This window comes from Streptomyces sp. NPDC031274, from assembly GCF_055570235.1.
In genome coordinates this window covers 1-115343 of sequence record NZ_JBVIHP010000015.1, presented here as the reverse complement: position 1 = coordinate 115343, position 115343 = coordinate 1, and the positions used below count along the sequence as shown (strand labels likewise).

Genomic DNA, 115343 nt, shown 5'->3' with positions numbered 1-115343 from the left:
ATCTGCTCGGCCTCTCGCTCGGCCAGTTCGAGCTGGCCAACTTCGGCCGGGACGCGCTGAACGAGCACAAGAGCCTGACCCCGATCCTGATCGCCGGACTGCTGTATCTCGTCATCACCCTCCCGCTGGGCCATCTGGTGCGGCGGCTCGAGGCCCGTACGGCGAAAGCCAGGTGAGCACCATGAAGTTGGACAAGGAACCCGACGCGCCCGCACCTTCGGGGCAGGCGATCGAGGTGCGCGAGCTGCGCAAGTCGTTCGGCGATCTGGAAGTGCTCAAGGGCATCGACCTCACGGTCGGGCGCGGTGACGTGGTCTGTGTCATCGGCCCTTCGGGCTCCGGCAAGTCGACCCTGCTGCGCTGCGTCAATCTCCTGGAAGAGCCCACGTCGGGCAGGGTGACGGTGGCCGGCACGGAGGTCACCGACCCCGATGTGGACATCGATCGCGTACGCCGTCGGATCGGCATGGTCTTCCAGTCCTTCAACCTCTTCCCGCACCTCACGGCGCTGCAGAACCTGACCATCGCGCAGCGCCGTGTGCTGCGGCGCGGCAAGGAGGATGCGGAGCGCATCGCGCGGGCCAACCTCGCGCGGGTGGGCCTCGTCGACAAGGAGCAGTCCTATCCGGCGCAGCTCTCCGGCGGCCAGCAGCAGCGGGTCGCGATCGCTCGGGCGCTGTCCATGGACCCCGAGTTGATGCTCTTCGACGAGCCGACTTCCGCGCTCGACCCCGAACTGGTCGGGGACGTACTCGCGGTGATGCGCTCGCTCGCCCAGGAGGGGATGACGATGCTGGTCGTCACCCATGAGATGAGCTTCGCGCGCGAGGTCGCCGACCGGGTGGTCTTCATGGACGACGGAGTGATCGTCGAGGAGGGCACGCCCGAACGTGTGGTGGGCGACCCGCAGCACGAGCGGACCCGGACGTTCCTGGCGCGCGTACTCGATCCTGCGGCGGCGGAGATGGGCGAGGTCCCGGACACAGGACCGCACGAGAAGCGCGTGGACCGCTGAGTGCACCTCAGAGGCTTGCAGTCGCTTTGACCTGCTGAAACGAAGCCTCTGAGGGCAGGTGGAGAGCCTGCTCGCCGGGGTACACGATGGCGGGGAAGGTCTTCGGGTCGAAGGCGTGCCGATGTACAGTGAGGAACGCCCTTGACCTGCACAAAGCAGGCAGGGAGCCATCCTTCCAGGAGTGCCTCATGCTGCGCACCATGTTCAAGTCCAAGATCCACCGCGCCACGGTCACCCAGGCCGACCTCCACTACGTCGGCTCGGTCACCATCGACGCCGACCTCCTCGACGCCGCCGATCTGCTGCCGGGTGAACTCGTGCACATCGTCGACATCACCAACGGTGCCCGCCTGGAGACGTACACCATCGAGGGCGAGCGCGGCAGCGGTGTCATCGGCATCAACGGCGCGGCGGCGCACCTCGTGCACCCCGGCGACAGGGTGATCATCATCAGCTACGCCCAGGTCGACGACGTAGAGGCACGCACCCTGCGGCCCAAGGTCGTGCACGTCGACGGCGAGGACAACCGCATCGTGGCCCTCGGCGACGACGCGGCCGCGCCGGTGCCGGGTGCTCGCGACATGGCACGTAGCCCGCAGGCCGCGCACGAACTCCAGGAGAGCCGATGACACTCGCCCTGCTGCACACATCGCCCGTGCACGTCCCCGTCTTCGAGGGGCTGCGGGACCAGGACCATCCGGGGTTCGTCCTGCGGCACCTGGTCCACGAGGACCTGCTCGCGCGGGCCCGTGCCGAAGGTCCTGACGCGGTGGCCGACGACATCCAGGAACTGCTCGTACGGGCCGTCGCCGAAGGGGCGAGTGTCGTGCTCTGCACCTGCTCGACGATCGGTGCCGTCGCCGAGGCCCGCGCCGCCGCCGTCGGTGTGCCCCTCGTGCGGGTCGACCGGCCCATGGCGGCCGCGGCCGTGGCCGCGGCGCGGGCTGTGGCCGTCGTCGCCACCCTGGAGAGCACCCTGGGCCCGACCCGCGCCCTCGTCGAGGACGAGGCGGCCCGCGCGGGGCGGCCCGTCGACGTCACGACGGTCCTGGTGGACGGCGCCTGGGAGCGGTTCGAAGCCGGTGACCGGGAAGGCCACGCACGCCTGATCGCGGACGCCGTCGACGCCCTGGACGGCGTCGACTCCGTCGTCCTCGCCCAGGCGTCCATGGCGGAAGCGGCGGATAGCGCCTCGCTCCCCGTGCCCGTCATCTCCAGCCCGCGCCCCGGACTGCGCGCGGCCGTTCTCCGGTGCGTCGCGGACGCCAAGTCGTAGGCTGATCGCGGGAGGTGAACGACAGCTCGCCTCCCGCGTAGCCCTTCGACTTCACAGGAGCGGACATGGCGCAGCAGGACGAAGAAGCCGTGATAAGTCCCACTGGCTGGGTGGCCGACCAGGCCCGGCTGTACGAGGAGTCGGGCGGCACGAAGGGCACCGGGGTGCAGGGTGTCACCTGCCTGCTGCTCGACTACCGCGGACGGCGCACGGGGCAGTTGCGCCGCACCGTACTGATCTACGGCCGCGACGGCGACGACTACCTCGTCGTGGCCTCGAACGGCGGAGCCGACGAGCACCCCCTGTGGTACCGCAACCTCGTCGACGAGCCCGACGTACGGCTCCGCGTAGGCACCGAGGAGCGGTTCGCCGCCCGTGCGGAGACCCTGTCGGCCGAGGACAAGGCCAGGGTCTGGCCGGGCCTCGTCGAACTGTTCGCCCCCTACGCGGACTATCAGGCCAAGACGGATCGCGACATTCCCGTCGTGCGGCTCCGCCGCACCCAGGGCTGAGGTCGGACGGCACCGGGACGCGTTAACTCGGCAGGCGTGGGCACGCGAGGCGGGAGAGAGTGGACACGACCGATCTCCGACTCGATGGAGGAGACATGACCGTCCCGTACCCCGACCCCGTGCCGCCGAGCCCGATCCCCGACCCGGGCGGACCGAGCCCGGTGCCCGACCCCGAGCGCCCCACGCCCGGACCGGGCCCCGGGCCCGTGCCGCGTCCCACGCCGGATCCGCCGCCCACCCCGCTCCCGCCCCCGGGACCGGAGCCCGAGACCGAGCCGAAGCCGGTCTGACGGCGGACGGCAGTCCTACGACAGGCCCTAGGCCCGCACCTCCGAGCGGTCCCCGCCCCACAGGGTGTGGAACGAACCCTCGCGGTCCGTACGCCGATAGGTGTGCGCACCGAAGTAGTCCCGCTGCCCCTGCGTGAGCGCGGCGGGCAGCCGGTCGGCGCGCAGCGCGTCGTAGTACGCGAGGGCCGCCGAGAAGCCCGGCGTGGGGACACCCTGCCGGGTGGCCGCGACCAGGACGGCGCGCCAGTCGTCCTGGGCCGCGCCGATCTCTTGCGCGAACGTCTTGTCCGAGAGCAGGCTCGGCAGATCCGCGCGCGTGTCGTACGCGGCGCGGATGCGGTCGAGGAAGGCGGCGCGGATGATGCAGCCGCCGCGCCAGATGGCGGCGACCGCGCCCAGGTCGATGTCCCAGCCGTACTCCTCGCTGCCCGCGGCGATCTCGTGGAAGCCCTGTGTGTACGACACGATCTTCGAGGCGTACAGCGCCTGCTCGACCTGGTCGGCGAACGCCGCGGCCTCGGACTCGTTCAGCGGACGTGCCGTCGGGCCCGCCAAGTCCTGTGACGCCGCGCGCAGTTCGGAGTGGCCGGAGAGGGAGCGGGCGAACACCGCCTCCGCGATGCCCGACACCGGAACACCCAGGTCGAGGGCGATCTGCACGGTCCAGCGGCCCGTGCCCTTCTGCTCGGCCTGGTCCTGGACGACGTCCACGAACGGCTTGCCCGTCGCGGCGTCCACGTGCTTGAGGACCTCCGCCGTGATCTCGATCAGATACGAGTCCAGGCGGCCGGTGTTCCAGGTGCGGAAGATGTCCGCGATCTGCGCGGGGGAGTAGCCCGCCACATCGCGAAGGAGCTGATACGCCTCGGCGATCAGCTGCATGTCCGCGTACTCGATGCCGTTGTGCACCATCTTCACGAAGTGCCCCGCGCCGTCCGCGCCGACGTGGGTGACGCACGGCGCGCCGTCCTCGGCCTTCGCCGAGATCTTCTCCAGCATCGGACCGAGCGAGGCGTACGACTCGGGGGAGCCGCCCGGCATGATGCTCGGGCCGAGCAGCGCGCCCTCCTCGCCGCCCGAGACGCCCGTGCCGACGAAGTGGATGTCCTGCTCGCGCAGTTCACGCTCACGGCGCCGGGTGTCCGCGAAGTGCGCGTTGCCGCCGTCGACGATCATGTCGCCCGGCTCCAGGAGCGGGGCGAACTCCTTGATGACGGCGTCCGTGGACTCGCCCGCCTTCACCATGATGACGAGGCGGCGCGGGCGCTCGAGGGCCGCGACGAACTCCTCGGCGGTCCCGGCGGAGATGAAATCGCCCTCGTGGCCGAACTCCTCGACCAACGCCTTGGTCTTGGCCGCCGTGCGGTTGTGGACGGCGACGGTGTAGCCGTTGCGGGCGAAGTTGCGGGCCAGATTGCGCCCCATGACCGCGAGGCCCGTGACACCGATCTGGGCTGACGTGCTGCTCATGCCGTGGCTCCTGGAAGTGGAAGTGCCGCCTGTGTTCGCCAGTATTGCCCCGCGGCGTAGCGTGACATTCCGACACTGTGTCCGACGAAGGAGCCGCCCGTGCCCCATTTCGACATGCCGCTCGACGAACTGCGCCGCTACCGGCCTGATGTGAACGAGCCCGAGGATTTCGACGCCTTCTGGGAGAAGACCCTTTCGGCGGCACGTGAGCACGACCTGGACGCGCGCTTCGTTCCCGTCCAGACGCACCTGAGCACGGTCGACGTGTTCGACGTGACGTTCGCGGGGTTCGGCGGTCACCCCGTCAAAGGTTGGCTGATACTGCCCGCCGGGACGACCGAGCCGCTGCCCGCCGTCGTCGAGTACATCGGCTACGGCGGCGGCCGTGGTCTCCCGCACGAGCGTCTGCTGTGGTCGGCGGCCGGCTTCGCGCACTTCGTGATGGACACCCGGGGCCAGGGCAGTGGCGGTTCGGCGGGCGACACCCCCGACCCGGTCGGCAGCGGGCCCGCCTACCCCGGCTACATGACGCGCGGCATCGAGGACCCCCACGAGTACTACTACCGGCGCGTCTTCACCGACGGCGTCCGGGCCGTCGAGGCGGCCCGGACACATCCCCTGGTGGACTCCTCGCGTGTCGCCGCGGTCGGCGGCAGCCAGGGCGGCGGGATCACGCTCGCCGTCGGCGGGCTCGTCCCCGACCTGGCGGCGATCGCGCCCGACGTACCGTTCCTGTGCGACTTCCCGCGCGCCACGACCCTCACCGACCGGCCGCCGTACCGCGAGATCGCCCTCTACATGAAGGCGAAGCGCGGCTGCGAGGAACGCGTCTTTCGTACGCTCTCGTACTTCGACGGCGTGCACTTCGCCGCGCGCGGCACGGCGCCCGCGCTCTTCTCGACGGCTCTCGAGGACCTGACGTGCCCGCCGTCCACCGTGTTCGCGGCCCACAACTCCTATACGGGGTCGGAGCGTTCGATGGAGGTGTACTCCTTCAACGATCATGAAGGCGGTGGCCCCTACCAGCAGAGTGTTCAACTCCGTTGGCTCCCGGAGCACTTGAAGGGCTGACCGGCGCGGGGCCCTCTTGGTCGCGCGCCCTTGTCATGGTTGGGTCGGACGGGCTAACTTGCCGCCTTGTCGTGTGTCTGACGTGACTGAGATGTGTGTGACTGAGGGGGCTCCCATGGCCGTACGCGGTCGGCACCGCCGGTATCAGCCGAACCGGATCAACCGCGCGTCGTTGACCGTCACGGCGGGTGGCGCCGGAATGGCGCTCCCGCTGATCGCCACGGGCACGGCGCACGCGGCCGACGCCGACACCTGGAACAAGGTCGCGGCCTGCGAGTCCACCAGCAACTGGAGCATCAACACCGGAAACGGCTTCTACGGCGGCCTCCAGTTCACGCAGTCCACCTGGGCGGCGTACGGCGGCACCGCCTACGCCCCGCGCGCCGACCGCGCCACCAAGGACCAGCAGATAGCCGTCGCCGAGAAGGTCCTCAAGGCACAGGGCCCCAGGGCCTGGCCGGTCTGCTCGGAGCGGGCGGGTCTGACGCGGGGCGGCGACGCGCCCGACGTCAAGCCGATGGGCGGCCACAAGGCGGAGCCCAAGACCCCCCAGCGCAAGGCCAAGGACGTCAAGCCGGAAGTGACCCCGCAGTCCACCGCGGGCCGCGGCCAGATGTACACGGTCGTCCGCGGCGACACCCTCTCCGGGATCGCCGACGAGCGCCGGGTCAGCGGCGGCTGGCGGCAGTTGTACGAGGCCAACCGCAAGGCCATCGGCGGCGACCCCGACCTGATCACGCCGGGCCAGCGGCTCGCTCTGCAGGCCTCGCAGAAGAAGGCCGACCAGCAGAAGGCCGCGCCCAAGCCGCGGACCGAGGCGAAGCAGCGGGCCGAGCCGAAGCCGAAGGCCGAGCCGAAGAAGGCGAAGGCCGAGCCCGGCAGGGCGAAGCCCGCCCAGGCGTCGCAGGGCTTCTCCGCGCCCGTGGCGGCCTCGCCGAGCACCCCGTACCGCGCGGCGGGCGGATCCTGGTCCAAGGGCTACCACACGGGAGTCGACTTCCCCGTGGCCACCGGAACCTCGGTGAAGTCCGTCGGCGCGGGCACGGTGGTCTCGGCCGGCTGGGGCGGTTCGTACGGCTACGAAGTGGTGATCCGGCACGCCGACGGCAAGTACTCCCAGTACGGCCACCTCTCGGCGCTCACCGTGAAGACCGGGCAGAAGGTGGGCGCGGGGCAGCGCATCGCGCGCTCGGGGTCCACCGGAAACAGCACGGGCCCGCATCTGCACTTCGAGGTGCGGACCGGACCCGGATTCGGCTCCGACGTCGACCCGCTCGCCTATCTGCGGGCCAAGGGCGTCCGGCTCTGAGAGCTCCTGAAAGACCGAAGCCCCTGGGGGATCTCCCCCAGGGGCTTCAGGACGTGCGGGCCGACTCGGTTCAGGAGCCGATGTGCTCGCGGCCGTGGCGGAACGGCACCCGTCGGTGCGACCCGGTCGGGAGCTGGGAGGGGACCGCACGGAGTTCGTCGGCACGCAGTTCGTCGGCGTGCGGCTCGACGGGCACGGCGTCCGGCGCCACCGGACCGCCCTTGGCGACCGGGACCGTCGGTGCCGGAGCGCCCTGCGCCGCGCCGATCCGCTCCGTGGTCAGCAGGATCAGACCGCCCGCAGCGACGACGCCGAAGCCCAGGGCGACGGCTGTACCCGCCGTGCCGTAGCGGAACGATTCTCCGAAGAGCGTGAGGCCCACCGCGGCCGCCACGACCGGATTCACGACCGTCACCGTCGACAGCGGCGCCGCCAGGCCCGCGCCCCGGTACGAGGCCTGCGAGATCAGCACACCGGCCGCGGCCAGGACGGTGATCACGGCGAGGCTGGGGATCTGATGCGTCAGGGACACGTCCGCATCCAGGTCCACCGCCACCGTCTTGGTGAACACCGAGGCGATACCGAAGGCGACGCCCGCCGCACCGGCGAGCAGCACGCTGCGCACCACCGGATGCCGGTGCACCGCGTGCGCCACGACGATGAGCGCCACCACGGCGCCCGCCGTCATCAGACCCACCATGAGCCGCTCTGCGCTGTTCAGGGACTGCGCGTCGGCCGACCGCGTCAGCGAGAGCAGCCCGGCGAGTCCCACGGTCGCCATGATCGCGCCGCGCCAGGCGGTGGCCCCCGCCTTGCGGCGGACGAAGAGGGCGGCCATCGGCAGGGCGAAGACGATGGTCAGGGCGCCGAGCGGCTGCACGAGGCTCAGCGGCCCGTACGCGAGCGCCACCACGTGAAGCAGCGCACCGAGTCCGTTCAGCCCGATGGCGACCCACCACGCGCCGCGACGCAGCGGGGCGTACCGCCGCTCCGGCGTGCTCACGGCGACGCGCTCCTGGAGAATGGCCCCGCCCGCGTACGCCACGGCGGAGACGAGGGAGAGCAGCACGGCGAGCGTGAGGGCACTCATGAGGTGCTCCACGGCTTGCGATGCGCCCCCTGGTGGGCCCGGGGCGTCCGGTGCGGCGAACGGTCGGCTTCCATACCCCCTACGATCTCGCGGATTTCGCTCCACGTCGTCGTACCTCAGCAGGCATTGGGTCCTACTGCCGATGGAGTACTGCCGGGGAGATGTCCTCCCCCGGGTGGGTTACGCAATGGTTCGTTGGATCATCCAGAATTTCGAAAATTCGTGCGTGAGGGCCCTTCAGGACGCCCTCATCCAGGCCACTGGACGCGGCGTGGGCGCGCCCGCGCACCTCTCGTGGACACCCGTCCTTCTACGCCGCTACCGACCCCTCCAGTGCCCGTCTGCGGACTTACGGTAATGCCGTCTGACCTGGGATTTTGTGATACTCGGCAGTATTCTCGACCCTCGTGGAAAGGGGTCCGGATGCACCGGAACATACGCACTGTCGACGACGTCCTGAAGCTCATGGACGGCCTGTTCGCGCCAGAAGCAGACCGGTGGACCTCGGACGCGGCAAGCTGGTGGGACGGTTTCTACACCGATCGCGAGCGGCCGGTCCCGTTCTTCGTGGCGAAACCGGACGAGAACCTCGCCTCGTACGTCGACCGGGGCCTGCTCACCCCGGGCCGGGCCCTCGATCTGGGCTGCGGTCCCGGCCGTAACGCGCTGTATCTGGCCTCCCTGGGGTTCCAGGTGGACGCCGTCGACCTCTCCCCGGCGGCCGTCTCCTGGGCCGAGGAGCGGGCCCGCGAGGCCGGGGCGGACATCCATTTCCACTGCGGCGACGCCTTCGCCCTCGCGGAAGCCGAGCTGAGCGGCCCCTACGACCTGATCCACGACTCGGGCTGCTTCCACCACCTGCCGCCCCACCGCCGTATCAGCTACCTCTCCCTGCTCGACCGCGCCCTCGCCCCCGGCGGCCACCTCGCCCTCACCAGCTTCGCCGCCGGAGACGCGGGCTCCGGCTCCGAGCTGCCCGACGCGGACTTCTACCGCGCGTCCGCACTCCAGGGCGGCCTGGCCTACACACCGGAGTCCCTGCGCTGGATCTTCTCCGACCTCACGGAGGTCGAACTGCGGCGCATGCGCGACGAACCGGCCGACTCCGCGTACTTCGGCGAGCCCTTCCTGTGGACGGCCCTGTTCCGCCGGGACGCCTAGGCTCTGCTGTCGTGAAAGCCCCTCTCGACCTGACAGAAGTCGCGTCCGTCGGCGGATTCTTCGCCCTGCGTACAGGGGCGCCGCCGGGCGGCGCCCGGGTGGCGCCCCTGGCGCGGGTGTACGCGGGGGACGACGGGCCCCTCGCGTTCCGCGTCGACAAGGTCGCCGGCCGCCTCGGCGCACCCGATCTGCGGATCGGGGTCTCCGTGGCGCAGCTGGGGCTCGCGGCGCGGCTGTGGTCCGTGGCGCTCGGTTCGGCCGCGCTGTACGGCGAAGTACCGGACCTCGACGCGGCGTTGCTGCACTGGGACGCGGACGGAAGCACCCCCGACGACCTGTGGCTGACGGACGTGACGACGCGGCCCGGCGATGCCGCGAGCATCCGCGACGTCGTACAGCTCGGTCATCTGGCGCCCCTGGCCGACGCCCTGCGCACGCGGTACCGGATCTCCACACCTCTGCTGTGGGGCAACGCGGGCTCAGCGCTCGCGGGCGCGGCCCGCGAGCTGGACACCTGGGCGCGGCGCACGGGGCGTACCGAAGCGGGGGAGCGCGCCAGGGCGCTGGCAGCCGAACTCTTCGACCACCCCGACCTGCGCGGCACCGGAACCCTGAGCGGCACAGCGTTCCGGCGGCGCAGCTGCTGCCTCTACTACCGATGCCCGGGCGGCGGTCTGTGCGGCGACTGTTGCTTCGAGCGAGCTCCCCGCCGCCGTACGTCAAGCACGTGACAGGACCGAGGTCACACCAAGCCCCCGTTGGCTCGCAGGACCTGGCCGTTCACCCAGTGCCCTGCCGTGCTGGTGAGGAAGGCGACCACCTGGGCGATGTCCTCCGGGGTGCCGAGACGCTCCAGGGGCGGGGTCTTGGCGAGCTGGTCGATCTGCTCGGGAGTCTTGCCCTCCATGAACAGGTCCGTGGCTGTGGGGCCGGGGGCGACGGTGTTGACGGTGATGTCCCGCCCGCGCAGCTCGCGGGCGAGGATCAGCGTGAGCGACTCGACGGCTGCCTTGCTCGACGCGTACGCACCGTAGGCAGGGAACTGCGTGCCGACCACGGAGGTCGAGAACCCCACGAACGAGCCGCCCGCGCGCAGTCGCCGTGCGGCCTGCTGGGCGACGACGAAGGTGCCGCGGATGTTGGTGCGGTGCAGGGAGTCGAGCACCGCCAGGTCGAGGTCGGCGACGGTCGACAGAGCGAGTCGGCCGGCGCAGTTCACCACGGCGTCCACGCCGCCGAACTCCTGCTCCGCCCGGTCGAACAACGCGGCGACCGCGTGCTCGTCCGCCACGTCCGCCCGCACTGAGACCGCCCGCCCGCCGGTGGCGGTGATCGCCGCCACCGTCTCGTCGGCGGCAGCCGCGTCGCGGGCGTAGTTCACCACGACGGCAAGGCCGTGCCGGGCGAGCTCGAGTGAGACCGCCCGGCCGATGCCGCGTGATCCGCCGGTGACGACGGCGACCCGCTCGGCCGCCGGAGAGGGGGTGGTGGTGTGGTGGTTCGTAGTCATGTCCTCCACGGTGCGCCGCACCGGACGGCGGAGCCAGGGGATGTCATCCCCTGTGTCGGTGACCAGGCCGGACGCAGAATGGCAGGCATGAGTTCTGCGAAATACACCGAGCTGGGAGCTTTCCTGCGTTCGCGGCGTGCACGCATCCGCCCGGCCGATGTCGGATTCGTCCAGGGGCCCCGGCGCCGGGTGCCCGGGCTGCGCCGCGATGAGGTGGCCCAGCTCGCCGGCGCGTCGGTGGACTACTACAACGAACTCGAACGCGGCGCCGGATCCCAGCCCTCCGAGCAGATGATCGCCGCCCTTGCGAGGGCGCTGCGCCTGACCGCTGACGAGCGCGACTACCTCTATCACCTGGCCGACCGCCCGGTGCCCGCGCACGGCGGTCCGGCCTCGCACGTCCACCCCGGCATGCTCGACCTGCTCACCCGTCTGACATCGACACCCGCACAGGTCATCACCGACCTGCACGTCACCCTGGTACAGAACCCGCTGGCGGTGGCGCTGCTCGGGGACCACTCCGGCCTCCGGGGCGCTCGGGCCAGCTTCGTCCACCGGTGGTTCACCGACCCCGACGCCCGGCAGTTGTATCCCGAAGCCGACCATGAGGGTCAGTCCCGGGCCTTCGTCGCCGACCTGCGGGCGGCTGCCGCCAGACGCGATGCCAAAGACACCGAAGCAGGCTCGATGATCAGCTCGCTGCTCGACGCCTCACCCGAATTCGCCGCCCTGTGGGCCGACCACGACGTGGCGTTCCGGCGCGACGACCGCAAACGCCTCAACCACCCCGCAGTGGGCCTGATCGAGGTCAACTGCCTCAACCTGTTCAGCGAGGACGGGCGGCAGCGGCTGCTCTGGTTCACCCCCGCCGTCGGCACCGAAAACGCCGGTCTCCTCGACCTGCTCGCCGTCCTCGGGACCCAAGAAGTCACCGGACCGACAGGCTGACGAGGAAGCAGGCCGGTCCAGCGGACGGCACAAGAGAAAGGGCAAGAAGATCTCTCTCCTTACCCTTCTCAACGTATAGCGCACCGGGGGGCTTGCGGCAAGACCCGGGTGGTGGCGCAAAATCCTCGACCTGGGCCACAACCTGCGGAAATGAGGTGCCGGTGATTCGATCGGCCAGTGCAGCGCAACGGGACACGCAACGGGACACGACTGCCTCGGAGGCATCGCGATGATCGAGCAGTACGTGTGGGAACTTCAGGAGGCCGACGAGACGCAGGTCGCGGTCGTCGGCGGCAAGGGCGCGCACCTGGGCGGCCTTTCGCGGATCGAAGGCATCCGCGTACCGACCGGTTTCTGCGTGACGACGGACGCCTTCCGGCGGATCATGGCGCAAGAGCCGTCGATCGACGACCGGCTCGATCAGCTGTCGCGCCTTGACCCGGACGACCGGGAGGCGGTCCGCACGCTCAGCGCGCAGATCCGCCGGACCATCGAGACGATCGCCGTCCCGGGCGACATCGCGGCGTCGATCACCCGCGCGCTGGCCAGGATCGGCGAGCAGGCCGCCTACGCCGTCCGGTCCAGCGCGACGGCGGAGGACCTGCCGACGGCTTCCTTCGCAGGCCAGCAGGACACGTACCTGAACGTCGTGGGGCCGACGGCAGTGCTTGAGCACGTCAGGCGGTGCTGGGCCTCGCTGTTCACCGAGCGGGCCGTGACCTACCGCGAGAGGAACGGCATCGACCACCGTACGGTCCACATGGCCGTGGTCGTGCAGCAGATGGCCTTCCCGCATGCGGCCGGCATCCTCTTCACGGCCGACCCCGTCACGGGCAACCGGAAGGTCGCCACCGTGGACGCCGGCTTCGGCCTCGGCGAGGCGCTGGTCTCCGGCCTGGTGAACCCGGACGTCTTCAAGGTGCGACACGGCGAAGTCGTCGCCAAGACGATCGCCGCCAAACAGCGTGCCGTGCACGCCCTGCCGACCGGCGGTACGCGGGAAGTGGCGATCGACGCGCGGCGGCAGGAGGAGCCGGCGCTGACGGATGAGCAGGTCGTACGGCTCGTGCGGCTCGGGCGGCGCATCGAAGCGCACTTCGGCCGCCCGCAGGACATCGAATGGTGTCTGGTCGATGACGACTTCCAGATCGTTCAGAGTCGGCCGATCACGACGCTGTTCCCCGTCCCCGAGATCGGCGATCAGGAGAATCACGTCTACCTGTCCGTCGGTCATCAGCAGATGATGACCGACCCCATGAAGCCCCTGGGGATCTCCATGTGGCAGCTGACGGCCATGGCGCCGATGCTCGAGGCCGGTGGGAGGCTGTTCGTCGACGCCACCCGGCGCCTGGCCGCGCCCGCGAGCCGCGCCGGCTTCCTGGACCTCGTAGGGAGATCCGATCCGCTGATCAGGGACGCGCTGGAGACCGTCATCGACCGCGACGACTTCGTCCCGTCGCTCCCGGACGCGGGTCCCGGCGGGCCACCGGTCCGCGGCGCTTCCGCTCCGGTCGAGACCGATCCGGCCGTCGTCACCGAGCTGATCGAGCGCAGCCAGAAGTCCGTCGCCGCTCTGGAGCGCGACATCCGGACGAAGACCGGACCGGCGCTGTTCGACTTCCTCACCGAGGCCTTCGAGGAGCACAAGCGAGTCCTCGGCGATCCGCTGAACATGCAGGCGATCATGGCGGGGATGGAGGCCACGTGGTGGCTCAACGACAAGCTCCAGGAGTGGCTCGGCGAGAAGAACGCGGCTGACACGCTCACTCTGTCCGCCCCCGGCAACATCACGTCGGAGATGGGCCTCGCGCTGCTCGACGTCGCGGACGTGGTCCGCCCGAAGGCGGAGGTGGTGGCGTTCCTGCGGGGTGTCGAGTCCGTCGAGGACACGACCTTCCTGGACGAGCTGGCGAAGGTCGCGGGCGGGACCGAGGCGCGCGATGCCATCGAGGCCTACCTCGATCGGTACGGCATGCGCTGCGCGGGCGAGATCGACATCACGAGGCCGCGTTGGCGCGAGCACCCCACCACACTCGTACCCGCGATCCTCGACAACGTGCGGAACTTCGAGCCGGGCGCCGCCGAGCGGCGCTTCGAGGAAGGGCGGCGGAAGGCGCAGAAGAAGGAACAGGACGTGCTGTCGCGCTTGCGGGACCTGCCGGACGGGGAGCGGAAAGCCGAAGATACCCAGCGGATGATCGACCGGGTCCGCACCTTCATCGGCTACCGGGAATACCCGAAGTACGGCATCGTCAGCCGCTACTTCGTCTACAAGCAGGCCCTGTTGGCGGAGGCCGAGCGCCTCGTGCGGGCCGACGTGCTTCCTGAGAAGGAGGACATCTTCTACCTCACGTTCCAGGAGCTGCACGACATCGCGCGCTCGAACCAGGTGGATGACGGGCTCATTCAGCGGCGCAAGGACGCGTTCCGTTCGTACCACGCGCTCACGCCGCCCCGGGTCCTCACATCGGACGGCGAGGCCGTCACCGGGGCGTACCGGCGTGACGACGTACCCGCCGGGGCCCTGGTCGGCCTCCCGGTCTCCGCCGGGACCATCGAGGGGAGGGCCCGCGTCGTCCTCGACATGGCGGAGGCCGATCTCGAATCGGGCGACATCCTGGTCACGACCTTCACGGACCCCAGCTGGTCGACGCTGTTCGTCGGCATCGCGGGCCTGGTGACGGAGGTGGGCGGCCTGATGACCCATGGCGCGGTGATCGCCCGGGAGTACGGCTTGCCGGCCGTCGTGGGCGTGGACCAGGCCACTCGTCTCATCCGGGACGGGCAGCGGATCCGTGTGCACGGAACCGACGGGTATGTCGAGATTCTGTCTTGACCGAACGCGCCGAGAAGGTCCTTCGGCGGCGTCCGGCCAGAGGTCGGTGCGGGGCTCTTCCCCGCCGGGCGCTTCTGGGTGACCATGTGGGGGCGGGCGACCGACCGCTGGGGTGGACGGACGGGAGGTTCTGCGTGCGGGTAGGACTGCTCACTCGGGAGTATCCGCCGGATGTCTATGGCGGAGCCGGAGTCCATGTCGAGTTCCTCGCAAGGGAGTTGGGGTCTCTCGTCGACGTCGACGTGCACTGCTGGGGAAATCAGGAGGCCGCCGAAGGTCTCGTACGCCACCAGGCCTGGGACGCCCTGGACGGCGCCAATGACGCGCTGCGGACCTTCTCCGTGGACCTGTCCATGGCGGCCGCTCTGGCGGGCTGCGACCTCGTCCATTCCCATACCTGGTACGCCAACCTCGCGGGCCACTTCGGCAAGCTCCTGCACGGCATTCCGCACGTCATGACCTCGCACTCCCTGGAGCCCCTGCGCCCCTGGAAGGCCGAGCAGCTGGGCGGCGGATACGCCCTCTCCAGCTGGGCCGAGCGCACCGCCGTCGAGGCCGCTGACGCCGTGATCGCCGTCTCGCGCGGCATGCGGGACGACATCCTCGGCTGCTACCCGGCCATCGACCCGGCGAAAGTGCACGTCGTCCACAACGGCATCGACACCGGCCTGTACCGCCCCGACCCCGGCACGGACGTCCTGGAGCACCTGGGGATCGACCCCGAGCGGCCCTACGTCCTGTTCGTCGGACGCATCACCCGGCAGAAGGGCGTTCCTCATCTGCTGCGAGCGGCAAAGGAATTGGACCCCGCCGCCCAGCTCGTGCTCTGCGCCGGAGCCCCCGACACCCCGCAGATCGACGCCGAGTTCCGTGTTCTCTTCGAGGAGCTGAGCCTGGCCCGCGGGGGAGTCCACTGGATCCCGGAGATGCTTCCGCGCCCGGAGATCGTCCAACTCCTCACGCACGCGAGGGTGTTCGTCTGCCCCTCCGTCTACGAACCGCTCGGCATCGTCAACCTGGAGGCGATGGCCTGCGGCACCCCGGTCGTGGCGTCGGACGTCGGCGGCATCCCCGAGGTCGTCGCCGACAAGAGCACAGGGCTCCTCGTCCCGTACGAGGAGCAGGAGCCGACGGCCTTCGAGGCGCGGCTCGCGCAGGCCCTGAACGAACTGGTCGCCGATCCGGGCGCCGCGACCCGCATGGGCGCCGCAGGACGGGACCGCGCCGTCAGGGAGTTCGGCTGGGACGCGGTCGCGCGACGCACGACCGACGTGTACACGGAGTTACTCGAGTCCAAGTGATCCCAGTTAAGGGGGCGGCGCGATGCGCGGTGGACCTTCGGTGCTCGGAATCGTCCTGGCGGGCGGTGAGGGGAAGCGTCTGCAGCCCCTCACGGCCGACCGGGCCAAACCAGCGGTCACGTTCGGCGGCACGTACCGCCTCGTCGACTTCGTGCTCTCCAATCTCGTCAACGGCGACATCCTGCGGATCTGCGTACTGACCCAGTACAAGTCGCACTCCCTGGACCGGCACGTCACCACCACCTGGCGGATGTCCAGCCTCCTGGGCAACTACGTCACACCGGTCCCGGCGCAGCAACGCCTGGGCCCGCGCTGGTACTTGGGCAGCGCGGACGCCATCCTGCAGTCGCTCAACCTCGTCCACGACGAACAGCCCGACTACATCGCGGTGTTCGGCGCCGACCACGTCTACCGCATGGACCCCCGGCAGATGCTGGGCCAGCACTTCGAGAGCGGCGCGGGGGTGACGGTCGCGGGGATCCGCGTGCCGCGCTCGGAGGCTTCGTCCTTCGGCGTCATCACGCCCGCGCGGGACGGCACACGCGTCGAGGGCTTCCTGGAGAAGCCCACCGACCCGCCAGGACTGCCCGGATCGCCGCATGAGGTGTTCGCCTCCATGGGCAACTACGTCTTCACGACGAAGACCCTCGTCGACGCGATCCAGCAGGACGCCGAGGACGACAACTCCAAGCACGACATGGGCGGTTCGATCCTGCCCATGCTCACCGAGCGCGGCCTGGCCCAGGTGTACGACTTCGACGACAATCACGTGCCCGGGGAGACCGCGCGCGACCACGGCTACTGGCGTGACGTCGGCACGCTCGACGCGTACTACGAAGCGCACATGGACCTGATCTCCGACCATCCGGTCTTCAACCTGGACAACCGGCGCTGGCCCATCTACACCCACCCGGGCGGCCTTCCACCCGCCAAGTTCTGCGCGGCCGGTATCGCGAGCGAGTCCATCGTCAGCCCGGGGTGCGTCATCCGGGGGCAGGTCACGCGCTCCGTGCTCTCGCCGGGTGTGACGATCGAGGACGGTGCGGTCGTGCAGGGCTCGGTGCTGCACGACAACGTCCGTGTGGGCAGGGGGGCTGTGGTGCGGGGCGCCGTGCTCGACAAGAACGTGGACGTCCCGCCCGGGGCGACGATCGGGGTCAACCCTGAGCGGGACGAAGAGCTCTACACGGTGTCGAAGGGGGGCGTGATCGCGCTGGGCAAGGGACAGGTCGTACCTCTGTAGCCCCTGTCGTGCCTCTGTAGCCCTAGAGAACCCGGCGTCTGCGGCCGAGCCAGGTCTGCGCGATCACGACGAGTGCCAAGAAGGCGCCGCTGACGACCTGTTGGTAGGCGGAGTCGAGCGAGCCGATCTGGTTGATGACGTTCTGAATGACCTTCAGGAGCAGTACGCCGACGAGTGATCCGCTGATGAACCCGAACCCGCCGGTCAGCAGCGTGCCCCCGATGACGACCGCGGAGATCGCCTCCAGCTCCATGCCCGAGCCGAGGATGGTGACTCCCGAGACGAGCCAGGCCGCGTTGAGCGCGCCCGCGAGGCCCGCGCAGAGGCCGGAGAGGGTGTAGACGGTGACCTTGGTGCGGGCCACGGGGGCGCCCATGAGGGCCGCCGCGTCCTCGTTGCCGCCGACCGCGTACACGTACTGCCCGAAGCGGCTGCGGCGCAGGACCACGGCGCCCGCGACGAAGAGGGCGAGGGTGATCCAGACCGGGGCTCCGATGCCCAGGATCTTCCCCTGGCCGAGCGTCGCGAAGAACGAGTCCTTGTCGACCAGGTAGGTCTTGGAACCCTCGTCGGTGATGGACAGGAGGATGCCGCGTGCGCCCAGCATCGCGGCCAGCGTCACGATGAAGGGGGCCAGGCGGGAGCGGGCGATCAGGAGGCCGTTGACGAAGCCGATGAGCCCGCAGACGGCCAAGGGCAGGAGGAGCGCCACCGCCGTCCCGTACTGCGAGCCCCAGGCCGCGAGTACGCCGCCGAGTGCGAAGAGCGAGCCGACCGAGAGGTCGATGCCGCCCGTGATGATCACGAACGTCATGCCGAGGGCGACGACCGCGAGGAAGGCGGAAGACACCGCCATGTTCTCCAGGTTGTCGCCGGTCAGGAACGTGTCGAAGCTGAGCGATGCCGCGATGACGGCGACCACCAGGGTGACCAGGGCGCCGTGCTGCTGGGCGAGTGCGCTGAGGCGGTCGGAGCGGCTCGCTCCGGTCTCCGCGTCCTCGGGGTCCTCGGGCTTCTTCATGGGCTTGGCCTCGGATACGACGGTGCCGGTCACCGCTTGCCCCTCTCCCGTGCCGCGTAGACGGCGAGAATGATCACTACGGCCTGGGCGATCTGTGTCCAGGAGGGCGGCAGATCGTGCTTGATGAGCGTGGCGGTGAGCAGCTGGATCAGTACGGCGCCCGCTACGGTGCCGCCGATCCGTACGCGCCCGCCGCTGAGCGGTGTGCCGCCGACCACGACGGCCGTGATCGCGGACAGTTCCATGAGGTTGCCGAGCGAGGTGGGATCGCTTGCGGTGAGGCGGGCCGTCGCCAGGACGCCCGCGATGGCGGCGAGCGCCCCGGAGCAGACGTACACGAGGATCAGGACGCGTCGTACGGGGAGCCCCGCGAGGCGGGCCGCCGGGCGGCTGTCGCCGATGGCGAGGAGCTGGCGTCCGAAGGTGGTGCGGCGGACGACGAAGGCCACGAGGAGTGCGAGGGCCGCGGCGATCAGGACGAGGTAGGGGATGCCCAGGACGTCGCCCGAGCCGAGCGACGCCATGGTCGGGTCGCGTACGTCCTTGAGCTGGGGGAGGAGTACGAGGGCGAGGCCGCGGCCCGCGACCATCAACGCCAGGGTGGCGACGATGGGCTGGACGCCGATGAACGCGATGAGGGAGCCGTTCGCGACGCCGATGGCCGCGCCGCCGATGATCGCGACGATGAGGGCGATCCATGTCCCGTAGCCCAGATAGAGGGAGAGGAGGGACGTGGAGAGCGCCATGACCGAGCCGACGGAGAGGTCCACGCCCTCGCTGCCGATGGCCAGGGCCATGCCCAGCGCGACGATGAGGACCGGGGCTACCTGGACCGCCTGGGTGCGGAAGTTCTCGGCGGAGAGGAAGTGCGGGGTGAGGGCGATGTTGAGGATCAGGAGGACGGCTACGCCCAGGTAGACGCCGTAGTTCTGGAGGTATCGGAGGACGCGCTCGCGGTCGGCGGGTGCTTTGCCTCCCAGGGCGAGGTCAGTCATGGGAACTCCGGGTGAGCCGGGTGCGAGTGCGGGTGCCGGTGCGGGTGCGCCTCGGGGCGTCTGTGGGGCGCGGGCTAGACACCAGGGCTCCCGGGAGCGGTCGGCGTGGTGGCTATCGCTCGCATGAGGGCGTCCTCTGTGACCTGGGAACCGGTGAGTTCCTCTATCACCGTGCCGTCCTTGAGGACCACCACTCGGTCCGAGCCCTCGATCAGCTCCTCCATGTCGGAGGAGATGAGGAGTACGGCCAGGCCGTCGTTGGCCAACTCGTCTATGAGTTTCTGGACTTCGGCCTTCGCGCCGATGTCTATGCCTCGGGTGGGCTCGTCCAGGAGGAGGACCTTGGGGTTCATCGCCAGCCAGCGGGCCAGGAGGACCTTCTGCTGGTTTCCGCCCGACAGTTCGCCGACCTTCTGGTGGGGGCTCGATGCCTTGATACGCAGGCGCTTCATGAAGGTGTCGACGATCTTGTCGATCGCCGTCTCGTCCACCAGGCCGAAGCGCGAGAGGCCGGGGAGTGCGGCGAGTGCGATGTTCTCGCGGACCGAGAGGCCGGGGACGATTCCCTCGGCCTTGCGGTCCTCGGGGAGGAGGCTGATGCCGGCGCGGATGGCCGCCGGGGGTGAGCCGGTGCGGACCGGAGTTCCGGCGATCAGTACGTTGCCGGAGTCGGTCGAAAGTGCGCCCGCTATCGCCTTGGCCGTCTCGCTGCGGCCCGAGCCGAGCAGGCCGCCGAGGCCCACCACCTCGCCGGGGCGGATCTCGACGGAGACCCCGTGCAAGTGGTGACGCATCGTCAGGTTCGTTGCCTGGAGAATGGGTTGGGTGTCCGGGTCGTGGTCTCCCGAGAACTTGGTGACGCCCTCTTCCCGCACCTCTCCGACCTCGCGGCCCAGCATGAGAGACACCAGGCGGAGGCGGTCGAGCTCCGCGATCGGACCGGTGTGCACCAGTTTGCCGTCGCGCAGGACGGTGACCGCGTCGCACACCTCGTAGAGCTCCTCCAGGCGGTGGCTGACGTAGATCACCGCGATCCCGCGGTCCCGGAGCATGCGGATCACGCCGAACAGGGTCTGGACCTCGCGGGGTTCGAGTGACGACGTCGGCTCGTCCATGATGACGACCTGCGCGTCGACCGAGACCGCTCGGGCCAGAGCCACCATCTGCTGGGCGCCCACGCCGAGTTCGCGTAGCGGGCGGCGCACGTCCACACGTACGCCGAGCCGCGCCAGGGCCTCGTCCGCCTCGCGGTGCATCCGGCGGAAGTCGATGAGGCCGAGCCGGCCGCGTGGCTCGCGGCCGAGAAAGAGGTTGCGGGCCACGCTCATCAGGGGGACGAGGTTGACCTCCTGGTAGATCGTGGAGATGCCCGCGTGCTGGGCATCGAGCGGGGTGGCGAAGGAGACCTGTCTGTCGTTGTACGTCAGCTCGCCCGCGTCCGGTGCGTACACGCCTGTCAGGACTTTGATCAGCGTGGACTTGCCCGCGCCGTTCTCGCCTATCAGGGCGTGCACCTCACCGGCGCGCGCGGTGAAGTCGACCCCGTCCAGGGCGCGTACGCCCGGGAACGTCTTGCTGAGGTGGGTGACCGAGAGGACGTCGGACATCTCAGAACGCCTTGCCGAGGTCCGCCTTGGCGTTGTCCTTCGTGTACGCGCTGTCCTTGATGACGATGTCCTGCGAGACCTTCGTGCCCTTGGTGAAGGTGTCCAGGGTCTGGAAGGCGAGCGGACCGAAGCGCGGGTTCGACTCGATGACGCCGTCGATCCAGCCGTCGACGATGCCCTGCACGGCGTTGCGCGTGCCGTCGACCGTCACGATCTTCACGTCGCCGGCCTTCTTGCCCGCGCCCTTGAGGGCGTTGACGGCGCCGAGGCCCATCTCGTCGTTCTCGGCGTAGATACCGTTGATGTCCGGCTTGGACTGGATGAGCTGCTCGGTGACCTGCTGGCCCTTCTCGCGGGCGAACTCGCCCGTCTGCTTGAAGACGACCTTCAGGTCGGGGGCCTTCTCCTTGATGCGGTCCTGGAAGCCCTTGGTGCGCTCGGTGGTCACGTTGTTGCCCGCCGCGCCGAGCAGGATCGCGACCTCGCCCTTGCCGCCCGTCGACTTGATCATCTGGTCGGCCGCGCGCTTGCCCTGCTCGACGAAGTCGGAGCCGATGAAGCTCACGTAGTCCTTGCAGGCCTCGGCGTTGATCTTGCGGTCGACGGTGACGATCGGGATGTGCTTGGCGGAGGCCGCGCGGAGCACCGGCTCCCAGCCGTCGGAGTTCAGCGGTGCGATGACCAGGAGGTCGGCGCCCTTGGCGATGAGGTCCTGGACGTCACTGATCTGCTTGGAGAACTGCGACTGGGCGTTGGCGGTGAGCAGCTTGACCCCACGCTTCTTCGCCTCGGCCTTGATGGACGCCGTCTCCGCGATGCGGAAGGGGTTGGCCTCCTTCTCCGACTGGGAGAAGCCGACGGTGGCGGACTTGAGGTCGAGCTTCTTGCCGCCGTAGGCGTCTATCGCACAGGTCTCGCCGCTGCCCGCGCTCGGTTCCGAGACGACCTGGCCCGAATCGCCCTTGTCCTGCGCGCTGGACCCCTTGTCGTCGTCGTCCTCGGACTTGGCGCATCCGGTGGCGAGCGCGAGGCTCGCGGCGAGACCGGCGGCAAGGAGAGTCCTGGCTGAGATGCGGCTAAGGCGTGTGGTCGGCTTCATGGAGTCCCCAAAACGGCACGGCCCCGGCGCGGAGAGCGCTCACGGGAGGATCGGCAACTACGGTCAACTCGGCGGTACGGGGAGCTTTTTACATCGTTGAAAGGACGCTGTAAACCCTCCGCGCAAGGGGAGCCCTCCGGTGGCTCAGCGTCGGCCCAGGGTGCTTTCGCGCTCCACCAGGCGGAATTCCGCGGTGAGTTCACGGCCTTCGGTCTCACCCGCGCCCTCCAGGCTCCGCAGCAGCGAGGCCACCGCGAGCCGGGCGATGGCCTGCTTGTCCGGCGAGACCGTGGTCAGCGTGACCGCCCCGAACTGCCCCTCCGCGATGTCGTCGAAGCCGACCACCGCGACGTCCCACGGCACGCGCAGACCGCGCTCGTGAAGGACGCGCATGGCGCCGATCGCCACCAGGTCGTTGTACGCGAACACCGCGTCGGGCCGCACCCCCGCGTCCAGCATCCGCGCCATCGCCTTCGCCCCGTCCCAGCGGTTCCAGCCGCCCACCGGGCCCACCAGACTGTCCGGCGCGGCAAGGCCCGCCTGCGTCAACTCCTCGCGCCAGCCCTGGAGTCGCAGGTTCGCGGGTTGGTTGGCGGAGTCCGTACGGGCGCCGAGATACGCGATGCGGGTGCGGCCGCGGCCGATGAGGTGACGTACCGCCGTGTGCGCCGCCGCCACGTTGTCGATCGCGATGTGGTCGTACGGCAGGGCGTACTGGCGCTCGCCGAGCAGCACGAGCGGAACGTCGTCCTCGCGGCCGAGCAGGTCGTCCGACTCCAGCTCCAGGGGGCTCAGGATCAGGCCGTCGATCACCCGGGCGCGGAACCCCTGGCTGACCAGGACCTCCTGCTCGCGCTCGCCACGGGTGTGGTCGAGCAGGACCGTGAAATCGTGCTCGGCCGCCGCGTCGATGACCGCGCCCGCCAGCTCGGCGAAGTAGGGGTTACCCAGCTCGGGAACGGCGAGCGCGATGATTCCCGTACGGCCCTTGCGCAGGTGACGTGCCGTCAAATTGGGTCGGTAGCCCAGCTCGTCGATCGCCTCCTGCACACGCGCCCGCATCGCCGGGGTGACGTGCTGATATTTGTTCACCACGTTCGAGACGGTCTTGATGGAGACGCCCGCGCGCTCTGCGACGTCTTTGAGGCTAACCCGCACGTGCAGCTCCCTGCGTCGAGGTGCACCCCTGTCCCGGGGTGTTTGTCATGGCCCTGGACAGCGCGCCGGAGAGCGTGCTGTCATTCCAACTGCCGTTCCTTCCAACGTTGTACAGATTCGTTGTACAGACTGCGGCGGCGAGCCGCCACCCCCTTCCACAGCCTTCAAGCACCGCTTCAAGCAATGGAGGATCCGTGCGCCCCACCCGACACAGACGAGTCAGGCAGCGACTGATACTGCTGCTCACCGTTGCCCTCGCCTTCGCCGGACTCACAGCCGTGCCGGCCGCGACGGCAGCCGACGAACCACCCGAAGTACACGGCCTGAAGGGCGAGTACTACACCCAGTCGGCCCCCGGCGCCTTCGACTTCCACGAGCTCAAGGCCACCGGCTTCGACCAGCGCATCGACTTCGACAACCTCGACCCGCGCCTGTCCTTCGCCACCGGAAAGGCCGACGACGCCACCGTCCGCTGGACGGGCAAGGTCGTCCCGGAGAAGACCGGCTCCCACGCCTTCTCCATGATCGGTGACAACGGCTTCCGGCTCTGGGTCGACGGCAAGCTCAGCATCGACCACTGGGTCGACGACTGGGACAAGGAACAGACCGCGAAGCCGGTCGAGTTGGAGGCCGGCAAGGCCTACGACATCAAGGTCGAGTACTTCGAGCACTACGGCGGCTCCAACCTCCACCTGCGCTGGACCGAGCCCGGCGGGAGCAAGGTGGCGATCCCGCAGTCCGCCTTCCGCCTCCCCGACGGCTTCGACTACGACGGCGCCACCGCCGCCACGGTCCTCAAGGACGGCCGCACCCTCAAGCTCGACTTCGCCCAGAAGCTCGCGGCGCCCCCGAACGGCCTCGCGGACCACATCGAGGCGGTCATCGGCGGAGCCAAGTGGCCCATCGGCGCGGTCAAGGCCGACCCCAAGGACCCGCGCGCCCTCCTCGTGGCCCTCAAGGAGCCCGTGGTCGGCAACAAGAAGGGCAACGCGAAGGGCACCGCCGACCTGCGATACGACGGCAAGGGCGGCCTGAACGGCGACGACGGCAAGGCGGTCGCCCAGTTCTGGAGCAGCGGCCCCAACCACTCCGAGCACCAGCTGCGCACCAAGTTCGCCGATGACGTGAGCCCGGACAACGCGCTGCCCGAGTACCCGCGCCCCCAGCTGACCCGTGACGCCTGGCGCAACCTCAACGGCTCCTGGCAGTTCGCGTCGGCCAAGGCCGGCGAGAAGCCCCCGGTCGGCAAGAAGCTCGCCGAGAAGATCCTCGTCCCCTACCCCGTGGAGTCGCAGCTCTCCGGCCTGGAACGGCACGAGGACCGCATGTGGTACCGCAGGACCTTCACGGTCCCGCAGGGCTGGAAGGTCGGCGACGGCAAGCGCCTCAAGCTCAACTTCGGCGCGGTCGACTGGCAGTCCGAGGTGTTCGTCAACGGCAAGAAGGTCACCGAGCACAAGGGCGGCTACGACAAGTTCAGCGTCGACATCACGGACGCCCTGAAGCCGGGCAAGACGCAGGAACTGATCGTCGGCGTCTACGACCCGACCGACGGCAAGGACGGCGAGAACCCGCCCGTCGGCAAGCAGCGCCTGGACCCGAGCGGCATCTGGTACACCCCGTCGTCCGGCATCTGGCAGACGGTGTGGATGGAGCCGGTCGCGGCCGACCACGCCGACTCGCTCAAGATCACGCCCGACGTGGCCACCAAGCAGGTCACCGTCGAGCCGAAGGGCGTGCGCGACGGAGTGCGGGTCAAGGCAGTCGCGTACGCGGGAAAGAAGAAGGTCGCGGAGGCGAGTGGACGCACGGGCACACCGCTCAAGCTGAAGATCGCCAAGCCGCACCTCTGGTCGCCGGACGATCCCTTCCTCTACGACCTGAAGGTGACCGTCGGCCGCGACCAGGTCAAGAGCTACTTCGGGATGCGCTCCATCTCCGTGGAGAAGGTCAATGGCACCCCGCGCACGATGCTCAACGGCAAGCCGCAGTTCCTGATGGCCACGCTCGACCAGGGCTTCTGGCCGGACGGACTGCACACGGCGCCGACCGATGAGGCTCTCGCGTACGACCTCAAGATGCACAAGGAGATGGGCTTCAACTCCGTCCGCAAGCACATCAAGGTGGAGCCGGACCGCTGGTTCTACTGGGCGGACAAGCTGGGCCTGATGGTCTGGCAGGACATGCCGTCGATGAGTGCAGGGCGCAACCCGGGCACGGCGGCCCGCGCCCAGTACGAGTCAGAGATGAAGCAGATGATCGACGAGCACGCGAACCACCCGTCGATCGTCATGTGGGTCACCTTCAACGAGGGCTGGGGTCAGTACGACGAGGGCCGCATCGCCACCCAGGCCAAGTCCTGGGACCCGACCCGCCTGGTCAACGGCATGTCGGGCCTCAACCTCGGGCGCGACGGCGGCACCGGCGACATCATGGACGAGCACGGCTATCCGAGCCCGGCGCTGCCGCCCAAGCCCGACGGCGTAAGGGCGCAGCTCAACGGCGAGTACGGCGGTCTCGGACTCGCGGTGCCCGGCCACGCCTGGTCCGTGCAGCAGAGTTACGTCGACGTGGACCCGGCGACGTACACGGACGACTACCTCACCAAGCTCGACGAGGTGCACAAGCTCGCCTGCAAGGGCGGCAACGGCGCCGTCTACACCCAGATCTCGGATGTGGAGGGCGAGTTGAACGGTCTGCTCACCTACGACCGCAGGGTCGTCAAGCCCGACGTGAAGCGGCTCAAGGCGGCACATGAAGCCTTGATCAGCGACGCGTCGCGGCCGGACCCGGCGGGGTGCTCGGGTTCCTGACCCGGGTACGTGGCGCTCCGGCCCGGTCGGCGGGCCGGAGCGCTCTGCCGTGGATGGCTGTCCCCGGACGCATATTCCGTGGACGCGGACCCGATCACTTGGCACGATCAGCCCGTGAACATCGAGAACGAGTGGGCAGGGGCCGCGGCCCGCAACAACGCCGAGTGGTGCGACGAGGTCTGCCGCGCGCACGGCGTGTCGGGGGAGTTCGGTCCTGGGGTGTGGAGCAGCGCGCGACGGACGCCGCCGCTGTATCCGGACGCCGTCTCGCTCACCCCCGAGGCGTCGGCGGCCGATCTGGTGGCGCGGATCGACATGGAGTCACCGGGCTGCTCGGTCAAGGACAGCTTCGCCTGCCTCGACCTGGAGCCGATGGGCTTCGAGGTGCTCTTCGAGGCGCAGTGGATCCACCGCCCCGCGGGCGCGGCGCCCGTGGGACCGCCCGGCGTCAGCTGGGAGCCGCTCAAGAGCGCCGATTCGCTGCCCGCGTGGGAGACCGCCTGGAACGACGGAGAGGAGGGCGAGGGTCTGTTCCGGCCCGAGCTGCTCGCCGGGGACTCGACGTTCCTGGCCGGAACCTCCTTGGACGGCACGATCGTCGCGGGCGCCATCGCGAGCCGCGGCGGTTCCGTGATCGGCGTCTCCAACTTGTTCGCGGCGGGCGACGCGCCGGGCGCGGAGGAGGCGGCCTGGGCCGGTTGCCTGACGGAGGTCGCGAGGCTCTGGCCCGGCCTGCCCGTCGTCGGATACGAGAGCGGCGAGAGCCTCGACGCGGCAGTCGGCCAGGGGTTCATCCCGGTCGGACCGCTGCGGATCTGGCTGCACACCGCCTGAGAGCCGCAGCCCCTCTCCTCTCCCTGGCTCCCACCCCTTGACGCACGCGACGCGACCATCGAAGAATGATCGCGTTCCGCGCTTTGACAACGTTGTCCAAGGAGGCGTTCCCACCCATGAGATGGACTCGACAGCTACGCGGTACGGGTGTGGCGGTGGCCGCGGCCGCGCTCCTCGGTGGCGCACTCGCCATACCGGCGGCGCAGGCCGCCCCGGCGCGGGACGGTCGACTGACCGATCTGGTCAACCCGTTCATCGGGACCGAGAACGAGGGGAACACCTATCCCGGCGCGGCCGTGCCCTTCGGCATGGTCCAGTTCTCGCCCGACACCGGGCACAACACCGGTTACGACCACTCCGACACCCATATCCGCGGCTTCTCGACCGTCCATCTCTCGGGCGTGGGCTGCGGGTTGGGCGGCGATCTGCCGGTCCTTCCCACCACGGGTGACGTCAAGGAGACGGACTACGCCAAGTACGCGGCGGAGTTCAGTCATGACGACGAGAAGGCGAGCCCCGGCTCGTACAAGGTGGGTCTCAAGTCCGGCATCGACGCCGAGCTGACCGCCACCGAGCGCACCGGCGTGCAGCGCTACACCTTCCCCGCCACCGACAAGGCCAACGTCCTTCTCAACGCGGGCCAGTCGTTGCACAAGACGGGCAGCACCAAGGTCGAGATCCTCGACAGCCGCACGGTCCGCACGGCGATCACCGGCAGCGGCTTCTGCCAGGACACGAAGCCGTACACGGTCTACACGATCACCCGCTTCGACCGGCCCTTCACCACATCGGGCACCTGGAAGGGCGACACCGTCACCGCGGGCTCCAAGAAGTCGTCGGCGGGCGAGGAGCGCAACGGCGCGTACGTCCGCTTCGACACGTCCAAGGACCGCACCGTCGAGGCGACGACAGCTCTCTCGTACGTCGACGCCAAGGGCGCGGCGCTCAACCTCCGTACGGAGGGCGGACGTTCGTACGACCGAGTGGAGAAGGCAGCCCAGCGGGCATGGGAGGACCGGCTCGACGACGTGCAGGCGCAGGGCGGCAGCGAGACCGTGCGCCGCACCTTCTACTCGTCCCTCTACCGCTCCTTCCTCGCGCCGAACATCGGCAGCGACGTCGACGGCCGTTACACGGGCTGGGACCAGAAGACCCACCGGGCTAAGGGGTTCACGTACTACCAGAACTGGTCGCTCTGGGACACCTACCGCACCCAGGCGCAGCTCCTGTCCCTGCTCGCGCCGCACGAGTCCCGCGACATGGCCCTCTCCGTCCTCAAGATCGACGAGGAGAGCGGCTGGCTGCCCAAGTGGGGCTACGGCACGGTCGAGACGAACATCATGACGGGCGACCCGGTCACCCCCTTCCTCACCAACGCCTACCAGCAGGGTCTGCTCAAGGGTCATGAGGAGGAGGCGTACCGCGCGCTGAAGAAGAACGCGGACGGCGTACCGCCCACCGACTCGGCACCCGTGGGCCGCGAGGCCAACAAGGAGTACCTGAGCGACGGTTTCGCGCCGTACATCAAGGGCCGCCCGCACGCCAAGCCCGGCGACTCCGACTACGACCACGGTGCCTCCGCGACCCTGGAGTACGCCCTCTCGGACGCGATGCTCGGTCAGATGGCCGGTGAGCTCGGGCACGAGGCCGACGCCAAGCGGTACGCGGACCGTGCGCAGAACTACCGGAAGATCTTCGACGACTCGACAGGGTTCTTCCGGGCGCGCGACGCGGAGGGGGCCTTCACCGGGCCCGCCGACCCCGCCAAGAGCGAAGGCTTCCACGAGGGCACGTCCTGGCAGTACCAGTGGCTCGTCCCGCAGGACCTGCCCGGCATGGTCGACCTCATCGGCGGCAAGCAGGCCGCCAACGACCGCCTCGACTCCTTCTTCGCCTACGAGGAGCTCCTGAAGGACCCGGCGAAGACCGCGCGCGAGGTGTGGGTCAACGGTCCTTACGACTACTACAACGCGGACAAGTACAACCCGCAGAACGAGCCCGACCTCATCGCCCCGTACACCTATCTCTCGACGGGCCAGCCGTGGAAGACCACCGACGTGGTGCACGCCGCGCTCACGCTCTTCACGGACACCCCGACCGGCATGACCGGGAACGACGACCTCGGCACCATGTCCGCATGGAACGTGCTGTCCTCGATCGGTGTCTTCCCGGTCCAGCCCGGCACGGACACGTGGGGCCTGTCGACGCCCGTCTTCGAGCGCGTCGACCTCACTCTCGACCGCCGCTACTACCCGAAGGGGCGCCTCACGGTGAAGGCGCACGGCACATCGGACACCGACCGGTACATCCAGTCGGCCCGCGCGGACGGCGCCGACTACGGCAAGACGTACCTGACGACCGAGGACATCCGCGACACCCGCGAACTCTCCTTCACGGTGGGCGACAAGCCCTCCCAGTGGGGTACGTCGACGAGCGCGGCCCCGCCCGCTCTGAAGTCCGCTCTGAAGTGACGTAAGACATACGCCACTTGCGCACCATCAGGCCCGCCTCTCCCAGAGGGGCGGGCCTTAACCTGTTGTTAACTGTGCGTAGCTTGATCGTACTTGACCGTAGTCGCGCATCGGCGATTGACTGCTCCTTCACGTCAGTCATCCCCCGCATCGTCCTCGACGCGAGAGCAGCCCGTTGAATACTCCGACCGCTGAGCCATCCGACCTGCTCGCACCCCTCGACCTCGCCTTCTGGAACCTCGAGTCCGCGGAACACCCGATGCACCTGGGGGCACTTGGAGTCTTTGACGCCGACTCGCCGGGCGCGGCCGAGCACGCCGCCCAGCTCCTCGCCTCACGTGCGGCGGCCGTGCCCGGACTGCGACTTCGGATCCGTTCGATCCTGCTGCCGGTCGGCGCGGCCGTCCGGGCGCCCGCGCCCGCCTTCGACCCGCTGCACCACGTCCGTCTCGCCGATCCGGTGCCGGACTTCCACGACGCGGCGGGCGTGCTCATGCAGTGCCCCCTGGAGCGCGAGAGGCCGCCGTGGGAGGCGCATGTCCTGCCGGGGCAGGACGGCACATCCTTCGCCGTCCTCTTCAAGTTCCACCACGCGCTCGCGGACGGTCTTCGCGCCCTGATGCTCGCCGCGGCGATCATGGACCCCGTGGACCTGCCCGCCCCGCGCCCGGCGCCCGTGGAGCCCGAGGCCTCCCGCTGGTCCTGGCTGCCCGACCCGCGCAAGCTGCCCGGCCTTGTCCGCGACACCGTCGCCGATGTGGGGCAGGCCCTGGACATCGGCTCGGCCGTCGCCCGCGCGACCCTGGGCGCCCGGTCATCGGCCGCCCTCACGTCTCAGGCCACCGGCACGCGGCGCACCGCGGGGGTGCTGCTGGACCTGGACGACGTGCACCGCGTGCGCAAGACCGTGGGCGGCACCGTCAACGACGTACTGATCGCCGTGGTCGCGGGAGCCCTGCGCCGCTGGCTCGACGAGCGTGGCGACGGCAGCGAGGGCGTGGAGCCGCGCGCCCTGGTGCCCGTCTCCCGGCGCAGGCCGCGCGGCGCGCAGCCGCCCGGCAACCGGCTCTCCGGGTATCTGGTCCGGCTGCCCGTCGGCGACCCGGACCCGGTCGCGCGGCTGCGGGCGGTGCGGGCCGCCATGGACCGCAACAAGGACGCGGGCCCGAACCGGGGCGCGGGCGCGGTCGCACTGCTCGCCGATCATGTGCCGCCGATCGGCCACCGCATCGGCGGTCCCGTGGTCGCGCAGGCCGCCAGGCTGCTCTTCGACATCCTCGTCACCAGCGTCCCGCTGCCCAGCCTCGGCCTGAGACTCGGCGGCTGCCCGCTCGTCGCCGTGTACCCCTTCGCGCCGCTCGCCCAGGGGCAGGCGCTCGCCGTCGCGGTGTCGACGTACCGGGGCCGGGTGCACTTCGGTCTGGTCGCGGACGCGGTGGCCGTACCCGACCTGGATGTCCTCGCGCGCAGCGTCCGGGAGGAGCTCGCGGGGCTCGTCGAGGCGTGCGTGGACCGTCCGAGTTTGGTAGAGGGGTCCTTCGCTACGTAAAGTTCTCTTCTTTGGAGCTTCCGCGGTCACTCAGACGAGCCGCGGCATGAGTGACGCGAGGACAGCGGCGATGACGGTGACAGAGGACAGCCCGGAGGCTGCCGGTCCGGCCGAAGAGGCCGTCGAATTCGGCCCCGGCATCGACCCCGACCGGCTCGCCGTCTGCCTCAGCGTGCTCGACGAGCTCGACAAGCTGGACGTCGACCACCCCGACGCGATCGCGGTGCGCCGCGCCACGGCCGGGATCTACCGGACCGTGAAGCAGCGCCGCCGCCAGGACCGCCGGGCCGCCAAGACCGCGCACGACAAGGCCGTCACCGAGGCCACCGCCACCGGCTCCGCCGAGCGGATCGACGACGAGACCGAGGGTCTGCTGCCGTCCTCGCAGACCGAGGAGGGCAGGATCGCGGGGATACTCCAGCGCCCGCGCTCCTGCTACACCTGCAAGACCCGGTTCGTGGAAGTCGACTATTTCTACCACCAGCTGTGTCAGGACTGTGCCCGCCTCAACCGCTCCAAGCGAGACGCACGTACCGACCTCACCGGCAAGCGCGCGCTGCTCACCGGCGGCCGCGCCAAGATTGGCATGTACATCGCGCTGCGCCTCCTGCGTGACGGCGCCCACACCACCATCACGACGCGCTTCCCCAAGGACGCCATCCGCCGCTTCAAGGCGATGGACGACTCGGCGGACTGGCTGCACCGCCTGGAGGTCGTCGGCATCGACCTGCGCGACCCGGCCCAGTCCGTCGCGCTCGCCGAGCGGGTCGCCGCGGCAGGACCGCTCGACATCCTGATCAACAACGCGACGCAGACCGTGCGCCGCCTGCCCTCCGCGTACGCCGCCCTGGTCGACGGCGAGGGCGCGCCGCTGCCCGCCGGGGAGCTGCCCGCCCACTCCGTCATCGGCGCCTTCAACTCCGGAGCGGTCGACGGCCTGGCCGCGCTGCCCCTCGGCACCAGTGGCCTGGAAGCACAGCAGGTCGCCGACCTCGCCCTCGTCGCGGGCAACGCCAGCGTCGCCCGGCACCTCGACGGCACCGCCATCGACGCGGGCGGCCTGGTCCCGGACGTCGTCGAGAGCAACACCTGGGTGCAGACCATCGAGCAGATCTCCCCGGTGGAGCTCCTCGAGACCCAGCTGTGCAACTACACCTCGCCGTTCATCCTGATCAGCGCGCTGCGTCCGGCGATGGCCGACGCCGCGGGCAAGGCGTCGAGCGGCCGCTCCTACGTCGTCAACGTCTCCGCGATGGAGGGCGTCTTCGGCCGCGGTTACAAGGGCGCCGGCCACCCGAACACGAACGCCGCCAAGGCCGCGATGAACATGGTGACGCGGACCAGCGCCCAGGAGATGTTCCAGAGCGACGGCATCCTCATGACCTCGATCGACACCGGCTGGATCACCGACGAGCGCCCGCACTACGACAAGCTGCGCCTGGCCGACGAGGGCTTCCACGCCCCGCTCGACCTGATCGACGGCGCGGCACGGGTCTACGACCCGGTCGTGCGGGGCGAGGCGGGCGAGGACCTGTTCGGTGTCTTCCTCAAGGACTACGCACCCGGCAAGTGGTAGGGGAGGGGCGGTCGCCCTCCCGTACTTGAACGTACGTCCTGTACGGCCTGTCAGGCCTCGCCTTGTACGGCGTGTCAGGCCTCGCCGGTCGTCGCGCGCAGCCGCTCGTGCACGGCGTACGAGGATGCCTTGTCGGCGGCGGCCGCCCGCACCCGCGTACCGCCGTCCACGAGCACATCCGCGCCGGTCACCCATTCGGCCGCATCCGAGATCAGCCAAGCCACCGCCCGCGCCACGTCCTCCGGCTCGCCGATGCGGCCGAGCGGCAGGCTCGCGGCGAGCTGCTCCTCGGCACCGTCCCACACGAAGCGGGCCATCTCGGTGCGGATGAGTCCGGGGGACACGGAGTTGACCCGTACCGAGGGCGCCAGTTCGCCCGCCAGCTGGGCGGTCAGGTGCAGGAGCGCCGCCTTACTGGTGCCGTACGCGCCCACGTTCGGCCCCACATGGGACGCGCCCTCGGTGCAGATGTTCACCACCGCGCCGCCGTGCTCGCCCATCCAGGCCCGCCAGGCGAGCTGCGTCAGGCGCAGCGCGGCCTCGACGTTCACGGTGAAGGCGGCGCGCCACCGGGTGAGGTCGACGTCCATCAGCGCGCCGTAAGGGGCGTTCGTCGCCGCGTTGTTCACCAGCACGTCAAGGCGCCCGAACTCGCTCATCGCGAGGGCCACGCACGCCTGCGCCCGAGCGGAATCAGCCACGCCGCCCGCGCATCCGACGGCCTCCGCGCCGTCCGCACGCAGTTCGGCCACCGCAGCCTGAAGGGCGTCCGGCGCGCGGGCGGTGATGACAAGGCGATGTCCGGACTCCGCGAGGCCTCGCGCCACAGCGAGCCCGATCCCTCGCGAGGCTCCGGTCACCAGAGCCACCGCGCCCTCCCGTGCCTGCGCAGAAGTCATCCCCGTACGGTCCCATGGAGATACGGAAAGGCCCATGGGGTCGACCCGTTGGGGTGTTTCCGGCCCATCGGCCACCCCCACACCATCACCAACTGTCTGAAATCCACCCCTTCGGCCGAACCCATAGAGCGTGAGCGCGCTCATTTGGTTAATCTGAGGCGAACGGACGGCCTCCAGGGGATCCACAAGCACCCCTCAGCCGCCCCGGGACAGGCTCGCAACCGTGGCCGCGATCCCGCCCTGCCAACGGCGCCACCGCGACCGAACTGCCCTTGTCCTTCCGTTACGCGACACAGAGGAGTGCGCGGTGACACCAGATTTGACGAAGCAGGAAAAGCGACCGGCGGAACGCGGCGGCGAGCGGGCCGTCAGGCCACGCAAGCTCAGCAACCTGGACTCGTGGGCCAAAGCGGCCCCGATCCGTCTTGCCGGCTACGAGGACGACCTCGCGGAGCCGCACATCCTCCCCGGTATCGACTGATCCCTCCGCTTCGCCGCGTGCCCCCTGCCGACACCGGCAGGGGGCACGCGGCGTGCGGTGCCGTGCGATGCCGGTCCGAACCGTGCATGGCCGGGCCGTAGCGGGTTACTCCGGGAAGTATGAACGGGACATCGGATGCCGAGTACGGCGCGGACCGCGCGCCGGTCGAACCGACGCAGTTGCCGAAGCGGTCATGGCGGGCGGTCGTCACCGGCGTGGTCCGGGAGTTCAAGGACGATGAGCTGGCCGACCGGGCGGCGGCGCTGACCTACTACGGGGTGCTCTCGCTGTTTCCGACACTCCTGGTCCTCGTCTCCCTCCTCGGCGTCGTGGGGGAGTCGGCCATCGACTCCCTCATGGAGAATCTCAAGAAGCTCGCGCCCGGTTCGGCGAGGGACATCATCAGCGACGCCGTGCAGCAGTTGCGGGGCCAGGGCGGCATCGGCTCCGTCATGGCGGTGGTCGGCCTCGTGCTTGCCGTGTGGGCGTCATCCGGGTACGTGGGGGCGTTCATCCGCACCGCCAACGCCGTGTACGACATCCCGGAGGGGCGGCCCGTGTGGAAGGTTCTGCCGGTCCGGGTGGGGGTGACGGTGGTGCTCCTGACGCTGGCCGTCATCAGCGCGCTCATCGTGGTGTTCACCGGCGGTCTCGCCCACGCCGTGGGTTCGGCCCTGGGGGTCGGTGACGCGGCGCTGACCGCTTGGTCGATCGCGAAGTGGCCGGTCCTCGTCGTCCTGGTGACCTTCATGATCGGCCTGCTGTTCTGGGCGACGCCGAACGTGAAGGGCCGCGGTTTCAGGTGGGTCAGTCCCGGCAGCGTGATCGCCCTGCTGGTCTGGCTGGTCGCCTCGGCCGGATTCGCCTTCTACGTGGGGAACTTCAGTTCCTACAACAAGACCTACGGCGCCCTGGCCGGAGTGATCATCTTCCTCGTGTGGCTGTGGCTCAGCAACATCGCCATCCTGCTCGGCCTGGAGTTCGACGCGGAGCTGTCCCGTCAGCGTGCCATCGCCGGTGGTCTTCCTCCTGAGGAGGAGCCCTACGTACCGCCCCGCGACACCCGCGCGTGGGACGACCAGGACCGGCGGCGCATGGAGGAGTGACACCGCCCGACACGCCCGCCCGACATGATCGCGGCCCTCGACGATGTGCCGATCGCGGAGATCGGGGTACTCGGCCGCGGAACAGAACAGGAGGTTGATGACGATGGCCCAGACAGACCCGCACACCACAGGCCGTGACACCGGCGGACGGACCGTCCCCCGCAGCGAGCCGGTGGGCGATCTTGTGCAGCGCGCGTCACAGCAACTGACGGAGCTGGTGCGCGGCGAGATGCGTCTGGCCCAGGCGGAGATGAAGGAGAAGACCAGGCGCTACGGCAAGGGCGGCGGGTTGTTCGGTGGAGCCGGTCTCGTCGGCTTCCTCACCCTGCAGGCTCTCGTCGCCACCGCGATCGCGGGCCTCGCCGTGCCGCTTCCGGTGTGGGCCGCGGGTCTCATCGTCACCGCCGTCCTCGGTCTGATCGCCGCGGTACTGGCATTGACCGGCAAGAAGGAAGTCGGCAAGGCCGCCCCGCCGATCCCCGAGCAGGCCATCGGCGGCGTGAAGGCCGATGTCGCAGAGATCAAGGAGAGTGCACAGCGATGACCCAGTCCCACGACAAGCACACCGCCGGCGCCGGGGAACTGCGCGCGAAGGTCGAGCGAACCCGGCACGATCTGGGAGAGACGGTCGAGGCGCTGGCGGCCAAGGCGGACGTCAAGGCCCGGGCGCAGGACAAGGCGGTCGCGATCAAGGGCCAGACGGCCACCAAGGCGGCGGAGCTGAGCGGGCAGGCGGTCGCGAAGGCCGCCGAGGCTGCCCACGTGCTCCAGGACAAGGTGCCCGACCAGGTCAAGGACAAGGCGGCCACGGCCACCGGACAGGTGAAGGCCGTGGCCGAGCAGGCCACTGAGGTGTGGCAGGACAAGGCGCCGGAGCAGGTCCGCAACCGCCGCACGGCCTTTCTCGCGGCCAGTGGCGCGACGCTCTTCGTCACGTACGTACTGGTGCGGCGCAAGCGGAAGCAGGGGAGCGCGGTGTGAAGGCATCGAAGATCGCGTACAAGCCGGTCGGACTCGCGCTCGGCGCGCTCGCCGGTGTGGCCGCGGGCGGACTCTTCAAACAGGCGTGGAAGGTGGTCGGCCACGATGAGGACGCACCCGACGCCACCGACAAGGACCGTGGCTGGGGCGAGATCCTGCTGGCGGCCACCTTGCAGGGCGCGATCTTCGCCGTGGTCAAGGCGGCCGTCGACCGAGGCGGCGCCGTCGCCGCGCACCGGTTGACGGGCACTTGGCCGGGCTGACGAGGTGCGGACCGCGGACGGGGCCCACAATTCATCCGATGGATCGATGTGGGTCGGCGTAAATGTCCAAGTCCCCGCTGAGGGCAATGCATTGACACCCTGATGAGGCGCTTGAATCATCGGATGTCATGACTGACATGCGCATGATGTTGGCGCCGCCCCGTGCGCGGCTCCGCCGACTCGGAGGAGTCGTCGCGGTGGCCCTGCTGACGCTCGCGGCACCGTTCCCGGCGGCCCAGGCCGCCGGGACCCCGCAGCCCGTCACGGACCCGCCCCGCACCGTCCCCGCCCTAGCCGACTGGACGCCGGGGAAGGGGAGTTACCTCTACGGTCCTGCCACCCGCCTCGTCGCGCACGGGCAGGCGGCGCGGGAAGTCGCCCGCACCCTCGCAGACGATCTGCGCGCCGCGGGCGAGGGCCGGGTGCCGGTCACGACAGGCGCCCCGCGCGACGGCGACATCGTGATCGACGTCGCTCCCGCACGGAAGCCGCTCGGCGCCGAAGGGTACGAACTCCGCGCGGGTAAACGCCTGGAGATCACCGGCGCGACCGGCGCCGGAGCCTTCTACGGCACCCGCACGCTCCTCCAGCTCCTCGCGCGGAGCGACCGCCTACCGGCAGGGCGCACGGTCGACGTGCCCCGGTACACAGAGCGCGGAGTGGGCGTCTGCGCCTGCTACATCCACATCTCGACGCCCTGGCTCGAGAACCTCGTGCGCGACATGGCGTACAACAAGCAGAACCAGCTGCTCCTCGAACTCAAGGTGAAGAGCGAGAAGCACCCCGAGGCCAACAGCTGGGGCTACTACTCCAAGAGCGAGATACGCCGCCTCGTCGCCCTCGGCGAGAAGTACCACGTCACGATCATCCCGGAGATCAACTCCCCGGGCCACATGGACCCTTGGCTGGAGAAGCGCACCGACCTCCAGCTCACCGACTCCGACGGCGAGCCGCAGCCGTCGCGCCTCGACGTCACCAAGGACGAGGCCTTCGCGTACTACACGAGCCTCATCGACGAGTACGCCGAGGTGTTCCCCGCGAAGTCCTGGCACATGGGCGCCGACGAGTACATGCTCGGCTCGGACTTCGCCAAGTACCCCCACATCCTCGAATACGCGAAGAAGAAGTACGGCGAGAACGCGACCCCGCAGGACGCCTTCGTCGACTTCGTGAACCGCGTGCACGCGTACGCGGCGGGCAAGGGAAAGCAGCTGCGCATCTGGAACGACGGCCTGACCGGAGCGAACACGGTGCCGGTCGCGGCGGGGACGAGCGTGGAGCACTGGCTCGACGTGAAGACGAAGCCGAGCCAACTCATCGCCCAGGGACACCCGTTGCAGAACGCCGCATACTCCCTCTACCTCGTCCGTGGCGGATTCCACACCGACACCAAGGCGCTGTACGACAAGGAGTGGGACCCGCGCAGCTTCGAGGGCGAGAAGCTGGCCTCGCGGGACGGCATCACCGGCGCGAAAATCAGCCTGTGGCCCGACAACGGCCGGGGCGAGACCGAGAACGAGGTCGCGGCGTCCATGGCGATGCCGCTCAGTCATGTCGCCCAGGTCACCTGGGGGTCACCGCACCCGGACCCGACGTACGCCGACTTCACCGCACGCGCCAAGTCGGTCGGTCACGCGCCGGGTTGGCAGGACCTGACGAAGACGCCGGTGGCGGACGGAACGTACACCCTGCGCGACACCAAGGGGCAGGCGGAGCCCGCCGCCTACGAGATCAAGCGCACCGCCGACGGCTACGCGACGCTGAAGTCCACGGCGGACGGCACCTGCCTGGAGACGCGGAGCGGCAAGCTCACGCTCAACGTGCCGCTGGAGCCGGGTAGTTCGGTCACGCGGGAGACGTGCAGCGCGGCGAACACCTTGCAGCGGTGGCAGCTGGTGAAGGTGTCGGACGGCTTCCGGCTGACGAACGCGATCACCCGCATGTCCGTGTACGTCGCCGATGACGGGCGGCTCCAGCAGTACCCGGCGGATCAACGCACCCCGGCCGCCTGGACCTTGACCACGGGCTGATCCCCCTTGATCCCCTGCCCTCCGCTGCCCCCGCTGATCCCATCGCCAGAGACCCGACAGGGAGACCCGCACCCCCATGACTGTCAGCAGACGTCTTTTCGTGAGTGCCGCCGTCACCACGGCCGTCGCCGCGTCGAGCAGTTCCCTCGCTCTCGCGGCGCCCGGCTCCGTGGGCACTGCCGCCAAGGCTGCCCCGGAACCGCCCTACCGCATCCCGATCAACCCCAAGGACTCCCCGGACGAGGTCGTCACCAAGGCGTCCCACGTCCGGCCCACCGAACGGCAGATCGCCTGGCAGCGCCTTGAGCAGACCGCGTTCCTGCACTTCGGCGTCAACACCTTCACCGGCCTCGAATGGGGCACGGGCGATGAGAACCCCGATGTCTTCCAGCCGTCAGGACTCGACACCGACCAGTGGGCGCGGGCCCTGCGCGACGGCGGCTTCAAGCTCGCCATCCTCACGGTCAAGCACCATGACGGCTTCGTGCTCTACCCCTCGCGCTACACCAAGCACAGTGTGATCAGCAGTAGTTGGCAGAGCGGAAAGGGTGACGTACTGCGCTCGTTCGCCGACTCGCTGCGTCGGTACGGCATCAAGGTGGGCGTCTACATCTCGCCCGCCGACGAGAACCAGTACCTGCACGGCGTCTACGCCAACGGCAGCGCGCGCTCGCGGCGCACCATTCCCACGCCGGTGGACGGTGACGACCGGACGGGCGAAGCCGCCGCGCGGTCGTTCACCCTGGACGCGACCGACTACGGCGCGCACATGCTCAACCAGCTGTACGAGGTGCTCACCGAGTACGGGCCCATCGACGAGGTGTGGTTCGACGGGGCGCAGGGTCGCATCCCGCCGGAGAAGGTCGAGACGTACGACTGGGACAGCTGGTACGCGGTCATCCGCGCCCTGGCCCCGGACGCGACGGTCGCCGTGCGCGGCCCCGACGTCCGGTGGGTCGGCAACGAGGGCGGACTCGCGCGCGAGAACGAGTGGAGCGTCGTCCCCGTCAAGGACTCGGGGAACGGGAGCATCGACTACGCCCTGAAGTACGACGCGCCCGACCAGGGGAGCCGGGAGGCACTGGCCGAGGCGAGGGCCGTCGCCCAGTACGTGCAGTGGTGGCCGGCGGAGTGTGACGTCTCGATCAGGCCGGGGTGGTTCTACCACGAGGACGAACAGCCCAAGTCGGTCGAGCAGTTGACGGACATCTGGTTCCGGTCGGTGGGCCGGAACTCCGTGCTGCTCCTGAACATCCCGCCGGACAAGCGGGGGCTGCTCCCCGAGGCGGACGTGGCGCGGCTGCGGGAGTTCCGCGAGCGGATCGGGCGCGAGCTGCCGCAGGACCTCGCGCGGGGCACGCGGGTGCGCGGCGACGGTCGCCGCGCGTCGTACGCGGTCGACGGCGACCCGGACACGGCGTGGGCGTGCCCGGCGCCCTCCCGGGGGACGCTCACGGTCGACCTGGGCAAGGCGCGCGAGGTCGACCGGATCCGGCTCGGGGAGGAGATCCGGCATGGTCAGCAACTTGAGCACGCGGTGATCGAGGCGCGGGTGTCCGCCGGGGCAGGGTGGTCCCGAGTGACGGAGGTGGACACGGTGGGGGCGAGCCGGGTCCTCACGCTGGCCGCGCCGGTACAGGCGCGGGAGTGGCGGCTTCGGGTGACGGGATCGCGCGGGGCGGTGCGGCTTGCGGAGTTCGGCCTGTACCGGTCGCGGGTGTAGGGGACGGTCTCTCGGGGGTCGCGCTCGTGGATGAGGGGCGGTCTCTTGGGGGCGCGCCCAAGGACGACGACGTCCATGAGCGCGACCTCCGTCCACGTGCCTCACGAGGGCCAGTCGACCCCGCCGCTGCGCACCGTCAGAGGGCTGGTCTCATCCTCCTCGTAGAACCTGGTCCAGCCGACGCGGATGGAGCCGTCGAACCGCTCGTGGTGGCCCTCGGCCTTGGTCGCAAGCCACGTGAGCAGTTCGCCGACGCGATCGAAGTCGTCCGGGTGGATCTCCTGCCGAGCCGTCAGCGCCCAGCCTGCCTTGCGCCGGAGCAGCACGGTGGTGAGAGCTCCGTTCACCTTGAAGGCCGCGTCATGGCATCCCAGGAGCGGCGCGGGTTCGTCCTCCGTGACGAGTTCGCCCCTGTCGTCCTCCACCACGACAGGGAATGCGCGCACCACGGTCAGCGTCACCGGCCGAGGGCCCAGGCCGAGATGCCACCGGAGCTCGGCGATCTGCTCCTCGGAGAGATCGTCACGCAGGTCCAGCGCGATCGAGAGTTCGTAGATGTCCGCCATACCGGCACCGTAACGGCGGGGTACGACAGACCTGTCGCCGGACCGGGCAGGACAGCTCAGCCCCCGCTCACCGGCCCTGTGCTCTCCCGCTCGATGAGCGTGGGCAGCGGTACCTGGACCGTGGCCGCGGGGCCGTCGTCCAGGAGGGACAGGAGCTCGCGGGCGGCTGTCCGGCCGAAGGACGTCGTGTCGCGCGACAGCGCCGTCAGCCAGGGGTGCACCATCCGGCACAGCGCCGAGTCCTCCCAGGCGATCACCGACACGTCCCCCGGTACGCCGAACCCGAGCGAGGCCGCCGCGGCGACCCCGGCGACCGCCATGACGTCGTTGTCGTACACGAGCGCCGTCGGCGGTGACGCGGCCAAGAGCACGCGCCGTGTCACCGCGGCTCCCTCCGCGTCCGAGTAGTCCGTGGTCACCGAGCGGACCTCGGACAGGCCGCGCCGCCGCGCCTCGGCCCGCAGCGTGCGGATCCGCCGCTCCGTGTGGGCGAGTCCCGGCAGACCCGCGATGTGCACGATGCGGCGGTGTCCGAGGGCGTGCAAGTGGTCCACGATCGATGCCATCGCGCCCGCGTCGTCCGCCCAGACGGTGGAGAGGCCCGGATGGTGCACGTCCGGGTCCGGCACGCCGCCCGTGACCACGGCGGGCAGCCCGAGCTCGTCGAGGAGTGCGGGACGGGGGTCGTCCGTGCGCGGGTCCACGACCAGGACACCGTCCACCCGACGCTCGGCCCACCACCGCTGGTAGACCGCGCACTCGGCGGTCACGTCCTCCGCCACCTGGAAGAGCAGGCCCAGCTGACGCTCCGCCAGGACCTCTTGGATGCCCGAGATCAGCTGTAGGAAGAACGAGTCGACGCCCAGCGTCCCCGCGGGCCTCGCCACCACGAGGCCCACCGTCGCCGAGCCCTCACCGGACAGCGCGCGCGCCGCCGTGCTCGGGTGCCAGCCCAGTTGCTCGGCGACCCTGCGGACCCGGTCGCGGGTGATCTCGGAGACTCCTGGCCGGTCGTTGAGCGCGAAGGACACGGCGCTCTCGGAGACTCCGGCACGGCGCGCGATGTCCTTCATGGTCGGCCGGCGTGCCGGGGACCGCTTGCCTTGCACCGGTGATGCCCCTTTCCTGTGGCGCGCAGACTAATGCGCTTGAGCCAGCACACTCTAAAGCGCATTAGTCGATCCCTGCAAGAAGTCGAACAGACCGCTCTGACCTGCATAGTTGATGAGGATGGCAAGGATTGTTCAACGAATCCATTGACTTTTTACCGTAGTTCCATGCAGGGTCTGCCTCACGCTGGGCCGAGCAAAGGAGCCGTTTCACCGTGCGTATCTCCCACCACCCCCGCATCACCAGAAGGGCAGCCGCCGCTGCCGCCGCCCTCGCCGTGCTCCTGCCGTTGAGCGCCTGCGGCGGAGGAGGTGGCAGCGGCGGCTCGACGGACGCGTCCGGCAAGATCGAGGGCGAGATCACCTTCCAGACCTGGAACCTGAAGGCGAACTTCAAGCCGTACTTCGAAGGCGTCGTCAAGGGCTTCGAGAAGAAGTACCCGGGCACGAAGGTGCACTGGGTCGACCAGCCCGGCGAGGGCTACGCCGACAAGATCAGCGCCGACGCGGCGGCCGGCACCCTCCCCGACGTCGTCAACGTCTCGCCCGACCTGGTGGCCCCGCTCGCCAAGGCCGGACTCGCGCTCGACCTCGACAAGGCCGCGGGTAAGTACGAGAAGGAGTACCTGCCGGGGGCGTGGAAGAGCCACCAGATACCGGGTACGGAAGGGACGTACGCCTTCCCCTGGTACCTGAACACCGGGCCGCTCTTCTACAACAAGCGGCTCTTCGAGGGTGCGGGGCTCGACGCCGAGAAGCCCCCGACGACGTTCGACGACCTCTTCGACGATGCCATGCAGCTGTCGAAGAAGAGCAAGGGCAAGACCGCCACGCTCGCCAACATCCCCACCATCGAGGACTTCGGCCGCTACGGCGTACCGCTGATGGACAAGGACGGGACCAAGTTCACCTTCAACAGCGCCAAGGGGGTCGAACTCCTCAAGAAGTACAAGGAGTTGTACGACGCCAAGGCGCTGGACGGTCAGGCGCTCAACGCGACACCCGAGTCGACGGGCAAGAAGTTCCTCACCGAGGCCGTCGCCATGAACCCCGGAAGCGCCCTGGACCTCGGCAAGTTCAAGAAGGAGGCGCCCTCCCTCTACAAGAACATCGGGATCACCCCGCAGATCACCAACACGGGCAAGGACAACATGTACGTCATGGGGGTGATGGTCAACACGCGCACCAAGCAGACCCCCGCCGCCGTGGCCTTCGCCCACTACGTGACGGATGCCGAGCACCAGATGTCCTTCGCCAAGAAGGTCGCGATCTTCCCCAGCACGGAGGGCTCGCTCGACGACCCGTACTTCACCAAGGACGACGGGACGGACGACACGCGCGTGCGCATCGCCGCCGCCAAGTCCATCAAGACCGCGGTGAACTACACGCCCGTGCTGTTCAGCGAGCAGATGAAGATCGAGCTGCGCAACAGCGTGGGCAAGGCCCTGCAGGGCAAGGAGAGCCCCAAGGAAGCGCTTGACAACGCTGTCAAGAACTGCGACCGGCTGCTGAAGCAGAGCTGAGAAGACGACACAGGACCACCACTATGAAAAGCTCCAGCGCCGTCACCGTTCCCCGTGCCGCCGCCGACGGCGGTCCACGGCGCCGCATCAGGCGTCAACTGCCGTCGAGCCCCTGGTTGTTCGCCGCGCCCGGACTGCTGATCGTCGGCATCTTCATCCTCTATCCGTTCGTCAGCACGCTTATCAACTCCTTCACCGACAAGCGGACCCTGATACCGGGGGAGTACGTCGGCCTGGACAACTTCCGCGAGCTGCTGCACGACGACATGTTCTGGATCGGCCTGCGCAACTCGGCGCTCTACGTCGTCGGGGTCGTCCCCGCGCTCGTCCTGCTGCCGCTGCTGCTCGCGATGCTCGTCCAGAAGCACATACCCGGCATCACCTTCTTCCGGTCCGCCTTCTACACGCCGGTGGTCGCGTCCATCGTCGTGGTGGGCTTGATCTGGGTGTGGATGCTGGATGAACGGGGTCTGGTCAACGCGCTGCTCGAGGCGGTGGGCGTCGGCTCGGTCGGCTTCCTCAGCGACCAGTGGCTGCTTCTGCTGAGCGCCATGACGGTCACGGTCTGGAAGGGCCTGGGCTACTACATGATCATTTACCTGGCCGCCCTCGCCAACGTGCCGCGAGAGCTGCACGAGGCGGCGTCGGTGGACGGCGCGGGTTCCGTACGCCGCTTCTTCACCGTCACCGTGCCCGCCGTGCGTTCCACGATGGTCCTGGTCGCCGCACTGTCCTCGGTCGCCGCCTTCAAGGTGTTCTCCGAGGTCTATCTGATGGCCGGACCCAACGGCGGTCCGGCGGGCGAGGACACCACGCTCGTGATGCTGGTGCAGCGCGTCGGCACGGGCCTGACCGGCCGCGTCGGGTACGCGTCGGCCATCTCGGTCGTCGTCTTCGTCGTCACCGTCGCGCTGATGCTGCTCGTGCTGCGCGCGGACCGGAAGGAGGACGCATGAGCATCGCGACGGACACACCGAAGGCCGAGCGGGCGGAGAAGAAGGCGGCGGGGAAGGTCCGGAAGGACGGCGCCCGCAAGCGCGGGCGGATCACCGACGAGAACGGCCGCCGGATGTCCGTGTGGGAGATCGTCCTGCGCTACGGACTCCTGCTCGCCGTACTGGCGTTGATGGTCGGCCCCTTCCTGTGGCAGCTGTCCACATCCCTGAAGGGGCCGCACGAGAACATCTTCAGCTCCCCGCCCAAGTTCCTTCCTGGCAGCCCGACCCTCCACAACTACGAGCGGGTCGCCGACACCATCCCCGTCTGGGACTACGCGCTCAACTCCCTGAAGGTGGCCGCCGCCAACGTGGTGACCAACTGCGTGGGCGCCACTCTCGCCGGCTACGCCCTCGCGCGCCTGCGCTACCGGGGCCGCAGGGCCGCCACGGTGGTCTTCATCCTCGCCATGCTGGTGCCCGTGGAGGGCATCATCATCGCCCAGTTCACGACCATGCGGGAGCTGGGCCTGAACAACACCCTCATCGGTGTGCTGCTGCCCGGGTGCGTCTCCGCGCTCAACGTCCTGCTGATGCGCAACGCCTTCCTGAACCTGCCGTACGAGATCGAGGAAGCGGCCTACGTCGACGGCGCGAACGTATGGCAGCGGTTCCTGCGGATCGCCCTGCCCGCGGTCAAGGGCACCCTCGCCGTGGTGGCGATCTTCGCCTTCATGGGCGCGTGGGACGACTTCCTTTGGCCGCTGATCGTGCTGAGCGACCCGGACAGGTTCACCCTGACCATCGGCCTGAACTATCTGCACGGCACCTTCGCCAACGACGAACGGCTCGTCGCCGCGGGCACGGTCATCGCCGTGCTTCCGCTGATCGTGCTCTTCGCCTGTCTGCAGCGGTACTTCTTCCGCGGGGTGGGCGAGGGCGCCGTGAAGGGCTGAGCGCAGCCGCCGCATTTCCGTACCCCGGGCCCCGCACCGGGCCCCCACACCCCCGAGAACCAGGACTCGCATGCCCAGCACCACTCGTGTGCCTTCCGCCGACGCACCGCCCGCATCGTCGGAACAGCCCGCACCGTCCGCGCCGTCGGAACAGCCCGTACCGTCGGCGCCGCGCTTCGGCGCGAACTACACGCCCAGCCAGGGCTGGTTCCACCACTGGCTCGACTTCGACATCGACGCCGTGCGCGCCGATCTCGACGCGATCGCCGATCTCGGGCTCGATCACATCCGGGTCTTCCCGATCTGGCCGTACTTCCAGCCCAATCGCACCCTGATCAGGCCCCGTGCAGTGGAGCAGCTCGTCGCCCTCGCGGACGCCGCGGCCGAGCGCGGGCTCGACGTCAACGTCGACGGACTGCAGGGGCACCTGTCGAGCTTCGACTTCCTGCCCGCGTGGACGCAGACGTGGCACCGGCGGAACATCTTCACCGACCCCGATGTGGTGGAGGGGGAGGTCACGTACTTGCGCACGCTCGCCGCCGCCCTTGCCGACCGGCCGAACTTCATCGGCATGACCATCGGCAACGAGGTCAACCAGTTCTCGGCGGGACCGCACCCCGATCCGGACCGCATCACGCAGGAGCAGGCGGGGGAGTGGCTGCGGCGGGTCCTCGCCGCGTGCGAGGAGGGCGCCCCCGGCAAGCTCCATCTGCACGCCGAGTACGACGCCGCCTGGTACCAGGACGACCAGCCCTTCACCCCGGCCCAGGCCGCGCGGCTCGGCGGCGCGACCGCCGTGCACTCCTGGGTGTTCAACGGCACGGCCCAGCGGCACGGGCGTGACGGGATCGCCACCGCGCACCACGCGGCGTACATGATCGAGCTGTCCAAGGCATGGGCGGACGATCCGCACCGACCCGTCTGGCTCCAGGAGGTGGGCGCGCCCGCTCCCCTCATCCCCGCCGAGCGCGCGGCGTCCTTCACCGAGGCGACGGTGGAGGCGGCGCTCGACTGCGCGGACGTGTGGGGGGTGACGTGGTGGTGCTCGCACGATGTGTCGCGTTCGCTGGCGGACTTCCCCGAACTCGAATACGGCCTGGGCCTGTTCACCAATGACGGCCGGGTCAAGCCCGGGGGTGAGGCGTTGGCCCGGATCGCCAAGGAGTGGCGGGGGCGCAAGTACGCGCCCGCGGTGCGGGGGACCGCTCTGGTGGTCGACGACGATCCCGCGGGGCGGTCCGCGTGTGCGCCCGGGGGCGCGGTGTTCGAGACGTTCGCCCGCCTGGTCGCGGACGGGGTCCGGCCCACTACCGTCCTGGCGAGCAGGGCGGGTGACTCCGCGCATCTGGCTGCGCGGGGTATCACGGAGGTCGTGCGGGCGGGGGAGGTCGGCTAGGTCGAAGAAGGGGTTCTTTCCCCGACCCCGCCCCTTCCCGGCTGTATCTATTGGCGGCTCCGCCCCCTCCGCCGCGCAGGGGGCTCCGCCCCCAGACCCCCGCTCCTCAAACGCCGGAGGGTTGAAGGAATCAGCCTGTCCGGCGTTTGAGGACGAACTCGGCGCAGCCGGTGATCAACGGTACGCGGGCCGGGGAAATGAACCGCCCCCCCTCACCCGCACCCCACACACAAACGGAGAGCACCATGCACGACGACCGCACCCTCGTAGAAGCCCGCCTCAAGCGTGTCCTCGACGAGCGCATCCGCCCCGCCGTCTACCCCGAGTCCATCCCCCTGGACATCGCCGTATGGACCGCCCCCGGCGAGCCCGTGCCGGTCGAAGAGGGCCTCGCCGCCACGCCCGAGCCGACTAAGGCAGGCGCCGCCTGGGGCGCCCCCTGGTCCACCAGCTGGTTCCAGGTGACGGGCACCGTGCCCACGGAATGGGCGGGGAAGACCGTCGAGGCCATCCTCGACCTCGGCTTCGACGAGAACATGCCCGGCTTCCAGTGCGAAGGCCTGGTCTACCGCCCCGACGGCACCCCGGTGAAGGGCCTCAACCCCCGCAACCAGTGGGTGCGGATCGCCGCCCCGGCAACCGGCGGCGAAGACGTCAAGCTGCACATCGAGGCCGCGTCCAACCCCGTCATCCTCGACTACCACCCCTTCCTGCCCACGCAGCTCGGCGACAAGGAGACGGCAGGCAGTGAGCCCCAGTACAAGCTCGCCCGCATGGACCTCGCCGTCTTCGACGAGACCGTGTGGCAGCTGGTCATCGACCTCGAAGTGCTCGGCGAGCTCATGCTGGAGCTGCCCGAGGACTCCGGGCGCCGCTACGCCGTCGTACGTGCCATCGGCCGCGCCCTGGACGCCGTGGACCTCCAGGACGTGAACGGTTCGGCGCCCGCGGCCCGCGCCGAGCTCGAAGGCGTCCTGACCACCCCCGCCGAACCCTCGGCCCACCGCATCAGCGCCGTGGGCCACGCGCACATCGACTCGGCGTGGCTGTGGCCGCTGCGCGAGACGGTGCGCAAGGTCGCGCGTACGACGTCGAACATGACCGCGCTCATCGAGGACGAGCCGGACTTCGTCTTCGCGATGTCGCAGGCGCAGCAGTGGGCGTGGGTCAAGGAGCACAGGCCCGAGGTGTGGGCGAAGGTCAAGAAGGCGGTCGCGGACGGGCGGTTCGTGCCCGCGGGCGGCATGTGGGTCGAGTCGGACACGAACATGCCGGGTTCGGAGGCGATGGCCCGCCAGTTCGTGCACGGCAAGCGGTTCTTCCTGGACGAGTTCGGCATCGAGAACGACGAGGCGTGGCTGCCCGACACCTTCGGCTTCGCCGCCGGTCTTCCGCAGATCATCAAGGCGGCAGGATCCAAGTGGCTGTTGACGCAGAAGATCTCCTGGTCGCAGACCAACCGCTTCCCGCACCACACCTTCAACTGGGAAGGCATCGACGGCACCCGGATCTTCACGCACTTCCCGCCCGTCGACACCTACAACTGCTCGATGAAGGGCAGCGAGATCGCCCACGCGGCGAAGAACTTCAAGGACAAGGGAGTCGCCCGGCACTCCCTGGCGCCGACCGGCTGGGGCGACGGAGGCGGCGGCACCACCCGCGAGATGATCGCGAAGGCGGGACGCCTCCGTGACCTGGAGGGTTCCGCGACCGTCGAGTGGGAGACCCCCGCCGCCTTCTTCGAGAAGGCCGAGGCGGAGTACCCGAACGCCCCCGTCTGGGTGGGCGAGCTGTACCTGGAGCTCCACCGCGCCACCCTCACCAGCCAGGCGGGCACCAAGCAGGGCAACCGCCGCAGCGAGCACCTGCTGCGGGAGGCGGAGCTCTGGGCGGCCACGGCGGCGGTCCGGGCGCCGGAGTTCGCCTACCCCTACGAGGAGTTGGACCGCGTCTGGAAGACGGTCCTGCTCCACCAGTTCCACGACATCCTGCCCGGTTCGTCCATCGCCTGGGTGCACAGGGAGGCGCGTGCGACGTACGCGGCGGTCGCCGACGAGCTGAACGGCATCATCGAAGCGGCCCAGCGCGCGCTGGCGGGCGACGGCGGCAGCACGGGCACCCTCGTCTTCAACTCCACCCCGCACACCCGCGACGGCGTGCCCGCGGGCGGCGCCCGCCCCGCCGCCATCGACGGCCAGTCGGCGATCGCCTCGCGCGCCGACGGCGGTTACGTCCTCGACAACGGCCTGCTGCGGGTGGAGATCGACGCGCGCGGCCTGATCGTCTCGGCGTACGACATCGCGGCCGACCGGGAGACCGTCGCACCCGGCCAGGCGGCGAACCTGCCGCAGATCCACGCCGACTTCCCGAACATGTGGGACGCGTGGGACGTCGACGAGTTCTACCGGAACACGGTCACCGATCTGACGGAGGCGGACGAGGTCGAGGCGGGCGAGGACGGCGCGTCGGTCCGTGTCGTGCGGACCTTCGGCGACTCGCGGCTCACGCAAGTGCTCTCCCTGACGCCCGGTTCCACCCGCCTGGACATCGACACGGAGGTCGACTGGCACGAGACGGAGAAGTTCCTGAAGCTGGCGTTCCCGCTGGACATCCACGCGGAGCGGTACGCATCGGAGACGCAGTTCGGCCACTTCTACCGGGCCACGCACACCAACACGAGCTGGGAGGCCGCCAAGTTCGAGGCGTGCAACCACCGCTTCGTGCACATGGAGGAGCCGGGGTGGGGTGTCGCCCTTGTGAACGACTCTACGTACGGCCATGACGTGACACGTACGGTGCGCGCGTCGGACGCCGGTACGACCACGACGGTGCGCGCCTCGCTCCTTCGCGCCCCGCGCTTCCCCGACCCCGAGACGGACCAGGGAGTCCACCGCTTCCGGCACGCGCTCGTTCCGGGGGCGGGGATCGGCGACGCGGTGCGGGAGGGCTACCGGATCAACCTCCCCGAGCGGCGGATCACCGGCGGCGCGGAGGTGGCCCCGCTGGTGACGGTCGACAACGACGCCGTGGTCGTCACGGCGATCAAGCTCGCCGACGACGGCAGCGGTGACGTGGTCGTCCGTTTCCACGAGTCGCGCGGCGGCCGGGCCAAGGCGACGCTGACCGCGGGCTTCCCGGTCGGCTCCGTAGAGGTGACGGACCTCCTTGAGCGGCCCCTCGCGGACGCCGCGGCGCCGGTGCGCTCGGGTGACGGTGTCGCGCTGACGCTGCGGCCGTTCGAGCTGGTGACGCTGCGGCTGACGCGGGCGTGATGTCTCGCTGAAGAGAGGCTGAGCCGAGGTCGCAGCGCTCAGGCGCGGGGGGGGGGGGGGGGGGGGGGGGGGGGCCCCCCCCCCCCGCCTGCGTCGTCGCGCCCCGGGACATCACCGGGGCACACACGGTCGGCCAGGACGCCCTACCCGTCCAGCTGCGCCCGCATCCACTCCTCCACCTCACCCACATGCGCCGCCGCCGCGGCCCGCGCCGCCTCCGGATCGCGGGCCACCAGCGCCCGGTGGATGCGCGCGTGTTCCCGTCGCGTCCGCTCGAAGGCGTCCTCCTCCTGGTAGCCGCGCCATACCCGTGCGCGGAACGTGCGTGAGGACAGGCCCTCCAGGATCGCCGCCATCGTGTCGTTGCCCGCGGCGAAGGCGATCGTGCGGTGGAACGCCAGGTCGTGGGAGAGGATCTCCTCCGGGTCCTCCGTGGCGTTCATCGCCTCCAAGTGCTTTTCCACATCCGCCAGTTGATCGGCCGAGATGCGGGCCGCCGCCAGCGCCGTCGCCGTGGATTCGAGGACCCGGCGTACCTCCAGGAGTTCCACGAGCCGGGGTCCGCGTGACAGGTCGGCCACGACGCCGAAGGTCTCCAGGAGGTCGCCGGCCTCCAGTTGAGTGACGTAGATGCCCGAGCCGTGGCGGGCCTCCAGGACGCCCATCACCGTGAGCGCGCGAATCGCCTCCCGCATCGAACTCCGCGAGATGCCGAGCTGCGTGGCCAAGTCCCGTTCCGTCGGCAGCCGTTCGCCCGGTTCGAGTCGGCCCTCTCCGATCATCGCCTTGATCTGCTCGATGGCCCGCCCGGTCACGGTGCCCTTCTGCGGGGCGGTCTGGTCCACGTAACGCTCCTCCACTAGCCGGCTGCGCCGCAGTCTAATCAGAGATGTGGTCGGACCACTACGGCCTGAAACGAGGAAAACTTGGCGTCGAGGGGTGTTGTGAGCGCCAAGTGGTCTGATAAATATTCGCCCATCAGTCGCTGGGGCTCACTGAGTCTCGCCAGTACGCAACTAGGACTTCGCCCGATTCACGCTCGATGAGGAGCCGTCAGATGACCGGCAGAACAGTGCGCAACAGGTCCAGCAGGGCAGGGATTTCGCGGGCGGCGCGGATCGCCGCCGCGGCGGCCTGCGCGTCCCTCGTGCTCACGGCATGCGGCAGTACGAAGGACAGCGCGGCGCCCGCGGGCGGCGAAGGCGGCGGGGAGGGCAAGGTCGGGGTGATCCTGCCCCTGCTGACCTCGCCGTTCTGGCAGTCGTACAACGACTACGTGCCCAAGATGGCGAAGTCCGAGGACGTCGACGCGCTGAAGACGGTCAACTCCAACAGTGATCCCTCGCAGCAGATCACCGACATCAACAACCAGCTCAACCAGGGGGTCAAGGGTCTGGTCGTCGCGCCCCTCGACAGCGCCGCGATCTCCGCCGGGCTCGACCAGGCCGAACGCAAGGGCGTGCCCGTGGTCGCCGTCGACGTGGCCCCCGAGAAGGGCAAGGTCGCGATGGTGGTGCGGGCCAACAACGTCTCGTACGGCGAGAAGGCCTGTGACTACCTCGGCGAGCAGGTCAAGACCGGCAAGGTCGTCCAGATCATGGGAGACCTCGCCTCCGTCAACGGCCGCGAGCGCTCCGAGGCGTTCCGCACCTGCGTGAAGAAGAAGTACCCGGGACTCAAGGTCCTGGAGATCCCCGCCAAGTGGGAGTCCGACACGGCCGCATCGAAGCTGGACACGCTGCTCAACTCCAACCCCGACATCAAGGGCATCTACATGCAGGCGGGCGGCGTCTACCTCGCGCCCACCGTGCAGACCCTGAAGTCCAAGGGAATGCTGAAGAAGGCGGGCCAGAAGGGGCACATCACCGTCATCTCCAACGACGGCATCCCGCAGGAGTTCGACGCCATCCGCAAGGGCCAGATCGACGCCACGGTGTCGCAGCCCGCCGACGCGTACGCCAAGTACGGGATGTTCTACATCAAGGCCGCCATGAACGGGAAGAAGTTCAAGCCAGGACCGACCGACCACGACTCCACCATCGTGAAGCTGCCCAGCGGCATTCTCGAGGACCAGCTGCCCGCTCCGCTGGTCACCAAGGAGAACGTGGACGACTCCAAGCTGTGGGGCAACACGGTCAAATGAGTACGCCGATGACCAAGCCCCCCGCGCCGGGGCCGAAAGGGCCGACCGCGCTCGTCGAAGCCACCGGCATAGCCAAGCGGTACGGACCCACCGTCGCGCTGCAGGACGGACAGCTGACCGTCCTGCCCGGTGAGTCCCACGCCCTCGTCGGCCGCAACGGCGCGGGCAAGTCCACCCTCGTCACCATCCTCACCGGACTCCAGGCCCCGGACGCGGGCACCGTCCTCTTCGACGGCGAGCCCGCACCACCGCTCACCGACCGCGACGCCTGGCGCCGCAAAGTGGCCTGCGTCTACCAGAAGCCCACCGTGGTGCCCGACCTCACCGTCGCCGAGAACCTCTTCATCAACCGGCAGCCGGAAGGGCGCGGCGGCTTCATCAGCTGGCGCAAGCTGCGCACGCAGGCCGCGGAGGTGCTCGACACCTGGGACGTGCGGGTCGACCCGGAGGCGCGCACCGCCGACCTCAAGGTCGAGGACCGCCAAATGGTGGAGATCGCGAGGGCGTTGAGCTTCGGGGCCCGGTTCATCGTCCTGGACGAGCCCACCGCGCAGCTCGACAACCGTGAGATCGAGCGGCTCTTCACGCGCATGCGGGCGCTCCAGGAGTCCGGCGTCACCTTCCTCTTCATCTCGCACCACCTCCAAGAGGTGTACGAGGTGTGCCAGACCGTCACTGTCCTGCGCGACGCCCGCTGGATCACCACCGCGCCCGTCGCCGAACTGCCGCGTGCCGCTCTCGTCGAGGCCATGGCGGGCGAGGCGGCGCTGAGGGATCAGGCAGCGGCCGAGGAGTCCGTCGTGCGGACCGATGTCCCCGCCGACGCCCCGGTGATGCTCGACGTCAAGGGCCTCAGCAGCGAGTCGTACGCGGACATCGACCTGACCGTCCGCAAGGGCGAGGTCGTCGGCCTCGCCGGATCCAGCGGCAGCGGCAAGATCAACCTCGCCGAGACCATCGCGGGGCTGCACACGCCGGTCGGCGGCAGCGCTCAACTCGACGGCAAGCAGCTTCCCTTCGGAGACGTGACCGCGGCTCTGCGGGCCGGCGTCGGCTGCGTGCCGCGCGACCGCCACGACCAGGGCCTGGTCTTCGGGATGACGATCGGCGACAACGCCACGATGACCGTGCTCGACCGGCTCGGCAAATACGGCTTGGTCGGCACCGAACGCAAGCGCGGCTTCGCCCAGGAGCTCATCGACCGCCTCGACATCCACGCCGAGGGGCCCGATCAGCCCGTGTCCGACCTCTCCGGAGGCAATGCCCAGAAGGTCGTCATGGCGCGAGCGCTCGCCTCCGACCCGCGACTCCTCGTCCTCATCAACCCCACCGCGGGCGTGGATGTGAAGTCCAAGGAGTCGTTGCTCGCCCGCATGGACAACGCCCGCGAGGACGGCACCGCCGTCCTCGTCGTCTCCGACGAGCTCGACGACCTGCGGCGCTGCGACCGCGTCCTGGTCCTCTTCCACGGCCGGGTCGTCGCCGAGCACGCGGCGGGCTTCAACGACCACGACCTGATCGCATCAATCGAGGGGGTCGACCGGACGAGCCCCGAAGGGGACGCGGGGAACGGCGCGACAAGCCCCCACCGGCCCGCGGCCGAGGCACAAGGAGACCACCATGGCTGACATCAAGGCCCCAGCCGCGCAGGCTGCCCCCGCACCGACGCGCACCACCGAGAGCCGCGCCGCGAAGAGCATCCTCCTTCGCCGCGCACGCGAACTGGCGCTCGTACCAGCCCTGTTGCTCCTGATGCTGCTCGGTACCCTGGTCAACGACTCGTTCCTCACGGAGCGCAACCTCATCTCCATCCTCGGCGCCTCCGCCGCCCTCGCGATGGTCGTGCTCGCCGAGTCCCTCGTCCTGATCACGGGCAAGTTCGACCTGTCCCTCGAATCGGTCGTCGGCATCGCGCCCGCCGTCGGCGCGCTGCTCGTACTGCCCGCCGCACAGGCGGGATTCGGCACCGAGATGCCCGCCGCCGTGGCGTTGCTCGCGATCCTCGTCGTCGGCGCGGTCATCGGCGCCTTCAACGGCATCCTCGTGGTGAAGCTCAAGCTCAACGCGTTCATCGTCACGCTCGCCATGCTGATCGTGCTGCGCGGACTGCTCGTCGGCGCGACCGAGGGCAAGACGCTCTTCGGCATGCCCGACGCCTTCTACACCCTCGCCACCTCGACGTTCCTGACCATCCCGCTCTCGGTGTGGCTGGCCGCGGTCTCCTTCGGCATCGCGGGCTTCGTCCTCAAGTACCACCGCGTGGGGCGCGCCCTGTACGCGATCGGCGGCAACGCGGACGCGGCACGCGCCGCCGGTATCCGCGTCGAGCGCGTGATGCTCGGCGTGTTCGTCGTCGCCGGTGTCCTCGCCGCCGTCGGCGGACTCATGCAGACCGGCTACGTCGGCGCCATCAACGCCAACCAGGGTCAGAACATGATCTTCACCGTGTTCGCGGCCGCGGTTATCGGCGGCATCAGCCTCGACGGCGGCAAGGGCACCATGTTCGGCGCCCTCACCGGCGTCCTGCTGCTCGGCGTCGTACAGAACCTGCTCACTCTCGCCCAGGTGCCGTCCTTCTGGATCCAGGCCATCTACGGCGGAATCATCCTGGTCGCCCTGATGATCGCGCGCGTCACCACCGGCCGCGCACAGGACTGACCCCGCTCTGGGTTCCCCGCCTCCTTGCCCCTTTCCGGAAAGGCCTCCCGTGTCCCCGACTCCAGCCCGCATCACCGCGGTTGACACCTACGACGTACGGTTCCCGACCTCACGGGAGCTGGACGGATCCGACGCGATGAACCCGGACCCCGACTACTCCGCCGCCTATGTGGTCCTTCGCACCGACGCCGACGACGGCCTGGAGGGGCACGGCTTCACCTTCACCATCGGGCGCGGCAACGACGTCCAGGTCGCCGCGATCCAGTCCCTGCGCCACCACGTGCTCGGCCGGTCCGTCGAGGAACTCTGCGCCGATCCGGGGACGTTGAACCGCGACCTGATCGGGGACAGCCAGCTGCGCTGGCTCGGGCCCGAGAAGGGCGTGATGCACATGGCCATCGGGGCCGTCGTCAACGCGCTGTGGGACCTGGCGGCCAAGCGCGCGCGCAAGCCGCTGTGGCGGTTCCTGGCCGACGCCGAGCCCCAGTGGCTCGTCTCCCAGATCGACTTCCGCTACATCACCGACGCCCTTACGCCCCAAGAGGCCCTGGACATGCTTCAGTTGGGGCATTCGGGAGCCGCCGAGCGTGAAGCCCTGCTGCGGGAGCGAGGCTTCCCCGGCTACACGACCTCACCCGGCTGGCTCGGCTACAGCGACGAGAAGCTGACCCGCCTCGCCCGCCAGGCCGTGGCGGACGGCTTCACCCAGATCAAGCTGAAGGTGGGTGCGGACCTGGCGGACGACGTACGCCGCTGCCGTACCGCCCGCGAGGCGATCGGGCCCGGCATCCGGATGGCGATCGACGCCAACCAGCGCTGGAACATCGACGAAGCCGTCCAATGGACGCGCGCCCTGGCCGAGTTCGACCCGTACTGGGTCGAGGAGCCCACGAGCCCCGACGACGTCCTCGGCCACGCGGCGATCCGCGAGGCGGTCGCCCCGGTCAAGGTCGCCACCGGCGAGCACGTACAGAACCGCATCGTCTTCAAACAGCTTCTCCAGGCGGGCGCGATCGACATCCTGCAGATCGACGCGGCCCGCGTCGGCGGAGTGAACGAGAACCTGGCGATCCTGCTGCTCGCGGCGAAGTTCGGTGTCCCTGTCTGCCCGCACGCGGGTGGCGTGGGCCTGTGCGAACTCGTCCAGCATCTGTCGATGTTCGACTACGTGGCGCTCGCCGGAACCACCGAGAACCGCGTCATCGAGTATGTCGACCACCTCCACGACCACTTCATCGACCCGGTCGTGCTGCGCGATGGCCACTACCTGGCACCCACCGCGCCGGGCTTCTCGGCCACCATGCGGGCCGAGTCGCTCGCCGAGTTCACCTATCCGGACGGCGCCTTCTGGGCCGCCGACCTCGCACACGACAACCCCGCACACGGCAACCCCGCACACGGCAAAGGAGCAGCCGCATGACCGACGTCCAGGACTTTGAGGGCCTGAAGGCCCTGGTCACCGGCGGAGCCTCCGGCATCGGACGGGCCACGGCCGAACTGCTCGCCGCGCGCGGCGCCCAGGTGGCGGTGCTCGACCTCGACCCGGCCGGTGTGGAGAAGCCGCTCACCGGCTACCGCGCCGACGTCTCGGACGACGCCTCGGTGCGCGAAGCCGTCGCCGCCGCCGTGGCCGACCTCGGCGGACTCGACGTACTGATCAACAACGCGGGGATCGGCGCGCAGGGCACCGTCGAGGACAATGACGACACCCAGTGGCACGAGGTGCTCGACGTGAACGTCCTCGGCATCGTACGCACCACCCGCGCCGCTCTGCCGCACCTGCGTGTCTCCACCCACGCGGCGATCGTCAACACCTGCTCGATCGCCGCGACCGCGGGCCTGCCGCAGCGCGCCCTGTACTCGGCGTCGAAGGGCGCGGTGCTCTCCCTCACGCTCGCCATGGCCGCGGATCACGTACGTGAGGGGGTGCGCGTCAACTGCGTCAACCCCGGCACCGTGGACACCCCGTGGGTCGGCCGCCTCCTGGACGCCGCGCCCGACCCGGCGGCCGAGCGTGCCGCTCTCGCTGCCCGGCAGCCGACAGGGCGCCTCGTCCGTGCGGACGAGGTCGCGGGCGCCATCGCCTACCTGGCCAGCCCTCTCTCCGGCGCCACCACCGGCACCGCGCTCGCCGTGGACGGCGGAATGCAGGGCTTGCGGCTGCGGCCGGCGGGCCAGTGAGCGGCATGGCCCGGCGCGCCCTGGGGCGCGCCGGCGTCGAGGTGAGCGAGCTGTCCTTCGGCGCCGCCGGCCTCGGCAACCTCTACACGCCGATCACCGACGAGGAGGCGGCCGCGACGCTCGACGCGGCATGGGACGAGGGCATCCGCTACTTCGACACGGCACCGCACTACGGCATCGGCCTCTCCGAGCGCAGGCTGGGCGAGGCGCTGCGGGCGCGCCCCCGGGAGACGTACACGCTCTCGACCAAGGCGGGCCGACTCCTCGAAGAGCGCCTCCCCGAAGCGGTTCCGGGGCCCGTGGCCGACGACCTCGACCACGGCTTCGCCGTACCCGCGACGCACCGCCGCGTCTGGGACTTCAGCGCGGACGGTATCCGCCGCTCCCTGGAGGCGAGCCTGACCCGCCTGGGCCTCGACCGCGTCGACATCGTCTACCTCCACGACACGGACGACCACGCGGAACAGGCCTTCCGCGAGGGGTACCCGGCCCTGGAGCGGCTGCGCTCCGAAGGTGTCGTCGGCGCGATCGGCGCGGGCATGAACCAGACGGCGATGCTCACCCGCTTCGTCCGGGACACGGACGTCGACGCCGTGCTGTGCGCGGGCCGCTACACGCTCCTGGACCAGAGCGCCCTGAACGACCTGCTCCCGGCGGCGCAGGAGCGCGGCAGGGCGGTGGTGATCGGCGGTGTCTTCAACTCGGGTCTGCTCGCCGACCCGAGACCCGGTGCGACCTACGACTACACGACCGCACCCCGCGCCCTCCTGGACCGCGCCCGCCACCTGAAGGCGATGGCGGAGCGGCACGGCACCACGTTGCGCGCGGCGGCCCTGGCCTTCCCCCTGGCCCACCCCGCGGTGGCCACCGTCCTCGTCGGCGCCCGCTCGCCGTACGAGGTCCGGGACGCGGCAGCGCAGTTCGCGGCCGCCGTCCCCGCCGACTTCTGGAAAGAAGCCCGCGCCGAGGGGCTGCTGCCCGCCGACGTACCCGTACCTGGAGAGGACCCCAAGTGAGAATCGCCCTGCACACCAAGGTCCGGGCCGACCGCCTCGCCGAGTACGACGCCGCGCACCGCGAGGTGCCCGCCGAACTGGTCGCCGCCATCCGGGCGGCGGGCGCCACATCCTGGACGATCTGGCGCAGCGGCACCGATCTCTTCCACGTCCTGGAGTGCGAGGACTACGCCCGTATGCTCGCCGAGCTGGACAAGTTGCCGGTCAACATCGCCTGGCAGGCGCGCATGGCCGAACTCCTCGACGTCGTGCACGACTACTCGGCCGAGGGCGCGGGGGCAGGGCTCCCCGTCGTATGGGAGCTGCCGTGACGTCGAATGCCGGGACACCGCACCTCGTCGACTCGCACCACCATGTGTGGGACCTCGCCGTACGCGACCAGGAATGGATCACCGGCGAGGCGCTCGCGCCGATCCGCCGGAACTTCTCCCTCGCCGACCTGCTGCCCCAGGCCCGCGCCGCGGGCGTGGCCGCGACCGTGCTCGTCCAGACGGTCACCGTCGCCGAGGAGACCCCCGAATTCCTCGCTCTGGCGGCGGACAGCGACCTCGTGGCGGGCGTCGTCGGGTGGACCGACCTCACCCGCCCGGATGCCGCCGATACGCTCGCGGAGCTACGTCAACTGCCGGGCGGGCAGCACCTCGTAGGGATTCGGCACCAGGTCCAGGGCGAGCCCGACCCGAAGTGGCTGCTGCGGCCCGACGTACGCCGTGGCCTGGCCGCCGTCGGCGCGGCGGGTCTCGCCTACGACCTCGTCGTCCTGCCCCACCAGCTCCACGCCTGCGTCAAGGCCGCCCAGGAGCACCCCGGACTCACCTTCGTCCTGGACCACCTGGGCAAGCCGCCCGTCGCATCCGGCGCCCTCGAACCCTGGGCCACTGCCGTCCGCTCGCTCGCCGCGCTCCCCAACACCGTCTGCAAGCTCTCCGGTCTGGTCACCGAGGCGGACTCCAAGACCTGGACGGTCGACGACCTGCGTCCCTACGCGGACACGGTCCTGGACGCCTTCGGTCCTGACCGGCTCATGTTCGGCTCGGACTGGCCCGTCTGCACCCTGGCCGCCACGTACGCCGAAGTCGTCGACTCCGCACGGCAGTTGACCGGGTCGCTGAGCGGCAGCGAGCGCGCCGCCCTCTTCGCCGGGACCGCTGCCCGCGTCTACCGCCTCTGACTCTCAGCGAGGTGCGTCGACCCGCGTCGGCGGCAGGAACTCCCGCACGTACGTCCGCTCCCAGCAGGCGCCCGTCTCGCGCAGCTCACGCCAGGTCGTGTAGCGGTAGCGGTACAGGCGGGCGCGGATGTACGCGGGAGGCGCGTCCGGCGGGAACGGGACGTGGCGCAGCAGCCGCAAGGTGTCCCGGTCACCGTCCAGGAGCCGCTCGATCAGCGGGCCGAACCATGGCCTCGCGTACGCCGGGGAGAGCGCGGCGAACCACATCATCCAGTCGAGCCGCAGGTGGTACGGCGCGAACTGCCGCGGCCAGCGGCGCACATCACCCGGCTTCCCCTTGAACTCGTACTCCCGCCACTCGGAGTCCTGACGGGGTGTCGCATCCGCCGTGCCCTCGATGACCACTTCCTGGCGTACGCGGCTGACGCTGCCGAACGCTCCGTACGCGTTGACGAGATGGAGCGGGTCGAAGGAGTAGTTCATGATCTGCCGTCGCGAGAACAGGTTGCGCGTGGGCCGGTAACTCAAGCCCAGGAGCAGGACCGTCACCGCGATGACCACCACCTCGTACCAGAGCGGCGGGGGAGCGGGGGAGTCCGACGGCGCTCCCGCGCCCCCGAAGTCCAGGACGGACACGGCGAGCACGATCGTCATCCAGTTGAGCCATGAGAAGTTCCCCGAGAGGACCAGCCACAACTGAGTGGCGATCATGACGCATGCCGCCGCTGTCGCGATCGGCTGCGGTGTGAAGAGCAGGACAGGCACGACGAGTTGGGTGAAGTGGTTCGAGGCGACCTCCACCCGGTGGGCGGGCTTGGGCAGATGGTGGAAGAACCAGCTCAACGGGCCCGGCATCGGCTGTGTCTCGTGGTGGAAGTCCAGGCAGGTGAGCTTCCGCCAGCACGCGTCGCCGCGCATCTTGATCAGCCCGGCCCCGAATTCGACGCGGAACAGCACCCAGCGCAGCAGGAAGAGGACGAGTACCGGCGGTGCCGTCTCGTCGTTGCCGAGGAAGACGGCGAGGAAGCCCACCTCCAGGAGCAGCGACTCCCAGCCGAAGCCGTACCAGCTCTGCCCGACGTTCACGATCGAGAGATACAGGGCCCACGGCACGAGCCAGAGCAGCATGCCGCCCCACAGGGGGAGGAGGCTGTCGGCGCCCGCGAGCAGCGCAAGGGCGCAAGCGCAGCCCGTCCACGCGACGAGGGCGAAGAAGCGGTCCGAGTAGTGGAGCTGGAAGAGGCTCGGCGCTTTACGGAACGGCACGCGCTCGACGTGGCGCGGCACCGGAAGCATGCCGCGTTCCCCGATCAGCGCACGGAACTGCAGCACCGCGCCCAGGAACGCGACGAGGTAGACCGCGGCGAGCGCCCGCTGGAAGACGAGGCGGCCGAGCCAGTACTGATCTGCGGTGAACCACTCCACAGGCCCATCTTGGGCCCAAAGCGGCCCGGAGCCCCAGGGCGCACCCCTCGCCCGTCACCCGTTCGCCACAGTCCCCGCCGGTCGGCGCTCCCTCGCCCGGCGTGCGCGCTCGCGCCCGACGGCGAAGAATCAGGAAGTGTCATGACGCCCACGTCACTGCCGGACGACTGGCCAGCGGATCCACGGTCGATCCTGGCGTTCAACCGCACAGGCTGCTTCGACTGGGACCTCGACAGCCGCCTGCTGCATTTCGACGCCTCGGCACTGGACGTCTTCGACATACGGGCCGACGAGTTCGACGGCCGCCCGGAGACCCTCGCGATCCGGGTCTCCACGGCCGAGTCGCACCGCCTCGACGCCCTTGTCTCGCAGGCGCTGAAGGACGGCAGCGAGACCTACGGCGTCTACTTCCGCGTACAGCTGCGCGAGGGCGGCCTGCGCTGGACCCATACCCAGGGGTTCATCCACCGTGACGGGACGGGCCGTCCGTACCGCATCGTGGGCGTCGTCCGCGACGCCACGCAGGAACTGGGCGACAGCACGGCCCGGCACCAGCGCGCCGACGAGGAGGAGGACCGGCGCCGCCGCACGAGCATCGTGCAGGGCACCACGGCGGCCCTCGCGCACGCCCGTACCGTCCGGGACGTCATCGACGTACTCAAGGACACCCACGGCCTGGCGCACCTGGGAGCCTCGAACCTGGTCATGGCCCTGGTCGAGGCCGGGCGGATCCGTCTGGTCGCGGAGGGACCCGAGGGCAGCTTCGTGCCGGGCACCAAGTTCACGCGGATCGACGAGCGGTATCCGATGAGCGACGCCGTGCGCACGCTCTCGCCGCGCTTCATCGAGACGGACGCGGAGTTCGCCGCCTCGTACCCGGAGCTCTGGCCGCACATCGACAAGCTGGGCATCAGATCGGCCGCGTACCTGCCGCTGATCGCGCAGGCCAGGCCGATCGGCGTGCTCGGCCTGCTCTACCAGGACAAGACCGGCTTCACCGAGGAGGAGCGCGACGTCCTGGTCGCGCTGAGCAGCGGTATCGCGCAGAGCCTGCAGCGCGCCATGTTCTACGAGCAGGAGAAGGATCTCGCCCAGGGCCTCCAGCAGGCGATGCTGCCGCGCACCATCCCCGGTGTGCCCGGCGCCGACATCGCGGTCCGTTACCGCTCGGCGGCGCTCGGCCGGGACATCGGCGGCGACTGGTACGACGTGATCCCGCTGCCCGGCGGACGTGTAGGGGCGGTCATCGGAGACGTACAGGGCCATGACACGCACGCGGCGGCCGTCATGGGCCAGCTGCGCATCGTGCTGCGCGCCTACGCCGCCGAGGGGCACCCGCCCGCCACCGTCATGGCCCGCGCCTCGGGGTTCCTGCACGAGCTGGACACCGATCGCTTCGCCACCTGCCTCTACGCGGAGGCCGACCTGACGACGGGGGTCGTCCAGCTGGTGCGGGCAGGACACATCGACCCACTCGTGCGGCAGGCCGACGGGAGCTGCCGCAGGGTGCCGGTCGACGGCGGTCTGCCGCTGGGCCTCTCGGCCGAGTTCGGCAGCCTCGACTACCCGGTCACCACCTTGGAGCTCGACGCGGGCCAGACCCTGCTGCTCTTCACCGACGGCCTCATCGAGGAGCCGGGCGTCGACCTGGGCGACGGGATGCGGGCTCTGGGCGAGCTCGCCCGCACGGGCCCTCGCGATCTGCAGCAGCTCGCCGACCGCCTCTGCTCGATCGTCGACGAGCGGGGCGGTGAGGACGACGCGGCGCTGCTGCTCCTGCGCCGCAGCATGGTCGACGCGCCCCGGTCCGGCGGACGCCTCCAGCAGCATGTCGGCCCCGGGGATCCGGAGGCGCTCGCCGAGGCACGGCACATGATCCGCGCGGCGGTACGCGCCTGGGGCGCCCGGGAGCGCGCCGACGAGATCGAGCTGGTGGCGGACGAGGTGATCACCAACGCCCTGATGCACACCGACGGCGCCGCGATCGTGACCCTGCGGGGCATCAGCGGCAGCGACCGGCGCCTGCGCGTCGAGGTCGAGGACTCCTCCAGCGCACTGCCGCGGCGCAGGGAGGCGGGGGAATCGGGGGTGTCGGGGCGGGGGCTGCTGTTGGTGGACATGCTGGCGGACGTGTGGGGTGTCGAGTCGCGAGGCAGCGGCAAGTGCGTGTGGTGCGAGTTCGTCGTGCCCGCGCGGGGAAGCCGGGGGCAGGGGGAAGGCAAGCCTCAGGACACGCGGACGGCGCAGCCGGAACAGCAGGGTCAGGAGTGAGCGGATGCCGGAACTTCCCGAGGTCGAGGCGCTGCGTGCCTTCCTCACCGACCACATCGTCGGGCACGAGATCGTCCGGGTGCTGCCCGTGGCGATCAGCGTCCTGAAGACGTACGAGCCACCGCTCGCCGCCCTCGAAGGCCGCACCGTCACCGCCGTGGCGCGCCACGGCAAGTTCCTCGACCTCGACGCGGACGGCCTGCATCTGGTGACCCACCTCGCCCGCGCGGGCTGGCTGCACTGGAAGGACCGCCTCCCCGACGGCCCGCCACGCCCCGGCAAGGGCCCCCTCGCGCTGCGAGTCGCCCTGGAGACGGGCGAGGGCTTCGATCTGACGGAGGCGGGCACGCAGAAACGCCTCGCGGTGTACGTGACCGACGCCCCGTCAGAGATCCTGGGCATCGCCCGCCTCGGCCCCGACCCGCTGACGCCGGACTTCGACGAGGACCGCTTCGCCGGGCTGCTTGCGGGCGAACGCCGCCAGATCAAGGGCGCGTTGAGGGACCAGACCCTGATCGCGGGCGTCGGTAACGCGTACAGCGATGAGGTCTTGCACGCGGCCCGCATGTCCCCGTTCAAGCTCACGTCGAGCCTCACGAAGGAGGAAGTCCACGGGCTGTACGTGGCGCTGCGGGCCACGCTGACCGAGGCGGTGGAGCGCTCGCGCGGGGTAGCGGCGGGCCGCCTCAAGGCGGAGAAGAAGAGCGGCCTGCGGGTCCACGGCCGCACCGGCGAGACGTGCTTCGTGTGCGGGGACACCATCCGCGAGGTCTCCTTCAGCGATTCCTCGCTGCAGTACTGCCCCACGTGCCAGACGGGCGGGAAGCCGTTGGCGGACCGGAGGATGTCACGGTTGCTGAAGTAGGCCTTTGCCGTGCGGAGTTCAGGGGCGGCGCAGGGTCAACAAGTGCTCTCCGTCGGTCGAGCGCACTTCGTAGCGGGCGATGTCCTCGCGGGGCATGGCCGCGCCGCCGCGTGTCGACAGACCCGCGGAGGGCTCGCCCGCTGGTGTGGCGGCGGGCGCCTTCCACGTCGTCACCGTCTGCTCGGAGCCGTCGTCGGCCACGGCGACGAGTTCGCAGGCGCGGGCGCTGTACGGGTCGCGGATACGGAGCCCGATGTCCGTGCCCCAGTCGCGGCCGCGCGCGGTCAGGGTCGCCGAGACGCCGGTGCGGCCGTCGCGGGCGGTGATCTGTTCCGGGCCCGGCCCGTGGGCCCTCAGGACCGCCGTGACAGGGGCCGCGAGGGCGATCACGATGCTTGCCGCGAGCGCGCACAGCCACCGTCTGCGACCGGTTCTGCGCAGCCGTCCGGTCTCGGTGAGGAGCCGGTCGACCAGGCCGGGTCCTGGAACGGCCAGCGGTTCGACGTGGGGTGGCGTGAGGCGGTCGTAGGCGGCCAACTGCTGTGCCGCCGGAGTGAGGTCGTCCACCAGGGCCTGACATGTGGGGCAGTCCATGAGGTGATCGTCGAAGCGGAAGGTGTCCGCCGCGTCGAGTACGCCGAGCGCGTAGGCGCCGGCGTCGCGATGCCGCTCCAGGGGCCTCATGGCGTTCCTTGCGTGACGAGTTGGGCAGGGGGTGCTTCCTGCCCTCCCGTACGCAATGGACCGACGAATCACTCAAGACGCGGGACGCGAACACTCGTACGTGGCACCAGAGTGTCGCTGTCGTGGCATCAGGACAGATGGTCGGAACAAGTGGTCGGAACAAGTGGTCGGAACAGGTGGTCAGAACAGATGGATCGCCAGGTGCCCCAGTGGCAGCCCCAGGCGCCACGCCGCAGTCCACACCTTGGGCCCGTCGTCCTCGCTGCCGGGACCGCCGCCCGGCACCGAGTCCAGATCGGGGGCGAGCAGCTCCGTCTCCTCCAGCCACCGCCACGCCAGGTCGGCCAGCTCAAGGTCGGGCGCCGGTTCGCCCGAGGTGATCGCGTCGGCCCAGAGCACGGCCATCCGCTCGCCGACCCAGTCCTGCCACGGCTGGTCGTACGCCGTCAGGGACAGCCAGGTCTCCAGCTGGGAGACCACGCGGATGCCCGACAGTTCGTTCTTCGTGTCGGAGAGGAAAATAGTCAGGGCCAGGGCATCACGCCCTGCGCGGTATTCGAAAGATGCCGGCGGCATCAAATCGCCGGTGCGCAGTAATTCGTCCGCGATGTACTCGGCGTACAGCCATGCCATCGGCACCGCCAGTTCGCCACCGCTTGGGCCCTCCGTGTTTCCCCGGCTCTCGTGCAGCATCCCGTCTCGCCTTCCTCCGATCCGTGCGCGTCGCCGGCCTCTGGCACCCCAATCCGGAACACGGATGAGGACAGCCGATTACCCGAAGGGGGCCCTGAGCAAGGCACTTTGCGAAGGCTTGACTTGACCCTCGGTTTCGTCGCAGGTGGGGAGCCCTCTGTTCTTCGTGTCACATGGCCCGGCGATTTGACTCTGTTTCAGGGACTATGACGGCATTGTTACTTGACTCGACCTTGTGTCCGAATGTGGATTCATTTCGCCGAATATCCCCCCTTCACGGAGACTGGTCGATGACGCAGCGCACATCACAGGGAGCAGCTGTTCTGGCGGCGGTAATGATCGGAGCCGCTCTCGCCGCGACCGCCGCCTGTACGGCGAATGAAAAGCCCGTGCGGGAGCCGAATCCGAAGAGACAGAGCGAAAAGCCCCCGGGTGGCGCACGAGGGGACGGCCGGGATGCTCCGCCACCCGCGCCGTCGGCGGCAGGCGGTGGTCAGGACGCCCCGCGCGCCTTCACGCTCGTCGCCTCCGGGGACGTGCTCCCGCACTCCTCGATCATCAGCAGGGCCAACACCGACGCGGGCGGCGACGGCTACGACTTCGTGCCGATGCTCAAGGGGGTCGAACCCGTCGTGTCCAAGGCCGATCTGGCGATCTGTCACATGGAGACGGTCTACGGCGCGAACGGCGACTACTCCGGCTACCCCAGCTTCAAGTCCCCGCCCCAGATCGCCCGCGCCCTGAGGACCACCGGCTACGACGCCTGCTCCACGGCCTCCAACCACACGCTCGACGACGGCGCCGCGGGGGTGCGCCGGACGCTCGGCGCGCTCGACAAGGCGGGCGTCAAGCACGCGGGTTCGGGCCGCACGGCCGCCGAGGGCAGATCCCCCGCCTGGCTGCGGGCGGGCGGCGCGAAGGTGGCGCAGCTCGCGTACACGTACGGCACGAACGGAAATCCGCTGCCCAAGGGCAAACCCTGGACGGTCAACCTCATGGAGCGCGACCGGATCATCTCGGACGCGCGCGCCGCCCGGAAGGCGGGCGCGGACGTGGTCGTGGTCTCCGTCCACTGGGGCACGGAGTGGCAGAACACCCCGGACCGCCGTCAGCTGAGCCTCGGCAGACAGCTCACGGCGTCCCGCACGCGGGGCCGAGCCGACATCGACCTGATCCTGGGCACCCACGCGCACGTCCCTCAGGCGTACGAGAAGGTCAACAAGACCTGGGTCATCTACGGCATGGGCGACCAGATCGCGGGCGAGATGATCAATCACGACGGCGAGAACGACCCGCGGGGCAACCAGGGCACCCTCGGCCGCTTCACGTTCGCCCCGCCCGCTGCCCCCGGCGGACGCTGGGAGGTCAAGAAGGCCGAGTTCATCCCCCAGTGGTTCAACACCGGCACGGGGCGCGCGACCAACCTGAACGCGGCGCTGGCTCGCGGCGCGGACGTCGCCGACATCCGCGACCGGATCCGCCGCGTCGTCCTGAGCCGGGGCGCGGGGAAGGACGGCCTGGTGATGGGCAAGTAACCGGGGCGCGGCCCGAAAGGCCCCTCCCGGGCGCACCTCGACGGCGCGGCGAACGCTGCCACCCTGGCCGTGAAGCAGAACGGGCGGAGTGCGTCCGACACCGCCGAGACCCGGCCCGTCGGGAGACCTCCCCGGCGGAGCCCCGGTCGGCCAAGGCCTTCCGGTCGGCCGCGGTCACCCGGCCCCGATCGGCGTGCTGCGGTCGGCGCCGGGTCCGGCGGGAGGCGTACGTCGGGCCGTGCTTCCCCGAGCCGCTCTCTCCAGGCCCCCGACGCCCGGCTGACCTCCCGTCACCTCCCGTCCATGAACGGGGTCATGGAGCAACGGCGGCCTCCGCGGGTTTCGCCCGCAGCGCGACCGACGTCGGGAGCAGGATCGTCGCGAACGTCAGCGCCACCGCGGCCCCGACGATCGTCAGGTAGATCCACGCGGGCCCGCTCGGCAGCACCGAACCGTCCAGGGCCAGCCCGAAGGGGACCAGCGACCCGGCGGCGATCCCGGTGCCGAGCACGATCCCGACCAGCGCCGTCACCAACGCCTCGACCGACATCATCCACAGCACCTGGCCGCGGGTCGAGCCGATCAGGCGTTGCAGCGCGAACTCGCCGCGCCGCTCGGCGGTCGCCACGATCAGCGAGTTGATCAGGGCGATCACCGCATAGCCGACCACCACCGCGGCCAGCAGGAAGCTCGCCACCCGTCCGCTCTCATCGCTCTGCGCGTGGGCCGCCGTGGCTTCCGCGCGGTCCACGACAACGACTCCGGACACATCGCTCGCCGCCTTGCGTACCGCCGCCTTCAGGTCCGCGGACGACACCCCCGGCTCCGCCTTCACCAGGATCTGCGGCAGGACGCCGGTCGTGGTGCGGGGCAGCAGTTCGGTCGCGGGCACCATCGCGTAGGCGAACCCGCGCGGCGGGGTGAACGATCCGACGACCGTCATCGTGGTCGCCTCCCCGTTGCCCCAGCGCAGCCTCACGCGGTCGCCGATGCCTTTGCCGCGGTCGGCAAGCACATCCGTGGGCAGCACGATGCTGTCGCCGGTCAGGCGCCTGTAGTCGCCCCGCACCGTCGGGTACCCGATCGTCTGCCGAGCGCCGGACGCCGTGATCCCTTGCAGGTCGACCCGGCTCGGCTCGACCCGACGGTCCGCCACCGTGTCGTTGTCGTCCTCGCCCGGGCCCAGGACGGTCTCCAGGCGTGCCTCGCCGGACACCGAAGCGGACGCGCCGGCGACCTGCGGCAGGCGGGAGAGCGTGTCTACGAGCGACGGCGGAAGAGCACCGCTCCGCGAGCTGACCACAGTGTCCGCCTTCAGGCCATCGGTGAACATCCGGCTGTTGGCGTCGTCCTGACTGGTCTGCAGGTAGATGAGTGCTGTGGCGAGACCGGTCGCCAGCATGATGGGGATGACCGCCGAAGCCAGCCGGACCTTGCGTACCGACGCGTTCTGCATCGCAAGACGCCCCGAAAGGCCGGTGAACCAGCCGACCGGCCAACGCAGCAGAGCCGCAAGCCAGCGGCACAGACCCGGGGAGACCAAGGCGACCCCGACCGCCCAGAGCATCGCGGCGGGCCCGGCCGTGCTCGCCGCGATCGGCCCGGTCATCACCGACGCCGTCACGATCGCGAGCGCGGTCGCACCGCCCAGGAACAGGAACGCCAGGATCATGCGGATGGGGCTGATCCAGCGGGTCTGCAGCGTCGCGTCGGCCATCGCCTCGGTGGGCCGGACCTTCGACACCCGGCGGGAGGCGATGAACGCGGCGGCCAGCGCCGCGAACAGCGTGGCTCCGAAGCCGGCCAGCTTCGGGATGACCCCCTGGCTGAAGATCATCTCGCCCGGGATCAAGTCCTGCCCGACCAGGACGTCGTACATGAAGCGACCGAACACGGGCCCTGGTACGAGCGACAGGCCGGCCGCCAGCAACGCGATCACGAACGTCTCCGCCATCACCATGCGGCGCAACTGCCCCGGCGTGACCCCGGTCGTGCGCAGCAGCGCCATCTCCCTGCGGCGCTGCTGCATCAACATGCCCACGGTGCTGCCCACCACGAAGATCGCGACCATGGTGGACAGGCCGCCGAACGCACCCGCGACCGGAATCAGGTTCTGCTTCCCGCTGATCGCGTCGGGGAACTCGGCAACTCCCCGATCGTCGCCGCGGAGCACCTGGGCACCGCGGTCCCCGACGACCTCATCGATCGCGTCGGCGAGCTTGGCCGGGTCGGCGCCCGGGGCGGCGAGCACCCCGATGTCGTCGATCTTTCCGGCCCTGTCGTACAGCCGGGTCGCCTCGCCGTCGGAGAACAGCAGCGCGGACCGGGTGGCGACGCGGCTCTCGGCGATTCCGCTGACCCGGAACACGTGCGGGACGCCGCGCACCGACGCCTTCAGCCGCTCGCCCGGCCGTACCCCCATTCTTCTCGCGGTGGCGCTGTCCACCACGACCTCACCGGACGCGGTCGGCTCGGAGCCAGCGACCAGCTTGTACGGCGAGAGCGACGCGCTGGACCAGCCGTGCCCGGACGCGGAGACCGGCCGATCGGCCAGCGCGGTGATCGGTACGGAGACGTCCGGCACAGCCTCGGCCACACCGGGCACCTTGGCCACGGCGTCCGCCAGGTTCTCGTCCAGCAGCACTCGCTCGGTCATCGGATCGGTCGCGGAGCCGACCGCGTGACCGGGATAGTCCTGGCTGCCGGTCACCACGACGGGCGCCCCGGCCAGCCGCTCGGCCTTGACGTCAGCGCGGATGCCGGTCTCCAGCAGGCCGCCGCAGCCCTGTACGACGACGGCACCGACGAACAGCGCGATCAGCGACGCGAGGAACCCGCCTTTGCGGTACCGCAAGGTCTTGAGCGCGAGACGCAGCACTAGATCACCCGTTCCGCGCCCACGGGCTGCTGCTTCCGGCCCCACGCGCCGAGTCGGGTCATCTGCCCCGCCACCTGCTGGACGGAGGGCCGTTCGAGTTCGGCGCTCACCCGTCCGTCCACGAGGAAGACCACGCGGTCGGCGTGCGACGCGGCCACCGGGTCGTGCGTCACGATCACCGCGGTCTGCTCGCCGCTGTCCACCGCCTCGCGCAGCAGTCCCAGGACCTCCAGCGCGGTCTCGGTGTCCAGGGCGCCTGTCGGCTCGTCCCCGAACAGCAGGACCGGGCGTGTGACCAGGGCGCGGGCGATCGCCACGCGCTGCTGCTGACCGCCGGACAGCTCACCCGGGCGGTGCTTGCGGCGGGGCGTGAGGCCGGTGCGCTCGATGACGTCGTCCACAAGGCCGCGGTCGGGCCGCTTGCCCGCAAGACGCAGCGGCAGCGTGACGTTGTCCACCACGTTCAGCGCGGGCAGCAGATTGAAGCTCTGGAAGACGAATCCGATGCGGTTCCTGCGCAGCTTGGTCAAAGCGCGCTCGTTCATCGTCGTCAGGTCCTGACCGTCCAGGAAGACGCTGCCGGACGTCGGCCGGTCCAGGAGGGCCGCGCAGTGCAGGAAGGTGCTCTTGCCGGAACCGGAGGGGCCCATCACAGCGGTGAAGGTGTGGCGCCGAAAGCCGAGCGAGACCCCCGACAGCGCCGCCACACTGTTGCGCGACCGCCCGTACACCTTGTGGACGTCCTGTAAGCGCAGCAACTCGGCCGTGCTCGACCGCTCTTGCTCCGAACGCATGGAGATCTCCTAGCTCTCAGGGAAGCCCATCGGGCTCGGCGGCGCATCCGTCGAGCCCTGGGGCCCAGACCCTGACGCAGCAGGAATCCTCCGTGCGGCGCTCCCGAATTCTGAGTGCTGACGGATACACAGGCTGTAGCCCGAAATCGGTGTGGAGTTGATGAAACTAGTGGCACTCCGCCACCCGTGAACATGGGGCTAGCCATAGGTGTGATCCGGGGGAAAGCCCGCTGACAACACGTCAGCCGCACACGCGATGATGGTCAGTGAGGCCTGTGCCAACGGGGCACCCGACCCGCACCAGCCACCCTCGTCCGGGCTCCACCCGCATCGCCTCGCCCGCGGCGAACCTCCGCTCCGGCTGGAATCCCTCGATCGCGGGAGCGCGGGCGGCGACGGCGCCGGAGTCCGTGGCGAGGACGACGTCCACCGGCTCCCCGGCCCAGGAGGCGAGCGCCGTCACGGTTCCGCCGGGGCCCTCCCACGTGGTGGCAAGGACATCGTCCCGGCCGGTCCGCACCGGTGACGGGCCGGTCGCCCACCACCCCGTCATCTCCGCCTCCGGCAGCCGGAGTTGGTCGAAGGCCCGCCACAGGGGCCGTACGTCCGTCATGGGTGCCCGCGCCGTCATCCCGAAGACGAGGCCGCGCCAGGGATTTCCGCCGCCCTCCAGCATCTCGCCCATCAGGCCGAAGGGAATGCCCGAGATCTCGACGAGCCAGTACGCGGGATCGCCCCCTGAGCCGTCCGCACTGTCGGAACCGTCGTAGTCGAAGAGCTCTCCCAGCCAGAGCCGGTCGACGTACGGCAGCAGCTCCGCGTACAGATTGGCGCTGGAGGCGAACCCGTCCGGCTCGCGGAACTGGTTGCACGAGTGCAGATCGACCAGCGGCGGCGCCTCACCGGAAGCGGACAGGGCCTTGCGGACCCGCTTCATGGTCGTCCGGTCGTACGCCACGTCGTCGAGATAGAGCCCGTCGATCCCGACGACTTGCCGCAGCCGCTCGATCCCGCTCACATAGGAGTTGTGCCACCGCGAGTCACCGGACGTGACGACCGCGACGTCCCCCACGTCGGGCGCCACCCACCCGGGCACGTAGTCCCCGCCCAGATGCTCCCGCAGCCATGCGTGCCCGCCCCCGGGCCCCGGCGCGAAGATCTCGTCACCCAGGGACGCGAGGACCGGCAACTCCGGCGTGTGGCGCGTCAGTTCGCGGACCGTGTCGTACACCTTCACCTGGATCCCGAGCCGGTGCGCCTCCTCGGTGTAGGAGTGCAGGGCGTCGGCACCCAGGAGCGGGTCGTTGATGTACGGATTGGGTGGCGTCGCATGGTGCAGGTTGGCGACGTTCGCGCCGTACTCCGCGATCTCCGCGGGCGACGCGTACGCGTGGAAGTAGCGCTCGGAGAGCTGCCGTCCCGGTTCGAGCGGCTTGAACGGGGTCAGGAGCAGCCGGAACTCGAAGCACCGGCTCTCGCCGGCGCGCAGCGCGAGCGGCCCGCTGAAGGCGCAGAGGCGGCGCACTCCCTCGCTCGTCCGCAGCCGCACCCCGCCCGCCCCGTCGCCCGCCCAGGACCGCGGTGTGCGCAGCGGCTTCTCCCGGTAGTAGTTGGTGTTGAGCGGCCGCGCGTAGTGCTCGTCACGCAGGCTGAGCTGGAGCCCCGCCGCCGGGTCGCCGAACCAGAACGCGTCCTGGTTGCGGGTGGGCGTGTCCCAGCTCCAGTCGTACGTCGCCGGGCACACCCGGCCCGTCAGGCCGAGCCCCATCGCGTACCGCGCCACCTCCTCGTGGACCGGCACGTCCAGCGTCACATCGAGTTCGGTGTCGGCGGTCGCCTCGACCGTGGCGCGCACCACGAGGAAGCCGTCGGCCTCCAACTCGCCCTCGGTACGCAGGAGTACGTCCTGTCCGGCGGCCCGAGCCGACCAGCGCACCCGCGCCGGGCCAAGCCGGTCGAGGCTGATCGGCCCCCGTTCGACGGGGCGGCCGATGTCCAGCGTGACGGGTGCGGCGAGCAGGTCGCGGGGCGGTCCGTCGACGCGTGTGACCGTCGGTGTGAAGGTGGAGACGAGCCGCCGGGGGAGCGCGTCAGGGCCGAGCTCGATCGTGCGCCCGAGTATCGAAAGGCGCAGGCCGTCGTCCTCCTCCGCCGCCTCGACCGGGGTGAACGGCGCCACTGTCTCGTCGTCCTGCGCGAGCGCCGAGTCGAGCCATCCGAGCCGCGCGAGCCGCCACGGCTCTCCGGTGCCGCCGTCGGAGACGACGTCCTGGCCGACCGTGAGGCGCAGCGGCAGTACGCGCTCAGGGGCGCCGGGTGCGCTGACGGCCAACTCCCCCTCATACAGGCCGGGTCGAGCGTCCTGGGGAACCTCCACGCCGAACCACAGGGCCCCCGCACGCCCGGCGCCGATCGCGACACGCCGCTCGAATGCCTGGCCGCGTGCGTCGATGCCGCCCGTGCTGAGACACCGCACGGAGAAGGGAAGCCCGCGAGCCTCGGCCCGTACGTCCGTCAACTCCTGGAGCGCGTACACGCCGACCTGCACCGCGTAAAACTCCCCGCGGTCCGCCGTGACGTCGAGCGGTGCGTGAGGGATGGCCAGTGCCCAGCGCGCGGGCAGCCGTTCATAGCGGCCGAGAGGGTGGGCGCGGTCCTCGCCGAAGAGGAGGAACTGCTCGTCCGCGTAGGCCTGATGGAGGCTCGTGCGCTCGTCCTCGGTCGCCGCGAAGCCGAGCGGCGCGAAGGAGTCGACCGCGCTCGCCGCCTCGTAGCCGAAGGCCTCGGCGCGCGGCAGCTTCTCCCAGCCTGTGGCGTGGTGCAGGCCGCAGCGGTGCACCCAGCCGGGGTCCGCCGTCTGTGTCGGCGGCCGGTAGGCGGCCTGTGGATAGTAGGGCTTGCCCGTGTGCGCGTACGGGAGGTAGTGCACGGCGTAGGTTCCGGGGCCGTCCACCGGCTCGAAGGCGATGCGCCCCGCCTCGGCGGTGACCTTCACGGCCACGGTGTTGCGCACGCGTTCCCCGGAAGGACCGACCACGATCACGTCCACCGCCCCGGGGTCCGGATCCTGGCGCCGCCACGGCAGTTCGGCCGCGACAGCCGGGGCCGCGGTGTCTCGGATGTCGGCGGTGTCGGCACGTACGAGAAGCCGGTGGTTACCGTAGACGTCGCTGTCCCAGGAGCCGATCCCGCATGCCAGCTCCGGATGACCAGTCTCACCCATCTGTGCTCCCCCAAGGGCGCTATTTATTAGGTAAGTTTCTCAATCGCTCCGGGTCACCCTGGAGATCAACCGATCGCGCTGTCAAGGGGGACGCCTTGAATCGGGCAGACCGGGAGGGGAGTCCATGAAGAAGGAACCCACGAGTCCCAGCAGTTCCACGAGTGTCACGAACGCCATGAACGCCATGAATGCCATGAGCGGGGACCCGTCGCTGCTGCGCCGGCTCAACACGGCAGCCGCCCTGCGCGTGCTGCGCGAGCGGGACGAGATCACCGTGCCCGAACTCGCCACGCTCATCGGGGTGTCACGCCCCACGGCTCAGGACCTCACGGCCCAGCTCCTGCGCGAGGGCCACCTGGTGGAGCTGACGCCGGGCAGCGGAAGTGTGGGCAGGCCCGCCCGGAGATTTCGGTTCCGGGCCGAGGCCGCGCACGTCCTCGGCGTGGACATCGGCGCGCACAAGATCCTGGTGCACGCCGCCGACCTGCTCGGCCGGACAGTGGCCACCCAGCGCGTCGCCGTCACGCCCGAACTCCCCGCCGAGCAGCGCCTCGACGCCGTCCGCGAGGCGATCGCGGGCTGCCTGGCCCAGCCCGCGGCGGCGGATGTGCGCCCGCTGGCGACCGGCGTCGGCACCAGCGGCATGGTGGACGCGGCGGGCCGGGTGGTGGAGAGCGACTCGCTGCCGCAGTGGACGGGCCTCGACCTCACCCGCGAACTCGCCGACCCGGGCCACGGCCCCGTCGTCGTGGGCAACGACATCCAGCTCGCGACCCTCGCCGAGTGCACCGGGGGAGTGTCGGTGGGCGCGGACGACTGCGTGTACCTGTACGTCGGCAACCGGCTCGGCATCGGCCTCTGGCTCCGGGGTGAACTGCACCGCGGACACCGTGGCGCGGCGGGGGAGATGGTCGCGGGAGACGGCTGGGAGCGGTGCTACCAGCGGCTCCTCGACTGGTTCGCGGGGCACCAGGGCGCGGACAGGCCGACGCGCGAGAACGCCGCCCGCGCGGTGGTGACCGCCGCGGCGGCGGGCGACGGCGGGGCCGAGTACACCCTGCGCGCCTTCGCCGAGGCGCTCGCCGACAGTCTGGCCCGCCACGTCGCCGTACTCGACCCGCAGTCCGTGGTGCTGGGCGGCGGGATCTCGCGTGCGGGCGCCCTGCTCAGCGAGCCTTTCGCGGCACGGCTCGGCGCGCTCTGCCCCTACCGGCCGACGGTCCAAACCTCCGTACTCGGCGAGGAATCCACCGCAATCGGGGCAGCTCGTCTCGCACTGGAACACATCGATCACGCCGCGCAGAAAAATCCAACTCTCTAGGACCGGAAGGTGGTTGACGGGCGGGAGTCACGCTTCGATGATGTGGCTCTCTTTAGGCAAGTTGGCTTCTTAATTGGCCGACTCTCGACGGCCGTTCCGGGCTGTCGGCTGCCACTTTTCTGTTCCGTCGTGCCGCCAGGCCAGGGAGTACGTGTGACATCCCCAGCAACGCAACGCAGGCCACGCGCCGCGTCGCCGCCACCATCCGGGTCGGATCCGAAGTCGTGTCCACAGTCCCAGGACCCGCCGCGCCACCGCCGTGTCCCGCTCCGCGTCCGACTGCGGAACAACTGGGTGATGCTCGCCCTCATGGCCCCGGGCCTGCTCTTCTTCCTGCTCTTCTTCTACGTGCCGATGCTCGGCAACGTCATCGCCTTCCAGGACTACCAGCCCTTCATCGGCTTCAAGGACAGCCCTCTGGTGGGCCTCGCCAACTTCCAGGAGCTCTTCGCCGACCCGGCGTTCTGGGAGGCGGTCCGCAACACCCTGGCGTTCGCCGCGCTCCAGCTGATCTTCTTCTTCCCGGCGCCGCTCGCCCTCGCCCTGCTGATCAACAGCCTGGTCAGCCCGCGGATCAAGAAGTTCGTGCAGAGCGTCGTCTATCTGCCCCACTTCATCTCCTGGGTCCTGGTCGTCGCGCTCTTCCAGCAGGTCCTCGGCGGCGCGGGCCTCTTCAGCAACTACCTGAGCGACCACGGCATGTCCGCCCTGGACGTGATGACCGACCCCGACACCTTCTCCCTCCTCATCACCGGACAGGTGATCTGGAAGGACATCGGCTGGGGCATGATCATTTACCTGGCGGCGCTCGCGAGCGTCGACCAGAGCCTGTACGAGTCGGCGGCCGTCGACGGCGCCGGACGCTGGCGCCGCATGTGGCACGTCACCCTGCCCGCCGTCCGCGGTGTCACGATCATGCTGCTCGTGCTCCGCCTCGGCGACGTCCTCTCCGTCGGCTTCGAGCAGTTCCTGCTCCAGCGCGACGCGGTCGGGGCCCGCGCATCGGAAGTCCTCGACACGTACATCTACTACCACGGCGTCGTCTACGGCGACTGGGGCGTCGGCGCCGCCGCGGGCCTGGTCAAGGGCGTCATCGGGGCCTTGATGATCTACGGCGCCAACAAGGTCGCCCACGCCTTCGGAGAGCACGGGGTGTACAGCAAATGAGCAGCTTCGGATTCCCCCTGCGATCGCCGCGGGCCCGCGAGGAGCGGCCCGCCTGGGAAGAGCCGCCCACGAAGATCGGCTCGACCGCCAAGGCCGTCGTCATCACGGTCATCTGCGCCGTGATGATCCTGCCCTTCGTCACGGTGCTCTCCACCAGCCTCGCCTCCCGCAAGGAGATCACCGAGGCGGGCGGCTTCGTCCTCTTCCCCACGGACCCGACCCTGGAGGCGTACCGGACGATCCTCTCCGGAGGCATCGTCTCCCGTGCCGTCGTCGTCAGCGTCCTGATCACGCTCGTCGGCACGGCACTCTCGCTCCTGACGACGATCGCGCTCGCCTACGGCCTCAGCAAGCGCGGCGTCCCCGGCAGCAAGCCGATCCTCCTGATGGTGCTCTTCACGCTCCTCTTCGTGCCGGGCATGGTGCCGATGTACGTGGTGGTCAAGGAGCTCGGACTCCTCGACTCCTACTGGTCGTTGATCCTGCCCGTCATGATCAACGCCTTCAATCTCGTGGTCCTGCGGGCGTTCTTCATGAACATCCCCGAGGAGCTCTACCAGGCCGCGCGGATCGACGGCGCGGGCGACTGGCGGATCCTGACCCGCATCGTCCTTCCGCTCTCCAAGGGAGTCGTCGCCGTCGTCGGCCTCTTCTACGCGGTGACGTACTGGAACGCGTTCTTCAACGCGATGCTCTACCTGAACGACTCCGGCAAGTGGCCCATCCAGCTGGTCCTGCGGACCTACGTCGTCCAGGGCAAGTCCATCTCGGGCGACCAGCTCGGCGTCAGCCACATGCCGCCCCAGCAGTCGATCTCCATGGCCGTCGTCATGATCGCGCTCATCCCGATCCTGCTGCTCTTCCCGTTCCTGCAGAAGTACTTCACCAAGGGCGTGCTCACGGGCGCCATCAAGGGCTGAACTTCCCTCCCCCAGAACCCTCTTGCCCCCTGAAACCCTTTGCGGAGATTCCCATGACAGGCATGTCCCGACGCACCTTCCTCAGCCTCTCCACGGCCGTAGCGGCTGGTGCGGCCGCCACCTCGCTGACGGGCTGCGGCTCGGGCGCGAAGAAGACGGGCGAGGCGGCATCGTCGAAGGTGAAGCTGCCTTCGTACGTCCCCTTCAGCAAGGTCAAGCCCGATCTGCCGCCGAATGCGAAGGGCCTCTCGGCGGGGTTCCTGTCGTACCCGAAGGACTTGGTGCGCAGCGTCCAGAAGACCCCCGGCGACGGCTCGAAGATCACGATGCTCACGGAGATCTGGACGCAGCCGCCTGCCCCAGCAGGCTCCAACGCCCACTGGAAGAAGGTGAACAAGGAGCTCGGCGTGGACCTGGAGGCGGTCCTTGGCACCGACCCCGGCTACGAAGAGAAGTTCTCCGCCGTCATCGCGGGCGGCGAACTTCCCGACCTCATGTGGATACCGCCGAACCAGGGCATCCAGCACATCGCCGAACTTCTCGAAGCCAAGTGCGCGGACATCACGGAGTACGTCTCCGGGGACGCGGTGAAGGACTACCCGAATCTCGCCGCGATGACCCCGGCGCACTGGAAGACCGCCGTCGTGAACGGCAAGATCTGGGGCGCGCCCAGCCCGTATCCCGCCTTGGGCCAGGTCTACGGCGGCAACCCGAAGGTCTGGGAGAAGGCGGACGGACTCTCGGCGAGCAGCCCCGATGAGTTCCTCGCCAAGTGCAAGGAGGTCACCGGCGGCAAGGTCTGGGCCCTTGAGCCGATCTATGTCAACGCGGCAAGCGTGATGAGCCAGTGTTTCGGCGCCCCCAACAAGTGGCGGCAGAACAAGGACGGAACACTGACCTGGTACCAGGACACCGACGAGTACCTGGAGGCCCTGAACTTCGTCCTCAAGCTGAAGAAGGCCGGGGTCTTCTACCCCGGTAATCCGAAGATGGCGGACGCGAACACCAAGATGGCGCAGGGATCGATCGGTGCCACGGTCCATGCCAACCCCTTCAACGCGCGCAGGGACATCCGTGTACAGGACCCCGGACTGGCCGCCGAGATCCTGATCCCCTTCGGCGCGGGCGGCAACAAGCCGAACCACCACTATCACCTCGGCACGATCGGCTACACCGCCATCAAGAAGGGCGACGAGAAGCGGGTGCGCATGCTGCTCCGCGTGCTCAACTACCTGGCCGCTCCGTTCGGGACCACCGAACGTGAGTTCCTCGAGTTCGGCACCGAGGGCAAGGACTTCACGCACGACAAGAACGGCTTCCCGGAGCAGTCGAAGCAGGGCAAGCAGCAGGTCGAGGGTCTCTTCAGCGGACTGACCACGGCAACTACGTCACCCTTCGCGCTCGTCGCGTCGGCCTTCCCGGGCACGGAGCGGGCCCGGGACGTCAAGGACATCTACGCAGTCGAGCAGAAGCTCATCGAGACCGCCATCCGCAACCCCGCGGTCGGCCACTACTCGGACGCGTACACCCAGCACTACGGACGCATGGACACAGAAGCGCGAGACCTCGTCAACGACATCGTCAGCGGCCGCAAGAAGCTGAGCGAGTGGAAGCCGTTCTGGGCGGAATGGAGGAACAAGGGCCTGGAGCAGATGGCCCGCGAGTTCCAGAAGTCCATCGAGAGCGCCTGAGCGACGACCCCGCCGGGAATCAGCGCCCCCGCTAGGAAACGCGGTCGGTCTTGGCCAGCTCCGACTTCCGGTACGAGTACCCGAAGTAGACGACAAGACCGATCGCGAACCACACCGCGAACCGCACCCACGTCTGCCACTGCAAGAACGTGATCAGCCAGATCGAGAAGACGACCCCGATGGCGGGCACCACCGGCATCCCGGGGCAGCGGAACGTGCGCGGGAGATCGGGCTGCTTGTAGCGCAGCACGATCACCGCGACGCAGACCACGACGAACGCCAACAGGATCCCGATGTTGGTCAGTTCGGCCGCCTCGCCGATCGGCAGGAACCCGGCGATGGCGGCCGAGGCGAATCCGACGATCCACGTCACGCGCGTCGGCACGTGCCGGGTCTTGTGCGTCTTGGCGAACCACTTCGGAAGCAGCCCGTCGCGCGACATGCTGAACCACACGCGGGTGACGCCGAGCATGAAGGTGAACATCACGGTGAGGATGCCGATGATCGCGCCGACCGCGATCACATCGGCGAGACCGCCGAGACCCACCGACTTGAACGCGGTGGAGAAGCCGCTCTCCGGGTCGATGTCCTTGTAGCCCTGCATCCCCGTGAGGACGAGGCAGGCGAGCACGTACAGGACCATCGAGATCGCGAGCGAGTAGAGGATCGCCTTCGGCATGTGGCGCTGAGCGTCCTTGGACTCCTCGGCGGCGGTGCTCATGGCGTCGTACCCGAACACGGCGAAGAAGACCGTCGCCGCGCCCGTGAAGGCGCCGCTGACACCGAAGGGGAAGAACGGCTTGTAGTTCCCGGTGTTGATGTGGAAGAAGCCGACCGCGATCACCACGAGCACGACGATGACCTTCAGCACGACCACGATCATCTCGAAGCGCGCCGCGTTCTTGATACCGAGGGTCAGGAGGTAGGCGATGAGCAGGCACAGTACCGCCGCGAACAGGTCGACCTTGTGTCCGTCGCCCGTGCCGGGTGCGCCCAGCATCCAGTGGGGCAGCTGCGCGCCCATGTCGTTCAGGAGGAAGTTGAAGTAGCCGGAGATGCCGATCGCGACCACCGCCACGATCGCCGTGTACTCCAGGAGCAGGTCCCAGCCGATGAACCAGCCCGTGAGCTCGCCGAGCACCACATAGCCGTAGGTGTACGCCGATCCCGCCTTCGGGATGAGACCCGCGAACTCGGCGTACGAGAAGGCGGCGGCCGCGCTCGCGACACCGGCGATGAGGAAGGAGATGAGGACGGCGGGTCCTGCCGTGCCGTTGGCCACCGTCCCGGCGAGGGTGAAGATGCCGGCGCCGATGATGCCGCCGACGCCGATCGCGGTGAGCTGCCAGAGGCCGAGCGAGCGGGAGAGCCCGCCGCCCTCCGCGCCTTCGGTTTCTTCGATGCTTTCGATGGGTTTGCGGCGCAGAACGCCGTGCCCCATCCGGAGTCCTGCCATGAGCTCCACCTCTTCGCAGACGGCAGTCGGCTGATGGCGGATCATGATGGCCCAGGCGTGCCCATGACGGAAGACACCACACCACTCATTGATGTGGGGGTTCAGCAGTCTGGCCGCTGTCGGTTACGGCACCACGGTGACGGGCCAGCGACCCGCCTTGACCAGGCGTACCGCGACCGAGCCGACGATACGGTGGCCCGCCTGCTCGGAGGCGCCGACGACCACGGCGTCGGCGGTGAGATCGTCCGCCGCGGTGACCAGACCGCTGTAGGGGTCGCCGCGGAAGGTGTGGAACTCCCATCGCACGTCGAATATGTCTTTCACCCGCTCGGTCGCGTCTCTGATCTCGGCAATCAGGGACTCGGCGATCTCGTCGGTCGCCTCGGCCACCGGGGCGCCGAGCGCGGCGCCCGCGGCCATCACCGGCTGGATGTAGACGACGGCGAGCAGCGCGTGCTGTCGCCGCGCCAGGCCTCCGGCATATGCCGCGGCCCGGAGCGAGGAGTCCGAGCCGTCGACGCCGACGACGATCACCTTCGGGCCGTCCGTACCGCGTTCGAACTGGTGGGAGTGGTGTTCAGTCACAGCCGAGAGGCTATCGGAGCCGTCGTTCCGCTTCCGTCGCGGGCAGAGGTATTCGAGACGCCGGCCGACGCTCCGACGAGCGGGGCGGCGCGGCCCTTCCTAGGGTCGATCCATGAGCACCAGCGTGGAGAGCCCCCGCACCGCCCCGCCGCAGGGCGCGAAAGCCCGCTTCCTCAGACGCGTGCCGGAGGGATTCGCCACCTTCTTCGGCACCTTGGGGCTCTTCTGCGCGATCCTCTCGATCATCGCCCCGCTGCGCCACCTCCTGCGCCCGGTGGTCCGCGTCCTCGACCTCCTCACGGTCCCGGTGAGCCCCAACCTGGCGTACGCGGTCTTCCTCTTCCTCCTCGCCGCGGCGACGGCGGCCCGCAAGAAGGTCGCGTGGTGGCTGGTCGTCGTCTATCTGGGGCTTCTTCTCGCCTTCGACGTCCTGGGCATCGCCCTCGGCTTCTGGGCGGACTCGATCCCCTCCCTCGTCGTCTGCTCCATCGCCCTCGTCCTGCTCGTCCTGGCCCGCAAGGAGTTCTCCGCGGACTCCCGCCGCGGGGCGGTCCGGCGGGCCGTGCTCGTACTCGTCGCGGGCCTCGCCGTGGCGATCCTGGTCGGCTGGGGGCTCGTCGCGCTCTTTCCGGGGTCGCTGCCGCGCGGCCATGCCTTGCTGTGGGCGGCGGACCGCGTCTGCGGCGGGCTCTTCACCGGCGGCGACTACTTCGACGGCAGACCCCCACGTGCCCTGCACTTCTGGCTCGGTCTCTTCGGCGCTGTCGCCCTCCTGAACGCGGCCGCGACCCTCTTCCGCTCCCAGCGCATGGAAGCCGCCCTGCACGGCGACGAGGAACCCCGCATCCGCGCGCTGCTCGGCGCGTACGGCGCCCAGGACTCGCTCGGCTACTTCGCCACCCGGCGCGACAAGGCCGTCGTCTTCTCGCCCAGCGGCAAGGCCGCCGTCACCTACCGCGTCGAGGCGGGCGTCTGCCTGGCCAGCGGCGACCCGGTGGGCGACCGCGAGGCCTGGCCGCACGCGATCGGCGCGTGGCTGGAGGTGGCCCGGCGGTACGCCTGGGCCCCCGCGGTGATGGGCGCGTCCGAGGAGGGCGCCACCGCCTACGCACGCTCCGGGCTCGGCGCGCTCCAGCTCGGCGACGAGGCGATCCTGCACATCGCGGACTTCGACCTGGACGGCCGCGACATGCGCGTCACCCGGCAGGCCGTGAACCGCGTCCGCCGCACCGGCGCCACCACCCGCATCCGCCGCCACTCCACCCTCACCGACGAGGAGATGGAGGAGATCGTCGACAAGGCGGACGCCTGGCGGGACACCGAGACCGAGCGCGGCTTCTCGATGGCGCTCGACCGGCTGGGCGACCCCGAGGACGGCGACTGCCTGCTCGTCGAGGCCCTGGACGCCGAAGGGCGGCTCATCGCCCTGCTCTCCCTCGTCCCCTGGGGCAAGGACGGCATCTCCCTGGACCTGATGCGCCGTGACCGGGCGTCCGCGCCCAACGGAGTCATGGAGTTCATGGTCGCGGAACTCTGCGCGGGCGCCGGAAAGTTCGGGGTGCGCCGCATCTCCCTGAACTTCGCCGTGTTCCGCTCGGTCTTCGAGGAGGGCGCCCGCATCGGAGCCGGCCCCGTGCTGCGCCTGTGGCGCAAGCTGCTCCTCTTCTTCTCGAAATGGTGGCAGCTCGAAGCGCTCTACCGCTCCAACGCCAAATACCACCCCGAGTGGTACCCCCGCTTCATCTGTTACGGCGACGCCGGGGCCCTCGCCAGGATCAGCCTCGCGTCGGGCATCGCGGAAGGCTTCGTCTCCGTACCCTCGCTGCGCAAGCTCTGGGGCAAGGGCCGGGGACCCAAGGGCGTCACGAAGCCCGTCGGTACGGAGGGCCTCCCGCCGATCTCCGCCCTCGGTCTCGCGGGCCGGCGGGACGCCGTGGACGCCGACCCCCTGGCCGCGCTCCCCGACCAGGTCCGCATCCGCCACCACAAGCTCGACCGGCTGCGCGCCGACGGAGTCGACCCCTACCCCGTGGGCCTCCCGCCGCGCACCCACACTCTCGCCGAGCTGACACCCGCCCTGACGGGGGAGCAGGTCACGGTCGCCGGGCGCGTCATGCTCGTACGCGACTTCGGCGGGATCGTCTTCGCGGTCCTGCGCGACTGGTCAGGCGACCGCCAACTCGCCCTGACCCGGGACAGGGCGGGCCCCGACGTCCTGAACGACTTCACCTCCGGCACGGACATCGGCGACCACATCACGGCCACCGGCGCGGTCGGCACCAGCGACAAGGGCGAGCTCACCGTCTTCGTCGCCGGCTGGCAGCTCACCGGCAAGTGCCTGCGCCCGCTGCCCGACAAGCACCGCGGACTCACCGACCCCGAGGCCAAGGTCCGCCGCCGCTACCTCGATCTGGTCGCGAGCCCCGACGCCCGCGATGTCGTCCGGGCCCGGTCCACCGCCGTGCAGGCCCTGCGGCAGGGCCTGTTGGACCGCGGCTACCTCGAGGTCGAGACGCCGATGCTCCAGCAGATCCACGGAGGCGCCAACGCCCGCCCCTTCACCACCCACATCAACGCCTACGACCTCGACCTCTATCTGCGCATCGCGCCCGAGCTCTATCTGAAGCGGCTCTGCGTCGGTGGCATGGAGAAGGTCTTCGAGATGGGCCGCACCTTCCGCAACGAGGGCGTGAGCTACAAGCACAACCCCGAGTTCACGATGCTGGAGGCCTACCAGGCGTTCGCCGACTACGACGTGATGCTCGACCTCACGCGCGAGCTCATCCAGGGCGCCGCCACCGCCGCCTTCGGCGCGCCCGTCGCCCACAAGGCCGACTCGGACGGGCGGCTCACCGAGCACGACATCTCCGGACCGTGGCCGGTCAAGACGGTCTACGGTGCGATCTCCGAAGCTCTCGGCGACGAGGTCGACGCGGACACCCCGCTGGCGCGGCTGCACCGGCTCTGCGACCGCGCGGACGTCCCGTACCAGCCGGACGACGGCCGCGGTGACGTCGTACTCGAGATGTACGAGCGCCTCGTCGAGGAGAAGACGGAGCTGCCCACCTTCTACAAGGACTTCCCGACCGACGTCTCCCCGCTGACCCGCCAGCACCGCACTGACCCGCGCCTGGCCGAGCGCTGGGACCTGGTCGCCTTCGGTACCGAACTGGGCACCGCCTACTCGGAGTTGACCGACCCCGTCGAGCAGCGCCGCCGCCTCACCGCGCAGTCCCTGCTCGCCGCCGGGGGAGACCCGGAGGCGATGGAGCTGGACGAGGACTTCCTCGACGCCCTGGAGTACGCGATGCCGCCCACCGGCGGGCTCGGCATCGGCGTCGACCGGCTCGTCATGTTCCTCACCGGCCTGACGATCCGGGAGACGCTGCCCTTCCCGCTCGTACGGCGCCGCTGAACCGCGTCATCGCCCCTGCCGCCGGGCTCTCCGCTGGTCCCATCGGGTACTTTCGCGGCCGGCCGTGGTGTTGATGGTCCGCGTCGGGCTTCCGCCATGCGACGGATTAGTCATGAAAAAGGATCAAATGACTCCAGGGCGTCGTGCGCTCCTGCGCGGCGCCGCTGTCTTCGGTCTGGCCGCGACCGCCGGCTGCGCGGGAACAGAAGGGTCCGGCGCTGGGGCGCCGGACATGTCCGGTTCTGGGATTCCCCGTGGTGCGGCTGGCGGTGAGGTGGCTGGCGGTGGGGTGGCTGCGGGTGGGGCGCCTGCCGCGCGACCCCTCAAGCCCTCCGCGTACCGCCTCCAGCCCATGGCGGGCAGCGGTCCTGCCGGGGCCCCGCGCGCCCGGCCCCGCGTGCGCAAGGAGCCGATCCTGCGCATGGACGGACAGGGCCGCAGCATGGTGCTGACCTTCGACGACGGGCCCGACCCCCGCTACACGCCCGGCATCCTGCGCACCCTGCGCCGCTACGACGTCCGCGCGATGTTCTTCGTCTGCGGCGAGATGGCCGTCGACAACAAGGACCTGCTGCGCGAGATGGCCGACGACGGGCATCTGATCGGCAACCACACCTGGACGCATCCGCTGCTCCCGAAGATGAGCCGGAGCGCGATGCGCGAGGAGATCGAGCGCACCTGCGAGGTCGTCGAGGACGCCGTGGGCGAACCCCCGGCCTGGTTCCGCGCCCCCTACGGAGCCTGGAACCGCAACGCCTTCCAGCTGGGCGCCGACCTGGGCATGGAGCCGCTCGCCTGGACCGTCGACACCCTGGACTGGACCGAGCCCGGCACCCGCACGATCATCCGGCGCGTACGGGCCGGTGCGGGCCCCGGAGTGGTCGTGCTCTCGCACGACGCGGGCGGCGACCGTTCCCAGAGCGTCGAGGCGCTGCGGACGTATCTCCCCGAACTCATCGATTCGGGATACCGCATCAGCTTGCCGAGCCGCTACGGAATCTAGGACGGGAATTCGCCCGCCCGGTTTTGCCGTGTGCCGCCGACGCGTTCGCCGTCAGCGCACGTCCACCAGGCGGGCGAAAACAACGACATTCCCGTCGTAACCGTCCTGCTTCGAGAATCCGCCGCCGCAGGTGATGACGCGGAGTTCCGGAGTTCCCTTGTCCTTGTAGACGCGGCGCCCCGGAAAATCGCTCTTCTCGAACACTTCGATGCCATAGATCTCGAATACCGCGGTCTTACGGTCCCTGCGCAGGACCTCGACGCGGTTTCCCTTCTTCAGCGAGCCCAGGCCGTAGAAGACAGCGGGCCCCTGCTGATTGTCCACATGGCCGACGATCACGGACGTGCCCTTCTCGCCCGGCGACACGGCTCCGGTGAACCAGCCCGCGAGATTCGGGTCCTCCGGCGGCGGCGCGTCGACCCAGCCCTCCGAGTCGAGCCCGACGGGCATGACCGGCGCGTCCACCCGGATCCCCTTGATGCCCACCCGCGCGGCGGGGGAGAACGTCATCGGCGTGATGCCCCGGCCCGCCTCGTCGGGTGCCTGGTCCGCGGCGGCGGCCGAAGCGGGCTGGGGCGGACCCACGTCGAATTCCCCTGAGCCATTCCGGATCAGCGCGAGGCCGGTCAGCAGAACAAGCGCCATGACGCCCCACGGCGCGCGCTTTTTCTGCTGCTCCTCGTCATCGGCCGGCTGGGACGAAGGCATTCTCTGATCCCCTCTCAACGCGGCGTTCGAACCGCGTCCGTTGCGCGTACGAGAACGCTAAGCGCGGTGCGCGCGGCGGGCGACAGAGCGGGAGCGAACGGGTGGCGCCCATACCGGGCATGCGCCATCCGAGTCGCGGTCCGCAGGAAATTTCTGACGGTCCGTGACCTGCGGCAATATCGGCTTGTACGTTCACGCTCCGGCGTGTCGCCTCACCAGGACGGCCGATCGTCGAAATGCGTGCGTGTGCAGGGCATCTGAGGGTCTGTTTGGGAGGCGCTCTCGCCGATCGACCGGGGACGGTTACCCCGGGGCGTCTTCCGCGGAGGATTCACATGCGTACTTCTCGTATGCGCACCACCCGTGCCCTCGCGGTCGCAGTCACCGCGGGTGCCGTCGTCGGCCTCGCCGCCCCGACGGCATCGGCCTGGGCCGATCCGTCCAACATCGTCGCCATGCCTAGCGTGATCCCCAGAGGGGGACAGCTGACGGTGACGGTCGACGGCTCGGCCTGCCAGGCCGTCGGCAGCAAGGTCACGTCCGACGCCTTCCCCGACACGAACCTGAAGACCATGGGCGGGGGCACGGCCAGCGCGAACACCACGATCCACCATCACGCGTCCCCGGGGGCCCACAGCATCACCGTCCACTGCGGCAGCAGCGCGCCCCTCACCAAGCCCAACGCGTTCACCGTCATCCACGGTGGTGTCCGCGGCGGTCTCGGCGGCAGCAGCAGCGCAGGGGCGACCAGTACCGACATGGCGATCGGCGGGGTGCTCGTGGCCGCCGCCGTGGTCGGTGGCGGGGTGTTCTGGATGCGCCGCCGCTCGGAGAACGCGGGGCGCGGCATCTGACCGCACGCCCGGTACCGGTACCGGCACGCCCATGACTCGCACCTCACCCGTCACTCGCACGTCGGGTGTGGACCGTTCCGCCTTGCTGACCGGCGCGTCCCCCTTCCGCGCCGGTCAGAGGCGGTTCGTCAGGAGTTGCCGTCGCCGGTGCGGCGGCGGGTCCAGTAGTACGCGGTGCCGAGCGTGCCCACGATCAAGGCGCCGCCGAGCGCGATCTCGTGCAGGTCGAGCCCGCCGAAGCTGCCGCCGACACCGGCCTTGACCCCATGGTGGGTGGGTCCTGTCGGATGCGAGGTGGGGTGTGAGGTCGGACGGCCGGTGGCGATCGTGAGGTCCGTGGTCCCTGTCTCCTGCCCGCACTTGAAGGTCACCTCGTACATCGCGCCGGGCTTGGCGTCGGGGAAGACCATCGCTGAGACGGACTGCTGTCCTTTGGGGATATGGGCGTCGTCGAAGACGCCGGAGGTCGCTGTGGCTTCGTCTTCGCAGCCGTCCACGCTGAGCGTGACCTGACCGCCGGCGGCGATCGTGGACGGGGTGACGCGGAAGCCGAACGAGGTGATGTTGTGGTCGTTCGAGTCGCCGTCGTCCGCGACGGCCGCGGAAGCGGCGGAGGCGGTGAGGGTCAGGGCGGTGGCGGCGAGCAGAGTGGCCGAGGCGACGCGTATCGCGCGCATGATGATTCCTCCGGGTCTCCGAGGAGCAGCCGCGGATCTTCTTCCGCTTTCACCTGATATGCGCCTCGATGCCGCAAACGCTAAGCAGGGAGCCGCGCGACCGCGATCGCAGTCGCGCGAACGGGGCAACGGTGTGGGCCGGACAGGGGAACGGGGCGGGGTGTCGCGGGGTCGGTGACGGGGATCGGGCGGCGCGGCGTGTAAAGGGGCGGGGAACGGGGGCCGCGTACTGCCGGGCCGGGCCGGGGGAGCCGGACGGCACGGTGCGCCTGCCCACTCGCATACCTACTGCCTACGTGCCTGCCGCTCGCCCGGGAGTCACTCGGACGGGACTCAGGAACCCTTCGCCCACACATGCGCCCCGCTGCCACGCCACTCCACGAGGTGCGGGTCGTCGAGGGCTATGTCGGCGTCCCCGAGTCCCGCGCGGCGCAGGAACTCCACCAGGTCACGGTCGTCGCGCGCGACGCCGACGGCCTGTCCGCGCACGGTGACCCGCCGTCCGCCGTCGGGAGCGGGCGGGTGGACGATGATGGGTGTCTGCCAGGTCATGCCACCAGAGTGCGCCGCGCCGGGCCGCCGCGCAGCACGGTTTACGGACCTGTGTGCGAAGCCGGTGTCGCGGAGCCTGGGTACCCGCTGCGCCGATACCCTTCCCACAGCCGCCCGCCGGACGGCGCGAGCACCCCGTCCACCAGCGCGACAAGGCCCGATGGCCTGCCCGCCAGAGCCTCCCGCACCGCGCCGTCAAGCCCCGTGGAAAACCCCGGCCACACCTCGTCGACGCGCCGCGCCAGCCACTTCCCGCCGCCCAGCCACGCCCCCGTACGCAAGAGGACGAACTCGCAGGTCCGGCGGGCGATCTCGGTGACGATGAACAGCCGCTCGCCCGCGTGTGCGCATCCGGCGAGGTCGTCGAGGAGGTCGGTGAGGCTGTAGCGCCGGTCCTCCAGTTCCTCCGGTGTCGCCTCGGGAGGCCCGGCCGCCGTCAACCTCCGTGCCTCGTCCCGCAGTCGGGCGCCGGTGCCGTCCCGGTCCAGGAGCACGATCCCCTCGGCGCACATCGAGAGCATCGACGATCGCCGCCGCGGAATCTCCTTCCGTACGAACCACCGCCAGCTGGCCTCGGTGTGCACGAACAGCTCCACCGGCCACGGCCCGAATCGCAGGCTCGTCCTGGACGGCTCCCGCTCACCGGCGAGCACCACGACGACATCCAGGTCGGAGCGCGGCGTGCGCCGAGCGGTCACCGAGCTCCCGCCGAGTAACGCTGCCAGCGCCTCGGGATGCAATGCCGAGACCAACTCGCGTGTCACCCGGACGGGTTCCTCGATCTCGATCTCCATGGATCCACTCTGCCGCAGCGCGCTGCGCCGGAGGCGGCGTACATGTGAACCCCCTGAGACACGCGGGTCAGGCGGCCTGCGGAGCCCGGTGCCGCATAGGCTGAGCCCGATGATTGAGACCGTCGTTTTCGACGTGGGGGAGACCCTCACCAAAGATGACCGCTACTGGGCGTCCTGGGCCGATTGGCTCGGCGTGCCCCGTCACACCGTCTCCGCGCTCGTGGGCGGTGTCGTCACGCGGGGCCGCGACAATACCGAAGCGCTGCGGCTGCTGAGCCCGGACATAGATGTCGCCGCCGCCTACCAGGCCCGCGAGGTCGCGGGGCGTGGTGAGCACTTGGCCGAGACCGACCTCTACCCCGATGTGCGCCCCGCTCTGGGCGGGCTGCGCAAGCAGGGGCTGCGTGTCGTCGTCGCGGGCAATCAGACGTCTCGCGCGGGCGAGCTGCTGCGCGCCCTCGATCTGCCCGCCGATCTCGTCGCCACCTCGGGCGAGTGGGGAGTGGCGAAACCGGATCCGTCGTTCTTCGCCAGAGTGATCGACGCGGCTCAGGCCGAGCCGGAGCGGACGCTCTACGTCGGAGACCATCCCGCGAACGACATCTTCCCGGCCAAGGCGGCCGGGTTGAGAACGGCGCACATCCGGCGTGGTCCCTGGGGCCACTGGTGGGCCGACGACCCGACCGTCGTCGAGGCCGCGGACTGGCGGATCGACTCCCTCACCCAGGTCGCGTCGATCATTGCTGAGTGAACGTCAAGAAAGCGGTCGCACCCTGCGCTTGAGGGCGCGGCCGCTCCTGTTTGTGAGCCGCTCTCATCCGCCGAGGTGGCCGAAGAGCGCGCGGAACGGTTCCGGGGTGGCCGCGACGCCGCGGCTGTAGGGGGCGTCGAAGTCCCAGATGAGGAAGAGCAGGAAGGCGATCAAGGCCGAGAACAGCCCCGCGAGGATGAGTTCGCGCGGGGTGCGGCGGATCTGCAGGGTGAAGATCATGCCGATGGTGACGAGACCACCGGCGATCAGCCCGAACCAGACGACCCCCGGCATGGTGGCCCCGGCGCTCTCACCACGGGAGTTGCGCGCGTCGGACGCTGCCGCGACCGCGTCGACGAGCGGCTGGTAGGCCTGGGCCTCGAAATCGGACTTGGGCTGGTAGTCCGTGACGTCGTGGCGTACACGCGTGAGGAGTTGAGAGCCGCGGTCGGTGAGTTCGCCGCGGTCGGCCATGGAGTCCCACTCCGTGGTGACGACATGGCTGACATAAGCATGTACATCCGTGCGAATGCGTTCGCGGACCTCGGTCGGATAGATCCGCGCTCGCTCGGACACCTCGTGCAACGCCTGGGCCTCGGCGTGCACATGGTCCTCGGCGACGCTGCGGGCCTCCCAGACACCGGCGATGGCCAGGCCGAGGACGATGGCGTACACCACGCCGATCATCATCGTCATGTACTCGATGACGTCCGGGGTCTCCGAAGCGTCGTAGTCCGGGCTCGTCCTGCGGTGCCGCAGGAAGGTGACGATCAGGACGACGCCGCACGCGGCGGCCATCGCGAGGGTGAGAACAAGCCATTCCGACATGGGACCTCCGACGGTCAGCGAGGCCGCAGCGCGGCGACGGCGAGCACCGCGGGTGCGGTGATGAGCAGGGTGAGCGAGACCAGGGACGGGCCGCCGCTGGGCGGCGGATTACGCGGAGCGGCGCGGTACGCGGGGTAACTCACCGGGGTCGGCGCGGGCTTGTGGAGGACGGTGGGGGTCGGCTTCGGCTTCGGTTTCGGACTCGGTGGTGGTGGTGACGGCGGCGGCGGGGGCGGCGCCGGCTCGGCGGGTGTCGGACGCGCGGGCGGTGGTGGTGGCGGGGGAGGAGGGGGCTCAGGTGCGCGCGGCTCCGGGCGGGGCGGCGGAGCCGGAGCGGGCGGTGGCGGAGGGGGTGGCGGCGGAGGCTTGGGGCGGTGTGTGGGACCCGCCCTGCAGACCACTCCGTCGCCCGCGACCGCCACCGCGTCGCCGCCGGGAGCGTCACCGATCGACGCGTAGGCGCAGTTGTCCGTGGGCGCGGTGACCGGCGCCGCGGCAGCCGTCGGCGAACCGAGCAGCCAGGTCAGCACCAGAAGTGCGGCTAAGCGTGTGACCAGGCCGGATGAGGCCTTCGTGGATCCATGCACGTCAAGGATCATGGGCAGTGTGTCGTGCTGCCACGCCGCGCGAGGCCTCCTATGGCCCGAAAGGGGGAGACGCCGGGCGCGTGCTTGACGAACAAAAGAATCTTGAACGCCGGTTGAACGCACCAGCCGTTCCCACCCGTACCTAGGGCCATGCGTGACGCACTCAGCGGCGCGATACCCAAGCGACAGCGGGAGTTGGAGATGCAGCATCCATCAGGGGGTTCCCCTCGGGCCTGGCGGAGCGCCTCGCTCATAGCGACAGCTGCGGCCGTGCTGGCGCTGACGACGGCATGCGGTCAGGAAAAGGGGGACCAGTCGCCGAACGGACAGAACGTGGGCAACCAGGCCCCGGCCAAGGACGACGGGTACGGAGCGGGCAGCGACGGATACGGGGCCGACACGGGCGCCGCGAAGGAGGGGGCGGGGAAGGCGAAAGCCGCCGGCCAACTCGCCGTCTGGGACAGCAAGAAGCTCGGCAAGGTCGTCACCGACAGCGAGGGCCACACGCTCTACCGCTTCGACAAGGACACCGCCGAGCCGCCCAAGTCCAACTGTGACGGCGCCTGCGCCACGACCTGGCCCGTCGCGTCCCCGGAGGGCGCGGCCGCGGCGCCCGGCGTGGACAAGTCCCTGCTCGGCGAGGTCACCAGGTCCGACGGCAGCAAGCAGCTGACCATCGACGGCTGGCCGATGTACCGGTACGCCAAGGACACCAAGGCCGGTGACGCCAAGGGCCAGGGGGTCGGCGGCACTTGGTACGCGGCCGCCCCCGACGGCAAGAAGGCCGCGCCCGCCGCCGAGGCCGACCCTCCCGCCGAGACGGCTCCCGTCGACCCGGCAGGGCTCTCCACCCGCAAGGACCCCAAGCTCGGGGAGATCGTCGTCGACAAGAACGGCATGACCGTCTACCGCTTCACGAAGGACTCCGCCTGGCCCATCAAGTCCAACTGCGTGGGTGCCTGCGCGCAGAAGTGGCCGGCCGTCGCTCCGGTCGACAAGGGAGACACCCTGGGCATCCAGAAGAAGGGATTCATGACCTACAACAGGCCGGACGGCGGCAAGCAGCAGACCATCGACTGCTGGCCGATGTACACGTTCTCCGGCGACAAGAAGCCCGGAGACACCAACGGTCAAGGTGTAGGCGGCACTTGGTATGCGGCCGGGCCGAACGGAAAGCCCGTCGGCGCGCCGAAGTAGGCGTACGGGAAGGAGGCGCCCGGGAAATAGACGTACGGGAAATAGGTACACAGAAGGAGCCGGTACGGCCAGTACAGCCAGTACCGAAGGCAAGTGCGGAAGAAGAAGTCCGGCCGAGAAGGGGGTCTTGTCGGAAGTACCTCGCGTACGGTCTACCGGTCCGTTCTTTTCCCCTCCCGGGGAAGGAACGGACCGGTTCTTTGGGTTGATACTCGGCACTTGCCACAGGCAGTGACCGAGAACGGACGGCCAATTTCCGTTTTGACTCGCTCCCTTGGCGGACGATCAGTAGCCTCACTTCGAACACCGGCTCGCCTCGCCTACGTCTTGGAGTCCTGATGGAGCGTCCCGCCTGGGCCCCGCAGGGCATCGACATCACGATGCCCAGCGTGTCCCGCATCTACGACTACTACCTGGGCGGTTCGTACAACTTCGAGGTCGACCGGGACGCAGCCCGCCGGGCCATGGAGTTCATGCCGGGGCTGCCCAAGATCATGCAGGCGAATCGTGCCTTCATGCGCCGAGCGGTGCGTTTCGCTGTGGACGAGGGCATCACCCAGTTCCTGGACATCGGTTCGGGCATCCCCACTTTCGGCAATGTCCACGAGATCGCGCAGCAGGCGGACCCGGACGCCCGCGTGGCGTACGTCGACCACGACGCGGTGGCCGTCGCGCACGGCCGGGCCGTTCTCGACGGCAACGAGAAGGCGGTGGCCGTCGCCGGGGACCTGCGCAAACCACAGGACATTCTGGGCAGTTCGGAAGTCAACGGACTCCTCGACCTGGACCGTCCGGTGGCCCTTCTTCTCGTCGCCGTCCTGCATTTCGTTGAGGACGCGTACGATCCCTACACAGCGGTCGCGGAACTGCGGGACGCACTGGCGCCCGGCAGCGTGATCGTGCTCACGCACGCCTCATACGAAGGGATGCCGATCCCCGCCGAGCAGGCCGGTCAGGCCGTCGGCGTGTACAAGGACATCCGTAATCCACTGATCATGCGCTCGCGCGAAGAGATCGCGCGGTTCTTCGAGGGATACGACATGGTGGAACCCGGCCTCGTGCCGATGCCGCGCTGGCGGCCCGACACCGCGCCCGAGGAGGAGGATCCGTATACCTTCTCCGGGTTCGCCGGCGTGGGGCGCAGGGCATGAGCGGGGAGCCGGACGGGCCCGAGGACAGGGTGCGCAGGTTCGCCACCATCTGGAGCCGCGCCGTCTTCCCGGTGACGGCGACGTCGCTGACCCGCCCCGAGTTCGAGCAGCAACTGGTGCCGCTGGCCCGTAGGTTGCGCGCCGCGCTGCACGAGCGTGTCTTCGACGCGGCCGAGGGCCAGGCGATCGGCGCGGCGCTCGTCGGCACGCACTGCACCGATCCCGAGGCGGTCAGCCGCACACTGGACTGCGTGGACGCCTACCTGGTCCTCTACTGCGGCGACGAGGGCCCCCAGGAGGAGTTGCGGGCCCGTTCCGCACGCTTGCAACACGCCCTGGCCGCAGGGTTCGCCGCCGCCCTGCAGGAGCGCACCCTCGCCGAGCAGGAGGCGATATCCCGGGCCGCCCTGAACGCCCGCAGCGCGGTCGCCGAAGCCCTGCACGCCAGCGAGGCCCGCTTCCGTGCCGTCTTCCACGGGGCGGCGATCGGCATCAGCATCGCCGACCTCACGGGCACGGTCCTCGAGGTGAACGACGCGCTGGTCCGCATGTTCGGCGGCCTGGAGAACCAGGTACGCGGACACAACGTCGAGGAGTGGACGCACCCCGACGACTCACCGCACGTATGGAAGCTCTACGAGGAGCTGGTGCGCGGGGAGCGGGAGCACTACCGCGTGGAGAAGGCCTTCTACCGGCCCGACGGCACCGTCCTGTGGACCAATCTGACCGTCTCGCTGCTGCGTGACGCGGACGGCGTGCCGCAGTACCAACTGGCGTTGATGGAGGACACCACCGAGCGCCGACTGCTCAACCTGCGCCTTCGCTACGAGGCCACGCACGACGCGCTCACCGGCCTGCCGAACCGGACGCTGTTCTTCGAGCGCCTGGAGAAGGCACTCGCCGCGGGCGACGGCGCGCGGTTCGGGCTCTGCTATCTCGACCTCGACGGCTTCAAGACCGTCAACGACAGCCTCGGGCACGCGGCGGGCGACCGGCTCCTCGTCGAGGTCGCCGACCGGCTCCAGTCCTGCGCCACGGCGCCGGGCGAGATGGTCGCCAGGCTCGGCGGCGACGAGTTCGTGGCGCTGACCACGGGCAGCGACACCGAGGCCGAGGTGGACGACCTCGCCGGACGCATCATGCACGCGCTCTCCACGCCGATCCGCGTCGAGGGCCGCGAACTGACCGTGCGCGGCAGCATCGGCATAGTCGAGGGCCCGGCCGGGGAGCGCGGCGCGGCGGAGGTCCTGCGCAGCGCCGACATCACGATGTACCGCGCGAAGTCCGCGGGCGGCAACCGCTTCGAGCTCGCCGACCCCGAGGCCGACGCCCGCGCCATCACGCGGCACGGCCTGACCACCGCGCTGCCCGCGGCCCTGGAGCGGGGCGAGTTCTTCATCGAGTACCAGCCCCTCGTGCACCTCGGCGACGGCAGTGTGCGCGGTGCGGAGGCGCTGGTGCGGTGGCTGCATCCGCAGCACGGCGTGATCGGCCCGGACCGGTTCATCCCGCTCGCCGAGCACACCGGCCTGATCGTGCCGCTCGGCCGCTGGGTCCTCGAAGAATCGGTTCGCCAGGCACGTACCTGGGAGGCGCGGCACAAGGGCGCCGGGCCGCTGCGCGTGAACGTGAACCTCTCACCCATGCAGTTGACCCACCCCAACCTGGTGTCGGACACGGTGGAGATCCTGGAGCGCTCCGGACTCGAACCGGGCGCCCTGTGCCTGGAAGTCACCGAATCCGCGCTGATCGGCGCCGACGACGACCTGCTCAAGCCGCTGCGGCGGCTCTCCGAGATGGGCGTGGACATCGCGCTCGACGACTTCGGTACGGGCTACTCGAACCTCGCCAATCTGCGCCGCCTGCCGGTGAGCGTCCTCAAGCTCGACCGCTCCTTCACGCAGGGCATGCAGCACTTCCCGGCCGACCCCGTCGACCTGAAGATCGTCGAGGGGATCGTCGGGCTCGCCCACAGCCTGGACCTCGCGGTCACGGTCGAGGGCGTCGAGACGGGCGCTCAGGCGGATCAGCTGCGAGAGTTGGGCTGCGACACGGCGCAGGGCTGGTACTACGCACGGCCCGGTCCGCCGGACCAGCTGCACGAGCTGGCGCTCGCTGACGCGACGAGCTGAGGAGTACGAACATGTCCTCCGGAGAGATCCAGTGGGTGTACGCCTTCGCTGACCGGCCCAAGGACCGGTTTGGGCAGGCCCATGCCTTCTGGGCGGCGGTCACCGGAACGCGGCTCTCCGCGTTCCGGGGTGAGGACGACCAGTTCGTGACGCTGCTTCCGGACGGCGCCGACGCCATTCTGAAGGCACAGGCGGTCGAAGGGTCCGGCGGCGCGCATCTCGACTTCGCCGTGGACGATGTCGCCGCCAAGGCGAGCGAGGCCCGCGCGCTCGGGGCCACCCCGGTCTTCGCGGAGGAGGGCCTTGAGGTCCTGCGCTCGCCGGGCGGGCAGCTGTTCTGCGTGGTGACGTGGGAGGGTGAGAAGGTCCGCCCCGAGCCGCTCGTCGCGCCGGACGGGACGACGAGCCGCCTCGACCAGGTGTGCCTCGATGTGCCGCCGGCGGAGTTCGAGGCGGAGAAGGCGTTCTGGCCCGCCTTCACGGGGTGGGCCGCGCGGCCGGGCTCGCGGCCGGAGTTCCACCTCGTCGAGCCGACCCCGCGGCTGCCGTTCCGGATCCTGCTGCAGCGCCTCGACGACGGGCCTGCCGGGGCGCACCTGGACTTCTCCTGCTCCGACCTCGACGCGGACCGCGTCCGGCATGAGGCGCGGGGCGCCGAGACCGTGTGGCGCGGGCCGCACTGGATCGTGATGAGGGACCCTGCGGGTGGCACGTACTGCCTGACGATCCGGGATCCCGAGACCGGAAGTCTGTCTTCCGCCCGTTAGCCACCTGCGGGCCCGATGGGGGCCGGTCGCGCCCACGCGGCCCAGCCGCACATGTCTCAGCCCCCCGCGTCCTTACGCGGCGCTGTCGGTCGGTCACCGTTCCAAGAGCATCCTCTGCAGCTCCCGCGCAGCCCTCGGCGGAGCCACATCGCTTCGGTGCGCAAGAGCAATCGTGCGGTGCAGCGTCGGCCGGGCGAGGGGAGTCACGCGAAGGCCGCGACCGGCGCGTTCCGCCACCATGCGCGGCACGACCGCGACCCCGAGCCCCGCCTGAACGAAGCCGAGCACCGCGTCCATCTCGCCGCCCTCGACCGCGAACTCCGGCTCGAACCCCTCGGCCCGGCAGGCGGCGACCGTCAGCTCCCGCAGGTCGTAGCCGTGCCGGAACATCACGAGGCGCTCCCGCTGGAGATCGGCGACCCGCACGGTCCTGCCGGCGAACTTGGGCGCGTCCGGCGACGACACCACGACCAGGTCCTCGCGGAGCAGCTCCACGGTGGTCAGGGCGGGCGACGGGCTGGGCAGCGGGAGCACGACCACGGCCAGGTCCAGGGCGCCGCGTGCCAGTTCCCGTACGAGATCGTGGGATCCGCCCTCCTCCAGGAGCAGCTGGATGCCGGGATGCCGGTCGTGGAAGGCGCGAAGCACCTCGGGCAGCAGGCCGGTACAGACGCTGGGCGTCGCCCCCAGGCGGATCCGGCCGCGGCGCAGCTGGGCCAGCTCCTGGACCTCGATGCGGGCCGTGTCGGCGTCGGCGAGGATCCGGCGGGCCAGCGGCAGCAGCGCCTCGCCCGCGTCGGTCAGCGCGATATTGCCCCGGGCCCTGCTGAACAGCTCGGCGCCCAGCTCCTTCTCCAGTGCGCGGACCTGTTGGGAGAGCGAGGGCTGCGACACGTGCACCTGCTCGGCGGCCCGCGTGAAGTGCCGGGTCTCGGCCACCGCGACGAAGTAAAGGAGCTGCTGGAACTGCATACATGGCAGGGTACGGCCGATGATAGCCATTCGCTATCGATATGAGCCGATCCATCTCTTGGACCGATCGGGACCTTCGGCCTTAGCGTCGGTCCCATGGCTCTGGCAACGCGGACGGACCGAAAACGGTCGTCGATGACGCGCACGATCTGGGACTCGTCCGTCGGCAAGAAGACAGTGATGGCAGTGAGCGGCCTGATCATGCTGCTCTATCTGATCGCCCACATGATCGGAAACCTGAAGATCTTCTTCGGGCCGGAGGAGCTGAACCACTACGCCCACTGGCTGCGCACGGTCGGCGAGCCGTTCATGCACTACGAGTGGACGCTCTGGCTGATCCGCGTCGTGCTCGTCGTCGCCGTGATCGCGCACGCCGTCTCCGCCTACCAGCTGAGCCGCCGCGACATCAAGGCACGCCCCACCAAGTACGCGAACAAGAAGGCGGGCAAGAGCTTCGCCACGCGCACGATGCGCTGGGGCGGGATCATTCTCGGCCTGTTCATCGTCTGGCACATCCTCGACCTGACGACCGGCACCGTGCACCCGGGCGGATACGAGCACCTGCACCCGTACCAGAACATCATCGACACGTTCTCCACGTGGTACGGCAACGTCATCTACATCGTCGCCGTCGTCGCCCTCGGCTTCCACGTCCGCCACGGGCTCTGGAGCGCCGCGCAGACGCTCGGCGCGGGCAAGGCGACGCGCGACCGTGCACTCAAGATCATCGCCAATGGCCTCGCGCTGGTCCTGACGGCGGGCTTCGTCGTCGTCCCCGTGGCCGTCATGACCGGAGTGGTGAGCTAGCAGATGAATTCCTCCCCTGAATACTCCTCACGCGATCGCTCCTCCCGCGAGTACGCCGATTACGCGACCGGGGAGCCGGTCGTCGACACCAAGGCCCCCGCGGGCCCCGTCGCCGAACGCTGGGACACCCGCCGCTTCGAGGCCAAGCTGGTCAACCCGGCCAACCGCCGCAAGCACACCGTGATCGTCGTCGGCACCGGCCTCGCGGGCGGCTCCGCCGGCGCCACGCTCGCCGAACAGGGCTACCACGTCGTGCAGTTCTGCTACCAGGACTCACCGCGCCGCGCCCACTCCATCGCGGCGCAGGGCGGCATCAACGCCGCGAAGAACTACCGCAACGACGGCGACTCCGTCCACCGGCTCTTCTACGACACCGTCAAGGGCGGCGACTTCCGGGCCCGCGAGTCCAACGTCCACCGCCTCGCGCAGATCTCGGTGGAGATCATCGACCAGTGCGTCGCGCAGGGCGTGCCGTTCGCGCGCGAGTACGGCGGGCTCCTCGACACCCGCTCCTTCGGCGGCGTACAGGTCTCCCGGACGTTCTACGCGCGCGGCCAGACGGGGCAGCAGCTCCTCCTCGGCGCGTACCAGGCCCTCTCGCGGCAGATCGCGGCGGGCAACGTGGAGATGCATCCGCGCACGGAGATGCTGGACGTCGTCGTCGTGGACGGACGTGCCCGCGGCATCGTCGCCCGCGACCTGATCACCGGCAAGATCGAGACGTACTTCGCCGACGCGGTGGTCCTGGCCTCCGGCGGCTACGGCAACGTCTTCTACCTCTCGACGAACGCCATGAACTCCAACGCCACGGCCATCTGGCGGGCCCACCGGCGCGGCGCCTACTTCGCCAACCCCTGCTTCACGCAGATCCACCCGACGTGCATTCCGCGCACCGGCGACCACCAGTCGAAGCTGACGCTGATGAGTGAGTCGCTGCGCAACGACGGCCGGATCTGGGTCCCCAAGGCCCACGGCGACGACCGCCCGGCGAACGAGATCCCCGAGGACGAGCGCGACTACTACCTGGAGCGCATCTACCCCGCCTTCGGCAACCTCGTGCCGCGCGACATCGCCTCGCGCGCGGCCAAGAACGTGTGCGACGAGGGCAGGGGAGTGGGCCCCGGCGGGCAAGGCGTCTACCTCGACTTCGCCGACGCCATCGCGCGCATGGGCCGCAAGGCGGTCGAGGCCAAGTACGGCAACCTCTTCGACATGTACGCGCGGATCACCGACGAGGACCCGTACAAGACCCCGATGCGCATCTACCCCGCCGTGCACTACACGATGGGCGGACTCTGGGTCGACTACGACCTGCAGACCACCGTCCCCGGCCTGTTCGCGGTCGGCGAGGCCAACTTCTCCGACCACGGCGCCAACCGGCTCGGCGCGTCCGCCCTGATGCAGGGCCTGGCCGACGGCTACTTCGTGCTGCCGTCCACCATCAACGACTACCTCGCGCGCAATCCGCACCACGACGAGATCTCCGACGACCACCCCGTCGTACGGGAGGTGCTCGACGAGACCGCGGACCGCGTCACCCGGCTCCTCGCCGTCGACGGCGACCGCACCCCCGACTCCTTCCACCGCGAACTCGGCGAGCTGATGTGGGAGTTCTGCGGCATGGCCCGTACGGAGACGGGTCTGCGCAAGGCGCTCGAGCGCATCCCGCAGATCCGCGAGGAGTTCTGGCGCCGCCTCAAGGTCCCCGGCAGCGGCGAGGAGTTCAACCAGTCCCTGGAGAAGGCGAACCGCATCGTCGACTATCTGGAGCTGGCCGAGCTGATGTGCCTCGACGCCCTGCACCGCGCCGAGTCCTGCGGCGGCCACTTCCGCGAGGAGTCGCAGACGCCGGACGGCGAGGCGGCGCGCGTGGACGAGGAGTTCTCGTACGCCGCCGCCTGGGAGTTCACGGCCACGGGTGAAGCTCCCACCCTTCACAAGGAAGACCTCGTCTTCGAGTACGTCCACCCCACTCAGCGGAGCTACGCATGAAGCTCACCCTGCGCGTCTGGCGCCAGCAGAACGCCGACGCCGACGGCGCCATGTCCACTTACGAAGTGGACGGCATCTCGTCCGACATGTCCTTCCTGGAGATGCTGGACACCCTCAACGAAGAACTCATCGTCAAGGGCGACGACCCCGTCGCCTTCGACCACGACTGCCGCGAGGGCATCTGCGGCGCGTGCTCGCTCGTCATCAACGGCGACGCGCACGGGCCCGAGCGCACCACCACCTGTCAGCTGCACATGCGGTCCTTCAAGGACGGCGACACGATCGACGTCGAGCCGTGGCGCGCCGCCGCCTTCCCGGTCGTCAAGGACCTGGTCGTGGACCGCTCGTCCTTCGACCGGATCATCCAGTCCGGCGGCTACATCAGTGCCCCCACCGGAGCGGCCCCCGAGGCACACGCGGCGCCCGTGCCGAAGCCGGACGCGGACTTCGCCTTCGAGCACGCGGAGTGCATCGGCTGCGGGGCGTGCGTCGCCGCCTGCCCCAACGGCTCGGCGATGCTGTTCACCTCGGCGAAGGTCAACCACCTGGGTGTCCTGCCGCAGGGTGCTCCCGAGCGCGAGACGCGTGTGCTCGACATGGTGGCGCAGATGGATGAGGAAGGCTTCGGCGGCTGCACGCTCACCGGCGAGTGCGCCACCGCTTGCCCGAAGGGCATTCCGTTGCCGTCCATCTCCGCGATGAACAAGGAGTGGCTGCGGGCGACCCGGAAGGTCAGCCGCTAGCTGAACCACATGAGGCCGTACGGGGTCTGACGTTCCGTCAGGGGACTGCGGTACCTTCGCCGCATGCATCCGGGAGCGTACGACCCCGCCAGGCCGGCCGTCGTCACCGCCGACGGCACAAGAACCCTCACCTACGGACAACTCGAAGAACGCTCCCTGCGGCTCGCGGATCATCTGCGGGCCGCGGGCTTGCGTCAGGGCGACCACCTCGCCCTGCTCTGCGACAACGACCCGCGGGCCCTTGAGGTCTACTGGGCGGCGCTGCGCTCGGGCCTCTATCTCACCGCCGTCAACCACCACCTCACGACGGACGAGGCCGCGTACATCGTCCGCGACTGCGGGGCGAAGGTGCTGGTCATCTCCGGTTCGCTCACCGAAATGGGCGCGGCTGTCATGGAGTTGGCCGGCGGTGCACTGATCCGGCTCGGGCTCGACGACGGATCGTACGAGAAGGCCCTGGAGTCCGCGTCCGCCGAGCCACCCGCCCACCAGCCGCGCGGCACCGACATGCTCTACTCCTCCGGCACCACGGGCCGCCCCAAGGGCATCAAGCCCGCGCTGCCCGAGGGTGACGTGCGCGAGGAGCCGAGCGCCTACGTGCTGATCTTCCAGGCGATGTACGGCTTCGGCGAGGACACCGTCTACCTCTCGCCCGCTCCGATCTACCACGCGGCGCCCCTGCGCTTCTGCGGGGTCGTCACGGCGCTGGGCGGCACCGTCGTCCTCATGGACACCTTCGACGCGGAAGGCGCCCTCGCGGCCGTGGAGCGCCATCGGGTCACGCACAGCCAGTGGGTGCCGACCATGTTCGTACGGATGCTGAAGCTGCCCGCCGAAGTGCGGGAGCGCTACGACCTGTCCTCCATGAGGACGGCCATTCATGCCGCCGCGCCCTGCGCCGTCGAGGTCAAGCGGCGGATGCTGGAGTGGTGGGGTCCCGTCCTGTACGAGTACTACTCGTCGACGGAGGGCAACGGCATCACGTTCATCTCGCCCGAGGAATGGCTGCGCAAGCCCGGCTCCGTGGGCAAGGACGGGTTTCTCGGTGAGCTGCGGATCTGCGACGAGGCGGGCGAGCCGCTGCCGAGCGGTGAGACCGGCATCGTCTACTTCGAGCGTGAGGAACTGTCCTTCCGCTACCACAACGACGACATCCGCACCCGCGAGGCCCAGCACCCCGCGCATCCGAACTGGACCACCACGGGCGACATCGGGCACATGGACGAGGACGGCTATCTCTTCCTCACCGACCGCAGGGCATTCATGATCATCTCGGGTGGCGTGAACGTGTACCCGCAGGAGGCCGAGGACTGCCTCGTGCTGCATCCGGCGGTCGCGGACGTCGCCGTGATCGGAGTGCCGGACGCGGAGATGGGGGAGTCGGTCAAGGCGGTGGTGCAGCCGGCCGACGGGGTGGCCGCGGGGCCCGATCTCGAGCGGGAGCTGATCGCCTTCGTGCGGGAGCGTATCGCCCACTACAAGGCGCCGCGCTCCGTGGACTTCGCGGATTCGCTGCCCCGGACGCCCACCGGGAAGCTCGTCAAGTCGTCGCTCCGGAAGGCGTACTGGGACTGATCGGGCGTGTCAGTCGATGGTGGCGCTCGCCAGAACCGTCTCGCGGAAGGACGCCACCACCGGCCGCAGATCGATGGCGTGCCAGGCCGCCCACAGGTGAACGGACGCCTTGTGCCAGGGCAGTTCGCGTACGGCGACGCCGTCCGTCGTGCCGCGCACCATGCTCTTCTGGATGAGCGCGAGGCCGAGACCGGAGGCCACGAGGCCGAGCGCGGTGAGCGGCTCGGCGGCGTCCAGGCGGATGTCAGGGGTGAAACCGGACGCCACGCACGAGGCGAGGAAGGTGTCGCGCCAGGCGGGATCCTGGGAGTTCTCGACCGCGATCCACGCCTGGCCGTCCAGGTCGCCGGGCGCCAAGTCCGCCTGTGCGGCCAGCGGGTGGGCCGCTGGTAGCGCGAGAAGCAGCGGGTCTTCGAGGAGGGGTGCTGCCAGGAGGTCCGGATCGTCCTGTGTCGGCGGCTCCTGGACGAGGGCGATGTCGAGGCTGCGCTGCCGCAGGCCCTCGAACTGCTCCGCCGTGGAGAGGCTGTAGAGGGCGACATGGATGCCGGGGCGCTCCTCCTGCAGGGTGCGCAGCGCGCCGGGCAGGACGCCGGTGTGTATGGCGTCGCCCACGTACCCGATGCACAGACCGCCCTCCTCGCCGCGGCCGAGCCTGCGCCCCAGGTTCTCCAGGCGGTCCGCGTGCCGCAGCAGGGCGCGGGCCTCGCTCAGGAAGACCCGGCCGTCCGACGTGAGGCGGATGCGCTGCTGGCTGCGCTCGAACAGGACGAGCCCGAGCTGCTTCTCCAGCTGGGCGATCTGGCGGCTGAGCGGTGACTGGGAGATGTGCAGCGCCTCGGCCGCACGGCCGACGTGTTCGGTCTCGGCGACGGCCACGAAATAGCGGAGTTGTCGCAGGTCAAGCATGTAAGACCTCGGAGGACTCAAGTGTGTCCAAGCGAGTCTTGGACAGTCTCAAGCATCGATCCTAACCTCGAAATCGCAAGGCCGACGGATCACCCGATCCCCCCCCCGGAACCGCCGGATCCGCCGGGAATCCACCACCGCGAGGACCTCCCCATGAGCATCACGTCCCTCCTCCCCGGAGCGCTCGGCTTCGGCACCGCCCCGCTCGGCAACATGTTCCGCGCCATCCCCGACGAGGAGGCCGCGGCCACCGTCGAGGCCGCCTGGGACCAGGGCATCCGCTACTTCGACACCGCCCCCTTCTACGGCGCGGGCCTCTCCGAGATCCGGCTCGGCGACGTCCTCGCGGGACACCCCCGCGACGACTACGTCCTGAGCACGAAGGTCGGCCGCGTCATCCTGGACGAGGTCGAGGACCCGGCCGCCCGTGACCTCGGCGAGAAGGGCGGCCTCTTCGAGCACGGCCGCCCGAACAAGATGGTCAACGACTACACGGCCGACGCCACCCTCCGCTCCATCGAGGACAGCCTGAAGCGGCTGCGGACGGACCGGCTCGACGTCGTGTGGGTGCATGATGTCGCGCAGGACTTCTACGGCGACGAATGGCTGGCCGCCTATGAGACAGCCCGCACGGGCGCTTTCCGCACCCTGGACCGGCTGCGCGACGAAGGCGTCATCAAGGGCTGGGGCCTGGGCGTCAACCGTGTGGAGCCGCTCGAACTCACCCTCGACCTGGACGAGCCGAAGCCCGACGCCTTCCTCCTCGCGGGCCGCTACACCCTGCTCGACCACGACCGCGCCCTCCAGCGCCTGCTGCCCGCCGCCGAGGCCCAGGGCGTGGACATCGTCGTGGGCGGGCCCTACAGCTCCGGCATCCTCGCGGGCGGCTCGCACTTCGAGTACCAGAAGGCGCCCGCGGAGATCATCGCCAGGGTCGAGCGCATCAAGGCGCTCGCCGAGCGGCACGGGGTCGGCATCAAGGCCGCCGCCCTGCAGTTCTCCCTCGCCCACCCCGCGACGGTGGCGGCGATCCCCGGAGCCACCAAGCCCAGCCGCATCGCCGAGGACGTCGCAGCCCTTGGCGAGACGGTCCCGGCCGCGTTCTGGGCGGACCTGCGCGCGGAGAAGCTGATCGCCGCGGACGCGCCGGTACCCACCGCCTGACCGTCAACTGCCCACTCCCGTAAACCCGTCCGCCCCTCCCGTACGTCCCTCCCTCCCTCCCGTACGTCCCTCAAGGAGAAACCGTGGCTTCCACCTCCGCGTCCATCGAGATCCCCGTACCGGCCGACCGCGTCTGGCAGCTCATCGGCGGCTTCGACTCGCTGCCCGACTGGCTTCCGTTCATCCCCGCCAGCGAATCCAGCGAGGGTGGCCGCGTGCGCAGCCTGACGAGCGAGGACGGCGGCGTCATCGTCGAGCGCCTCCTGACGTTCGACGACAAGGCGCGCACCTACAGCTACTCGATCCTGAAGGCCCCCTTCCCCGCCACCGACTACGTGGCCACCCTCACGGTGCACGAGGTTCCCGGAGAGTCCGGACAGGACGCGTCCCGCGTGGAGTGGTCCGGCGTCTTCACGCCGGTGGGTGTCGGCGACGACGAGGTCGTCGCCCTGTTCCACGGCATCTTCAGCGACGGACTCGCCGCCCTGAAGCAGACACTCGCCGCCTGAGGAGCCGGGGCCCCGCGCCTTTGCCGCCCCGGGGCCCGCGGCGCCCGCCGTCAGACCCGGGCCGTGCACGTGACCTCGACAAGGAGTTCACGTCGTCCAGCGATGCGCCGAGCAGCATGGCCGACCCACGTAAGGCCGCCGAACCCTCCGGAGTGATCTACTGGGCTCCGGGGGACAAGGCGGGGCCCACGCGAGCACGGGGCCCATCCAGTCGCACCGACAGCAGGAGGTACGCAGCATGCTCGTCGATCTCTCCGGCGAGACCGCCCTCGTCACCGGATCGACCCAGGGAATCGGGGCGGCCATCGCGGTCGGCCTGGCGAAGGCCGGTGCCCGGGTGGCCGTCAACGGACGGTCCGCGGCCTCCGTCGACAAGGCCGTCGACCGGCTGAAGGGGGAGCACGGCGCCGCCGAGTTCTTCCCGGCCCCCGGTGACATCTCCACCGACGAGGGGTCGGCCCAGGTCTTCTCGGCCGTCCCCCACGCGGACATCCTCATCAACAACCTCGGCATCTTCGGCGCGGAGCCGGCCCTCGACATCAGCGACGACGAATGGCGCCGCTACTTCGAGGTCAACGTACTGACCGCCGTCCGCATGATCCGGCACTACCTGCCCGGGATGAAGGACCGCTCGTGGGGGCGGATCCAGAACATCGCCAGCGATTCGGCGTTCGTCGTGCCCGCCGAGATGATCCACTACGGCACATCCAAGACCGCGCTCCTCGCGGTCTCCCGAGGCTTCGCGAAGGAGGCCGCCGGGTCGGGCGTGACCGTCAACTCCTTGGTCGCGGGCCCCACTCACACCGGCGGTGTGGAGGACTTCGTGTACGAGCTCGTCGACCCCGCGCTGCCCTGGGACGAGGCGCAGCGCGAGTTCATGGTCAAGCACCGCCCACAGTCCCTGATCCAGCGGCTCATCGAGCCGGAGGAGATCGCGCACATGGTCGTCTACCTCAGCTCCCCGCTGGCCTCCGCCACGACCGGCGGCGCGATTCGGGTCGACGGCGGCTACGTGGACTCGATCGCCCCGTAGCATCACATGGTCATGACCTCCGCCACCGCGCACCGCACCGGTCTCCTGCTCGGCGTCGACATCGGGACGTCCTCCTCCAAGGGCGTCCTCGTCCGCCCCGACGGCACGCTCGTCGCCCGGGCACAGCGCGAGCACACCACGTCCACGCCGCGCCCCGGCTGGTTCGAGCACGACGCGGACGACGTGTGGTGGGCCGACTTCCGTTCCCTGTCGCGGGAGTTGCTGGCCGGGCTGCCCGTGGGCGAGTCGCTCGCCGCGGTCGGCGTCAGCGGTATCGGCCCCTGCCTGCTCCCCGTCGACGAGAAGGGCACGCCGGTCCGCCCGGCCATCCTGTACGGCGTCGACACCCGGGCGGGGGCCGAGATCGCCGAGCAGAACGAGCGCTACGGCCCCGATGACGTCATCCGCCGCTGCGGCTCGCCCCTGACCAGCCAGGCGATCGGCCCGAAACTGGCGTGGCTGCGCCGCCACGAGCCGACGGCCTACGAGGCCACCCGCCGCTGGTACATGGCGAGCTCGTACCTCGTGCACCGCCTCACCGGCCGGTACGTCCTCGACCACCACTCGGCGAGTCAGTGCACTCCGCTGTACGACCTGGCCGCCCGGGCCTGGATGGACGAGCGCTGCCAGGAGATCGCGCCGGGCCTGCGGTGGCCCGAGCTCGTCTGGCCCTCCGACGTCGTCGGCGCCGTGACCCCCGAGGCCGAGGCCCTCACCGGCCTTCCCGCGGGCACCCCCGTGGTCGCGGGCACGGTCGACGCCTGGGCGGAGGCGGCCGGTGTCGGCGTCGCCGCTCCCGGCGACCTCATGCTCATGTACGGCACGACGATGTTCCTGGTCGGCATCGAGCCTCGGCCGCTGACCAGCCCGCATCTGTGGGGCACGGCGGGCGCGTTCCCCGGCACGTACTGCCTGGCGGCCGGGATGGCGACGTCCGGCGCGGTCACCGGCTGGCTGCGCGACCTCACCGGTAGCTCGTACGAGCAACTGACCGCGGAGGCAGCCGCGTTGCCGCCCGGCGCCGAGGGCCTGCTGATGCTGCCGTACTTCGCGGGGGAGCGCACCCCGCTCTTCGACCCCGACGCGCGGGGACTCGTGCACGGCCTGACGTTGCGGCACGGCCGGGGGCATCTCTATCGGGCCGCCCTGGAGGCCACCGCGTACGGCGTCCGGCACAATCTCGCCGCCATGGCAGAGGCGGGCGCCACCGCCGAACGCCTTGTCGCGGTCGGCGGTGGCGCCCGTGCCCTGTGGACCCGGATCGTCTCCGACGTGACCGGGCGCGAGCAGCACCTGCCGCGCCACACCATCGGCGCCGCGTACGGCGACGCGTTCCTCGCGGCGGTCGGCGCCGGGCTAGCCGAGCCAAGCGACATCGCGCACTGGAACCCGACGGTCGAGGTGGTCGCTCCGGAGGCGTCCGCCTCGACCGTCTATGACCAGCTCTACGGGCTCTACCTGGACCTGTATCCGGCGACCCGCGAGGCCGCGCACCTTCTGGCGCGGCTCAACTAGCGGGATTTACCTAATTGTTGGTGGTCACGTGGACGTAGTCGACGACGAGCTGCTGCGGGAAGCTCGTGTTGCCGTCCGGGTCACCGGGCCAGTAGCCGCCGACCGCGAGGTTGAGGATCAGGAAGAACGGCTTGTCGAAGACCCACTTGTTGCCGCCCAGGTCGGCAGGGGTGCGGGTCTGGTAGACGTTGCCGTCCACGGACCAGGTGACCTTGTTCGGTGACCAGTCCACCGCGAAGGTGTGGAACTTGTCCGAGAACGCCTCGCCGCCGGGCAGGGTGTAGCCCGCGCCGATGCCGCCCGAGCCCGAGTAGCCGGGGCCGTGCAGCGTGCCGTGGACGGTGCCCGGTTCGAAGCCGACGTTCTCCATCACGTCGAGCTCACCGCTGCCTGGCCACCCGACACTGCCGATGTCGGCGCCGAGCATCCAGAACGCGGGCCACATGCCCTGTCCCTTCGGCACCTTCATCCGGGCCTCGACATGGCCGTACGTCTGCGTGAACTTGCCCGAGGTGTTGAGCCGGGAAGAGGTGTACTCGCACTTGCCGTACCAGCACTGGTAGTTCTCGGGGTTCTCCTTGCGGGCGGTGATGACCAGGTTGCCCTGGCCGTCGAGGGCGGCGTTCTTGTTGCCCGAGGTGTAGTACTGCCGCTCGTGGTTGTTGACGTTGTCGCCGGTCTCTGTCTGCCACTTGCTGCCGTCGACCGCGGACCCGGCGGGGCCGTTGAAGTCGTCGGTGAAGGTGGCGGCCGCGGCTGAACCGGCCGGAGAGGTGGAGGGGGCCGCCGACGCTCCGGCGGGGAGTCCGGCCAGGGCCGAGGCACAGCAGGCCAGGGCGACCGTGGAGAGCGTCGCACGGCGGCGCCAAGAGGTGTGCACTGTCATCACATCGCTTCACGTGGGGGTGGCGAGAGAGTGGGGGGTGCGAGATTGGTGGGGGGTGGGGAGGTGTACGCATACCAAGTCAAGACATGCGCATGACAACACGGCATCGAGAACTGAACGCGGCGGGCGATCAACCCCGAGGCTTTGTTCAGTACTTGATTTAAGGCAGCCTCCGGTGCGCCGTCAAGGAGTTGGTGCGGACCAATCTCACCGACCCTTGGCCGTCGCCCGCGCCAGATACGGCGCCGTCCGGCTCCCCTCGGCCCCCGCCACCGCATCGGGCGGCCCCGCGGCGACCACACGACCGCCCTCGTCACCGCCGCCGGGGCCCAGGTCGATCACCCAGTCCGCGCCCGCCACCACGGCCATGTCGTGCTCGACGACCACCACCGAGTGGCCCGCGTCGACCAGGCCGTGCAGTTGTCGCATCAGGACCTCGACGTCGGCCGGGTGGAGTCCGGTCGTCGGCTCGTCCAGGAGGTAGAGCGTGTGACCGCGCCGCACACGCTGCAACTCGCTCGCCAGCTTGATGCGCTGGGCCTCGCCGCCCGAGAGCTCCGTCGCGGGCTGCCCCAGGCGCAGATAGCCGAGACCCACGTCAAGGAGGGTCCGCAGGCTGCGCGCGACGGCCGGGGTGTCCGCGAAGAACTCCGCGGCCGACTCCACCGTCAGGTCGAGCACCTCCGCGATGTTGCGCCCCTGGTAGGTCACTTCGAGCGTCTCGGGGTTGTAGCGCGCACCCCCGCAGTCGGGGCACGGCGCGTACGTACTGGGCAGGAAGAGCAGTTCCACGCTCACGAACCCCTCGCCCTGACAGGTCTCGCACCGCCCGCCCGCGACGTTGAACGAGAAGCGCCCGACGCCGTAACCCCGTGTCCGTGCAGCTTCCGTGGCCGCGAAGACCTTGCGGACGACATCGAAGAGGCCCGTGTAGGTGGCCAGGTTGGAGCGGGGCGTGCGGCCGATCGGCTTCTGGTCGACGCACACCAGACGCCCCACGCCGTCAAGGTCCTCGGTGACCTCGCCGATGAGCGTGGACTTGCCGGAACCGGAGACGCCGGTGACGGCGGTGAAGGCGCCGAGCGGGAACTCGGCCGTCACGTCACGCAGGTTGTGCCGGCTCACGGGGCCGACCTTCAGCCAGCCGCGCGGGGTACGCGTCTGGCGTACCGGAGCGGACTCACGAGCGAAGAGGAAGCGGGCCGTCGCGGACTCCGTGACGCTCTCCAGATCGGCCACCGGGCCACTGTGCAGGACCTGGCCGCCGTGCTCGCCCGCGTCCGGGCCCACGTCGACGAGCCAGTCCGCGTGGCGCATGACATCGAGATGGTGCTCCACGACGAAGACCGAGTTGCCCGCGGCCTTGAGTCGGTCGAGGACGGTGAGCAGGGACTCCGTGTCCGCCGGGTGCAGACCGGCCGACGGCTCGTCGAGGACGTACACGACTCCGAAGAGTCCCGAGCGCAACTGGGTCGCCAGGCGCAGCCGTTGGAGCTCGCCCGTGGAGAGGCTGGGTGTGGCGCGGTCAGGGCTCAGATAGCCGAGGCCGAGCTCGGTGATCGTGGCGATGCGGGCAAGGAGATCGTCGGTCAGGACACGCGCCGACTCGGAACCCGAGCTGCTCTCGAGGGACTTGGCCAGCTCCGACAAGGGCAGGGCGGCCAGGTCGGCGATCGTGCGGCCCGCGAACGTGACCGCCATCGCCTCAGGGCGGAGCCTGCTCCCGCCGCACGCCGGACAGTCGGCGCTCGCCAGGAACCGCTCGGCCTTGGCGCGCAGCGTCTGGCTCTTGGAGTCCGAGAACGTCTTCATCACATAGCGCCGGGCGCTCATGTACGTGCCCTGGTACGGGCGGTGGATGCGGCCCGCGTCCCGCACCGGGTGCACCGTCACCACCGGCTGCTCGTCCGTGAACAGGATCCAGTTCCGGTCCGCCCGGGGCAGCTCGCGCCAGGGAAGGTCGACGTCGTGCCCCAGCGCGTCGAGGACGTCACGGAGGTTCTTGCCCTGCCAGGCTCCCGGCCAGGCCGCGATCGCGCCCTCCCGGATGGAGAGGGACGGATCGGGGACCAGGAGCTCCTCGCTCGTGCGGTGCACGCGGCCGAGCCCGTGGCACTCCGGACAGGCCCCGGCCGCCGTGTTCGGCGAGAAGGCGTCCGAGTCGAGCCGCTCGGCGCCTTCGGGGTAGGTGCCGGCGCGGGAGAACAGCATGCGCAGTGAGTTCGAGAGGTTGGTGACCGTGCCCACCGACGAGCGGGACGTCGGCGCGGAGCGGCGCTGCTGGAGCGAGACCGCGGGAGGCAGGCCGGTGATCTCACCGACCTTCGGCGCGCCCACCTGGTGGATGAGCCGCCTGGCGTAGGGGGCGACGGACTCGAAGTAGCGCCGCTGGGCCTCCGCGTAGATCGTCCCGAAGGCGAGCGACGACTTCCCCGAGCCGGAGACACCGGTGAACACCGCAAGGACGTCACGCGGGACGTCCACGTCGACGTTCCGCAGATTGTGCTCGCGGGCACCCCGGACACGGACGAACGGATCGTGGGGGCTGTGCATGGGGACTCCGTACGCGGCTCGGGGGCAAACTCCACGATTCTAGGTCGCGGCCAGACCCGCGACCCGGGAGAGGCGCCGGAAGGAGTCGAGAAGCCCTGCGCGATCGTACGTACTGGTCGTGACCAGGACTTCTTGCGCCCCGCTCTCCTTGATCAGCGCCTCGAGCTCGTCGGCCACCTGCTCCTCCGTGCCGTGGATGTGGCCGAGGAGTCCGGATTCGTAGAAGCCGCGCTCCTTCTCGGTCATCGTCATCTCCGGAGACTCGACGCGCTCGGCCGGGGGCAGCGGCGGGAACGTGCCGTGGGTGCGCGAGTACGCCATCGACCAGGCCTCCGGTATCAGCAGGCGGCGGGCCTCCTCGGGCGTCCCGGCGACGGCGATGGTGCCCGAGACGACGACGTACGGCTCGCTGGACCACTGCGAAGGCCGGAACGACGAGCGGTACTCCTCGATGCCGCGGAGCATCTTCTCGCGGCTCCTGATGTCGCCGATGACCATGGGGAGCCCGGCCCGTGCCGCGATCGTGGCGCCCTCGCCCATGGCCAGGACGAACGGCGGGACCGTCAGGCCCTCGGTGGGGCGAGCGTGCGCTCCGGTGTCCGATGTGCCGCGGAACCAGCCAAGGAGCTCGGTGAGCTGCGCCGCGAAGTCCTCCGCGTCGTGCTTGTCCCGGCCGAGCGCCTTGCGCACCCCGTCGGTGAAGCCCACCGAGCGGCCGAGCCCCATGTCGATGCGTCCTGGGTAGAGCGCTTCGAGAACACCGAACTGCTCGGCGACGACGAGGGGTTGATGGTTCGGCAGCATCACGCCGCCCGTGCCGACCCGGATGGTGCGCGTCGCGGCGGCGACGGCCGCGGCGAGGACGGTCGGCGCGGAGCCCGCGACACCCGGCACCGCGTGGTGCTCCGACACCCAGAAGCGGTGATAACCGAGCTCTTCGAGCTCCTGGGCCAGGCGCACCGTGTCGCGCAGGGCCTCGGGGCCGTCGTGCCCCTCGCGGGTGCGGGAACGGTCGAGTACGGAGAAACGGGTTGCTTCCACGCGACACCTCTTCTCCGGCTGATCTCCTCCGCGATTCCGCGGCACTGCGGCCTCAATTTTCCGTCAGGTCCGCGGGGCGGGCAAAGTGATTTTGATCTCCGCGATCTTGATCCAGCGAGGTTCACGCCGGACGCAGCCACAGCGTGGCCAGTGGGGGGAGCGTCACGTGCAGGCGGGCCGGAAAGGCTCCGGTGGCCTCGGGGTCCGGTCGCAGCGGGTCGGGGTTGCGCACGTCGCCGCCGCCGTAGTGGGCCGCGTCGGTATTGAGCGTCTCTCTCCAGGCGCCGACTGTCTCGGGCACCCCGAGCGGATACTTGTGGCGTACCACCGGGGAGAAGTTGCTCACGGCCAGGAGCGGCGTCCCGTCGGCCGCGTAGCGCAGGAACGCCACCACATTGTCCTGGGCCGCGTCCGCCTCGACCCAGGCGAATCCGGCCGGGACCGTGTCCTGTTCCCACAGTGCGGGGGTGGCCCGGTACTGGTGGTTGAGGTCGCCCACAAGACGCCGCACGCCGATGTGGTCGGATCGCGCCGGACAGGACGCGTCCAGAAGCCCCCAGTCCAAGCCGTGTTCCTGCGACCACTCGGCGCCCTGGGCGAACTCCTGGCCCATGAAGAGGAGTTGTTTGCCGGGGTGGGCCCACATGTAGGCCAGGTAGGCGCGGTGGTCGGCGCGCCGCTGCCACCAGTCACCCGGCATCTTGGACACCAGGGCACCTTTGCCGTGCACGACTTCGTCGTGCGAGATCGGCAGGAGGTAGTTCTCGCTGTACGCGTAGACCATCGCGAAGGTCAACTCATCGTGGTGGTACTGCCGGTGCACGGGCTCGTGCTGGATGTACTCCAGGGAGTCGTGCATCCAGCCCATGTTCCATTTCAGGCCGAAGCCCAGGCCACCGAAGCCGCCGGGTCCCGCGTGGTGAGTGGCGCGTGTGACGCCGTCCCATGCCGTCGACTCCTCGGCGATGGTGACCACGCCGGGGCAGCGGCGGTAGACCGTCGCGTTCATCTCCTGCAGGAACGACACCGCGTCCAGGTTCTCCCGGCCGCCGTGTTCGTTGGGCGCCCACTGCCCCTCCTCGCGTGAGTAGTCGAGGTAGAGCATCGAGGCGACGGCGTCGACGCGCAGGCCGTCGATGTGGAACTCCTCGCACCAGTAAATGGCGTTTGCTACAAGGAAGTTGCGCACCTCCTTGCGGCCGTAGTCGAACTCCAGAGTGCCCCAGTCGGGGTGCTCGGCACGCCGGGGGTCCCGCGGCTCGTACAGCGGCTCCCCGTCGAATGCCGCGAGCGCCCAGTCGTCCTTGGGGAAGTGCGCCGCGACCCAGTCCACGATCACGCCGATGCCCGCCTGGTGCAGCGCGTCGACGAGGAACTTGAAGTCGTCGGGCGTGCCGAGGCGGGCTGTCGGTGCGTAGAACCCGGTGGCCTGATAGCCCCACGACCCACCGAAGGGATGCTCGGCCACCGGCAGGAACTCCACGTGCGTGAACCCGGCATCGGCCACGTAGTCCGTGAGCTGCTCGGCGAGCTGCCGGTAGGAGAGTCCGATCCGCCAGGACGGCAGATGGACCTCGTACACCGAGAAGGGGGCCTGGCACACGGGGCGATCCGCCCGGCGTGCCATCCATACCGCGTCCGCCCACACGTGGGCCGACCGCGTGACCACCGATGCGGTCGCGGGCGGTACCTCCGTGCGGCGGGCCATCGGATCCGCGCGCACGGTATGGGTGCCGTCGGGGCGAGTGATGTCGAACTTGTAGAGGTCCCCCTCGCCGACACCGGGGACGAAGAGCTCCCATACGCCGGTCGAGCCGAGAGAGCGCATGGGATAGGCGGATCCGTCCCAACCGCAGAATTCCCCGCACACCCGCACTCCCCTGGCGTTGGGCGCCCACACGGTGAATCGGGTACCCGCGACACCCTGGTGCGTCATCGGGTGTGCTCCCAGCGCCTTCCACAGCTCCTCGTGCCGCCCCTCACCGATCAGGTGCAGATCGAGTTCGCCCAGCGCGGGCGTGAAGCGATAAGGGTCCTGGAGCTCGATGTCCCGGCCGTCGTACGTCACCCGCAGCGCGTACTTGGGGATCGACGCGATCGGCAGCACACCCGAGAAGAAGCCGTCTCCCTCGTCGTGCAGGCTCGTGGCCCGCCCACCGACGACGAGCTTCGCGGCCTGGGCGTACGGGCGCAGGATCGTGAAGGCCACTCCACCGGGGAGTGGATGCGCGCCGAGCACCGCGTGCGGGTCGTGGTGCGTGCCCGAGAGGAGGCGCCCGCGGCTCTCCGCGTCGAGCCGCGGCGCGGGAGGGCGTGATCGGGTGACGGCTGCCGTGGACATCAGTGGCCCTTCGCGAGACGGGCGATCGCCGCCATGGGCACGGGCAGCCAGTCAGGACGGTGCCTGGCCTCGTACAACGCTTCGTACACCGCCCGGTCCGTCTCGTAGGCACGTAGGAGCGCGCCCTGCTGCCGCGGGTCCCACGCCGACTCGGCGGCGTAGCCCGCGCAGTAGGCATCCCGGCAACGCTGCGCCCACTCGGGCCGCCAAGGGCGCCTGGCATGGGCCGCGTAGTCGAAGGAGCGGAGCATGCCCGCGATGTCGCGTACGGGGGCCTGGGCGCGTCTGCGTTCGGCGATCGGGCGGGCCGGCTCGCCCTCGAAGTCGATGACGAACCACCGCTGCCCGGCCCGCAGGACCTGGCCCAGGTGCAGATCCCCATGGATCCGCTGGTCCGGCCTGCCCAGGACGCGTGCACCGACGACGTCGTACGCGGCCTTCAGACGGGCCACGTAAGGGACGAGCCCGGGAACCTGACGGGCGGTGGTGTCCAGGCGCGCGATCATCGCCGCGGCGAGCCGACCACCGCCATGCCGGTCGGGGAGGCCGGGCGCCAAGGCGTGGGCAAGGGCCAGATGCACTTCTGCGGTCGCGCGCCCCAGCTCGTACGACTCATCGGTGAAGTCCGCGCCCGACGCGATGGATTGGAGAGCGAGAGTCCAGCCGTCGGTCGCCTCGCGCAGGAAGGGCTGGAGTACCCCGAGTGTCGTCCTGCGGGGCTCGGCGGTCCAGAACCAGGCCACGGGAGCGGGTACGCGGGAGCAGCCCTCGCGGGCAAGGGCCCAGGGAACCTCTAGGTCCGGGTTGATGCCGTACTGGATGCGGCGGAAGATCTTCAGGATGAAGGAATCGCCGTACACCAGTGAGGTGTTGGACTGCTCTCCGTCCAGAATGCGGGGCGTGAGCCCGGCGGGTATCGCGGTCTGTGCGTCGCGTTCGAAGCGCAACGGGCCTGCCGCGCCCGGGGTGCGGAGGCGTTCGAGGAGCAACATGGCCGACCGGGGGTCGTGGAGGGCGTCGTACACGGTGAGTCCCTCGAAGGGGCCCGCACCGGCTCGGCCGATGACGGCGTGGTGGAGGTGCGGCGGCAGGTCCTCGCTCACGCCGATGAGCAGTTGGTAGCAGCCGTCGCTCGATCCGGCGTGCCGGGAACGGACCAGCAGGTGCAGGCAGCCCGGGTGCAACTCGGTCATCGACACCACGCGCAGTTCCGTGATGGGAAGGCCCTTGCCCGCGAACCACCGCTGCTTGGGCAGCCACTTCTCGAGCACCCCGGCCAGCGATGTGAGCAGCAGCGGAGGACTGAGGGGGTTGCCGCGCGACTGGGTGGCGGTCTTCAACATGCGGCACGTCCCTTCACAGGTACACGGCGGGGTCCGCCGGGCGACGCGGGGCCAGGTCCTTGTGCAGTCGGAACCAGTAGAAGCCGTGTCCGGCCAGGGTCAGGAGGTAGGGCAGTTCGCCGATGGCCGGGAAGCGCACTCCGCCGATCAGTTCGACGGGGTGGCGGCCGTTGAAGGTCTGGAGGTCGAGTTCGGTGGGCTGGGCGAAGCGGGAGAAGTTGTGGACGCACAGGACGAGGTCGTCTTTGTACTCGCGCAGGAATGCGATGACGGCTGGGTTGGAGGAGGGGAGTTCGGTGTAGGAGCCGAGGCCGAAGGCGGGGTTCTGTTTGCGGATTTCGATCATCCTGCGGGTCCAGTGCAGGAGGGAGGAGGGGGATGACATGGAGGCTTCGACGTTGGTGACCTGGTAGCCGTAGACGGGGTCCATGATCGTGGGGAGGTAGAGGCGTCCGGGGTCGCAGGAGGAGAA

The 115343-nt window shown here is 69.9% G+C and carries 96 protein-coding genes (1 of these 96 running past the window's edge); 62 read left to right on the top strand and 34 right to left on the bottom strand.

Annotation, left to right across the window (positions count from 1 at the left end):
- The 6 genes from ACZ5CR_RS23915 to ACZ5CR_RS23890 form a co-directional block, all read left to right on the top strand.
- Positions 1 to 176, top strand: partial view of an amino acid ABC transporter permease gene (locus tag ACZ5CR_RS23915; protein WP_468860539.1) — the 3' portion only. It extends 610 nt beyond the left edge of the window; the window shows 176 of its 786 coding nt (coding positions 611–786); its start codon lies off the left edge, out of view; it ends in the stop codon at positions 174 to 176.
- A gap of 5 nt (positions 177 to 181) precedes the next feature.
- Positions 182 to 1015 carry an amino acid ABC transporter ATP-binding protein gene (locus ACZ5CR_RS23910; protein WP_468860536.1) on the top strand — a complete coding sequence of 278 codons (834 nt, stop codon included), beginning with the start codon at positions 182 to 184 and terminating at the stop codon, positions 1013 to 1015.
- A gap of 188 nt (positions 1016 to 1203) precedes the next feature.
- A complete protein-coding gene (gene panD, locus ACZ5CR_RS23905) occupies positions 1204 to 1644 on the top strand; it encodes an aspartate 1-decarboxylase (RefSeq protein ID WP_468860533.1) in 441 nt (146 codons plus the stop codon).
- A complete protein-coding gene (locus tag ACZ5CR_RS23900; protein WP_468860531.1) occupies positions 1641 to 2291 on the top strand; it encodes an aspartate/glutamate racemase family protein in 651 nt (216 codons plus the stop codon). The genes panD and ACZ5CR_RS23900 overlap by 4 nt, the downstream gene beginning before the upstream one ends.
- Before the next feature lie 65 nt (positions 2292 to 2356).
- The gene (locus ACZ5CR_RS23895) at positions 2357 to 2803 is read left to right on the top strand and encodes a nitroreductase family deazaflavin-dependent oxidoreductase (RefSeq protein ID WP_468860528.1); all 447 of its coding nucleotides are present in this window, start codon (positions 2357 to 2359) and stop codon (positions 2801 to 2803) included.
- Between the two features lie 95 nt (positions 2804 to 2898).
- Positions 2899 to 3093, top strand: coding sequence for a hypothetical protein (locus tag ACZ5CR_RS23890; protein ID WP_363314625.1), 195 nt, complete (start codon positions 2899 to 2901; stop codon positions 3091 to 3093).
- Between the two features lie 27 nt (positions 3094 to 3120).
- On the opposite strand, the gene gndA is transcribed toward ACZ5CR_RS23890, so the two are convergent.
- Positions 3121 to 4563, bottom strand: coding sequence for an NADP-dependent phosphogluconate dehydrogenase (gndA, locus tag ACZ5CR_RS23885; protein ID WP_468860524.1), 1443 nt, complete (start codon positions 4561 to 4563; stop codon positions 3121 to 3123).
- Between the two features lie 99 nt (positions 4564 to 4662).
- Between gndA and ACZ5CR_RS23880 the strand changes: the two genes are divergently transcribed.
- Together ACZ5CR_RS23880 and ACZ5CR_RS23875 are read left to right on the top strand one after the other, a co-directional pair.
- The gene (locus ACZ5CR_RS23880; RefSeq protein WP_468860521.1) at positions 4663 to 5634 is read left to right on the top strand and encodes an acetylxylan esterase; all 972 of its coding nucleotides are present in this window, start codon (positions 4663 to 4665) and stop codon (positions 5632 to 5634) included.
- A gap of 115 nt (positions 5635 to 5749) precedes the next feature.
- Entirely contained in the window at positions 5750 to 6943 is a 1194-nt protein-coding gene (locus tag ACZ5CR_RS23875) for a transglycosylase family protein (protein WP_468860519.1), read from the top strand.
- A gap of 70 nt (positions 6944 to 7013) precedes the next feature.
- On the opposite strand, the gene ACZ5CR_RS23870 is transcribed toward ACZ5CR_RS23875, so the two are convergent.
- Positions 7014 to 8033 (bottom strand): DMT family transporter, encoded by a 1020-nt coding sequence (locus ACZ5CR_RS23870; protein WP_468860516.1) that lies wholly within the window; start codon positions 8031 to 8033, stop codon positions 7014 to 7016.
- A gap of 423 nt (positions 8034 to 8456) precedes the next feature.
- On the opposite strand from ACZ5CR_RS23870, the gene ACZ5CR_RS23865 reads away from it, so the two are divergent.
- Together ACZ5CR_RS23865 and ACZ5CR_RS23860 are read left to right on the top strand one after the other, a co-directional pair.
- The gene (locus ACZ5CR_RS23865) at positions 8457 to 9194 is read left to right on the top strand and encodes a class I SAM-dependent methyltransferase (protein ID WP_468860514.1); all 738 of its coding nucleotides are present in this window, start codon (positions 8457 to 8459) and stop codon (positions 9192 to 9194) included.
- 11 nt (positions 9195 to 9205) lie between these two features.
- Complete coding sequence (locus ACZ5CR_RS23860) at positions 9206 to 9925, top strand: (2Fe-2S)-binding protein (protein WP_468860512.1); 720 nt, start codon at positions 9206 to 9208, stop codon at positions 9923 to 9925.
- Between the two features lie 11 nt (positions 9926 to 9936).
- Here ACZ5CR_RS23860 and ACZ5CR_RS23855 read toward each other — a convergent pair whose 3' ends face one another.
- Positions 9937 to 10704, bottom strand: coding sequence for an SDR family oxidoreductase (locus ACZ5CR_RS23855; RefSeq protein WP_468860509.1), 768 nt, complete (start codon positions 10702 to 10704; stop codon positions 9937 to 9939).
- 78 nt (positions 10705 to 10782) lie between these two features.
- Between ACZ5CR_RS23855 and ACZ5CR_RS23850 the strand changes: the two genes are divergently transcribed.
- The 4 genes from ACZ5CR_RS23850 to glgC all read left to right on the top strand — a co-directional run bounded on the left by ACZ5CR_RS23850 (position 10783) and on the right by glgC (position 17032).
- Entirely contained in the window at positions 10783 to 11652 is an 870-nt protein-coding gene (locus ACZ5CR_RS23850) for a helix-turn-helix transcriptional regulator (protein ID WP_468860507.1), read from the top strand.
- A 229-nt stretch (positions 11653 to 11881) separates the two neighbouring features.
- Entirely contained in the window at positions 11882 to 14488 is a 2607-nt protein-coding gene (rph, locus tag ACZ5CR_RS23845; protein WP_468860505.1) for a rifamycin-inactivating phosphotransferase, read from the top strand.
- Positions 14489 to 14622: 134 nt separating this feature from the next.
- Entirely contained in the window at positions 14623 to 15789 is a 1167-nt protein-coding gene (gene glgA, locus ACZ5CR_RS23840; protein ID WP_468860503.1) for a glycogen synthase, read from the top strand.
- Between the two features lie 22 nt (positions 15790 to 15811).
- A complete protein-coding gene (gene glgC, locus ACZ5CR_RS23835) occupies positions 15812 to 17032 on the top strand; it encodes a glucose-1-phosphate adenylyltransferase (protein WP_468860500.1) in 1221 nt (406 codons plus the stop codon).
- Between the two features lie 22 nt (positions 17033 to 17054).
- Here the strand turns inward: glgC and ACZ5CR_RS23830 are convergent, their stop codons facing one another.
- The 5 genes from ACZ5CR_RS23830 to ACZ5CR_RS23810 form a co-directional block, all read right to left on the bottom strand.
- A complete protein-coding gene (locus tag ACZ5CR_RS23830; protein ID WP_468860752.1) occupies positions 17055 to 18053 on the bottom strand; it encodes an ABC transporter permease in 999 nt (332 codons plus the stop codon).
- A 29-nt stretch (positions 18054 to 18082) separates the two neighbouring features.
- Positions 18083 to 19048: an ABC transporter permease gene (locus ACZ5CR_RS23825; protein ID WP_468860498.1), complete on the bottom strand. Its 966-nt coding sequence runs from the start codon at positions 19046 to 19048 to the stop codon at positions 18083 to 18085.
- A gap of 74 nt (positions 19049 to 19122) precedes the next feature.
- Positions 19123 to 20655: a sugar ABC transporter ATP-binding protein gene (locus tag ACZ5CR_RS23820; protein WP_468860495.1), complete on the bottom strand. Its 1533-nt coding sequence runs from the start codon at positions 20653 to 20655 to the stop codon at positions 19123 to 19125.
- Between the two features lies 1 nt (position 20656).
- Entirely contained in the window at positions 20657 to 21754 is a 1098-nt protein-coding gene (locus tag ACZ5CR_RS23815; protein ID WP_468860492.1) for an ABC transporter substrate-binding protein, read from the bottom strand.
- A gap of 144 nt (positions 21755 to 21898) precedes the next feature.
- Entirely contained in the window at positions 21899 to 22912 is a 1014-nt protein-coding gene (locus ACZ5CR_RS23810) for a LacI family DNA-binding transcriptional regulator (protein ID WP_468860490.1), read from the bottom strand.
- A 194-nt stretch (positions 22913 to 23106) separates the two neighbouring features.
- Here ACZ5CR_RS23810 and ACZ5CR_RS23805 point away from each other — a divergent pair, with 194 nt between their 5' ends.
- The 5 genes from ACZ5CR_RS23805 to ACZ5CR_RS23785 all read left to right on the top strand — a co-directional run bounded on the left by ACZ5CR_RS23805 (position 23107) and on the right by ACZ5CR_RS23785 (position 32155).
- Positions 23107 to 25725, top strand: coding sequence for a PA14 domain-containing protein (locus ACZ5CR_RS23805; protein WP_468860487.1), 2619 nt, complete (start codon positions 23107 to 23109; stop codon positions 25723 to 25725).
- A gap of 120 nt (positions 25726 to 25845) precedes the next feature.
- The gene (locus tag ACZ5CR_RS23800; RefSeq protein ID WP_468860750.1) at positions 25846 to 26559 is read left to right on the top strand and encodes a hypothetical protein; all 714 of its coding nucleotides are present in this window, start codon (positions 25846 to 25848) and stop codon (positions 26557 to 26559) included.
- A gap of 116 nt (positions 26560 to 26675) precedes the next feature.
- Positions 26676 to 29030: a GH92 family glycosyl hydrolase gene (locus ACZ5CR_RS23795; protein WP_468860484.1), complete on the top strand. Its 2355-nt coding sequence runs from the start codon at positions 26676 to 26678 to the stop codon at positions 29028 to 29030.
- A 175-nt stretch (positions 29031 to 29205) separates the two neighbouring features.
- A complete protein-coding gene (locus tag ACZ5CR_RS23790; protein WP_468860482.1) occupies positions 29206 to 30579 on the top strand; it encodes a wax ester/triacylglycerol synthase family O-acyltransferase in 1374 nt (457 codons plus the stop codon).
- A gap of 70 nt (positions 30580 to 30649) precedes the next feature.
- Positions 30650 to 32155 carry an SDR family NAD(P)-dependent oxidoreductase gene (locus ACZ5CR_RS23785; RefSeq protein ID WP_468860481.1) on the top strand — a complete coding sequence of 502 codons (1506 nt, stop codon included), beginning with the start codon at positions 30650 to 30652 and terminating at the stop codon, positions 32153 to 32155.
- A gap of 74 nt (positions 32156 to 32229) precedes the next feature.
- On the opposite strand, the gene ACZ5CR_RS23780 is transcribed toward ACZ5CR_RS23785, so the two are convergent.
- The gene (locus tag ACZ5CR_RS23780; protein ID WP_468860479.1) at positions 32230 to 33054 is read right to left on the bottom strand and encodes an SDR family oxidoreductase; all 825 of its coding nucleotides are present in this window, start codon (positions 33052 to 33054) and stop codon (positions 32230 to 32232) included.
- A gap of 307 nt (positions 33055 to 33361) precedes the next feature.
- Here ACZ5CR_RS23780 and ACZ5CR_RS23775 point away from each other — a divergent pair, with 307 nt between their 5' ends.
- The 7 genes from ACZ5CR_RS23775 (at position 33362) to ACZ5CR_RS23745 (ending at position 39638) form a co-directional block, all read left to right on the top strand.
- Positions 33362 to 33535 carry a hypothetical protein gene (locus ACZ5CR_RS23775; RefSeq protein WP_468860476.1) on the top strand — a complete coding sequence of 58 codons (174 nt, stop codon included), beginning with the start codon at positions 33362 to 33364 and terminating at the stop codon, positions 33533 to 33535.
- A 119-nt stretch (positions 33536 to 33654) separates the two neighbouring features.
- A complete protein-coding gene (locus tag ACZ5CR_RS23770) occupies positions 33655 to 34641 on the top strand; it encodes a YihY/virulence factor BrkB family protein (RefSeq protein WP_468860473.1) in 987 nt (328 codons plus the stop codon).
- 103 nt (positions 34642 to 34744) lie between these two features.
- Positions 34745 to 35185, top strand: a complete 441-nt coding sequence (locus tag ACZ5CR_RS23765) for a phage holin family protein (protein WP_468860471.1) — start codon at positions 34745 to 34747, stop codon at positions 35183 to 35185.
- Positions 35182 to 35622, top strand: a complete 441-nt coding sequence (locus ACZ5CR_RS23760; protein WP_468860469.1) for a DUF3618 domain-containing protein — start codon at positions 35182 to 35184, stop codon at positions 35620 to 35622. Before ACZ5CR_RS23765 ends, ACZ5CR_RS23760 begins: the two co-directional genes overlap by 4 nt.
- On the top strand, positions 35619 to 35885 hold the full coding sequence (locus ACZ5CR_RS23755; RefSeq protein ID WP_468860467.1) for a DUF4235 domain-containing protein: 267 nt from the start codon (positions 35619 to 35621) through the stop codon (positions 35883 to 35885). Before ACZ5CR_RS23760 ends, ACZ5CR_RS23755 begins: the two co-directional genes overlap by 4 nt.
- 137 nt (positions 35886 to 36022) lie before the next feature.
- Positions 36023 to 37915, top strand: a complete 1893-nt coding sequence (locus tag ACZ5CR_RS23750; protein WP_468860748.1) for a family 20 glycosylhydrolase — start codon at positions 36023 to 36025, stop codon at positions 37913 to 37915.
- Between the two features lie 76 nt (positions 37916 to 37991).
- The gene (locus tag ACZ5CR_RS23745) at positions 37992 to 39638 is read left to right on the top strand and encodes an alpha-L-fucosidase (RefSeq protein ID WP_468860464.1); all 1647 of its coding nucleotides are present in this window, start codon (positions 37992 to 37994) and stop codon (positions 39636 to 39638) included.
- Between the two features lie 101 nt (positions 39639 to 39739).
- Here ACZ5CR_RS23745 and ACZ5CR_RS23740 read toward each other — a convergent pair whose 3' ends face one another.
- Positions 39740 to 40204 carry a hypothetical protein gene (locus tag ACZ5CR_RS23740; RefSeq protein WP_468860462.1) on the bottom strand — a complete coding sequence of 155 codons (465 nt, stop codon included), beginning with the start codon at positions 40202 to 40204 and terminating at the stop codon, positions 39740 to 39742.
- A gap of 56 nt (positions 40205 to 40260) precedes the next feature.
- Entirely contained in the window at positions 40261 to 41277 is a 1017-nt protein-coding gene (locus ACZ5CR_RS23735; protein WP_468860459.1) for a LacI family DNA-binding transcriptional regulator, read from the bottom strand.
- A 251-nt stretch (positions 41278 to 41528) separates the two neighbouring features.
- Here ACZ5CR_RS23735 and ACZ5CR_RS23730 point away from each other — a divergent pair, with 251 nt between their 5' ends.
- The 5 genes from ACZ5CR_RS23730 (at position 41529) to ACZ5CR_RS23710 (ending at position 49395) form a co-directional block, all read left to right on the top strand.
- Positions 41529 to 42836 (top strand): extracellular solute-binding protein, encoded by a 1308-nt coding sequence (locus tag ACZ5CR_RS23730; protein ID WP_468860457.1) that lies wholly within the window; start codon positions 41529 to 41531, stop codon positions 42834 to 42836.
- A 23-nt stretch (positions 42837 to 42859) separates the two neighbouring features.
- Positions 42860 to 43792, top strand: coding sequence for a carbohydrate ABC transporter permease (locus tag ACZ5CR_RS23725; protein WP_468860455.1), 933 nt, complete (start codon positions 42860 to 42862; stop codon positions 43790 to 43792).
- The gene (locus tag ACZ5CR_RS23720) at positions 43789 to 44727 is read left to right on the top strand and encodes a carbohydrate ABC transporter permease (RefSeq protein ID WP_468860453.1); all 939 of its coding nucleotides are present in this window, start codon (positions 43789 to 43791) and stop codon (positions 44725 to 44727) included. Before ACZ5CR_RS23725 ends, ACZ5CR_RS23720 begins: the two co-directional genes overlap by 4 nt.
- A gap of 70 nt (positions 44728 to 44797) precedes the next feature.
- A complete protein-coding gene (locus ACZ5CR_RS23715; RefSeq protein WP_468860450.1) occupies positions 44798 to 46123 on the top strand; it encodes a glycoside hydrolase 5 family protein in 1326 nt (441 codons plus the stop codon).
- Positions 46124 to 46368: 245 nt separating this feature from the next.
- Positions 46369 to 49395 (top strand): alpha-mannosidase, encoded by a 3027-nt coding sequence (locus ACZ5CR_RS23710; RefSeq protein WP_468860447.1) that lies wholly within the window; start codon positions 46369 to 46371, stop codon positions 49393 to 49395.
- A gap of 143 nt (positions 49396 to 49538) precedes the next feature.
- On the opposite strand, the gene ACZ5CR_RS23705 is transcribed toward ACZ5CR_RS23710, so the two are convergent.
- The gene (locus tag ACZ5CR_RS23705) at positions 49539 to 50240 is read right to left on the bottom strand and encodes a FadR/GntR family transcriptional regulator (protein ID WP_468860445.1); all 702 of its coding nucleotides are present in this window, start codon (positions 50238 to 50240) and stop codon (positions 49539 to 49541) included.
- 212 nt (positions 50241 to 50452) lie between these two features.
- Here ACZ5CR_RS23705 and ACZ5CR_RS23700 point away from each other — a divergent pair, with 212 nt between their 5' ends.
- From ACZ5CR_RS23700 to ACZ5CR_RS23665, 8 genes are read left to right on the top strand one after another with little or no spacing between them, the layout of a single operon-like run.
- Positions 50453 to 51538 carry a sugar ABC transporter substrate-binding protein gene (locus tag ACZ5CR_RS23700; RefSeq protein WP_468860443.1) on the top strand — a complete coding sequence of 362 codons (1086 nt, stop codon included), beginning with the start codon at positions 50453 to 50455 and terminating at the stop codon, positions 51536 to 51538.
- Between the two features lie 8 nt (positions 51539 to 51546).
- Positions 51547 to 53166, top strand: coding sequence for a sugar ABC transporter ATP-binding protein (locus ACZ5CR_RS23695; protein ID WP_468860441.1), 1620 nt, complete (start codon positions 51547 to 51549; stop codon positions 53164 to 53166).
- On the top strand, positions 53159 to 54196 hold the full coding sequence (locus ACZ5CR_RS23690) for an ABC transporter permease (RefSeq protein ID WP_468860439.1): 1038 nt from the start codon (positions 53159 to 53161) through the stop codon (positions 54194 to 54196). Before ACZ5CR_RS23695 ends, ACZ5CR_RS23690 begins: the two co-directional genes overlap by 8 nt.
- 49 nt (positions 54197 to 54245) lie before the next feature.
- Complete coding sequence (locus ACZ5CR_RS23685; protein ID WP_468860437.1) at positions 54246 to 55616, top strand: L-fuconate dehydratase; 1371 nt, start codon at positions 54246 to 54248, stop codon at positions 55614 to 55616.
- Complete coding sequence (locus ACZ5CR_RS23680; RefSeq protein ID WP_468860434.1) at positions 55613 to 56377, top strand: SDR family NAD(P)-dependent oxidoreductase; 765 nt, start codon at positions 55613 to 55615, stop codon at positions 56375 to 56377. Before ACZ5CR_RS23685 ends, ACZ5CR_RS23680 begins: the two co-directional genes overlap by 4 nt.
- A gap of 5 nt (positions 56378 to 56382) precedes the next feature.
- Complete coding sequence (locus ACZ5CR_RS23675; protein WP_468860432.1) at positions 56383 to 57393, top strand: aldo/keto reductase; 1011 nt, start codon at positions 56383 to 56385, stop codon at positions 57391 to 57393.
- Positions 57390 to 57704: an L-rhamnose mutarotase gene (locus ACZ5CR_RS23670; RefSeq protein WP_468860430.1), complete on the top strand. Its 315-nt coding sequence runs from the start codon at positions 57390 to 57392 to the stop codon at positions 57702 to 57704. The genes ACZ5CR_RS23675 and ACZ5CR_RS23670 overlap by 4 nt, the downstream gene beginning before the upstream one ends.
- Complete coding sequence (locus ACZ5CR_RS23665) at positions 57689 to 58564, top strand: amidohydrolase family protein (protein WP_468860428.1); 876 nt, start codon at positions 57689 to 57691, stop codon at positions 58562 to 58564. The genes ACZ5CR_RS23670 and ACZ5CR_RS23665 overlap by 16 nt, the downstream gene beginning before the upstream one ends.
- A gap of 3 nt (positions 58565 to 58567) precedes the next feature.
- Here the strand turns inward: ACZ5CR_RS23665 and ACZ5CR_RS23660 are convergent, their stop codons facing one another.
- Positions 58568 to 59989, bottom strand: coding sequence for a lipase maturation factor family protein (locus ACZ5CR_RS23660; RefSeq protein ID WP_468860426.1), 1422 nt, complete (start codon positions 59987 to 59989; stop codon positions 58568 to 58570).
- A gap of 141 nt (positions 59990 to 60130) precedes the next feature.
- Between ACZ5CR_RS23660 and ACZ5CR_RS23655 the strand changes: the two genes are divergently transcribed.
- Together ACZ5CR_RS23655 and ACZ5CR_RS23650 are read left to right on the top strand one after the other, a co-directional pair.
- Complete coding sequence (locus ACZ5CR_RS23655) at positions 60131 to 62260, top strand: SpoIIE family protein phosphatase (protein ID WP_468860424.1); 2130 nt, start codon at positions 60131 to 60133, stop codon at positions 62258 to 62260.
- 4 nt (positions 62261 to 62264) lie between these two features.
- Positions 62265 to 63125, top strand: a complete 861-nt coding sequence (locus tag ACZ5CR_RS23650; RefSeq protein ID WP_468860423.1) for an Fpg/Nei family DNA glycosylase — start codon at positions 62265 to 62267, stop codon at positions 63123 to 63125.
- 18 nt (positions 63126 to 63143) lie between these two features.
- Here ACZ5CR_RS23650 and ACZ5CR_RS23645 read toward each other — a convergent pair whose 3' ends face one another.
- Together ACZ5CR_RS23645 and ACZ5CR_RS23640 are read right to left on the bottom strand one after the other, a co-directional pair.
- Positions 63144 to 63809, bottom strand: a complete 666-nt coding sequence (locus tag ACZ5CR_RS23645; protein ID WP_468860420.1) for a zf-HC2 domain-containing protein — start codon at positions 63807 to 63809, stop codon at positions 63144 to 63146.
- Positions 63810 to 63989: 180 nt separating this feature from the next.
- Entirely contained in the window at positions 63990 to 64502 is a 513-nt protein-coding gene (locus ACZ5CR_RS23640) for a hypothetical protein (RefSeq protein WP_468860418.1), read from the bottom strand.
- 290 nt (positions 64503 to 64792) lie between these two features.
- Between ACZ5CR_RS23640 and ACZ5CR_RS23635 the strand changes: the two genes are divergently transcribed.
- Entirely contained in the window at positions 64793 to 66037 is a 1245-nt protein-coding gene (locus ACZ5CR_RS23635) for a CapA family protein (protein ID WP_468860415.1), read from the top strand.
- Between the two features lie 313 nt (positions 66038 to 66350).
- Here ACZ5CR_RS23635 and ACZ5CR_RS23630 read toward each other — a convergent pair whose 3' ends face one another.
- From ACZ5CR_RS23630 to ACZ5CR_RS23620, 3 genes are all read right to left on the bottom strand, one after another.
- Entirely contained in the window at positions 66351 to 68915 is a 2565-nt protein-coding gene (locus ACZ5CR_RS23630) for an FtsX-like permease family protein (protein ID WP_468860412.1), read from the bottom strand.
- Positions 68915 to 69709: an ABC transporter ATP-binding protein gene (locus ACZ5CR_RS23625; protein ID WP_468860410.1), complete on the bottom strand. Its 795-nt coding sequence runs from the start codon at positions 69707 to 69709 to the stop codon at positions 68915 to 68917. Before ACZ5CR_RS23625 ends, ACZ5CR_RS23630 begins: the two co-directional genes overlap by 1 nt.
- Positions 69710 to 69950: 241 nt before the next feature.
- Positions 69951 to 72932: a glycoside hydrolase domain-containing protein gene (locus tag ACZ5CR_RS23620; protein WP_468860408.1), complete on the bottom strand. Its 2982-nt coding sequence runs from the start codon at positions 72930 to 72932 to the stop codon at positions 69951 to 69953.
- A 124-nt stretch (positions 72933 to 73056) separates the two neighbouring features.
- On the opposite strand from ACZ5CR_RS23620, the gene ACZ5CR_RS23615 reads away from it, so the two are divergent.
- The 4 genes from ACZ5CR_RS23615 to ACZ5CR_RS23600 all read left to right on the top strand — a co-directional run bounded on the left by ACZ5CR_RS23615 (position 73057) and on the right by ACZ5CR_RS23600 (position 78031).
- Complete coding sequence (locus tag ACZ5CR_RS23615) at positions 73057 to 74253, top strand: ROK family protein (protein WP_468860406.1); 1197 nt, start codon at positions 73057 to 73059, stop codon at positions 74251 to 74253.
- Between the two features lie 309 nt (positions 74254 to 74562).
- Complete coding sequence (locus ACZ5CR_RS23610; protein ID WP_468860404.1) at positions 74563 to 75420, top strand: ABC transporter permease; 858 nt, start codon at positions 74563 to 74565, stop codon at positions 75418 to 75420.
- Positions 75417 to 76340, top strand: coding sequence for a carbohydrate ABC transporter permease (locus ACZ5CR_RS23605; RefSeq protein WP_468860402.1), 924 nt, complete (start codon positions 75417 to 75419; stop codon positions 76338 to 76340). Before ACZ5CR_RS23610 ends, ACZ5CR_RS23605 begins: the two co-directional genes overlap by 4 nt.
- A gap of 62 nt (positions 76341 to 76402) precedes the next feature.
- Positions 76403 to 78031: an extracellular solute-binding protein gene (locus tag ACZ5CR_RS23600; RefSeq protein WP_468860400.1), complete on the top strand. Its 1629-nt coding sequence runs from the start codon at positions 76403 to 76405 to the stop codon at positions 78029 to 78031.
- Positions 78032 to 78062: 31 nt separating this feature from the next.
- Here ACZ5CR_RS23600 and ACZ5CR_RS23595 read toward each other — a convergent pair whose 3' ends face one another.
- Both ACZ5CR_RS23595 and ACZ5CR_RS23590 read right to left on the bottom strand, forming a co-directional pair.
- Positions 78063 to 79487, bottom strand: a complete 1425-nt coding sequence (locus ACZ5CR_RS23595; RefSeq protein ID WP_468860398.1) for an amino acid permease — start codon at positions 79485 to 79487, stop codon at positions 78063 to 78065.
- A 123-nt stretch (positions 79488 to 79610) separates the two neighbouring features.
- A complete protein-coding gene (locus ACZ5CR_RS23590; protein WP_389916083.1) occupies positions 79611 to 80072 on the bottom strand; it encodes a universal stress protein in 462 nt (153 codons plus the stop codon).
- 112 nt (positions 80073 to 80184) lie between these two features.
- Between ACZ5CR_RS23590 and lysX the strand changes: the two genes are divergently transcribed.
- Positions 80185 to 83487 (top strand): bifunctional lysylphosphatidylglycerol synthetase/lysine--tRNA ligase LysX, encoded by a 3303-nt coding sequence (gene lysX, locus ACZ5CR_RS23585; protein WP_468860395.1) that lies wholly within the window; start codon positions 80185 to 80187, stop codon positions 83485 to 83487.
- A gap of 112 nt (positions 83488 to 83599) precedes the next feature.
- Entirely contained in the window at positions 83600 to 84490 is an 891-nt protein-coding gene (locus ACZ5CR_RS23580) for a polysaccharide deacetylase family protein (RefSeq protein WP_468860393.1), read from the top strand.
- Positions 84491 to 84541: 51 nt separating this feature from the next.
- Here the strand turns inward: ACZ5CR_RS23580 and ACZ5CR_RS23575 are convergent, their stop codons facing one another.
- Positions 84542 to 85198 carry a class F sortase gene (locus ACZ5CR_RS23575; RefSeq protein ID WP_468860391.1) on the bottom strand — a complete coding sequence of 219 codons (657 nt, stop codon included), beginning with the start codon at positions 85196 to 85198 and terminating at the stop codon, positions 84542 to 84544.
- Positions 85199 to 85548: 350 nt separating this feature from the next.
- Between ACZ5CR_RS23575 and ACZ5CR_RS23570 the strand changes: the two genes are divergently transcribed.
- Complete coding sequence (locus tag ACZ5CR_RS23570) at positions 85549 to 86052, top strand: hypothetical protein (protein WP_468860746.1); 504 nt, start codon at positions 85549 to 85551, stop codon at positions 86050 to 86052.
- Positions 86053 to 86180: 128 nt separating this feature from the next.
- Here ACZ5CR_RS23570 and ACZ5CR_RS23565 read toward each other — a convergent pair whose 3' ends face one another.
- The 3 genes from ACZ5CR_RS23565 to ACZ5CR_RS23555 form a co-directional block, all read right to left on the bottom strand.
- Positions 86181 to 86729, bottom strand: coding sequence for a hypothetical protein (locus ACZ5CR_RS23565; protein WP_468860389.1), 549 nt, complete (start codon positions 86727 to 86729; stop codon positions 86181 to 86183).
- Between the two features lie 333 nt (positions 86730 to 87062).
- A complete protein-coding gene (locus tag ACZ5CR_RS23560) occupies positions 87063 to 87281 on the bottom strand; it encodes a hypothetical protein (protein WP_453543390.1) in 219 nt (72 codons plus the stop codon).
- Positions 87282 to 87322: 41 nt separating this feature from the next.
- On the bottom strand, positions 87323 to 88075 hold the full coding sequence (locus ACZ5CR_RS23555; protein WP_468860387.1) for a nucleotidyltransferase domain-containing protein: 753 nt from the start codon (positions 88073 to 88075) through the stop codon (positions 87323 to 87325).
- A 109-nt stretch (positions 88076 to 88184) separates the two neighbouring features.
- On the opposite strand from ACZ5CR_RS23555, the gene ACZ5CR_RS23550 reads away from it, so the two are divergent.
- Entirely contained in the window at positions 88185 to 88826 is a 642-nt protein-coding gene (locus ACZ5CR_RS23550) for an HAD family hydrolase (RefSeq protein WP_468860385.1), read from the top strand.
- A gap of 63 nt (positions 88827 to 88889) precedes the next feature.
- Here ACZ5CR_RS23550 and ACZ5CR_RS23545 read toward each other — a convergent pair whose 3' ends face one another.
- Positions 88890 to 89654, bottom strand: coding sequence for a bestrophin-like domain (locus tag ACZ5CR_RS23545; protein ID WP_468860383.1), 765 nt, complete (start codon positions 89652 to 89654; stop codon positions 88890 to 88892).
- Between the two features lie 14 nt (positions 89655 to 89668).
- Positions 89669 to 90241: a hypothetical protein gene (locus ACZ5CR_RS23540; RefSeq protein WP_468860381.1), complete on the bottom strand. Its 573-nt coding sequence runs from the start codon at positions 90239 to 90241 to the stop codon at positions 89669 to 89671.
- A 201-nt stretch (positions 90242 to 90442) separates the two neighbouring features.
- On the opposite strand from ACZ5CR_RS23540, the gene ACZ5CR_RS23535 reads away from it, so the two are divergent.
- The 4 genes from ACZ5CR_RS23535 to ACZ5CR_RS23520 all read left to right on the top strand — a co-directional run bounded on the left by ACZ5CR_RS23535 (position 90443) and on the right by ACZ5CR_RS23520 (position 95488).
- Positions 90443 to 91438: an SCO0930 family lipoprotein gene (locus ACZ5CR_RS23535; RefSeq protein ID WP_468860743.1), complete on the top strand. Its 996-nt coding sequence runs from the start codon at positions 90443 to 90445 to the stop codon at positions 91436 to 91438.
- Between the two features lie 338 nt (positions 91439 to 91776).
- Entirely contained in the window at positions 91777 to 92589 is an 813-nt protein-coding gene (locus ACZ5CR_RS23530; RefSeq protein ID WP_468860378.1) for an SAM-dependent methyltransferase, read from the top strand.
- Positions 92586 to 94721: a putative bifunctional diguanylate cyclase/phosphodiesterase gene (locus ACZ5CR_RS23525; protein WP_468860375.1), complete on the top strand. Its 2136-nt coding sequence runs from the start codon at positions 92586 to 92588 to the stop codon at positions 94719 to 94721. The genes ACZ5CR_RS23530 and ACZ5CR_RS23525 overlap by 4 nt, the downstream gene beginning before the upstream one ends.
- 11 nt (positions 94722 to 94732) lie before the next feature.
- Positions 94733 to 95488 carry a VOC family protein gene (locus tag ACZ5CR_RS23520; RefSeq protein WP_468860373.1) on the top strand — a complete coding sequence of 252 codons (756 nt, stop codon included), beginning with the start codon at positions 94733 to 94735 and terminating at the stop codon, positions 95486 to 95488.
- A gap of 93 nt (positions 95489 to 95581) precedes the next feature.
- Here the strand turns inward: ACZ5CR_RS23520 and ACZ5CR_RS23515 are convergent, their stop codons facing one another.
- Positions 95582 to 96460 (bottom strand): LysR family transcriptional regulator, encoded by an 879-nt coding sequence (locus tag ACZ5CR_RS23515; RefSeq protein ID WP_468860372.1) that lies wholly within the window; start codon positions 96458 to 96460, stop codon positions 95582 to 95584.
- 135 nt (positions 96461 to 96595) lie between these two features.
- On the opposite strand from ACZ5CR_RS23515, the gene ACZ5CR_RS23510 reads away from it, so the two are divergent.
- The 4 genes from ACZ5CR_RS23510 (at position 96596) to ACZ5CR_RS23495 (ending at position 101577) form a co-directional block, all read left to right on the top strand.
- Complete coding sequence (locus ACZ5CR_RS23510) at positions 96596 to 97267, top strand: succinate dehydrogenase (RefSeq protein WP_468860740.1); 672 nt, start codon at positions 96596 to 96598, stop codon at positions 97265 to 97267.
- Between the two features lie 3 nt (positions 97268 to 97270).
- Positions 97271 to 99259: a fumarate reductase/succinate dehydrogenase flavoprotein subunit gene (locus ACZ5CR_RS23505; protein ID WP_468860370.1), complete on the top strand. Its 1989-nt coding sequence runs from the start codon at positions 97271 to 97273 to the stop codon at positions 99257 to 99259.
- A complete protein-coding gene (locus ACZ5CR_RS23500) occupies positions 99256 to 100002 on the top strand; it encodes a succinate dehydrogenase/fumarate reductase iron-sulfur subunit (RefSeq protein WP_363207235.1) in 747 nt (248 codons plus the stop codon). The genes ACZ5CR_RS23505 and ACZ5CR_RS23500 overlap by 4 nt, the downstream gene beginning before the upstream one ends.
- A 63-nt stretch (positions 100003 to 100065) precedes the next feature.
- The gene (locus ACZ5CR_RS23495; protein WP_468860368.1) at positions 100066 to 101577 is read left to right on the top strand and encodes an acyl-CoA synthetase; all 1512 of its coding nucleotides are present in this window, start codon (positions 100066 to 100068) and stop codon (positions 101575 to 101577) included.
- A gap of 9 nt (positions 101578 to 101586) precedes the next feature.
- Here the strand turns inward: ACZ5CR_RS23495 and ACZ5CR_RS23490 are convergent, their stop codons facing one another.
- Complete coding sequence (locus ACZ5CR_RS23490; protein WP_468860366.1) at positions 101587 to 102486, bottom strand: LysR substrate-binding domain-containing protein; 900 nt, start codon at positions 102484 to 102486, stop codon at positions 101587 to 101589.
- A 153-nt stretch (positions 102487 to 102639) separates the two neighbouring features.
- Here ACZ5CR_RS23490 and ACZ5CR_RS23485 point away from each other — a divergent pair, with 153 nt between their 5' ends.
- The 4 genes from ACZ5CR_RS23485 (at position 102640) to ACZ5CR_RS23470 (ending at position 106707) form a co-directional block, all read left to right on the top strand.
- Entirely contained in the window at positions 102640 to 103650 is a 1011-nt protein-coding gene (locus ACZ5CR_RS23485; protein WP_468860364.1) for an aldo/keto reductase, read from the top strand.
- Positions 103651 to 103733: 83 nt separating this feature from the next.
- Positions 103734 to 104159 (top strand): SRPBCC family protein, encoded by a 426-nt coding sequence (locus ACZ5CR_RS23480; protein ID WP_468860363.1) that lies wholly within the window; start codon positions 103734 to 103736, stop codon positions 104157 to 104159.
- A 238-nt stretch (positions 104160 to 104397) separates the two neighbouring features.
- The gene (locus ACZ5CR_RS23475) at positions 104398 to 105192 is read left to right on the top strand and encodes an SDR family NAD(P)-dependent oxidoreductase (RefSeq protein WP_468860361.1); all 795 of its coding nucleotides are present in this window, start codon (positions 104398 to 104400) and stop codon (positions 105190 to 105192) included.
- 12 nt (positions 105193 to 105204) lie between these two features.
- Positions 105205 to 106707 carry an FGGY-family carbohydrate kinase gene (locus ACZ5CR_RS23470; protein WP_468860359.1) on the top strand — a complete coding sequence of 501 codons (1503 nt, stop codon included), beginning with the start codon at positions 105205 to 105207 and terminating at the stop codon, positions 106705 to 106707.
- Between the two features lie 10 nt (positions 106708 to 106717).
- Here the strand turns inward: ACZ5CR_RS23470 and ACZ5CR_RS23465 are convergent, their stop codons facing one another.
- From ACZ5CR_RS23465 to ACZ5CR_RS23440, 6 genes are all read right to left on the bottom strand, one after another.
- Positions 106718 to 107593 (bottom strand): glycoside hydrolase family 16 protein, encoded by an 876-nt coding sequence (locus ACZ5CR_RS23465; RefSeq protein ID WP_468860357.1) that lies wholly within the window; start codon positions 107591 to 107593, stop codon positions 106718 to 106720.
- A gap of 207 nt (positions 107594 to 107800) precedes the next feature.
- On the bottom strand, positions 107801 to 110146 hold the full coding sequence (locus tag ACZ5CR_RS23460; protein ID WP_468860355.1) for an ATP-binding cassette domain-containing protein: 2346 nt from the start codon (positions 110144 to 110146) through the stop codon (positions 107801 to 107803).
- 39 nt (positions 110147 to 110185) lie between these two features.
- Positions 110186 to 111187: an LLM class flavin-dependent oxidoreductase gene (locus tag ACZ5CR_RS23455; RefSeq protein WP_468860353.1), complete on the bottom strand. Its 1002-nt coding sequence runs from the start codon at positions 111185 to 111187 to the stop codon at positions 110186 to 110188.
- 121 nt (positions 111188 to 111308) lie between these two features.
- On the bottom strand, positions 111309 to 113528 hold the full coding sequence (glgB, locus tag ACZ5CR_RS23450; RefSeq protein ID WP_468860351.1) for a 1,4-alpha-glucan branching enzyme: 2220 nt from the start codon (positions 113526 to 113528) through the stop codon (positions 111309 to 111311).
- Entirely contained in the window at positions 113528 to 114871 is a 1344-nt protein-coding gene (locus ACZ5CR_RS23445) for a maltokinase N-terminal cap-like domain-containing protein (protein ID WP_468860349.1), read from the bottom strand. Before ACZ5CR_RS23445 ends, glgB begins: the two co-directional genes overlap by 1 nt.
- 13 nt (positions 114872 to 114884) lie before the next feature.
- Positions 114885 to 115343 (bottom strand): alpha-glucosidase C-terminal domain-containing protein (locus ACZ5CR_RS23440; protein WP_468860347.1); only part of this gene is annotated, 459 nt, incomplete at its 5' end.

Excerpts from the sequence above, each read along its gene's own strand:
- ACZ5CR_RS23620 (WP_468860408.1), bottom strand. The coding sequence starts at position 72,932 with ATGGGTGAGACTGGTCATCCGGAGCTGGCATGCGGGATCGGCTCCTGG.
- ACZ5CR_RS23575 (WP_468860391.1), bottom strand. The coding sequence starts at position 85,198 with ATGCCTTCGTCCCAGCCGGCCGATGACGAGGAGCAGCAGAAAAAGCGC.
- ACZ5CR_RS23500 (WP_363207235.1), top strand. The coding sequence starts at position 99,256 with ATGAAGCTCACCCTGCGCGTCTGGCGCCAGCAGAACGCCGACGCCGAC.
- ACZ5CR_RS23820 (WP_468860495.1), bottom strand. The coding sequence starts at position 20,655 with ATGTCCGACGTCCTCTCGGTCACCCACCTCAGCAAGACGTTCCCGGGC.
- ACZ5CR_RS23650 (WP_468860423.1), top strand. The coding sequence starts at position 62,265 with ATGCCGGAACTTCCCGAGGTCGAGGCGCTGCGTGCCTTCCTCACCGAC.
- glgC (WP_468860500.1), top strand. The coding sequence starts at position 15,812 with ATGCGCGGTGGACCTTCGGTGCTCGGAATCGTCCTGGCGGGCGGTGAG.
- ACZ5CR_RS23475 (WP_468860361.1), top strand. The coding sequence starts at position 104,398 with ATGCTCGTCGATCTCTCCGGCGAGACCGCCCTCGTCACCGGATCGACC.
- ACZ5CR_RS23515 (WP_468860372.1), bottom strand. The coding sequence starts at position 96,460 with ATGCAGTTCCAGCAGCTCCTTTACTTCGTCGCGGTGGCCGAGACCCGG.
- ACZ5CR_RS23610 (WP_468860404.1), top strand. The coding sequence starts at position 74,563 with ATGGCCCCGGGCCTGCTCTTCTTCCTGCTCTTCTTCTACGTGCCGATG.
- ACZ5CR_RS23770 (WP_468860473.1), top strand. The coding sequence starts at position 33,655 with ATGAACGGGACATCGGATGCCGAGTACGGCGCGGACCGCGCGCCGGTC.
- ACZ5CR_RS23625 (WP_468860410.1), bottom strand. The coding sequence starts at position 69,709 with ATGCGTTCGGAGCAAGAGCGGTCGAGCACGGCCGAGTTGCTGCGCTTA.
- ACZ5CR_RS23470 (WP_468860359.1), top strand. The coding sequence starts at position 105,205 with ATGACCTCCGCCACCGCGCACCGCACCGGTCTCCTGCTCGGCGTCGAC.
- rph (WP_468860505.1), top strand. The coding sequence starts at position 11,882 with ATGATCGAGCAGTACGTGTGGGAACTTCAGGAGGCCGACGAGACGCAG.
- glgB (WP_468860351.1), bottom strand. The coding sequence starts at position 113,528 with ATGTCCACGGCAGCCGTCACCCGATCACGCCCTCCCGCGCCGCGGCTC.
- ACZ5CR_RS23615 (WP_468860406.1), top strand. The coding sequence starts at position 73,057 with ATGAAGAAGGAACCCACGAGTCCCAGCAGTTCCACGAGTGTCACGAAC.
- ACZ5CR_RS23910 (WP_468860536.1), top strand. The coding sequence starts at position 182 with ATGAAGTTGGACAAGGAACCCGACGCGCCCGCACCTTCGGGGCAGGCG.
- ACZ5CR_RS23785 (WP_468860481.1), top strand. The coding sequence starts at position 30,650 with ATGACGGTGACAGAGGACAGCCCGGAGGCTGCCGGTCCGGCCGAAGAG.
- ACZ5CR_RS23510 (WP_468860740.1), top strand. The coding sequence starts at position 96,596 with ATGACGCGCACGATCTGGGACTCGTCCGTCGGCAAGAAGACAGTGATG.
- ACZ5CR_RS23600 (WP_468860400.1), top strand. The coding sequence starts at position 76,403 with ATGTCCCGACGCACCTTCCTCAGCCTCTCCACGGCCGTAGCGGCTGGT.
- ACZ5CR_RS23830 (WP_468860752.1), bottom strand. The coding sequence starts at position 18,053 with ATGAAGAAGCCCGAGGACCCCGAGGACGCGGAGACCGGAGCGAGCCGC.
- ACZ5CR_RS23680 (WP_468860434.1), top strand. The coding sequence starts at position 55,613 with ATGACCGACGTCCAGGACTTTGAGGGCCTGAAGGCCCTGGTCACCGGC.
- ACZ5CR_RS23520 (WP_468860373.1), top strand. The coding sequence starts at position 94,733 with ATGTCCTCCGGAGAGATCCAGTGGGTGTACGCCTTCGCTGACCGGCCC.
- ACZ5CR_RS23865 (WP_468860514.1), top strand. The coding sequence starts at position 8,457 with ATGCACCGGAACATACGCACTGTCGACGACGTCCTGAAGCTCATGGAC.
- ACZ5CR_RS23565 (WP_468860389.1), bottom strand. The coding sequence starts at position 86,729 with ATGCGCGCGATACGCGTCGCCTCGGCCACTCTGCTCGCCGCCACCGCC.
- panD (WP_468860533.1), top strand. The coding sequence starts at position 1,204 with ATGCTGCGCACCATGTTCAAGTCCAAGATCCACCGCGCCACGGTCACC.
- ACZ5CR_RS23875 (WP_468860519.1), top strand. The coding sequence starts at position 5,750 with ATGGCCGTACGCGGTCGGCACCGCCGGTATCAGCCGAACCGGATCAAC.
- ACZ5CR_RS23530 (WP_468860378.1), top strand. The coding sequence starts at position 91,777 with ATGGAGCGTCCCGCCTGGGCCCCGCAGGGCATCGACATCACGATGCCC.
- ACZ5CR_RS23635 (WP_468860415.1), top strand. The coding sequence starts at position 64,793 with ATGACGCAGCGCACATCACAGGGAGCAGCTGTTCTGGCGGCGGTAATG.
- ACZ5CR_RS23525 (WP_468860375.1), top strand. The coding sequence starts at position 92,586 with ATGAGCGGGGAGCCGGACGGGCCCGAGGACAGGGTGCGCAGGTTCGCC.
- ACZ5CR_RS23890 (WP_363314625.1), top strand. The coding sequence starts at position 2,899 with ATGACCGTCCCGTACCCCGACCCCGTGCCGCCGAGCCCGATCCCCGAC.
- ACZ5CR_RS23550 (WP_468860385.1), top strand. The coding sequence starts at position 88,185 with ATGATTGAGACCGTCGTTTTCGACGTGGGGGAGACCCTCACCAAAGAT.
- ACZ5CR_RS23725 (WP_468860455.1), top strand. The coding sequence starts at position 42,860 with ATGAAAAGCTCCAGCGCCGTCACCGTTCCCCGTGCCGCCGCCGACGGC.
- ACZ5CR_RS23870 (WP_468860516.1), bottom strand. The coding sequence starts at position 8,033 with ATGAGTGCCCTCACGCTCGCCGTGCTGCTCTCCCTCGTCTCCGCCGTG.
- ACZ5CR_RS23665 (WP_468860428.1), top strand. The coding sequence starts at position 57,689 with ATGGGAGCTGCCGTGACGTCGAATGCCGGGACACCGCACCTCGTCGAC.
- ACZ5CR_RS23690 (WP_468860439.1), top strand. The coding sequence starts at position 53,159 with ATGGCTGACATCAAGGCCCCAGCCGCGCAGGCTGCCCCCGCACCGACG.
- lysX (WP_468860395.1), top strand. The coding sequence starts at position 80,185 with ATGAGCACCAGCGTGGAGAGCCCCCGCACCGCCCCGCCGCAGGGCGCG.
- ACZ5CR_RS23720 (WP_468860453.1), top strand. The coding sequence starts at position 43,789 with ATGAGCATCGCGACGGACACACCGAAGGCCGAGCGGGCGGAGAAGAAG.
- ACZ5CR_RS23495 (WP_468860368.1), top strand. The coding sequence starts at position 100,066 with ATGCATCCGGGAGCGTACGACCCCGCCAGGCCGGCCGTCGTCACCGCC.
- ACZ5CR_RS23735 (WP_468860459.1), bottom strand. The coding sequence starts at position 41,277 with ATGAAGGACATCGCGCGCCGTGCCGGAGTCTCCGAGAGCGCCGTGTCC.
- ACZ5CR_RS23780 (WP_468860479.1), bottom strand. The coding sequence starts at position 33,054 with ATGACTTCTGCGCAGGCACGGGAGGGCGCGGTGGCTCTGGTGACCGGA.
- ACZ5CR_RS23580 (WP_468860393.1), top strand. The coding sequence starts at position 83,600 with ATGAAAAAGGATCAAATGACTCCAGGGCGTCGTGCGCTCCTGCGCGGC.
- ACZ5CR_RS23490 (WP_468860366.1), bottom strand. The coding sequence starts at position 102,486 with ATGCTTGACCTGCGACAACTCCGCTATTTCGTGGCCGTCGCCGAGACC.
- ACZ5CR_RS23700 (WP_468860443.1), top strand. The coding sequence starts at position 50,453 with ATGACCGGCAGAACAGTGCGCAACAGGTCCAGCAGGGCAGGGATTTCG.
- ACZ5CR_RS23555 (WP_468860387.1), bottom strand. The coding sequence starts at position 88,075 with ATGGAGATCGAGATCGAGGAACCCGTCCGGGTGACACGCGAGTTGGTC.
- ACZ5CR_RS23605 (WP_468860402.1), top strand. The coding sequence starts at position 75,417 with ATGAGCAGCTTCGGATTCCCCCTGCGATCGCCGCGGGCCCGCGAGGAG.
- ACZ5CR_RS23740 (WP_468860462.1), bottom strand. The coding sequence starts at position 40,204 with ATGGCGGACATCTACGAACTCTCGATCGCGCTGGACCTGCGTGACGAT.
- ACZ5CR_RS23745 (WP_468860464.1), top strand. The coding sequence starts at position 37,992 with ATGACTGTCAGCAGACGTCTTTTCGTGAGTGCCGCCGTCACCACGGCC.
- ACZ5CR_RS23895 (WP_468860528.1), top strand. The coding sequence starts at position 2,357 with ATGGCGCAGCAGGACGAAGAAGCCGTGATAAGTCCCACTGGCTGGGTG.
- ACZ5CR_RS23485 (WP_468860364.1), top strand. The coding sequence starts at position 102,640 with ATGAGCATCACGTCCCTCCTCCCCGGAGCGCTCGGCTTCGGCACCGCC.
- ACZ5CR_RS23445 (WP_468860349.1), bottom strand. The coding sequence starts at position 114,871 with ATGTTGAAGACCGCCACCCAGTCGCGCGGCAACCCCCTCAGTCCTCCG.
- ACZ5CR_RS23645 (WP_468860420.1), bottom strand. The coding sequence starts at position 63,809 with ATGAGGCCCCTGGAGCGGCATCGCGACGCCGGCGCCTACGCGCTCGGC.
- ACZ5CR_RS23900 (WP_468860531.1), top strand. The coding sequence starts at position 1,641 with ATGACACTCGCCCTGCTGCACACATCGCCCGTGCACGTCCCCGTCTTC.
- ACZ5CR_RS23765 (WP_468860471.1), top strand. The coding sequence starts at position 34,745 with ATGGCCCAGACAGACCCGCACACCACAGGCCGTGACACCGGCGGACGG.
- ACZ5CR_RS23595 (WP_468860398.1), bottom strand. The coding sequence starts at position 79,487 with ATGGCAGGACTCCGGATGGGGCACGGCGTTCTGCGCCGCAAACCCATC.
- ACZ5CR_RS23570 (WP_468860746.1), top strand. The coding sequence starts at position 85,549 with ATGCGCACCACCCGTGCCCTCGCGGTCGCAGTCACCGCGGGTGCCGTC.
- ACZ5CR_RS23750 (WP_468860748.1), top strand. The coding sequence starts at position 36,023 with ATGCGCATGATGTTGGCGCCGCCCCGTGCGCGGCTCCGCCGACTCGGA.
- ACZ5CR_RS23465 (WP_468860357.1), bottom strand. The coding sequence starts at position 107,593 with ATGACAGTGCACACCTCTTGGCGCCGCCGTGCGACGCTCTCCACGGTC.
- ACZ5CR_RS23505 (WP_468860370.1), top strand. The coding sequence starts at position 97,271 with ATGAATTCCTCCCCTGAATACTCCTCACGCGATCGCTCCTCCCGCGAG.
- ACZ5CR_RS23850 (WP_468860507.1), top strand. The coding sequence starts at position 10,783 with ATGGCAGGCATGAGTTCTGCGAAATACACCGAGCTGGGAGCTTTCCTG.
- ACZ5CR_RS23815 (WP_468860492.1), bottom strand. The coding sequence starts at position 21,754 with ATGAAGCCGACCACACGCCTTAGCCGCATCTCAGCCAGGACTCTCCTT.
- ACZ5CR_RS23715 (WP_468860450.1), top strand. The coding sequence starts at position 44,798 with ATGCCCAGCACCACTCGTGTGCCTTCCGCCGACGCACCGCCCGCATCG.
- ACZ5CR_RS23655 (WP_468860424.1), top strand. The coding sequence starts at position 60,131 with ATGACGCCCACGTCACTGCCGGACGACTGGCCAGCGGATCCACGGTCG.
- ACZ5CR_RS23760 (WP_468860469.1), top strand. The coding sequence starts at position 35,182 with ATGACCCAGTCCCACGACAAGCACACCGCCGGCGCCGGGGAACTGCGC.
- ACZ5CR_RS23695 (WP_468860441.1), top strand. The coding sequence starts at position 51,547 with ATGACCAAGCCCCCCGCGCCGGGGCCGAAAGGGCCGACCGCGCTCGTC.
- ACZ5CR_RS23825 (WP_468860498.1), bottom strand. The coding sequence starts at position 19,048 with ATGACTGACCTCGCCCTGGGAGGCAAAGCACCCGCCGACCGCGAGCGC.
- ACZ5CR_RS23640 (WP_468860418.1), bottom strand. The coding sequence starts at position 64,502 with ATGCTGCACGAGAGCCGGGGAAACACGGAGGGCCCAAGCGGTGGCGAA.
- ACZ5CR_RS23560 (WP_453543390.1), bottom strand. The coding sequence starts at position 87,281 with ATGACCTGGCAGACACCCATCATCGTCCACCCGCCCGCTCCCGACGGC.
- ACZ5CR_RS23535 (WP_468860743.1), top strand. The coding sequence starts at position 90,443 with ATGCAGCATCCATCAGGGGGTTCCCCTCGGGCCTGGCGGAGCGCCTCG.
- ACZ5CR_RS23460 (WP_468860355.1), bottom strand. The coding sequence starts at position 110,146 with ATGCACAGCCCCCACGATCCGTTCGTCCGTGTCCGGGGTGCCCGCGAG.
- ACZ5CR_RS23795 (WP_468860484.1), top strand. The coding sequence starts at position 26,676 with ATGAGATGGACTCGACAGCTACGCGGTACGGGTGTGGCGGTGGCCGCG.
- ACZ5CR_RS23710 (WP_468860447.1), top strand. The coding sequence starts at position 46,369 with ATGCACGACGACCGCACCCTCGTAGAAGCCCGCCTCAAGCGTGTCCTC.
- ACZ5CR_RS23855 (WP_468860509.1), bottom strand. The coding sequence starts at position 10,704 with ATGACTACGAACCACCACACCACCACCCCCTCTCCGGCGGCCGAGCGG.
- gndA (WP_468860524.1), bottom strand. The coding sequence starts at position 4,563 with ATGAGCAGCACGTCAGCCCAGATCGGTGTCACGGGCCTCGCGGTCATG.
- ACZ5CR_RS23545 (WP_468860383.1), bottom strand. The coding sequence starts at position 89,654 with ATGTCGGAATGGCTTGTTCTCACCCTCGCGATGGCCGCCGCGTGCGGC.
- ACZ5CR_RS23675 (WP_468860432.1), top strand. The coding sequence starts at position 56,383 with ATGGCCCGGCGCGCCCTGGGGCGCGCCGGCGTCGAGGTGAGCGAGCTG.